Genomic DNA, 104,917 nt, shown 5'->3' on the forward strand with positions numbered 1-104,917 from the left:
CCATCGGCCAGATGTTTGATGCCGCCTGCCGGCAATATGCCGATCAGCAAGCACTGGTGGTACGCCATCAGGATGTGCGCTGGCGCTATGCCGAACTGCAGCAGCAGGTGGACCGGCTGGCGTGCAGCCTGATGCGCCTTGGCCTTGAGCCGGGCGAGCGCATCGGCATCTGGTCACAGAACAACGCCGAATGGGTGCTGACCCAGTTTGCCACCGCCAAGGCCGGGCTGGTGCTGGTGAATATCAACCCGGCTTACCGCCGTGCCGAGCTGGAATATGCGATTAACAAGGTAGGTTGCCGCGCCCTGATTGCTTCGCCCAGCTTCAAGAGCAGCAATTACATCGAGATGCTGCAAGACCTGTTGCCGGAACTGGCCGTTAGCCAGCCCGGTCAGCTTAAGGCCGCCCGCATGCCCAGGCTGGAATGGGTGATCCGCATGGGCCAGCAGGCCACGCCGGGCATGCTGGGCTTTGCCGATTTGCTGCAGGAAGCGTCGATAGCGGAATTGACAGCCTTGCAGCAACTGGGGGACAGCCTGCAGTTTGACGATGCCATCAATATCCAGTTCACCTCCGGCACCACCGGCAGCCCCAAGGGGGCGACGCTGTCGCATCACAATATTCTCAATAACGCCTTCTTTACCGGACAGGCCATGGGCTTCAGCCCGGCCGACCGGCTGTGTATTCCGGTGCCGCTGTACCACTGTTTCGGTATGGTGCTGGGCACGCTTACCTGCCTCACGCATGGTGCATGCATGGTGTTTCCGGCGGAAAGTTTCGATGTGCTCAGCGTGCTGCATACCGTACAGGAAGAGCGCTGTACCGCCCTGCATGGTGTGCCCACCATGTTCATCGGCCTGCTTGACCATCCGCAGTTCAGCCAGTTTGATCTGTCCAGCCTGCGCACCGGGGTGATGGCCGGCAGTCCGTGTCCCATCGAGGTGATGAAGCGCGTCACCACCCTGATGCACATGGCGCAGGTCACCATTGGCTACGGCATGACGGAAACCAGCCCACTCAGCTTCCAGAGCAGTGCCGACACACCGCTGGACAAGCGCGTGTCCACCGTGGGGCAGGTGCATCCGCATGTGGAAGTCAAGATTGTCGATAACGATGGCCACATCGTGGGGCATGGCGAAACCGGCGAGCTGTTGACCCGTGGCTATTCGGTGATGCTGGGCTACTGGGACGACCCGCAGAAAACCGCCGACTCCATCGACCCGTCGGGCTGGATGCACAGCGGCGACCTGGCTGTAATGGATGCCGAAGGCTATGTCAACATCGTGGGCCGGGTGAAGGACATGGTGATTCGCGGTGGCGAAAACATCTACCCGCGTGAGGTGGAGGAATTCTTCTACCGCCATCCCAAGATTCAGGAAGTGCAGGTGATTGGCGTGCCGGACGACCGCTTTGGCGAGGAGTTGTGCGCCTGGATCAAGCTGCGCGATGGTGAAAGCGCCAGCATCGACGACATGCGCGCCTTTTGCCAGGGCCAGATCGCCCATTACAAGATTCCGCGCTATATCGAGTTTGTCGACAGCTTTCCCATGACCATTACCGGCAAGATCCAGAAGTTTGTCATGCGCCAGCAAATGAAGGAAAAGCTCGGCCTGGCAGACAGCCGCACAGCTTGAATCGCTGCAGATCAAACTTGCATGCAATGGCCCCGGCGGAGCGGGGCTTTTTTCGCTACAATGCGCCCATTCAATCTGACTTCAGGAGTGCACCATGACTGATATCGTATTCAATGACGCCGATCTTGCCCGGCTGGAACAGTTGCTCACGCCCCTGTCGATCAGTGGCAGCACCATGCGCCCGGACGAGGTGCAAGGCTTCTTCGCCGCCCTGGCCAGCGGCCCGGATGCAGCCGACCGCAGCATGTGGCTGCCCGAAGTACTGGGCGATGCCCCGGAGTTTGAAAATGCCGAGGAAAAGGCCGAGCTGGAAGCCCTGCTGCAGAAGCTGTTTGATGTCACCGCCCACGTGTTGGCCGATGGCCGCGAGCTGGACCTGATCCTCTACGCCGACGAAGACGGTGACGATGACGAAGCCGACTACTGGCCGTGGTGCAATGCCTATTTGTACGCGCTGGACGTGGTGGATACCGACTGGTTTGAAGCAGCTGACGACGAAGGCTTCGAAGACCTGCTGATGCCGATTCTGGTGCTGGGCGGCATGTTCGAGGAAGAAGACGGCGAAGACCTGGTCACCTTTACTGACGAAGAAAAAGACGACTGCAAGGAACAGCTGCCAGAAGCCCTGATCGCGGTATTCAACTACTGGCGCGCCAAGGCACAGGCTCCGGCCACCGTACGCCGTGAAGGCGACAAGGTGGGCCGCAACGACCCTTGCCCTTGCGGCAGCGGCAAGAAGTACAAGGCCTGCTGCGGTAGCAACTGAGTTTTCTGCCAGCCTGCGGGCTGGTGAATGTCATACCTGAAAGCCTCCATACGGAGGCTTTTTCTTTTCCTGCCATTCATGCGGACTTTTCTGGCCGTCTTTCTACCTTTTTTGTGTGGAAATTGCTGATGACTGATGCAGGTAGGAAATAAAAACCTGTTGTTCTTCGCTAAGCGGCTCATGCTTGTGCGTCAGGATGCCAAAAGGAGGAAACGGTATGCTTACCTGGATTGGCAAGATTTGCACGATACCCATGTCCAGATAGTCTGTCATGGCGGATTCCGCTAACAGCATCACCGCATTGGTGTGTTGAATCAGTTGCAGCATGGAGTAAACCGAATTGCTCTCGATGATATTGCCGGGCAAGGGCAGTGCGGCGTGCAGCAGATATTGCTCCAATGCCATGCGTGCCGGGCTGCTGGGCGCTTGTAATATCCATGGCCAGTCTCGCAGTAATACCGGCAATTCGATATGTTGCTGTTGTAATAACACATGGTTTTTAGCCACCACCAGCCGCAATATTTCATTGCCCAATGGCCAAAAATTAAAAGCTGCATCTTCAGTTTTCGGGCTGCGCCGGGCAATGGCCAGGTCGATGCGTCCTTGTTCCAGCAGGCGGACCACTTCGTCGCTGGTGTCTCCCATCACGCGAATGCACAGGCGGGGCCTTTCCTGTTTCAAACGTGCAATCGCCGCCATGATCCGCTCGGGTGCCGCACCCATGATGGTGCCTACTGACAGATAGCCAAAGCCTTCTTTCTTCTGCAGTGCCAGCGTCTGCATGCAGCTTTCCAGATGGTGCAGGCTGCGGGTGGCGAACTTGATCAGCTCCCTGCCCAGTGCGGTGGGCAGCATGCCATGCGGCAGGCGGTCAAACAGCCGGCAGTCAAACATACCCTCGATTTCCTGCAACATGCGGCTGGCCGCCGGCTGCGACATATACATGCCTTCCGCCGTCCGTTTCATATTCTGGCTACTGCCTAATACCACCAGCATATGCAGGTGTTTGTAACGCAGTCGCTGCAGTAAATGACGGTACTGGGCGGATGAGTGCAGTACTGTTTTATCCATAAGCAGAAGGTATCGCCTGTTAATTAAATGTAATTGGATGAATTTTTCCGGTTAACGTAGTTTTGCTGCAGCAGTGTTTTGGCTGAGCACAATGAATGATCTGATATTGATCGAACTTATTTCAGGTGTTTTCCCTTTTTGGGAATTAATCAGCTTTATTTCGGTTTTTTATTGTGAGCCGTAATTTATTTCGCGGAATGCAAATACAAATTCGCCCCTGCTTCTGGCTTTGTCTGAGCAGGCTGGGTTTGGATGTTTACCGTAGGAGTAGCACGTCATGAATCAGCATCCGGTTATCAAACACGTCCGTGCTTTTACCCTGCGTGGTGGTGGTGCGGATTATCACGATCAGGCCGATGGCCATTGGATAGACGATCACATCGCCACGCCCATGTCCAAATACCCGGCCTACCGGCAGAGCCGACGCAGCTTTGGCATCAATGTACTGGGCACGCTGGTGGTTGAAGTTGAGGACAGCGCCGGCAACATTGGCTTTGCCGTGACAACAGGCGGCGAGCCGGCAGCTTTTATCGTCGAGCGCCATCTGGCCCGTTTCGTGGAAGGGGCCAGGGTCTGCGATATCGAGCGCATCTGGGACCAGATGTACCACGGCACCCTGTTTTATGGGCGCAAGGGCCTGGTGCTCAACGCCATCTCCGGGGTGGATCTGGCCTTGTGGGATTTGCTGGGCAAGGTGCGACAGGAGCCGGTGTATCAGTTGCTGGGTGGCGCAGTACGTGACGAGCTGCAGTTTTATGCCACCGGCGCGCGGCCAGACCTCGCGCGTGAAATGGGATTCATTGGCGGGAAAATGCCGCTGCACCACGGGCCGGCAGAGGGGGAAGAGGGCTTGCAAAAAAACCTGGCCTTGCTGGCCAGCATGCGCGAGCGGGTAGGCCCGGACTTTTGGCTGATGATCGACTGCTGGATGAGCCTGGATCTGAACTACGCCACCCGTCTGGCACAGGCTGCGCAAGAACATGGCCTGAAATGGATAGAAGAAGCACTGCCGCCGGACGACTACTGGGGCTATGCCGCCTTACGGCAGCAACTGCCGCCCGGCATGTTGTGTACCACCGGCGAGCACGAGGCCACGCGCTGGGGTTTTCGCATGCTGCTGGAAATGGGCTGCTGCGACATCATCCAGCCCGATGTCGGCTGGTGTGGCGGCATCACCGAACTGCTGAAAATCTCGGCATTGGCCGATGCGCATCAGGCGCTGGTGATTCCGCATGGCTCCAGCGTGTACAGCTATCACTTTGTCGCCACCCGTCACAACAGCCCGTTTGCCGAATTCCTGATGATGGCACCGCAGGCCGATCAGGTGGTGCCGATGTTCAGTCCGCAGTTATTGCACGAGCCGGTGCCGGAAAACGGTCGCATGCCGGTATCGCGGCTGGACCGTCCCGGTTTCGGCGTGGAGCTTAATCCCGCCTGCGCCTTGCATCGCCCCTACCTGCACACTCCGGGAGGCTGAAATGACGCATGGACAAGCACTTTGCACCCTGGCTTTCCGCATGCAGTTGTTTCCGGGGCAAGCAGAGGAATATCAACGGCGTCATGCCGCCATCTGGCCGGAGCTGCGCAGCGCGCTGCTGGATGCCGGCATTGTCGAGTACCGCATTTTTCATGATGACAAGGATGACGCCTTGTTTGCCGTGCTGTACTGCAGCCAGCCCGACAGGCTGGCTGAACTGCCCAGCCTGCCGGTGATGCAGCAATGGTGGGCTTATATGGCCGACATCATGGCCACCATGCCGGACCTCGCGCCGCTACAGCATCCCTTGCACAGCATGTTTGTGCTGAGCACGGGGGAGGGGCCGCCATGCGCATCGTAGACGCCCATTGCCATTTCTGGTGGCTGGAAGGAAATCAGTACCCCTGGCTGACCCGGCGCAAGCCCAATCTGCTGGGTGATTACGCCGCGCTGGCACGTGACTTCCTGTTGCCGGACCTGAGACAGCTGGCCGAGCAGGCCGATATCGAGCTGGCGGGCGTGGTGCATATCGAAGCCAATGCGACGGATGCGCTGGAGGAAACCCGCCAACTGGAACACATGCTCGACTTGTCTGGCGATACCTTGCCAGTTGCTTTGCTGCCTTTTCTCGATCTGGCCAACCCTCAGGTGGGGGATCAGCTTGCCCGGCAACTGGCGGCTTCCACCCGCGTGCGTGGTGTGCGGCAAATTCTCAACGTGCATGCCGACCCGCAGTTCGACTACGTGGGCCGCCACTACATGCGCGAGGCGCAATGGCAGTGCGGGATGGCCTTGCTGGAACGCCACGGGCTGATCTTCGAATTGCAAATCTACCCCTCACAAATGCAGGAAGCCGTTGCGCTGGCCAGGCGTTATCCGGCTGTGCGCTTTGCGCTGAATCATGCCGGCATGTATGTGGATCGCCATGCGCCTGCCGGCTGGCGCGCGTGGCGGGATGGCATGCGGGCCCTGGCAGCCTGCCCGAATGTGCAGGTAAAGCTGAGCGGTTTCGGCATGCTCGACCACCACTGGACCGAGGACAGTCTGCGGCCGCTGGTGTACGTGGCCATCGACGCCTTCGGCAGCGCACGCTGCATGTTTGCTTCCAATTTCCCGGTGTGCAGCCTGTACACCTCCTACCGCAGGCTGTGGCAGGCCTATGACAATTTGCTGGCGCAGGCAGCCGCACATGAGCGTCGTGCCATGTTTGCCGACAACGCCTGGCGTTTTTACCAATTGGGAGACTAGCCAGATGGCCATCATTCTGCTGGGTCTGTTGTTTCATTTCATCGGCTCGTTTTCATCCGCCAGTTTTTATCTGCCGTATCGCAGCGTGCGGCTGTGGTCCTGGGAAAACTTCTGGCTGCTGGGCGGCTTGTTTTCCTGGCTGATTGCCCCGTGGCTGGCCATTGCCCTGACCATTCCGGCTTTTGCTTCCATTCTTGAGGCGGCAGACAGCGGGACACTGGGCTGGACTTACTTCTTCGGCGTGTTATGGGGCATCGGTGGCCTCACCTTTGGCCTCGCCATGCGCTATATCGGCCTGTCGCTGGGCATGTCCATCATCATGGGTCTGACATCCGCCCTGGGTGCCCTGATGCCGCCGCTGTTCAATGACCTGTTTGGCCGCGAGGACGGTTTGCGCCTGAGCCAGATGCTGCTCAGCAGCGGTGGGCAGATGGTGCTGCTGGGCGTGCTGGGCTCGCTGATCGGCATCGTGTTGTGCGGGGTGGCCGGCATGCGCAAGGAGCGCGAAGTCGATCTGGCGACCAAGCAGAGTGCAGTCAGGGAATTCAACATGAAAAAGGGCATCGCCGTTGCGCTGGTGTCCGGTTGCCTGAGTGCCTGTTTCAGCTACGGCATCAATGCGGGCAAACCACTGGCGCTGGCCGCGGTGGCGCACGGTGCCAATTCCCTGTTCATGAACAATCTGACCTTTGCCGTCATCATGCTCGGTGGCCTCACCACCAATGCGCTGTGGTGTCTGCACCTGTCCTTGCGCCGTCGCAGTCTGGGCGAGTTCGTCAATCGCAATACTCCCTTGCTGCGCAATTACCTGCTGTGCGCGCTGGGCGGCTTGCTGTGGTATCTGCAGTTCTTCTTCTATGGCATGGGCGAAAGCCGTTTGCATAACCCCACCAGCTCGTGGGTGCTGCACATGTCTTTCATCATCCTGATTTCCAATCTGTGGGGTGTCTGCCTGGGCGAGTGGCGCGGCACTGCGCCGCAAACACGCCGCATCCTGTTGCTGGGCATTGTGGTCATTATTGCCGCCATCGGCATGGTGGGTTTTGGTAGTGCAGTTCATTAAGCTCGGCTGGCAAAGACGGGATTTGTCCTTGGTCCCGGCCTGCGGTGGTGGGCATGGGATCAAGGGTTTGCTGTAGCACATCGGGCTTGTATCGCCGGTATTCCTGAGGAGACAAAGCGATGTTGTTAGCAGGTAAGCGAGTGGTGATTACCGGGGCGTCCCGTGGCATAGGGCGGGCCATTGCACTGGGCTGTGCCCGCCATGGGGCGGATGTGATGCTGGGCCACAGTGGCCGCAGCAGTGCGGATGACATTCTGACGCTGCGTCACCAGATTGAGGTTCTGGGACGCAAGGTGGCTGATCAGGCGGGTGATATCGGCGACCCGGACACCGGTGCCGCGCTGATTGCCATGGCCGTGGAGCGCTTGGGCGGAGTGGATGTCTTCATCAGCAATGCGGGCATCTGTCCTTTCCACGCCTTTCTGGATATGTCGCAGGAAACGTATTACCGCACGGTGAATACCAATCTCAACGGTGCCTATTTTGCCGTACAGGCGGCCGCACGCCAGATGCAGCAGCAGGGCGAGGGCGGTGCCATCATTGCCGTCAGTTCCATCAGTGCCCTGGTGGGCGGTGGCATGCAAACCCACTACACCCCCACCAAGGCCGGTTTGCTGTCGCTGATGCAGTCCTGCGCCATTGCCTTGGGGCCGTTTGGCATCCGTTGCAATGCCTTGTTGCCGGGCACCATAGAAACCGATATCAACCGGGAGGATCTGGCCGATCCGCACAAGCGCAGCTATATGCAAAACCGCATCCCGCTGGGGCGGCTGGGGCAGCCGGAGGATCTGGTCGGCCCGGCGGTATTCCTGGCATCCGACCTGGCGCGCTATGTCACCGGTGCCAGCCTGCTGGTGGATGGCGGCATGTATGTCAATCTGCAATAGGAGTGGCCCATGCAACTGCCAAGCAATCATTTCAAATCTGCCTTAAGACAAGTGCGCTTATCAGTCCCCTTGTACGGTATCTGGGCTGGCATGGCTTCCGCCTATAGCGCGGAAATCCTGGCAACCACCGGCCATGACTGGATCTTGCTCGATGGCGAACACGCGCCCAATACCGTGCCCACGCTGTTGGGACAGCTACAGGCGCTGGCGGCTTATCCCGTCAATCCGGTGGTGCGCATTCCGCATGGCGACCCGGCATTGATCAAGCAGGTGCTGGATATCGGCGCACAAAGCCTGATGGTGCCGATGGTGGAGAGCGCAGCGCAGGCCGCAGCCCTGGTGCGGGCCATGCGTTATCCGCCAGCGGGGATACGTGGTGTCGGCGGCGGGCTGATTCGTGCCACCCGTTGGGATGCGGTGGTGGATTACATACCACAGGCCGATCAGGCGCTTTGTCTGGTGGTGCAGATCGAATCTTCTCGCGGGGTGGAAAACGCGGCGCAGATAGCCGCAGTGGAAGGGGTGGATTCCATCTTTATCGGCCCGGCCGACTTATCCACCAGCATGGGTCACGCGGGTAATGCCAGCCATGCCGAGGTCCAGCACAGCATCCGCCACACCATTGACTGCTGTCTGGCACAGGGCAAGGCCTGCGGCATTCTGGCACCCAATGAGCAAGATGCCCGCCGCTATGCCGAGTGGGGCTGCAGCTTCATTGCCATCAGCATCGATATCCCGCTGCTGCGTCAGGCGGCACTGGCCAGCCTGGCACGTTTCCGCGCGTCCCCTGTACCTGCCAGCGGCAAGCAAGCTTATTAGATCTCCCCCGGCAAGGGTCCCCTCGGGTGATGTGCGCCCAGCATGCCAACATGATTTTTCAGGAGCATTCCGATGTCTGAAATTCAGCAATTGCGCCATTACATCAATGGCCGTTTTATCGAAGGTGCCGATCACCATGGGGTGAGTAATCCGGCCAATGGCCAGATGCTGGCCCATTCTCCGCAGGCTTCCGCGCAGCAGGTGGCACAGGCCATCAGCGCAGCCCGTGCCGCCCAGCATGACTGGGCTGCGCGTCCGGCCATCGAACGTGGCGGCTTTCTGCGCAGTATTGCCGCCCTTGTTCGTCAGCAAGTGGATGTGCTGGCCCATACCATTACCGCAGAGCAAGGCAAAACCCTGGCGCTGGCCAAGGTTGAAGTGGGCTTTACGGCCGATTACCTGGACTACATGGCCGAATGGGCCAGACGCATCGAAGGAGAAGTCATCAGCAGCGACCGGGCCGGCGAGCAGATATTCCTGCTGCGCAAGCCCTTGGGCGTGGTGGCCGGCATCCTGCCCTGGAATTTTCCTTTCTTTCTGATTGCCCGCAAGATGGCTCCGGCCCTGCTGACCGGCAATACCATCGTGATCAAGCCCAGCGAGGAAACGCCGATCAACTGCCATCTGTTCAGCCAGCTGGTCGCGCAGTCAGGCTTGCCGGCCGGGGTGTTCAATGTGCTGTATGGCCGGGGACAGACCGGGGCTGACATGGCTGGCAGCGCGGATGTCGACATGATCAGCTTTACCGGCAGTGTGGCGACCGGTGCGCGCATTGCCGCAGCGGCGGCCCCGCATATCACCAAACTGAATCTGGAACTGGGTGGCAAGGCCCCTGCCATCGTACTGGCCGATGCCGACCTCGATCTGGCTGCCAGGGCCATTCACGCTTCGCGCATCATCAATACCGGTCAGGTTTGCAACTGTGCCGAACGGGTTTATGTCGAGCGCAAGGTAGCAGATGCCTTCATCGACAAGGTGGCCAGCGCCATGGCGGCAACCCGCTATGGCGATCCGCTGGCGGTGCCGGATATCGACATGGGGCCGCTGATCAACCGTCAGGCATTGGACCGGGTGCAGGCAAAAGTGGCGCAGGCGGTGCAGGAGGGGGCGCAGCTGATTACGGGTGGTCAGGTGGCGGATCTGGGGTCTGGATTCCATTTCCAGCCCACGGTGCTGGCCGGCTGCCATGGGCAGATGGATGTCATGCTGCAAGAGATATTCGGCCCGGTATTGCCCATACAGGTGGTGGACAGTCTGGAGGAGGCGATTGCCCTGGCCAATGACTCTGCCTACGGCCTCACCTCATCCCTCTATACCCGCGATCTGGCCAAGGCGATGCAGGCAATGCGAGAACTGGACTTCGGCGAAACCTATATCAACCGGGAAAACTTTGAAGCGATGCAGGGTTTCCATGCCGGGGTACGTCAATCCGGCATTGGTGGTGCTGATGGCAAGCATGGCCTGTACGAATACACCCATAGTCATGTGGTGTATTTACAGGCTTGAGTTGCATCAGTTGCTGCTGGGTATGGGTGCTTTGTTCCCCGTACTGTCATGCAAAAAGCATGACAGGCGATGAAGGTTTTGATTAGAATGAAACCGAGAGTACGAGCTCTCTTTTTTTCATTCCTTTATTCATAAGCCCGGGTTTTCCGGGCTTTTTTTTGTCTGCCAGCAGGATATCAGGTAGCGGTAAGCCATAAAAAAACGGCCCCGCAGGGCCGCTCAACAGGGTAGAGCCAGCAATCAGAAAATAAAGTGTTCTTCGTCCAGTGCCATCAGTGGTGCAGCACCGCCCTTGATGCGCGCCAGCAGGGTATGCACTTCGGGGAAGAGTTTGGCCATGTAGAAGCGACCGGTGGCAATCTTGGCCTGGTAGAAGGCATCATCGCCCTTGCCCAGGCTGGCATGCGCCACCTCAGCCATGCGCGCCCACAGCCAGGCATAAGTCAGATGGCCGATCAGGCGCAGGTAGTCGGTGGCTGCTGCACCGGCTTCGTCCTTGTTCTGCAGGCTGGCCATGCCAATGCCCATGGTGACTTCGCCCACGTCCTTCATCAGCCTGGACAGCGGGGCAATATATTCCGCCAGCTTGTCATTGCCTTCATTGGCCTGGCAGAACTGGTGAATCTGCTTGGTGAACTTGCGCAGTTTCTGGCCCTGATCCAGCAATACCTTGCGGCCCAGCAGGTCGATGGCCTGGATGCCGTTGGTGCCTTCGTAGATTTGCGAGATGCGGCAGTCGCGCACCAGTTGCTCCATGCCCCATTCGCGGATGAAGCCGTGGCCACCAAATACCTGCATGCCCATATTGGCCGCCTCAAAACCGTTATCGGTCATGAAGGCCTTGGCCACCGGGGTGAGCAGGGCCACCAGATCCGCCGCATCCTGCCGCTGTGCGGCATCCGGGTGCTTGTCTTCGATATCCAGTTGCAGTGCCAGCAGGGCGGTCAATGCACGGCCTGCCTCGGTATAGGCTTTCTGGGTCAGCAGCATGCGGCGCACGTCCGGATGCACGATGATGGGGTCGGCCGGTTTGTCCGGGTATTTGTTGCCGGTGAGTGCGCGCATTTGCAGGCGTTCGCGTGCATAAGCCAGTGCGCCCTGGAACGACGCTTCGCCAATGCCCAGGCCCTGCATGCCGCAACCCAGGCGGGCGGCGTTCATCATGGTGAACATGCAGGCCAGGCCCTTGTTGGCCTCGCCAATCAGCCAGCCCTGTGCCTCATCCAGATTGATCACCGCCGTGGCATTGGCCTTGATGCCCATCTTGTGTTCCAGGCTGCCGCAGGCCACGGTGTTGCGGCTGCCATCGGCCAGGAATTTGGGCACGATGAACAGCGAGATGCCCTTCACATCCTTCGGTGCATCCGGCAGACGTGCCAGCACCAGATGGATGATGTTGTCGGACATGTCATGCTCGCCCGCCGAGATGAAAATCTTGGTACCGGTAATGCGGTAGCTGCCATCGCCATTCGGTTCGGCGCGGGTTTTCAGCAGACCCAGGTCGGTGCCGCAATGCGGTTCGGTCAGACACATGGTGCCGGTCCAGCTGCCATCTACCAGTTTGGGCAGGTAGGTAGCTTTTTGCTCGTCGGTGCCGTGGGCGTGGATGGCAGAGTATGCACCGTGTGACAGGCCGGGGTACATCGACCAGGCTACGTTGGAAGAGCACTGCATTTCCATCACCGGGAAAGCCAGCGACTTGGGCATGCCCTGGCCACCGTAGGTCGGGTCGCAGTCCAGTGCCGGGAAGCCTAGTTCGCAATACTGCTTGTAGGCTTCCTTGAAGCCTGGCGGTGTGGTGACAGCCTTGGTGGTGGGGTCGAACTGGCAGCCTTCTTCATCGGCCTGGCGGTTCAGTGGTGCCAGCTCGCTTTCACAGAATTGGGCTGCAGCTTCCAGATAGGAAGTAAAAATGTCCTGGGTGGCTTCTTCATAGCCGGGCAGCCCGGGGATGATGTCCTGTACTTTGATCAGTTCGTTGAGCACAAAGTCAAAGTCACGCAGCGGGGCTTTATATGCGGGCATGAGGTCTCTCCTTGTTGGTTGCGCTGCCCGGGTTTTCCGGGTCGAATAGCCATGGGTGGCGGAGCGTTTTTATTGATTCGCTTAATTCAAACGCTTGTTTAAATTATTCTGCGCCGTTTGACAACTCTTTTGTCAGCTGGCTCCTGCCGGTGTGGCTTTACGACAACGGGAACCAACTCCTGCCATGCGAACTTTCTTGCGTCGTGCCAGTAATTATCGCCATCAGTTGCTGTATCGCCCCGGACTGGGATGGTTGGGCCGCTGGCTGGATCAGCCGGCCTACTGGACCCTGAATCGCCGCAAGGTGGCGCGGGGAGTGGCGTTAGGCCTGTTTGCCGGTTTACTGCCTGGTCCGCCCAAGCGGCTGTCCACGCTGATGCTGGCCTTGTGCTTGAAGGTGAATCTGCCGGCTGCCTTGTTGGCGACGCTGTACAGCAATCCGCTAACCATCCTGCCAATTTATTTTCTGGCGTATTCCTGTGGACTGCTGTTACTGGGCGACCCTGCTGCAGGTACAATGAGCCAGCCTCCGGCATGGGCGGAGCAAGACTTGTGGCAGTGGGGCCAACAAGTGCTGGACTGGCTGCTGGCATTGGGATGGCCGCTGTTGCTGGGCTTGCTGGTGTTTGGCCTGACCTTGTCCACACTGGGGTATCTGGCAGTCATGCTGGGCTGGCGTTGTGCCGTGGTCCGTAACTGGAAAAACAGAAAGGCAGCACGTGGATCTTGTTGAAAAGCAATTGCAGTCGGCACTGGTGTACGAGGGTGGGTTTCTCCAGGTGCACAAGGACAAGGTATTGCTGCCGGATGGTGCAGAGGCCAGCCGCGAGTACATTCTGCATCCTGGTGCAGTTGCCATCCTGGCCCTGACTGCAGACCGCAAGCTGGTTATGGAGCGCCAGTACCGCTATCCCGCCGGTCGCGTATTCCTGGAAATTCCGGCAGGCAAGATCGACCCGGATGAAGCCCCGGCGCTGACCGCCCGGCGCGAGCTGCTGGAAGAAACTGGCTATCAAGCCGCTAGCTGGCGTCACCTGGGCACGGCCTATCCCTGTATTGGCTATTCGAACGAGCAGATCAGCTATTACCTGGCCGAGGATTTGGTGGCAGGTGAGCGCCAGCTGGATGAGGGAGAATTTCTGGAGGTGCTGACCCTGCCGCTGGAGCAGGTAATGCAGATGGCGCTGAGCGGGGATATCTGCGATAGCAAGTCCATCGTTGGCCTGCACTGGCTGGCTGCGCATCTTGACGGGAGACTACCCGGTGCCACCGTTTGATCCTTATCACGAACGACGTGGTGCGCGCCGTCTGCAGATGGGCTGCAAGGCACGCATCAAGTCGCTGCACACCGGTGAAACCCACTATGGCGAGTGCGTTGACCTGTCGGTAGATGGCATGGCCTTTCGCAGCTCGTTTGTGCCACAGCATGGCGAACGCCTGTCTGTCATCGTGCTGGCACCTGCCGTCGGCGGCTTGCCAGGGAAGCCGCTGGAGGCCGAGGTGGAAGTGCGGCGCTGCAACGAGGTCAAACGTGGTCAGGTCTATGAAATTGGTACCCGTATCATCAAGCGCAAAAGCTGAAACAGCTGCTTGCAAATTGATACATAAAAACACCCCCAGTACTTTTAGTCGGGGGTTTTTTTATGTTATTGATTTGAAAAGATAAATTTTTAAAAATGCAATATGGAAAATAGATATCAGTAAATTTTCTTTGGTCATATTAAGAAAATTCCTCACTAAATTCAGTTACTTAGTTAATTTTTTTGGCATTTTCAATTGTTTCGTTGCTTTTGTTCTTGCTCTTCCCCGCATGTGCTATACCCAGAAAAAGAGAATCTGAAAGCCAGTCAGTACGCAAATTCTGCAAGGGGATAGCGGGTGCACCATGCACGCCGTGCGCACCCCTGCAACCAGCCAGGAGAGAGCCATGCACCCGGATATCTTGAGCCACTACGCCTCACGTTACGACAAGACGCGTGAAGAGGAATACACCATCCAGGAGTATCTGGAGATCTGCAAGCGTGATCATTCTGCCTATGCCACAGCCTCCGAGCGCATGCTGATGGCCATCGGCGAACCTGAGCTGGTGGATACCCGTCACGACCAGCGCCTGTCGCGTATTTTTTCCAACAAGGTCATCAAGGTTTACCCGGCCTTCCGCGAGTTCTATGGCACCGAAGAGGTGATCGAACAAGTGGTGGCCTATTTCCGCCATGCCGCCCAGGGACTGGAAGAGAAGAAGCAGATTCTCTACCTGCTGGGACCGGTGGGTGGCGGCAAGTCTTCCATTGCCGAAAAGCTGAAAGAGCTGATGGAGCAAGTACCGTTCTATTGCCTCAAGGGCAGCCCGCTTAACGAGTCGCCGCTGGGCCTGTTCAATGTGGAAGAGGACGGTGCCATTCTGGAAGAAGAATTCGGCATTCCGCGCCGCTATCTGAAAACCATCCCCAGCCCGTGGGCCGTGAAACGCCTGCACGAATTCAATGGCGACATCGGTCAGTTCAAAGTAGTGAAGCGCTACCCGTCGGTGCTACGGCAGATCGCCGTCGCCAAGACCGAACCGGGCGATGAAAACAACCAGGACATCAGCTCGCTGGTGGGCAAGGTGGATATCCGCAAGCTGGAAAAATACGCCCAGGACGACCCGGATGCCTACAGCTACTCCGGTGGCCTCTGCCTGGCCAATCAGGGTCTGCTGGAATTCGTGGAAATGTTCAAGGCCCCAATCAAGGTGCTGCACCCGCTGCTGACTGCCACTCAGGAAAGCAACTTCAAGGGTACCGAAGGCTTTGGTGCGATTCCTTTCGATGGCATCGTACTGGCGCACTCCAATGAATCGGAGTGGAAACAGTTCCGCAACAACAAGAACAACGAGGCCTTTCTTGATCGTATCTACATCGTCAAGGTGCCGTACTGCCTGCGCGTGACCGAAGAGATCAAGATCTACGACAAGCTGATCCGCAACTCGTCTCTGGGCCATGCGCCGTGCGCCCCCGGAACGCTGAAGATGATGGCGCAGTTTGCCATTCTGTCGCGGCTGAAAGAGACGGAAAACTCCAGCCTGTTCAGCAAGATGCAGGTGTACGACGGCGACAACCTGAAAGATACCGACCCCAAGGCCAAGTCGCTGCAGGAATACCGCGACTACGCCGGGGTGGACGAGGGCATGAACGGTCTTTCCACCCGCTTTGCCTACAAGATTCTGTCCAAGGTGTTCAACTTTGATAATCAGGAAGTGGCTGCCAACCCGGTGCATCTGTTGTATGTGCTGGAACAGCAGGTGGAGCGCGAACAGTTCCCGGCCGAGCAGGAACAGAAGTACCTGACTTTCCTGAAAGAGTATCTGGCACCGAAGTATGTCGAGTTCATCGGCAAGGAAATCCAGACCGCTTATCTGGAAAGCTACTCGGAATACGGCCAGAACATTTTTGACCGCTATGTCACCTTCGCCGACTACTGGATTCAGGACCAGGAATACCGCGATCAGGACACCGGCGAAATTTTCGACCGTACCTCGCTCAATGGCGAACTGGAGAAAATCGAAAAACCGGCCGGAATTTCCAATCCTAAGGACTTCCGCAACGAAATCGTCAACTTCGTGCTGCGTGCCCGGGCCAACAATGGCGGCAAGAACCCGACCTGGACCAGCTACGAAAAGCTGCGCACGGTGATCGAGAAGAAGATGTTCTCCAATACCGAAGAGCTGTTGCCGGTGATTTCCTTCAATGCCAAGGCCAGCGTCGAAGACGCCAAGAAGCATGAAGACTTCGTCAACCGCATGGTGGAAAAGGGCTACACCGCCAAGCAGGTACGCCTGCTGTGCGAATGGTATCTGCGGGTACGCAAGTCCTCCTGACCATGCAACGGCAGCCCGGGAATATTCCGGGCTGACCGGCACCGATTTCTGCCCGGTCTGTCTGACATTAGACAGACCGGCCAGGCCAGACTTGCCGTGCTTGTGCAAACCGGGCCGCAGGAGACAACAGCGAGGTTGCCATGTCCCACATCATAGACAGACGCCTGAACGGCAAGAACAAGTCCGCGGTCAACCGCGAACGCTTCTTGCGCCGCTTCAAGGCGCAGATCAAGGAAGCCGTCTCTCGTGCGGTGAAGGGGCGCAGTATCACCGACATCGAGAGTGGCGAGAAAGTCTCCATTCCGGTCAAGGATATTTCCGAGCCGGTATTCCATCACGGCCAGGGGGGGATACGCGAACAGGTTCATCCGGGGAATGAGGAGTTCATTCGTGGCGACCGCATCCCGCGCCCGCAAGGCGGGGGAGGTGGTGGAGGTGGTGGCAAGGCCAGCCAGGATGGTGAAGGTGAGGATGACTTTGTCTTCGAGCTGTCACGCGAGGAGTTCCTCAACGTCTTCTTCGACGACCTGGCCCTGCCCAATCTGATCAAGACCCAGCTGATGGGTATGGAAGAGCTCAAGCAGGTGCGGGCTGGCTACACCAATGACGGCACGCCGGCCAATATCAGCATCGTGCGCTCGCTACGCGGCGCGCTGGCCCGGCGCGTGGCCATGGCGGCACCTACGCTGGCCCGGCTGGGAGAGGCCGAAGAAGGCCTGGACGAACTGCTGGAATCCGACGATGAAAGCACGCAGGAAGTGCGCGAGCAACGCAAGCGCATCCATCTGCTGCGCGAGAAGCTGGGCAGCATTCCCTTCATCGACCCCTTCGATCTGCGCTACAACAACCGTATCCAGCAGCCCAAGCCCACCAGCCAGGCGGTGATGTTCTGCATCATGGATGTATCCGGCTCGATGGACGAGCAGAAGAAGGATATGGCCAAGCGTTTTTTCATCCTGCTCTACCTGTTTCTACAGCGTAACTATGACAAGATCGAGGTAGTGTTCATCCGCCATCACACCAGTGCGGTGGAAGTGAATGAAGAAGACTTCTTCCACTCACGCGAAAGCGGCGGCACCGTAGTGTCCTCGGCACTCAACCTGATGGCTGATATCGTGAAGAAGCGCTACAACAGCAGCGAGTGGAACATCTATGCCGCCCAGGCTTCCGACGGCGACAACTGGGACAGCGATTCGGCCAACTGCGGCCGCATCATGGAAGAGCAGCTGCTGCCCTATTGCCAGTACTTCGCCTACATCGAAATTACCGAAGGCGAGCCACAGAATCTCTGGTACGAGTACCTCAAGGTCAAGGAGCGCCAGCGCCACTTTGCCATGCAGAAAATCCGCTCGGCCTCCGACATTTATCCGGTATTCCGGGAGCTGTTCAAACGCCAGCCAGCCACGCGCGCCTGAGCGCCGGGGTGGCCAGCCAAGGGGAAAACAGCATGACACCCATTTCCACCGGGTCCGAATGGACCTTCGACCTGATCGACGAATACGACCGCGAAATCCGCAAGATCGCGGTGGATGAATTCAAGCTGGACGTGTATCCCAACCAGCTGGAAGTGATTACTGCCGAGCAGATGATGGATGCCTACTCCTCGGTAGGCATGCCGGTGAATTATCACCACTGGAGCTTCGGCAAGCATTTCGTCTCCACCGAAAAAAGCTACAAGCGCGGCCAGATGGGCCTGGCTTACGAGATCGTCATCAACTCCAGTCCCTGCATTGCCTATTTGATGGAAGAAAATTCCATGACCATGCAAGCACTGGTGATTGCTCATGCGGCGTATGGCCACAACAGCTTCTTCAAGGGCAATTACCTGTTCCGTGCCTGGACCGATGCCTCGGCCATTATCGACTATCTGGTGTTTGCCAAGTCCTATATCAGCAAATGTGAAGAGCGTTATGGCATCGATACCGTAGAGGAGTTGCTGGATTCATGCCATGCGCTGATGAACTACGGCGTTGACCGTTACAAACGGCCACAGAAGCTGTCACTGGCCGAGGAGCAGGCGCGGCAGGAAGAGCGCGAGCAGTATTTGCAGATGCAGGTGAATGACCTGTGGCGCACCATTCCACGGCGTGACCGTGATGATGCCAACCGTGAGCCACCGCGTTTTCCAGCCGAGCCACAGGAAAACCTGCTGTACTTCATCGAAAAATCTGCCCCCTTGTTGGAGCCGTGGCAGCGCGAGCTGGTACGTATCGTGCGCAAGGTGGCGCAGTATTTTTACCCGCAGCGCCAGACCCAGGTAATGAACGAAGGCTGGGCCACGTTCTGGCACTACACCATCCTCAACCGCCTGTACGACAAGGGGCTGGTGACCGATGGCTTCATGATGGAGTTTTTACAGAGCCACACCAATGTGGTGTACCAGCCGCCGGTGACGGCGCGCTGGTATAACGGCATCAACCCGTATGCGCTGGGCTTTTCCATGTACCAGGACATCAAGCGCATCTGCGAGAACCCCACCGAGGAAGATAAAGCCTGGTTCCCCGATCTGGCCGGCAGCGACTGGCGCGCATCGCTGGAGTTCGCCATGAAGAACTTCAAGGACGAAAGCTTTATCTCGCAGTACTTGTCACCCAAGCTCATCCGCGAATTCCGCATGTTCTCCATTCGCGATGATGATCACGAGGACAAGCTGGAGGTGTCGGCCATTCATGATGAAAACGGCTATCGCGATATCCGCAGCAAGCTGGCCGAGCAGTACAACCTTGGTTCGCGTGAGCCGAATATCCAGGTGTGGTCGGTAAATGTGCGTGGCGATCGCAGCCTGACCCTGCGTCACACCATGCATAACCGTCGCCCGCTGGACGAGGGCAGTGCACAGGAGGTGCTCAAGCATGTGGGACGATTGTGGGGCTTTGATGTGCGGCTGGAGAGCGCGGACAACGATGGCAGCATCACCCAGCGTTTTGAAGTGAAATCCAGCCTGGAACTACAACGGCTGTAGTATGTTATCGGGAGGAAAAGGGCCTGCCTGCAAGACAGGCCCCGACAGGCCTTAGCGCAGACCCAGAACATCCTGCATGTCAAACAGGCCGGCAGGCTTTTCAGCCAGCCATTTGGCAGCACGCACGGCACCGTTGGCAAAAGTGGCGCGGCTGGAGGCCTTGTGCGTGATTTCCACACGCTCGCCCAGGGCGGCAAACAGCACGGTATGATCGCCCACCACATCGCCTGCACGTACGGTGGCAAAGCCGATGGTGTTGGGGTCACGTTCGCCGGTTACGCCTTCACGGCCATAAACGGCACATTGCTTCAGATCACGGCCCAGTGCGTCGGCAATCACTTCACCCATGCGCAGGGCGGTACCGGAGGGAGCGTCCACCTTGAAGCGGTGGTGGGCCTCGGTGATTTCGATGTCGTAGCCTTCGTTCAGTACGCGGGCTGCCATGTCCAGCAGCTTGAAGGTGAGGTTGACCCCGACACTGAAGTTGGAGGCAAACACGATGCCGATTTTTTCGGCAGCGGCCTTGATGGCCGCCTTGCCAGCATCATCGAAACCGGTAGTGCCGATGATCATCTGCACCGCATGCTGTTGGCACTCTTCCAGATAGGCCAGTGTTGCTTCCGGACGGGTAAAGTCGATGACTACATCTGCTCCGGGCAGGGCAGCCGCGAAGTCGCTGGAAATCTTGACGCCGGTCTGCTGGCCGATGAACAGGCCTGCATCCTGGCCAATGAAGTCCGAGCCGGCACGATCCACTGCGGCGTGGAGGCGCACGCCCGGAATAGCCAGTACGGATTCAATCAGCGTGCGGCCCATGCGACCGGCAGCACCAACAATGATGACTTTCAATTCGCTCATTGTTTCTGACCTTCCTGCGAGGCGGGCTGTGCCTGCTGGGCCGGAGCCGAGGCATCAACCGGCAGGACGGCGCGCTCGGCCGGTTGTGCCGTGCCTTCTACCCGTACCATGGTGTCGTCTTCAAAGAACACGGTCAGCAGCGTCTTGTCCACCAGCTTGCCCTGCTTGGTATCCTGATAAGGATAGTCCCAGCGGTTGCTGTGGAAGGCATCTGTCAGCAGCGGCGTGCCCAGCAGGAAGCGGACCTGCGAGCGGGTCATGCCGGGTTTGAGTTTGGCCACAGCATCTGCCGTGACATAGTTGCCCTGCTGGATTTCCATTTTATAGGGAGAAATCCAGTGGACGGGATTCATGGAGGTGCAGCCGGAGAGGGCAATGACGGCAGCGATGATCAGGGCGCGCATGAGACTCCGATGAGCTGAGTAATAATTAACTGGCGATGTTAGGCAAAGCCGCAAAAAGGCTTTATCATGCTTCAAAAATCGACCCAATTTATATCACGATGAGCAAAGCCAGTCACCTTAAAGATATCGGCCTGAAGGCTACCGGTCCACGTCTGAAAATTCTTGACCTGTTCGAGATGACAGAAGACCGCCACATGTCTGCCGAAGATGTCTACCGCAAACTGCTGGCCGAAAATATCGATATCGGTCTGGCCACCATTTACCGCGTGCTCACCCAGTTCGAACAGGCGGGCATTCTGGTGCGCCACCATTTCGAGTCCGGTAAGGCGGTATACGAACTGAACCAGGGCGGCCATCACGACCACATGGTATGTGTGAAGTGTGGCAGCGTAATGGAGTTCTTCGACCCGGAAATCGAAGCACTGCAGGATCGTATCGCTGAGCAGCATGGTTTCCGCATTGCCGAACACGCGCTGTACCTGTATGGCGAATGTGTCGAATGCCAGGGCAAGTCCGGCAGTAAATAATGATTCCCTGGCTTGGCCAAGAATTGGTTTTTCCTCCGGTGCGTACTGCACTGGCCGAGCCGGATGGCCTGCTGGCCGCGGGCGGCGACCTGTCGCCTGCCCGCCTGCTGCAGGCTTACACCCAGGGCATCTTCCCCTGGTTTTCCGAGGGCGAGCCCATCCTGTGGTGGTCACCTTCCCGGCGCATGGTGCTGTTTCCCGAACAGCTGCACGTCCGGCGCTCGCTGGACAAGGTGCTGCGCAACCGCCCCTTCCGTGTCACCGTAGATACCGCTTTCCGGCAGGTGATTGAAGCCTGTGCCGCCCCGCGCGATGGCGCGGCCGGGACCTGGATCATTCCCCCCATGGTTGAGGCCTATTGCAGGTTGCATGTGCTGGGCATCGCCCATTCGTTTGAAGTATGGATGGATGGCGAGCTTGCCGGTGGCTTGTACGGCGTTGGTTTGGGGAGGATGTTCTATGGAGAATCAATGTTTTCGCACCGCACGGATGCCTCCAAGATTGCCTTTGTCCACATGGCTCGCCACTTGGCCGGGCAAGGTGTGCGGATGATCGACTGCCAGATGCATACCCCACATCTGGAAAGCCTGGGCGCGACACTGATTCCAAGAACCTTATTTCTTGCTAAGCTGAAGCAGAGTACGCTTGAACCCCAGGCGGACAGTATGTGGATCTATCACTTCGACAATGAGCCATCGTGATGCCCCATCGGCGGTTGCTATTCATTTTTACGCGACTGCACCCTACCCATGTAGCTATCTGGACGATCGCCAGGCGCGGTCGCAGGTAGCCATTCCGGCTGAGGCCATCGACGCGGCGGTGTATAGCCAGTTGGTCAAGCTGGGTTTTCGCCGCAGCGGTCTGTATACCTATCGTCCTTACTGTGACAGTTGCCAGGCTTGCGTGCCGGTCAGGCTGCCGGTAGCCGATTTTCAGCCTAATCGGAGCCAGCGTCGCAGCTGGAAACGTCTACAGCAAATGGAAGTCAGGCTGCTGCCACTGGAGTTCTGCGAAGACCATTACCAGCTCTATCACCGCTATCAACAATCGCGCCATGCTGGTGGCGGTATGGCCGAGGACAATGTGCAGCAGTATTCGGAGTTCATCCTGAAGAGCGGTGTGGAGAGCGTGCTGGCGGAGTTCCGTCTGGCGGGCGAGCTGAAAATGGTCAGCCTGATCGACCGCTTGTCCGATGGGCTGTCTGCGGTATACACCTTCTACGACTCGGATGATGCCCAAGCTGGCTACGGCGTATTCAACGTAATGTGGCAGATTGAGCTGGCGCGAGTGTGGGAACTGCCTTATCTGTATCTGGGTTACTGGATTGCTGATTGCCGCAAGATGGCCTACAAGTCGCAGTATCGACCGCTGGAGTGTTTACGTGACGGGCGTTGGGTGACGATGGCTGTAATGCCCTGAAGGGGATAACTGCCAAACAGGCTGACCATGGTCAGCCTGTTTGGTTTGCAGTGCCTGTAATCGGCAATCAGAAGGGTACGACGCGATCGTCACCGCTGCCGGTCAGTACTCGCACCCGCTGACCTGCAGCCAGCGGGATATCTGCATCCTGTACGATGGAAATCATGCGTCCGCTGCCATCAAGCTTCACGGTGACTTCCAGCGCATTCTTGGTACCCATGCTGCGTTGGGCTGCCTGCGTACCAAAACCGCCAGCCAATGCGCCAACGATGCCACCGGCAATGGAGCCGCGGCCGCCGCCCAGTTCGCTACCTGCCAGGCCACCTAATGCGGCACCACCCAAGGTCAGCAGTTCGTTGTTTTTGCCTTCCATCTTGACATTGTTTACAGAAACCACAGTTCCGAGTTCAACTGTTTGCGCCCTGCGCATCTGGCCTTGAGAGTAGACCGCAGCCGAGTCGGAAGTGGCACAGCCGGCCAGAAGGCCGAGTGACAAGCTGCCCAGCAAGGCCAGGCGAGTCATCTTGTAGAACATGATGGGCTCCTTGAAATCAGTTTCGGGTTTGTTGCTGCAAGTACTGCGCAATGGCCTGGCTGCACTGGGAAATCAGCGGCGGGCCTTGATAGATCAGGCCGCTGTACAGCTGTACCAGTGTGGCACCTGCTTGGAGTTTTTCTACCGCATCTTCTCCGCTGAAAATGCCGCCTACGCCGATGATGGGCAGGCTGCCATCCAGCTCGCGGGCCAGCTTGCGGATCAGCGCCGTTGAGCGCTCCCGTACCGGAGCACCTGACAGGCCGCCAGTTTCATCCTGCAGGGGATGGCCGGCAATTTCAACACGGGACAGCGTGGTATTGGTGGCGATCACGCCATCAATCTTGTTGATGGTCAGCAGGCGGGCAATGTCGGCAATCTGTTCATCGTCGAGATCCGGGGCAATCTTCACTGCCAGCGGGACATAGCGGCCATGCTGATCGGCCAGTTGCTGCTGTCGGTTTTTCAGGGCGGACAGCAGGCGGGACAGTTCGTCACCCTGTTGCAGCTGGCGCAGGTTTTTGGTGTTGGGTGAGGAAATGTTGACCGTGATATAGCTGGCATAGGCATACACCTTGTCCAGGCAGATCAGGTAGTCGTCTACCGCATTTTCTATCGGGGTAACGGCATTCTTGCCGATATTGATGCCCAGTACGCCGTTGAAGTGGCAGTTGCGCACATTGTCCAGCAGCACATCAACGCCACGGTTGTTGAAACCCATGCGGTTGATGATGCCCTGATGTTCAGGTACACGGAACAGGCGTGGCTTGGGGTTGCCGTCCTGTGGGCGTGGCGTGATGGTGCCGATTTCCAGAAAACCAAAGCCCAATGCCGCCAGCGCATCGATATGATCGCCGTTTTTATCCAGCCCTGCCGCCAGGCCCACCGCATTGGGAAAGGTCAGGCCCATGGCCTTGACTGGCGCACGCGTGGCTGCGGGGGCTGCCAGGGACAGCAGGCGCAACTGATGTGCCTTGTCCAGCAGATGCAGGGTGTGTTCGTGGGCGGTTTCTGCGTCAAATCTGAACAGCAGAGGGCGCAGAAGGGGGTAGAGCATCGGTATCTCCGGAGTGAATATGCCTGCTAGTATAACCGTGCACGCGCCCTAACCGAAGTTTTGCCGGTCGGTTCGGAGAGGGGCACCGACCGGCGACAGGCTGCTCAGCGTATCTGGCAGGCGTCGGCAAAGTCGAAACGCGGCGAGCGCGGGTGCAGTTTTTCCACGTCGCCATAACCCAGATTGATCAGGAAGTTGGAGCGGAAGCGGCCATCGGGAAAGAAGGATGCATCCACGCCGGCATTGTCAAAACCGGACATCGGACCGCAGTCCAGCCCCAGTGCGCGGGCGGCCATGATGAGGTAGGCACCTTGCAAGCTGCTATTGCGTGATGCCGTGGTTTCGATGGCAGCGGCGTTGCCTTCGAACCAGCTCCTGGCATCAGCGTGCGGGTACAGCTGTGGCAGGTGTTCGTAGAACTGCATGTCTTGTGCCACGATCACGCATACTGGTGCGCTGAGGGTTTTTTCCACGTTGCCTTCCATCAGGAAGGGGCGCAGCTGCGCCTTGGCCTCGTTGCTCTTGAGGAATACAAAGCGTGCAGGGGAGGCATTGGCACTGGTGGGGCAAAGCTTGAGCAGATCAAACAGCTGGTGCAGAGTTTCATCGCTGATGTCACGCTGCTGCCAGTGGCTGTGGGTGCGGGCGTTGTGAAACAGTTGAGCCAGTGCGGCTGCCGGTAACGGGGTATTCATGAGGATGTCCTGTATTGTTTGTTGCGGGCTATTTGCCGGCAGGCACCGCCGCTGCCTGGGCGGGAGCAGGGGTTGGTGTGGTGGAGGGTTGGGATGGCAGCACTTCTGCCTCGTTCTGGTCTTCGGCCAGCACCGTGATTGATACACGGCGGTTGGTGGCGCGACCATCCGGTGTGGCATTGTCTGCCACCGGCAGGTTCTCGCCACGGCCTACGGCCACCAGCCGTGCCGGATTGATACCGTTTTCCTGGAATAACCGAACTACGCTGCCGGCACGAGCCGCGGACAGTTCCCAGTTGGAGGGATAGATGGAGGTCTTGATCGGTACATTGTCGGTAAAGCCTTCCACTCGGATCTGGTTGTTCACCTTGGACAGCAGGGCTGCCATGCTGGACATGATCTGGCGCGATTGGTCGTTGGGCGCTGCCTGGCCTACCGGGAAGAGGGCGGTGTCGCGAATGTCCACGGTAATGCCCTTGGGACTTTGGGTAATGTTGACTTGACCCCCCTTGACCAGCGGATCCATCACCTTGGCCATGTCGGCTGCCAGCGAGCCCAGCTTGGTCGTGGGTTCAATGTGATGATCCCCCTTTACCGCCTTGGCAATCGGCTTGGTATCGGGAATCTCTATCATGGTATTGGCACCGCCGGTAGGCGGAGTGGTCTGGATATTGATTGTTGAACCACTGCGGAATGCGTCGACAATGGCTGAGGACAGCACCCGGTATTTGCCTTCGTTGACCGAGGAGATGGCGTACATCACCACGAAAAAGGCAAACAGCAGGGTGATGAAGTCGGCGTAGGAAACCAGCCAGCGTTCGTGGTTTTCGTGCTCTTCTTCCTGTCGACGTCTTCTGCGTGCCATTTTATGCTCCGTGGCGGTGTGGGGTGGTCAGAACAGGCGGGTATTGAACAGGCTGCGTACGCCGCCGGCAAATTCCACGCCGATCTTGCGCGCCACGCGGCTGGACAGGTCGTCCTGCTGGGTGTAGTCCACCGTCTTTTCTGCCTTGATCACATCGCGGGCTACCGAGCGGGTGTTGCCCAGGCCATCAGCCAGCCCAAGCGGAATGCCTTTTTCACCAATCCACACCATGCCAGAGAACAACTGCGGGTCGTTTTTAAGCCGGCTGCCACGGCCATCCCTGACGGCCTTGATAAATTGCTGGTGGATGTCATCCAGCAATTGCTGGCGGATAGCGTCCTGTTTCGGATTAACCGGGGAGAAGGGGTCGCCCATGGCCTTGTTCTCGCCAGCGGTTTTCAGGCGACGCTCCACGCCCAGCTTGTCCATCAGGCCGGTAAAGCCGAAGCCGTCGGACAACACGCCAATGGAGCCGATGATGCTGGCCTTGTCGACGAAGATTTTGTCAGCCGCGGCGGCAATGTAATAGCAGCCGGAGGCGCAGACTTCCTGCACGGTCACGTATACCGGGATTGCCGGATGCAGCTTTTTCTGGCGGCGGATTTCGTCATAGGCCATGCCGGACAGTACCGGGCTGCCGCCGGGGCTGTTGGCCTCGATGATGATGCCGCGCGTGCCGCGGTCGTTGTAGGCGTCTTCCAGGGCGGCGCTCAGTTTTTCGGCGGTATTGTTTTCGCTGTCGATCACGCCATCCAGGCTGATAACGGCGGTATGGCCGCTGCCGGTGAGTGCATCCGCCGATTTGTCCTCATTGCGCAGGAAGATGGTGGTCAGCAGTGCCGCGATGATGCCCAGCCACACCAGGCGGAAGAAGATTTTCCAGCGGCGGGTGCGGCGTTGTTCCACCACGGCAGCCATGGCCAGTTTTTCCACCAGTTGACGTTCCCAGTTTGGAGTATCGTTCATTGCAGTTGCCCTGATTGCGGATGTCGGCAGTCTAACAAAATTCAGTCTGGCATGACATTCAGCCATACCTTGCCATCAGCTTCGACCAATGGCAGGGCCTGCAGATGTTGACCGCGACAGGGGCCGCCAACGCAGCGTCCATTGTTGGGCAGGTAGAGCGCGCCGTGCATGCTGCACACCAGATACTGGCCGGACAGGTCAAATATATTGCCATCTTCCAGGTCTAGCTCAATCGGGATGTGCCGGCAGGCATTGACATAGCCGTAAACCCGGCCCTGATAGCGCAGGGCGATGGCAGATTGCGGCTTGCCATCCCTGCTTGTGATTTCAAAGCGCACTGCGCGGCCGCTGTCCACCAGGGCGGCGCTGTCGCAGATCAATCTAGCCGTGCCAGCAGCCATTGCTGCAACTCCGCAAAACTGTGGACGATGGTTTGTGGCTGGCAGTCTTGCAGCAGCCCCACGTCGTGTGCGCCATAGCTCACGCCCACGCCATGGGCGCGGGCATTCAGTGCCATGTTCAGGTCGTGGCTGGTGTCGCCAATCATCACTGTGCGGGCCAGTTCCACGCCCAGTTCGTCGCTGATTTCCTGCAGCATGGCTGGGTGCGGTTTGGAATGGCATTCGTCCACGGTGCGGGTGGCGTCAAATAGCGGCCCCAGGCCGGTTTCGGCCAGCAGGCGATTAAGGCCGATACGGCTGTTGCCGGTAGCTACTGCCATGAACACACCGCGTTCGCGCAGCGTATGCAGGCCTTCGCGCACACCATCAAACAGCGTCACGCCATCGTCACTGCTGCGGTAAAGACGGATAAAGCTCTCGGTGAGGGCTTTGTGCTGTGTGTCGTCAAGGCCGGGGCAGGCCATGTGCAGGGCCTGATCCAGCCGCAGGCCGATGACATGACTGGCGGCCTGGCGGTCAGGGACCGGCAGGCCCAGTTCGCGGCAGGCATTCTGGATAGAGTGGGTGATGTGCGCGGTAGAGTCCATCAGCGTGCCATCCCAGTCAAAAACCAGCAGGTCGTAAACGCGTGCCATCAGCTTCTCAGTTTCTTCAGAAAGCCTTCCAGTTCGGCTGGTAGCGGTGCTTCCAGTTTCAGTATCTCGCCAGTCAGCGGGTGGGGCAGGGTCAGGCTGCGCGCGTGCAGGAACATGCGTTTCAGGCCGCGTTTGGCCAATTCTTTATTAAAGGCAAAGTCGCCGTATTTTTCGTCGCCGGCAATCGGGCAGCCACTGGCTTGCATATGCACGCGGATCTGGTGGGTACGGCCAGTGCGCAAATGGGCTTCCACCAGGGTGAAGTCGGCAAAGCGCTCCACCACGCTGAAATTGGTGTGGGCAAACTGGCCATCGTCGCCCTCGGCCACCTTGACACGGCGCTCGCCATCGGCGGTGTGGAATTTGAACAAGGGCAGCTTGACGCTCTTATTGCTCGGGTCCCACGAGCCCAGACCCAGCGCCAGATAGCGTTTGTCCGGTACATTGGCACGCATCATGTCGTGCAGCTTTACCAGTGCGGAGCGTTTTTTGGCCAGCATCAGCAGGCCGGAGGTTTCCCGGTCCAGTCGGTGTACCAGTTCCAGATATTTCCAGTCCGGGTGCGCCTTGCGCAGTTGTTCGATCACGCCGAAGGACACGCCGCTGCCGCCATGCACGGCCACACCGGCTGGCTTGTCGATCACCAGCAGGGCATTGTCTTCGTATACCACCGGAAAGCTGCCGGGCGGCACATCGTTGACTGGGCGCTCGGCCACGCGTATGGGTGGAATGCGGATTGTATCGCCCGCCTGGATGCGGTAAGACGCGTCGCTGCGGCCCTTGTTCACCCGCACTTCGCCCGAGCGCAGAATGCGATAAATATGGCTTTTTGGTACGCCTTTCAGAATGCGCACCAGAAAGTTGTCCAGCCGTTGGCCGGAATCTCCCTCGTCTACGTCAAGAAACGTGACGGAGTCTTTGCGAATGTCAGTCATATTGCTTATACTTCGTGCGCTCGACCGCACATTTCAGTGCGATGACAGCGTTCCGGAAAGCCATGGTCACAGGCAGTATTGCCGCGTGATGCTGCTGCGGGAAAGTGAACCGGCCGGCAGGGTGTTGACCCTGACCTGATGCCGCGTCAACCGGCCGCAGCCAAGGTTAACTCGCTCACCAAAAAGCAGCGATGGTAATGCATTTAGTCGCATAACGCACTCACGAGTATTCCATTTCCTGATGCAGAGCCAGTCAGGAGATCTTGCAGCAAAGTTTGACCCGGCACGCAGCCCTCCAGTTTGTCCAGCTCGCCCGCGATGGCGGGCTGGGAGAAAATTTCCGATGCGCTAATGCGCTCAAACCCCCGGGCACGTGTGAATTTAGTCAGGAAGTAGGCTTGATATCTCGGTTGTAATGATCTTTATACCAACACTTCTTTCGGAAAGCGCCCATCAATAGCCTCTGGGCCGTCAAATACTGGCTGCATCCCTTGCGTGAGTGCCGCGCAGGGAACGTTTATGAAACGCATGTTGTTTAATGCAACGCAGGCTGAAGAGCTGCGCGTTGCCATCGTCGACGGGCAAAAGCTGGTCGACCTCGATATCGAAACCGTTGGCAAGGAACAGCGCAAGGGGAATATCTACAAGGGTATCATCACCCGTATCGAGCCTTCCCTTGAAGCCTGCTTTGTTGATTACGGTACCGAACGCCATGGCTTCCTGCCGTTCAAGGAAGTCTCCCGTTCCTATTTCCAGGGCTATGACGGTGGCCGTCCGCGCATTCAGGACGTGCTGCGTGAAGGCATGGAAGTGGTTGTCCAGGTGGAAAAGGACGAGCGTGGCAACAAGGGCGCAGCCCTTACCACCTATATCAGCCTGGCTGGCCGCTATCTGGTACTGATGCCCAACAACCCGCGTGGTGGTGGCGTATCCCGCCGCATCGAGGGTGAAGAGCGTCAGGAACTGAAAGACCTGCTCTCCCAACTGGAAGTGCCCAATGGCATGAGCCTGATTGCCCGTACTGCCGGTATCGGTCGCAATCTGGAAGAACTGCAATGGGACATGGGTTACCTGATGCAGCTGTGGCGTGCCATTGAAGGCGCGGCCGGCTCGCAAAGCGCGCCTTTCCTGATTCTGCAGGAAGGCAGCCTGGTGATTCGCGCCATCCGTGACTACTACCATCCGGATATCGGCGAAATCCTGATCGACACCGACGAAATCTACGAACAGGCCCGCCAGTTCATGAGCCACGTGATGCCGAACATGGTGCATCGCGTGAAGCTGTACAAGGATCACGTACCGCTGTTCTCCCGCTTCCAGATCGAACACCAGATCGAAACCGCCTTCTCGCGTAGCGTACAGCTGCCGTCCGGTGGTGCCATCGTGATCGACCACACCGAAGCGCTGGTATCCATCGACGTCAACTCCGCCCGCTCCACCAAGGGTGCCGACATCGAGGAAACCGCACTGCGCACCAACGTTGAAGCCGCCGAAGAAATCGCCCGCCAGCTGCGTCTGCGCGACTTGGGCGGTCTGATCGTGATCGACTTCATCGACATGGAAAACCCGAAAAACCAGCGTGAAGTGGAAAACAAGCTGCGCGATGTACTGAAGCACGACCGTGCTCGCGTGCAAATGGGCAAGCTGTCCCGCTTTGGCCTGCTGGAACTGTCGCGTCAGCGTCTGCAGCCGTCGCTGGGTGAAACCAGCCACGAGCCTTGCCCGCGTTGCCATGGCATCGGCTTCATCCGTGGTACCGAATCCTCCGCCCTGCACATCCTGCGCATCATCCAGGAAGAGGCGATGAAGGAAAACACCGGTGCGGTACACGCACAGGTGCCGGTTGATGTGGCTACCTTCCTGCTGAACGAGAAGCGTGCCGAAATCCACTCCATCGAAGAGCGTCTGGATGTGGATGTGGTGCTGATTCCGAACATCCATCTGGAAACCCCGCATTACAAGATCGCTCGCATTCGTCACGACGATCTGGCCGAACTGGGCGATGGCCCGAGCTATCTGCGCGTGGAAGTGCAGGAAGAAGACATCATCACCAACTTTGGCCAGGAAAAACCCAAGGCCGAACGTCTGGAAGCCGCGGTCAAGGGCATTACCCCGCAACAGCCGGCTCCGGTATCCACTCAGCCTGTAGCTGCAGCAGCACCGGTGGTGGCCGAACAGGGCGTGGTCAGCCGTTTCTTTGGCTGGGTCAAGAGCCTGTTTGCCGAGCCGGAAGCTGCACCGCAGGAAACCGAAAAGAAAAAACCGGCAGCCGCCGGCCAGCGCGAAGGTCAGCGCAATGGCAATCGCCAGCGTAACAACGAACGTCGTCCGGGCAGCCAGGCACGCCGTGATCATCACGATCGCCGTCAGGGTGAAGAGGCCGGCAAGCGTCCGACCGAAGCACGTGCCGATGGTGAGCGCCAGGATGGCCGTCGTCAGTCACAACGTGGTGAGCGTGGTGACCGGCAGGAACGTCCGGAGCGTGTAGAGCGCCAGGAACGTGCCGAGCGCCCGGAGCGCCCGGAGCGCAGCGAACAGCCACAACGCGAACCGCGTCAGCGCCGTGAACGCGAGCCGCGTGAAAACCGGGACACACGCGAGCAGAGCGCTCGCCCGCAGGCTGAAGAGCGTGCTGAACAATCGGCACCGCAAGCTGCTGAAAAGCCGTCCCGCCGTCGTCAACAGCCCGAGCGCAACGAGGCTGACAAGCCGCTGGCTGCTGCTCAGGAAGAACTGAACCTGAATGGTGCCGAAGGCGTGGAAGCTGCCGCCGAGTCTGCCGAGCAACAAGAGCGTGGCGAACGTGGTCGTCGTCGTCGTGGCCGTCGTGACCGTCGCCGTGACAATGTAGAAGGCGATAGCGCTGCCCCGGCAGCGGAAAACCGCAATGAAGCCACTGGTGAAGTAGCCACTGATGTTGCGGTCGCTGGTGCTGCTCTGGCTGCCGTTGCAGCAGCTGCTGAAGTCGTTGCTCCTGCTGCGGTAGAGCCGGTAGCCGTGGTAGAAACTGCAGCCCCGCAAGTGGTCGTAGTAGAAGCTGCACCGCAGCCTGAAGCTGCCCCGGTTGCGCTTGCCGAAACGGTTTCCGCACCAATTGCAGCCGCGGTTGCTGATGTGGCTCTGGCTGCCGTGGAAGTAGTGGCAGAGGTTGCGCCGGAAGTGCAGATCGAAGCCGTTGCTGTCAGCCCGGTAGTAGAACTTGCCGAAGTGGTGGCACCGCTGGAGCAGGTAAGCACCGTGGTGGAAACCAAGGTAGAAGCAAGCGAGGCGGTAATCGCCAAAGTGGCTGCCGTTGCCGAGGTGCCGGTTCAGGCGGAAGTGGTAGCCGCTGCCGTGACCGAGGTGGTGGTTGAGCAGGCTGCTGTCGTAGAAGCTCAGGTACACGTACCGGTACAGGCGCAGGCAGAAGCCGCATTGCCGGCAGATCTGGGTGGTCTGGTCATGGTGGCAACCAAGGCTGTCTCCGAAGTGGAGGTTCCGCAAGTGGAAGTGCAGGCTGGCCCGCGCCGTCGCGACGTGGTACGTCAGACGGAAGAGCAGCATGTGGCCGTTGAGCTGAAGCAAGTGGAAACCCGCAACAACTGATGCTTGAATTGCCCCTGCAAAAAACACTTGCAGGGGCTTGACGATTTGCTCAGCTATTTATAAAATAGCTTTCTCTTTAGGCGATTCCCTGATAGCTCAGTTGGTAGAGCGACGGACTGTTAATCCGCAGGTCGCAGGTTCGAGCCCTGCTCGGGGAGCCAAGCATTTGAAGCCCAGTCAGCAATGACTGGGCTTTTTGCATTGTGCTGTCCGTCCTGGCTGCGCTCGGGCACAATCTGCCAGATAACAAGGACTGGTAGTTGAAAGGGGTTGGGGTGTCGATCACGCTGAAAAACGTGCGCTATTTTGTTGCCGTGGCCGAGATGGAATCCATTTCTCGTGCCGTACAGGATCTGAATGTCTCGCAATCAGTGGTGACTGAGGCCATTCGCGCGCTGGAGGATGATCTGGGGGTGCTGTTGTTTACCCGTCACGCCCGTGGCATGAGCCTGACCCATGCCGGTTATCAGTTTCTGCGCCACGCCCACCAGATTCTGGCCTCGGTGCGCCATGCCCGCGAAGCCCTGTCTACCCGACCGGATGCCGTCACCGGCCAGCTCAATATCGGCGTAACCAGCCTGGTATGCGGTTACTTTCTGCCCTATCTGCTGGAGCGGTTTCGCAGCACCTTCCCGCAAGTGGAAGTGCGGGTGGTGGAGGATCAGCGCGACTATATCGAACACCTGCTGGTCAATGGCGAACTGGATGCTGCGGTCCTCATTGTTTCCAATGTGCAGAACCGTCAGGCCTTGCATACCGAGGTGTTGCAACAATCCAGCTATCGCCTGTGGCTGCCTTCCGGTCATCGCCTGCTGGATGGTGGTGTGGTGACGCTGTCAGATCTGGCCGACCAGCCGTTGGTGGCGCTGAAGCTGGACGAACTGGAAGACGTGGCTACCGCGCTATGGCGGCAGATTGGCCGCAAGCCGCAGCTGGCGGTGCGAACCGCTTCGGTCGAGGCCATGCGTAGCCTGGTGGCGACTGGTGCCGGGCTGGCCATCATGCCGGATGTGCTGTATCGCCCCTGGTCGCTGGAGGGGGATAGGCTGGAGGTGCTGCCCTTGCAGGAGGCAACGCCGACGCTGGAAGTCGGGGTGGTATGGCGGCGCGGCATGCAGGTTTCTGACAACACCCATAACTTCCTTACCTTGGCCAGAGAGTACAGTCGCAGCCACAAACAGACCTTCTCCTGATATCTGTTTAAAAGATAATCGCGTATTACTGATCGGAATTTTCGATAAATTACCCAATGTCATGTGGTACACCTGGTCTGCACGGAGGTCTGGTGTAGTTTCTACGGTCTGCGTTATTCCCATTTGCCTGCCTCTGGCATGAGCTATCTGTTTTTCCAAGTGCTGTCATTGGCCACACTGGCTAGGGGCGGTGGCGAACACTGCCTAGAATCGGCTCACACATTCCCAGACGCACAATGCGCAGTCCTTGGAGAAGGAGAAACGTGATGCAAAGCAGCCTGATTCGCCTGACCGCCGCCTTGGTCAGTTCCAGCCTGATTGCCCCTGCCGTGCTGGCCGCACCGCTGACCAGCCTGGGCAAGCCGGAAGGCAAGCTCAATATCATTGCCTGGCCCGGCTATATCGAACGTGGCCAGAGCGACAAGAATTACGATTGGGTGACCGGCTTTGAAAAAGCTACCGGTTGCCAGGTGAACGTCAAGACCGCCGCCACCTCGGATGAAATGGTGTCGCTGATGAATTCGCCCAATTACGACCTGGTGACGGCATCCGGTGATGCCTCGCTGCGGCTGATCTATGGCAAGAAGGTGCAGGAAATCAATCCGGCCCTGATTCCCAGCTGGAAGACGCTGGACCCGCGCGTGAAGAACGGCAACTGGTTCACCGTGGCCGGCAAGCCCTATGGTGTGCCCTACCAGTGGGGGGCCAACTTCCTGATGTACAACAGCAAGATCTTTCCCAAAGCGCCTAGTAGCTGGTCGGTGGTGTTTGAGCCGGGCAATCTGCCGGACGGCAAGCCCAACAAGGGCCGGGTGCAAGCTTACGACGGTGCCATCTATATTGCCGACGCTGCGCTTTACCTGATGCACAAGAACCCCAAGCTGGGCATCAAGGACCCGTATGAACTGAACGAGGCCCAGTACGCTGCCGTGCTGCAACTGCTGCGCCAGCAAAAGGGCCTGACCCATCGTTACTGGCACGATGTCACGGTACAGATGAACGACTTCAAGAAAGAAGGCGTGGCGGTTTCCAGTGCCTGGGGTTACACCATCAACACCCTGCAAGCAGAGAAATTCCCGGTGGCCGGCACCATTCCGCAAGAAGGGGCCACCGGCTGGGCCGATACCACCATGCTGCATGCCCAGGCCCAGCACCCGGTTTGTGCATACAAGTGGATGGAATGGTCGCTCAACAAGAATCTGCAATCCGCACTGGCCGAATGGTTTGGTTCCAATCCGGTGGTGGCGGACGCCTGCAAGACCAAGGCCCCTGGCGGCAGCAATTTCTGCCAGAGCAACGGTTTTGACCGCTTCGGCCAGATCCGCTTCTGGCGTACACCGGTGGCCAAGTGCAGCCAGGGTAGCTGTGTACCCTACAGCCGCTGGACTGCCGATTACATTGCCATCATGGGCGGTCGCTGACCGTATGCAGAACATGCTGCCTGCCGGTGTGGTACCGGTGGGCAGCCGGGAGCTTTGTTCATGAGCCTTGCCGTCCGTTTTCAACAGGTCAGCCGCCATTACGATGCCGTGCGCGCGGTGGACCAGATCGACCTTGCCATTGCCGAGGGCGAATTCTTTTCCATGCTGGGGCCGTCTGGTTCCGGCAAAACCACCAGTCTGCGGCTGATTGCCGGTTTCGAGCAGCCCAGCAGTGGCTCCATCCAGATTTTCGGCCGTGAAGCCGCCGGCCTGCCGCCCAATCTGCGCGACGTCAACACCGTGTTCCAGGACTACGCGCTGTTTCCGCACATGAGCGTGCTGGACAATGTGGCCTACGGGCTGATGATCAAGGGTGTGGCCCGTGCCGAGCGTCATCGCCGTGCCGAAGCCATGCTGGAGATGGTCAAGCTGGGGCAGTATGGCAGCCGCCGCCCGTCGGCCTTGTCCGGTGGCCAGCGCCAGCGCGTGGCACTGGCCCGGGCGCTGATCTTGCAGCCGCGTGTCCTGCTGCTGGATGAACCGCTGGGCGCGCTGGACCTGAAACTGCGCGAACAGATGCAGACCGAGCTGAAAGCCCTGCAGCGCAAGCTGGGTATTACCTTCATCTATGTCACCCATGATCAGGGCGAGGCACTGTCGATGTCGGACCGGGTGGCGGTGTTCAACAAGGGACGCATCGAACAGATTGCTGCCCCGCAGGAACTCTACACCCGTCCGGCCACCGCTTTTGTGGCCGACTTTGTCGGTACCTCCAATGTGTTCGATGCCGGCTGGGCCGCCAGCCTGACTGGCCAGCAGCAGGCATTTGCCGTGCGGCCGGAGCGCATCCGCCCGGTGCAGGATGGTCAGGATGGTGATGGCATCCGCCTGCCTACCCGTCTGCTGGATGTGCAGTATCTGGGCGCGGTCAGCCGCTACGAGCTGGAAGCCGGCCCGGAACGCATCATCAGCATGGTGCTGCCCAATGACGATGCTGCTGCCACGCTGGCGCTGACACCGGGCCAGGCCCTTACGGTATGGCTGCCGGCACAGGCCATGCATACCTTGGCCGGTTGAGGAGGACAAGATGATGACTGCTTCGCTGCCCCAGGGGCAGATTGCGCCTGCCCGGCAGGGATTGCTGATACGCCTGGGCATCACCCTCTATCGTCACCCCAGTCTGCAACTGCTGTTGCTGCTGGCGCTACCACTGCTGTGGTTTGTGTTGGTATATCTGGGTTCGCTGTGTACCTTGCTGGCTCAAAGCGTGTTCACTTTTGACGACTTCACCATGTCGGTCAGCCGGGAACTGACGCTGGAAAACTACCGGCAGCTGCTGTCGCCGGCCAATCTGGACGTCGTGTTGCGCACCCTCAGCATGGCCACGCTGGTGTCGCTGGCCTCGGCAGTGCTGGCTTTCCCGCTGGCCTATTACATGGTGCGCTATGCCCGTGGCTGGCAGAAGGGCTTCTTTTATGTGGCAGTGATGCTGCCAATGTGGGCCAGCTATATCGTCAAGGTGTATGCCTGGACAGTGTTGCTGGCCAAGGGCGGCATCGTGTACTGGGCCTATCAGTCGCTGGGCTTGCAGGGCATTGTCGACTGGCTGATGACACTGCCGCTGATCGGGGGGAATTCGCTGACCACGTCCAATCTGGGGCGCTTTACCGTGTTCACCTATATCTGGCTGCCTTTCATGATCCTGCCCATCCAGGCGGCACTGGAGCGGGTACCGGCCAATCTGCTGCAGGCCAGTAGCGATCTGGGTGCCAGCGGTGCACAAACCTTCCGCCATGTGATTCTGCCGCTGGCTTTCCCTGGAGTGGTGGCCGGTTCCATCTTCACGTTTTCATTGACCTTGGGCGATTACATCATCCCGCAGCTGATTGGCCCTTCCGGCCTGTTCATTGGCTCGATGGTGTACACCATGCAGGGTTCCATCGGCAATATGCCGCTGGCCGCCGCCTTTACCGTGGTGCCGGTGTGCATCATCGGCCTGTACCTGCTGGGTGCCCGCAAACTGGGAGCGTTCGATGCACTCTGATCAATCCGACCGCGCCCCGTGGTGGCTGCGCCTGCTGGCCTTTGGCAGCATTGGTTTCCTGTTTTTGCCCATTGCCGTGATCGTGCTGTATGCCTTCAATGCAGAAAGTTCGGGTTACAGCTTTCCGCCCCAGGGCTTCACCCTGGGCTGGTTTGCCGCTGCCTTTGCCCGCGATGATGTGCTGGCCGCCATCGGCCTGTCCTTACGGCTGGCGGCACTGGCTACGGTGCTGGCGCTGCTGCTGGGCACACTGGCCGCTGCGGCGCTGTACCGGCGCGACTTTCTGGGCAAGGACGCCATCACCATGATGTTGATCCTGCCGATTGCACTGCCCGGCATCATCACCGGCATTGCCTTGCTGTCGGCCTTCCGGCTGGCGGATATCACGCCGGGTTTCTGGACCATCGCCATCGGCCACGCCACCTTCTGCGTGGTGGTGGTGTACAACAACGTGATTGCACGCTTTCGCCGTATCAGCACCAGTTTGCTGGAGGCCTCGCAAGACCTTGGGGCCGACATGTGGCAGAGCTTTCGCTACGTCATCCTGCCGCAGATTGCCACCGCGCTGCTGGCGGGTGGCATGCTGGCCTTTGCCTTGAGTTTTGACGAGATCATCGTCACCACCTTTACCGCCGGCAATGAAGTGACGCTGCCCATCTGGATGCTGAACCAGCTTACCCGGCCGCGCGATGTACCCATTACCAATGTGGTGGCCCTGTGCGTGATGCTGATGACAGCACTGCCCATTCTGGCTGCTTATACCCTGACCCGTGGCACGGAAGACATTGCCGGCAGCGGCAAATAGACGACGAGGACTGAGCATGGACAAGACTCTGCAGTGCAAAATGCTGATCAATGGCGAATTCGTGGCCGGGGAGGGCGATGCGGAAGCCATTCTCAACCCGGCCAGCGGTGAGCTGATCGTCAAGATCAACGAAGCATCGCTGGAACAGGTACAGGCAGCCGTGGCTGCCGCCCAGGCGGCATTCCCGGCCTGGGCCACCACTACCCCGCGCGAGCGTGCCGAAAGGCTGCTGCAACTGGCCGATGCCATCGAGGCGCGCGGGCCGGAATTCGCCCGGCTGGAATCGCTTAACTGTGGCAAGCCCTATCATCTGGCCCTGAATGATGAAATTCCCGCCGTGGTGGATGTGTTCCGCTTCTTTGCCGGTGCGGTGCGCGCCCAGACCGGCATGCTGGCCGGTGAATACCTGCCCGGCCATACCAGCATGATCCGCCGCGACCCGCTGGGCGTGGTGGCCTCGATTGCGCCGTGGAACTATCCGCTGATGATGGCGGCCTGGAAAATGGCACCGGCGCTGGCGGCAGGCAATACCGTGGTGCTCAAGCCGTCCGAGCAGACACCGCTGTCCACGCTGAAGCTGGCCGAGCTGGTGGCCGGCCTGTTCCCGGCCGGGGTGTTCAACCTGGTGCTGGGCCGGGGCGAAAGCGTGGGCAGCCCGCTGATCTCCCAGCCGCAAGTACGGATGATTTCCATCACCGGCGATGTGTCCACCGGCCAGCGCGTGCTGGAAACCGCCGCGCGTTCGGTCAAGCGTACCCACCTGGAGCTGGGCGGCAAGGCGCCGGTCATCATCTTTGATGATGCCGACCTTGCCGCAGCCGTGGAGGGCATCCGCGCCTTCGGTTACTACAATGCCGGCCAGGATTGCACCGCCGCCTGCCGCCTGTATGTGCAAAAAGGTGTCTACGAGCGCTTTGCCGCCGATCTGGCCAGCGCGGTGGGCAGCATCAAGGTAGGCCACCAGCATCTGGAAGGCGTGGAAATGGGACCGCTGATTTCCGAGCGCCAGCGCAACCGGGTGGCCAGCTTTGTCGAACGTGCCCAGCAGCAATCGCATGTGGAAGTGCTGACCGGCGGCAAGCTGGGTGAGGGGCCGGGCTTTTTCTACCAGCCTACGGTGATTGCCGGCGCGCGCCAGCAGGATGAAATCGTGCAGCGTGAAGTGTTTGGCCCGGTGGTGTCCATCACCCCGTTTGACGATGCCGAGCAGGTAATCCAGTGGGCCAATGATTCCGACTACGGCCTGGCCAGCTCGGTGTGGACGGCAGACGTGGGCCGGGCGATGCAGGTGAGCGCCCAGCTGCAATACGGCTGCACCTGGGTCAACACCCACTTCATGCTGGTGAGTGAAATGCCGCACGGCGGCATGAAGCGCTCCGGCTATGGCAAGGATATGTCGATGTACGCGCTGGAAGATTACAGCTGTGTGCGCCACATCATGCTAAAGCACTGAGCACCGCTTTAAACCTGCTCAGCCGCCTTGGCTGCCAGCCCGGTACGTTTCCTGTTAAACGGCCGGGCTGTTTCATTTGCCACGGTATTCCACCCGCTCCAGCATTTCCTCCACCGCCAGTTGTAGTGCCTGGGCCGCGCCGTCCGGGCCGGGGCGGTCGGCAAAACCGGTCCATTCGCCGTAGCGCAGCTGCCAGCCGCAGAAGTCCGCCGCGTCCACCCGCAGGATGAATTCCGGCACGGAAAACTCCGTACCGCTGGCAGTGGTGAGCTGGTAATAGACGATGCTGCTGCTGTCTTCGATAAACATGGCAATCCTGTGTCCGTGCAATGCAAGCAAGCTGGCAACCTTACTCCGTGCCGTCAGTGCTGACCAGCCGGATACGGTGGTGATTTTGCAGCGGCGAAGCCTAAACCCGCTTACTAAAATGGGGATAGGGCGCGCAGCATGCCAATGGTAAGATTGCTTGCATTTTTTTACCTGGACTGAAGGCGAATGCCTTCTCTTCCCCTTGCATGCCATCTCGAGACTCCAGCTCATGAAACGTCTTTTGCAGTCCCGGTCCGAACTGGCACAGATCATGTTTACCTTCCGGCATGTGTTTTACCGGCTGGCGGGGTTCAGCGCGGTGATCAACCTGCTGATGCTGCTGCCCTCCATCTACATGCTGCAGATCTACGACCGGGTATTGCACAGCCGCAATGAAACCACGCTGCTGATGCTGACCCTGATGGTGGTGGGCCTGTACGGCCTGATGGCGGTGCTGGAGCTGGTGCGCTCGGCGGTGCTGATCCGCGTGGGAAACCGGCTGGACATGCAGCTGAACTTTCGCGTGTTCACCGCCGCCTTCGAGCGCAATCTGCGCCGCAACAACGGCAATGCCAGCCAGGCACTGCACGACCTCACCACGCTGCGCCAATTCCTCACCGGCAATGGCCTGTTTGCCTTTTTCGATGCGCCGTGGGCCCCCATCTACCTGGTAGTCACCTTCATGTTCCACTGGATGCTGGGCATGTTTGTGCTGGCCGGCATGCTGATTCTGTGCGCGTTGGCCTGGCTGACCGAAACCTCCACCCGCAAACCGCTGGGTGAGGCTAACCAGGCAGCGATTGCGGCCAGTAACTATGCCAACAACAATCTGCGTAATGCCGAGGTGATCGAGGCCATGGGCATGCTGCCAGCGCTGCGCGAACGCTGGTTCCTGTTGCAAAGCCGGGTGCTGGAAAAACAGACCGAAGCCTCCGACCGCGCGGCGCGCATCGGCGCGGTGTCCAAACTGGTGCGGCTGGCCTTGCAGTCGCTGGTACTGGCGGTGGGGGCGGTACTGGCCATCCAGAACGAAATCTCCCCCGGCATGATGATTGCCGGCTCCATCCTGATGGGGCGTGCCTTGCAGCCGGTGGAAATGGCCATTGCCACCTGGAAGCAGCTGATTTCCTCCCGCGCCGCCTACCAGCGCCTGGACGAACTGCTGGAAACCTATCCGGCACGGCTCAGCGGTATGAGCCTGCCGCGCCCGCAAGGTAGTGTGCAGGTGGAGGGCGTGGTGGCGGCTGCGCCGGGCAGCAGCCTGCCCATCCTGAAGAACATCAGCTTTGCCGTGCAGCCGGCCGATGTGGTGGGCATTGTCGGCCCCAGCGCAGCGGGCAAGTCCACCCTGGCGCGCCTGCTGGTGGGCATCTGGCCGGCACAGTCGGGCAAGGTGCGGCTGGATGGGGCCGATGTGTTCCAGTGGAGCAAGGATGAACTGGGGCCACATGTCGGTTATCTGCCGCAGGATATCGAGCTGTTTGAAGGCAGCATTGCCGAAAACATTGCCCGCTTCGGCCAGGTGGATTCGGCACTGGTGATAGAAGCCGCCACCCGCGCCGGCGTGCACGAGATGATACTGCGCTTGCCACAGGGCTACGATACCCGGCTGGGCGATGGCGGCGGCATGCTGTCCGGCGGTCAGAAGCAGCGCATTGGCCTGGCGCGCGCCATCTACGCCAGCCCGGCGCTGGTGGTGCTGGATGAGCCCAATTCCAATCTGGACGATGTGGGCGAGCAGGCACTGATCCATACCGTAATGGACCTCAAGGCCCGCGGCAGCACCGTGCTGCTGATCACCCACCGCACCAGCATCCTCAATGCGGTGGACAAGCTACTGGTGTTGCGTGATGGCCAGTTGCACCTGTTCGGCCTGCGCGACCAGGTGCTGTACGCACTGAATCAGGCCAGCCAGCAAGCCTTGCAACAGCAGGCTGCCATGCAGCAGGCAGGTAGTACCTCCAGCGAAAGCCCGGCATGAATCTATTTGGTAAATCGACTTCCCGCCCTGATGAGCAGGCCCCGGCCACGCCTGCCGCCATTGAGCCGTTTGGCCGGGTGGATACTGACGACCGGCGCATCGGCCGCTGGGGGCTGAAGGTGCTGTTGCTCGGCTTTGGCGGTTTTGTGCTGTGGGCAGCACTGGCACCGCTGGATGAAGGGGTTACCGCCAACGGCAGCGTCATCGTGGCCAGCAACCGCCAGACGGTGCAGCACCTGACTGGCGGCAGCGTGGAGCGCTTGCTGGTGAAAGAGGGCGATGTGGTGCGCAAGGGCCAGCCCTTGCTGACGCTGAACGATACCGAAGCGCGCGCGCAAATCGGCAGCACGCTGGCGCAGTTCATCAGCGCCCGCGCCATTGAAGACCGGCTGCTGGCCGAGCGCGATGGCAGCACCAGCCTGCAGTTTTCTGCCGAGCTCAATGCGCTGGGACAGGAGCTGCCGGGTAATACCGAGCGCGTGCAGCAGGCAAAGCAGCTGCAAACCCAGTTGTTTCATACCCGGCGCGAAGGACTGCATAGCGAGCTGCAGGCTCAGGATGAAAACATCAAGGGCCTGCAGGAACAGCTGCGCGGCCTGCAAGGCATGAAAACCGCCCGCGCTGAGCAGAGCAAGTGGCAGGACAAGGAACTGGACGGCATCCGCGAGCTGGCGGCCGGCGGTTATGTGCCGAAAAACCGCCTGTACCAGCTGGAACGCGGTGCGGCAGAGATCCGTGGCCAGCTGGCCGACACCATTGCCAGCATCGGCCGGGTGCAGGATGCCATTGCCGAAACCCGGCTGCGGCAGTTGGCCCGCAAGCAGGACTACCAGAAAGAAGTGGAATCGCAGCTGACCGACATTCAGAAGGAAACCGCCACCCTGCGCGACCGGCTGTCTGCCCAGCGCTATGTACTGGCCAACAGCATCATCCGCGCGCCGCTGGCCGGGCGGGTGCTGGGCCTGAAGATGCACACCGTGGGCGGGGTGGTGCAGGCCGGCCAGCCCTTGCTGGAGGTGGTGCCGGATAATCAGCCCCTGCTGATCGAAGCCATGGTGGACCCGGCCATGAGCGCCAAGGTACACCCCGGCCTGGCGGTGGATGTCAGCTTCCCCGCACTCAACCAGCAAACCACGCCGGTGATTCCGGGCGTGGTGGCCACCTTCTCGGCTGACCGCTTGCTGGATGCCAAAACCGGCATGCCCTATTACCTGGCCCAAGTGAAGGTGACACCGGCAGGCATGCAGCTGCTGGGTGATCAGCAGGTCAAGCCCGGCATGCCGGCCAGCATTGTCATCAAGAGTGGCGAGCGCACCATGCTGCGTTATCTGCTCAAGCCGGTGCTAGATCGCATGAATCTGGCCTTCAAGGAAAGCTGATGACCGACCGTCCGCTGTTTCGCCCGGCGCTGCTGGCTGCGGCCTGTCTGTTGGCGATGCCTGCCCTGTCTGCGGGCTATGGCTTGCTGGAAGGCCTGCAACTGGCCCGCGCCTACGATGCGCAATATCAGGCGGCCGCCGCCGAGCGCGAAGCCGGTGAAGCCAATGGCCCGATGGGCCGCGCGCAATTGCTGCCCACCGTCAATGCCAGCTTCAACCGCAGCAAGGTGACCGGCAGCGATACCGCACCGGACTTCACCGGAGCCATCTCCACCTCGCCGCTCAATTACATGAGTCAGGACGCCGCCATCCAGCTGCGTCAGCCATTGTTCAACCTGCAACGCTGGGCGCTGTACCAGCAGGGCCTGGCGCGGGTGGACTACAGCCACGCGCTGTTTGCCCGCAAGGAAAACGAGCTGGTGTTGCGCTATCTGTCGGCCTATCTGGGGGTGCTGCTGTCTCAGAAAAACCTGGTGCTGAGCGAAGCCAAGCTGCATGCGCTGCAAGCCGCACGTACCCAGGCGCAAAAGCTGTTCGAGCAGGGGGATGGCACGGTGACTGACATCCACGACGCGGAAGCGCGCATGGCCATGGCTGATGCGGAGCTGATCGAAGCCCGTAATATGCAGCTGATTGCCGAACGCACGCTGCAGACCACCACCGGCCAGCCAGCCACGGCGCTGGCCGAGCCGGAGGCGGACATCGGCCGCTATCTGGGCACCGAGGGGCAGTTGGCCGACTGGCGCGACAAGGCACTGGCGCTCAGCCCGGATATCCGTGTGGCACAGCAGAATGTTCACATTGCCGAGCAGGAGGTAAAGCGCGCGCGGGCCGGTAATTATCCCACGCTGGAACTGGTGGCCAGCAAGGACCGTTCCAGTGCCAGTTCCGTGTCCACCATCAACCAGCGCATCACCCAGAATGTGATCGGCGTAGAGCTGAGCGTGCCGCTGTTTAATGGTGGCTACAACAGCGCCCAGATTGCCCAGAGCAATGCCCAGTACCGGCAGGCACTGGCTGAGCTGGACAATGCCCGTGCACAGGTGGAGCTGGAAATCAGCCGCCAGTTTTACGGCGTGAGTACAGGGGCGCGCAAGGTGGCCTCGCTGCAAAAAGCAGTGTTTTCCAGTGCCGAAACGGTGAAGGCCAGCAAGCTTGGGCTGGCGGCGGGGGTGAAGACGCTGACCGACATTCTCAACAGCGAGGAACAGCTATACCAGGCCCGGCGCGACCTGCTGCTGGCGCAATACAACCAGCTGGTCAGCTGGATTGCGCTGCGTGCTGATTGCGGTGTGCTGGGGCAGCAGGACCTGATCTTGCTGGACCGCCACTTTTCCGTGGTTTCCAGCGGGCGCTGAAACACGGTGGCCTGGCCACCTGCATATAAGGCATGAAAAAACGGCGTACTGCAGCAAGCAGTACGCCGTTTTGTTTGCCGCCAATCAGGCAATATGCAGCGCACTGTCCGTGGTGGTATGCGACACACCCACCAGCGAAATGGCCGGGCTGCTGTTACCAACCAGGCTGCCCGGAGTTGCAGCCACCGCGCCCAGCGTGAGCGAGAAGGTTTCGCTGGCCGACAGGCCGGCAGTATCGGTGGCCTTGACGGTGATGATGGCGGACTCGGTCTGGTGGCCCAGCGTGGCGGTAAAGCTGTCGTTCTGCGCGTTGAAAGTAATCCAGCTGGGCAAGGCCTGGCCATTGGACTGGCTGGCACCGTAGGTGAGCGTTTGTCCTTGCGGATCGGTAAACGTCCCTTGCGGCACATTGATGCTCAGCGTGCCATTGGCGTTGAAGCCAATGGTCAACGGCAGCGGGTTCACCACCGGGGCCTTCAGTGCGGTGGCCACATCGTTGATGGTGAAGGTTTCCGAGCTGGACAGTCCGATGCTGTCGGTAGCGGTGAGCTTTACCGAGAAACTGCCTGCCGTGGTGGGTGCGGTGCCGGAGAAGGTTTCGGTCTGGGCATTGAAACTCAGCCAGGCCGGCAGCGCCTGGCCATTGGCCAGTGCGGCTTTGTAAGTGAGTGCCAGCCCTTGCGGATCGACAAAGGTGGTGGCCGGCAGGCTGAAACTGAAGGCCTTGCCGGCATTGATGGTTTGGCTGGCGGTTTGCTGGTTCAGCGTGGGGGCCGCGTAGGCATCGTTCAGGGTGAAGGTTTCCGAGGCGGACAGGCCGGCCTGGTTGCTTGCGCTTACCAGCAGCGACAGCGAAGTGTTGGCTGCTGGTGCGCTACCGCTGAAAGTTTGCGTCTGGGCATTGAAGCTGAGCCAGGATGGCAGTGCTGCGCCGCTGGCCAGCTTGGCCGTGTAGCTGAGGGTTTCGCCTTGCGGATCGGTAAAGGTACCGGCAGGCAGGGCAAAGCTGAAGGCATGGCCCGGTGTCACCACCTGGGTGGCGGTGGCCTTGCTCAGCGTTGGTGCCGAAACCGTATCGCTGATGGTGAAGGTTTCCGATGCAGTCAGGCCGCTGGTATCGGTAACCTTCACCAGTAGCTGGGTGCTGCTGCTGGTAAGCGGCGTGGTGCCGGACAGGGTATTGGTGCTGGCGTTGTAAGTCAGCCAGGATGGCAGGGCCTGACCGTTGGCCTGGCTAACCTGGTAGCTGAGCGCCTGGTTTTGCGGATCGACAAAAACATTGGCCAGCGACAGCGAGAAAGCGTGGTTGGCAGCAAGGGACTGGTTGGCCGTCTGGTTGCTCAGGATGGGGGCAGATGGTGTGACCGGCACCGAACCACCGGCATTGTCCACGGTGATGGTGTCGCCAGCTGCCAGCAGAGTAGCCAGGCTGGCTTCAAAGGTGGTGTTCCAGTACTGGCCGGTCTGGCTGCCCCACGGGTTACGAATCTGCAGATAGCCGTTGGCTGCATCAATGCCGTAAACCGACATGGCATGGCCTGCTACCAGCTGCACCTTGCCGGCGGCATCGTAGCTCCAGGTGTAGGAGGACAGCACCACGTCGTCGCCAGCGGACAGATGTGCTTTCAGCGAGCTCAGTACCGTGGCGCTGCTCAGGCCGCTTTGCGAGCCGGTGCCGGACAGCGAGGAATTGTAGGTGCGGCTCAGCCAGCTGGTGCCGCTGGCGCTGTAGTCGGTAATCTGCGATGCACCGGTGATGGACTCCAGCGCGTACTCCGGCAGGCCGCCATTGCCGATGGCGGTAAAGCTGTTGCCGGTATAGCTGTTGCCAGTGGTGACATTGATGGCCTGCAGCTGGGCATAAGCCTTTTCCAGCAGGGTAGCCCACATATTGGGGCCGGAGTTGCAGCCGGTTTGCAGTACGTTGTTGACGGTCACGTACTCGGTAGCACCCTTGACGTGGAAGGCCACGCCATACGAGCCATTGCCATTCACTGTGATCATGTTCTTGATGATGGCGGAGTCCTGCATCGCCACCTCGGCAATCGACGACAGGAAGTAGCAATCCCCCAGCTTGCCCTGGTTGATATCGCTGGCCAGCGGGCCGCTGCTGCCAAACAGGGCGGCGGTACTGCTGGTGTAGGTAATCTTGGAGGTGGTGCCGCTTACGGTGACCGTTGAAGTCGGCAAATCAGTGCCTTGCAGCCATTTGCCATCGAGATTGTTCAATTGGGCGACACTGGCGCCTACTGCCAGGTTCCCCAGCGCGCTGCTGCTGGCCGCACCGCCGGTCCAGCTACTGTTGGCGGCATTGCCGTTGACCAGTGCATTCAGGGTGTACTGCGAATAGGAAGATGCTGTTTCACCCACGTTCAGATTGGTGACGATGGCTTTCAGGTCGTTGAACTGGCTGGTGGACAGCGTGGTCTTGCTGCTGGTCAGCTCGGCGGCCAGATCGGTCACCATCTTGGCCAGTCCAGCCTCGGTTACGGTGCCCGCCATGGCGGCCATGTCAGCCTTGAGAGCGGCATCGCTCAGGGTGCTGATCCAGCTGGGTGCAGTGGTGCTGCCAGTTTTTACCGTGCTGCTGCTGGCTGTGCTGCCGGTGTTGGCCAGTGCGACCGTTGAGGCTGCCGTGCTGGTGCTCACGGTGGTGCTGCTCAGGCTCGCGAACGGCAGGGCCGAGTGCAGCATGGTGGCTTGAGGAAGTGGGGAAGCGTCGTGCAATGAGCCAAGGCCGATGCTGCCCAGCAATTCATCGACGGCCTTCAAGCCGGAGCTGCTGTCAAGCTGACCATCTTGCTGGCGGGAGAGGGTATTGGAGGCGCTCATTGCTTTCCTTCAGTGGTATCCGGCAAAGCCAAAGGAGCGCGTGCAGCCACAAACATCGTCGCTGGCAACTGGCTGACATGGGGGCAAATGCCACCGGTAGTCCCTTTAGTTTTGCGTCACCGGCTTTCACCGGTTTTGCCTGTAATGGTCTAATTCTAGAGGCGAATTTTCATTGTTTACAATTGTTAATTTCGTTTCTGTAGTAGCTGTGCGACATATTCACAGGCAGTTGCTTATCAATGCTGTAAAGCCATGCCGAAAGCAAGGCTTTTGACCACCTTTTCCACCCTGATAGCTGAGTTTCTACCGTCCCTCAGTCCTGCGAGCGGACAGCAAACTCCATAACGATAAACCCCGGTATCCGCGTGTCCTTGAGCTCTACACGCGCATCCGGGGTCTTGATTCTGGATATATAGCTGTCGGTCAGGTGCGCCTGCATCGTTCGCTCCGGGGTGACAACCGGGGTCGAACGCTACAGGCAAACACCTAAAACAGCTTATTCCTTGGCTGTGCCGTCCTCTGCACCGGCAGCAGCATCGCGGGCCTGCTGCTGGGCAGCACTACGGGCGTCGTAATACTCCTTGTTATCCAGATAGTGCTGACGGCGCGCTTCCTTGGCAGCGGCTTTTTCGGCGAGTTCCGCCTGCTTCTTGGCTTCTGCCTCGGCTTCCTGCGCCTTGCGGGCCTGACGCTTGGCTTCGCGGATGGCTTCTTCTGCCGCTTCCATGTCAGCCACTTCCTTCAGGCTCTTGGCCGGGCCGGTTTTTTCGAACCAGGCGACGGACTCCACGTGGGCGGTGTGCGGGAACATGTTAATGATGCCCGCGGCCTTGAGGGTGTAGCCCTTGGTGTTGACCAGCACATTGGCATCGCGTGCCAGCGTGGCCGGGTTACAGGACACGTAGACAATGCGCTGTGGGGCGGTGTCGTCGGTCATGGCCTTGAGCAGCTGGATGGCACCGTCGCGCGGCGGGTCTACCAGCATCTTGTCGAATTTTCCCAGTGCAGCAAAGCTTTCCGGCGTGACTTCGAACAGGTTGGCCATTTCGTAGCTCACCTTGTCCTGCAGGCCGTTGTGGGTGGCGTTTTCCACCGCACGCTTCACCAGTGCCTGGCTGCCTTCCATGCCGTGCACCTGGGCACCGGAGCGGGCAATGGGCAGGGTGAAGTTGCCGATGCCGCAGAACATGTCGGCAATGCGTTCGCCCGGCTGCGGGTCGAGAAAGCCCAGCGCGCGCGACACCATCACCGCATTGATCTGCGGGTTCACCTGGGTGAATTCGGTGGGGTAGTAAGGCATTTCCACACTGTATTGCGGCAGGCTGTAGGTCAGGCGCGGTGCATCCAGCGGGTAGATGGGATAGCAGGTGTCCGGGCCGCCAGGTTGCAGCCAGATCTGTACCGGGCGATCCGGCTGGCGGTGGGTGTCGGCAAACTGTTGCAGCAGCTTTTCATCGGCGGCATTGATGGCATCCATATTGCGGAATACCAGGATGTCCACCTTGTCGCCCACCGCTACTTCCACTTGCGGCATGCGGCTGTTGATCGACAGTTTGGCGATCATGGCGCGCAGCGGCATGATCATGGCGGAAATGTGTTTAGGCAGGATATGGCATTCACGCATCTCGGCGATGTAGCTGGAATGCTTTTCGTGAAAACCCACCAGTACGCCGCCTTTTTTCGGCACCATGCGGGCCGACAGGCGGGCACGGTGACGGTAATGCCAAGCGGGGCCGGCAATCGGCGTGAGAATGCGCTCGGCCTTTACCTTGCCGATGAACTTGAGGTTGTCTTCCAGTACGCGCTGTTTGATGGCAACTTGCGCGGTGAATTCCACATGCTGCATGGAACAACCACCACAAGTGCCAAAATGCGGGCAACGCGGCGTGGCGCGCATGAAGCTTTCCTTCAGCACGCTGGTGGTGTCGGCATTTTCGTACGTGGGTTTTTTACGGTATGCGCTGTATATTACCTTTTCATAAGGCAATGCGCCGTCGATGAAGATGGTCTTGCCGTCGACGTGGGCGACCCCGCGGCCTTCGTGGTCAAGGGATTCGACCAGAGCAATGGTCTGTTGCTGAGTCATTGTATTGGTGTGGGAAATCAGGCGGAAAAGCGTGATTTTCTCAAAATATTCCGTGCCGCGCAGGGGTTTTTGCCAAGGCGGGGGATAAGGTGTTTCTGTTATGATGTCATCAATCGAAAACGACTGGTCTGGTGCGCAATGAAGGTGTCGGCTTTTACTCTTGTTCCTGGTGCGGTTTTGCTGATGACGGCAATGGCCGGATGGGCTGCTGTCATGCCGGAACCGGATATCCTGCTCAATCAGAACGGGCAGCATCTGGTGGTGAATCTGCCGCAGGCACGCCTGTTTTTTTATCAGGATGGCCGATTGCAGAAAATCTACCCGGTTGCCGTTGGCAAAATGCTGACCCAGACTCCGATTGGCAGCTATGCCATCACCGGCGTTTATCGCGATCCTAGCTGGCATGTGCCCAAATCCATCCAGGAGGAACAGAAAAACCAGGGCAAGCCGGTGCTTACCGTGGTGCCGCCCGGGCCGGACAATCCGCTGGGGCCGGTGTTCATCCGCTTTGGCGAAGCCAGGCTGGGACTGGGCTTTCATGGCACCAACGCACCGGCATCGGTGCCGGGTTTTCGCAGCCATGGCTGTATCCGCCTGAAAAATCCTGATGCCCTGAGCCTGGCCGATGCCGTACAAAAGGGGGCGTCAGTCACCGTGGCCTATCAAACGGTATTGCTGAACGAAGATGCCGCGGGCGAATTGTGGCTGACCGCCTACAAGAATCACTACAAGCAGGATGATCCATCCTTCCCGCATCTGGCGGACAGTTTGCTGGAATGGCAGCACAATCACGGCCATGCCGTGGTGGGGCGGCGTGTGGATCAGGCTCTGAAGGAACGTAGTGGCAAGCCGGTATGCCTGACCTGCAAGGGCAGCGTCGCTTCGCCGGCAGAGCTGGCTGCCGTGCGCTGGCTATCGCTGCCACCCAAAGACGGTTCGCCGGTGGAACAGCAGGCTGAACCGCAGAACGTCCCGCCGGCGTCGCAGTCTTACAACTCCGCCGGTGGCAAGCTTAAGCCGGTACGCAAGCCCGCCGTGGTGCTGTAAGCGCGCTTGGGGCAGATGGGTGGACAGGCCGACGCAAGTCGGCTTGTTGCATTGTGGCGCTGCAGACTTGTTTTTTTGCCACGCGGCCCTATATTAGCCCCTTCCCTTGCAAGCAGGCATATCCGGCAATGACAACCATTGTGGCAGTACGCAAAGGCAATCAGATTGCGATTGCCGCCGACAGTCAGACCACCTTTGGTGATGATCAGAAACTCCTCGCGGGCTACGATTGTTTTCATGACAAGATCTTCCGTCATGGCGACAGTTATCTTGCCATTTCCGGCTCTGCCGCCCACGACCTGGTATTGCAAGGTGCGTTGAAGGAACTGAAGAAAAAGGATTTTTCCAGCCGCAAAGGTATTTTCGATACCTTCCGCAAGCTGCATCCCAAATTGAAAGACGGGTTTTACCTGCGTCCGGAAGAGGATGAGGAAGACCCATATGAATCCAGTCAGATGATGGTGGTGATTGCCAATGCCCACGGTATTTTCGGCGTTTATCCCATGCGCGAGATCTACCAGTTCTCACGCTTCTGGGCGATAGGCTCAGGGCGCAAGTTTGCCATGGGCGCGATGCATGTTGCCTACGAGCAGAACCTGAGCGCGCGCGAAATCGCTGAAATCGGCGTCAAGGCAGGCTGCGAGTTTGATGTCAATTCCAGCCTGCCGATGACTGTCTATACCGTAGAAGTGGCTGACGATACCGCCAGGAAAGAAACAGCATGAGTCAACACGATACCCTGCAACGCTTTTTGTTTGATGGTGCACCGGTGCGCGGGGCACTGGTACGCCTGGATGCTGCCTGGCAGCAAGTGCTGGCACGCCGCAGCTATCCTGCTCCGCTCAAGACTATCCTGGGGCAGATGATGGCTGCAGCGCAGCTGATGTCGGCCAATCTGAAGTTTGATGGTGCCATGGTCCTGCAACTGCATGGCAGCGGCCCCCTGCGTCTGGCCGTGGTGGAGTGCAATCACGACCGTACCGTGCGTGCTACCGCCAAGTGGGATGGCGAGCTGCCGGATGCACCCATTCTGGATCTGCTGGGCGGTGCCGGCCAGTTTGTCATCACGCTGGAACCCAAACTGGACAAAGCGCAGACCTGGCAAGGCATTGTTGCGCTGGAAGGCGACAGCATCGGCCAGATGCTGGAAAACTACATGCTGCGTTCCGAACAGCTGGATACCTGCCTGGTACTGGCTTGCGATGATAGTACTGCCGCCGGCATGCTGCTGCAGCGTCTGCCCGAGGGCCACGGCGAGCCAGAAGGCTGGGAGCGTATCCGCATGCTGGGTGGCACCTTGCAGGCTGAGGAGCTGCTGACGTTGCCGGCAACCGACATTCTGCACCGGCTGTTCCATGAAGAAACCGTAAGGGTATTCGAGCCGGAAGCCGTCAGCTTCTCCTGCAACTGCAGCCGCGAGCGTGTGGGCAATATGCTGAAGATGCTGGGTGGCCAGGAGGTTGGCGAAGTACTGCTGGAGCAGGGCAGTGTGGAAATCGTCTGCGATTACTGCAACCAGCACTATGTGTTCGATGAAGACGACGCTAACGAGCTGTTTGATTACGACCTGGTAGCCGCCGTGCGCGAGGCGCGTCATTAGTCTGTCTTGATATTGCCTAATCAGCTTCCCGAATGACATGAAAGCCGCCATATTGTGCGGCTTTCAGCATTTTTGCAGTGCACCATCCGGTATGATGAATAGCTGCTGTTTAAGGAAATGGTAGATTTGATCACAAATGTACTGATATCCTAAACGGCAAGCAGCAACAAAACCTGTACCGAAGGAGTTGGGAAACAATGAAAAAAATCATCGTAGGCGGCCTGCTGGCTGCATCTGCACTGGCTGCTCAGGCTGGCGCACCGGTTGTCAACATCTACAACTGGTCTGACTATATTGCACCGACCACCGTACCGGACTTCAGCAAGAAGACCGGCATCAAGGTACGTTACGATGTCTATGACAGCATGGAAACGCTGAACGCCAAGCTGGTGACCGGCCACTCCGGCTACGACATTACCGTACCGTCCAATAATGTTCTGGAAGTAGGCATCAAGGGTGGCCTGTTCCAGCCGCTGGACAAGAGTAAGATCCCCAATTACAAAAATCTGGACCCGGCCCTGCTCAAGCTGATGGAAGCATCCGATCCGGGCAACAAGTTTGCCGTGCCGTACTTCTGGGGCGTGATCACCCTGGGCATCAACGAAGACAAGGTAAAGAAAGCCCTGGGGGGCAAGCTGCCGGCCAATGAATGGGACCTGCTGTTCAAGCCGGAATATGCCTCCAAGCTGAAGTCCTGCGGTGTGAGCATTCTGGACTCCGCCTCCGACGTGCTGCCCAAGGTGCTGCATTACTACGGCAAGCAACCGGGCAGCAATAACGAGGCTGATTACAAGGCCGTGGCACCGCAACTGGCCGCCATCCGCAGCAGCATCACCCAGTTTTCCTCCTCCGGCTACATCAATGACATCGCCAACGGCGACGTCTGCCTGGCCATGGGCTATGGTGGCGACCTGAACATTGCCAAGCGCCGTGCTGAAGAAGCCAAGCGCGGTATCAACATCAAGGTGCTGATGCCCTCGACCGGCGTTGCCTTCTGGGTGGACAGCATGACCATCCCGAAAGATGCCGCCAACACCGCCAATGCCCTGGCCTTCATCAACTACACGCTGGACCCGCATGTAGCTGCTGCCAATGCCAACAAGGTGACTTATGCACCGGGTAGCCTGGCTGCACGTCCGTTCATCGACAAGAAATACCTGGCGGATCGCAGCATCTTCCCGACGGCGGATGATGTGAAGAAGGGTTTCATCATGAAGTCGGTCGATCCGAAAACCCTGCGCATTTACTCCCGCCTGTGGCAAAACTTCAAGCTGGGCCGTGCCAGCTGAGCCTGATTTCCTGGCAGCAAAGTAAAGCCCCGCAATGCGGGGCTTTTTGTTTGTGCAGTGCCGGTGCGGGGCTTACAGGGGCTCCACCATATTCAGCGGGCAGCCGCGCGCCAGCCATTCCAGCCAGGCATCACCCAGGCGCTGGCTTTCGCTACGGGCTGTTCGCCATTGCTGTTGACGCAGGCGATCATTGCCGCGATGGCGCTTGAAATCGCTGCGGTCCGGCAGCTTGCCGCCGGGCAGTCGGGCCAGATAGTCCGCAGCAGGGCAAAGCAACAGGGTATTGCTGTGATGGGACGGCTGGTGTTGACGCCAGGGCAGGAATTTGTCGAACCAGCCCGGAACGATGCGTGGCCCGAAGTGCGGATACAGCGTGATGTCATCTTGCCGGGCAAAGGGCAGGTCCAGGTGGTAATCCAGCAAGCCGCCATCCCGGTATACGCCGGGGGCCGCACCGGGCAGGCTCACCCCATGTAATACCCCCGGTATGGCAACGCTGCCCATCAGGGCGGCAGTCAGATTACCTTGATCCAGCGGCACCGTGTGGGTAGGCAAGCCATCATCCGGCACAAAATGCAGGCTGCTGCGTACGTCGTGGCAGATGATGCGGCTGAAACTGTGCCGCAGCAGACTGCGCTTGGCCGTGTTGAGCACTGCGCTGATGGCCAGCCCCGGCAGCAGGTGGCCTGGCGTCTCATGGCGTAGTAAACCGTGCGATGCCACCAGCAGCAGCGACAAACGGTAATGTGGATGCCGCAGGATAGCTTGCAGGCCATCTGAGCCAAGGATGTCCTGCAGCATCAGCCGGGTTTGTGCGGTAATCCCGGCTATGCTGACATTGTCGGCATAGCACTCGGCGGTATAGCGCTCGGCCAATCGGGCCAGTGCCTGCTGCGGATTGGCCTGCATGGCGCAGGCAAAGCGCCAGCTGCCTATGGATGCGCCCACCAGTTCGCGCGGGCGCGGGTTCTCTGCCAGCCAGCCGAATACCGCCTGATCCAGGCCGCACAGGCCGATGGCCTTGGGGCCGCCGGCGGCACCGGGCAGGCAAGCCACCATGGCAGGCTGCAGGCCTTGTTGTTGCAACAGCATTCTGGCGTGACTGCCGGCACGAATGCGCAGTGGCGGATACTTGATGTGAATGGCGGGCATGCTGATGTGTTTTGCGATCGGGGAAGGCGACTTTTGCCTGTGGTATTGGTATGCTTGCGTGTTTTACCCGCAGGCCTGCCAGCAGGCAGCGTGCGTGTGTTCATGGTAATGCCAGGAGTGTTGATGATACCTACCCGCCAGCTTAACGACTACGTGCGCGAACAGGGACTGAAGCTAGATCGTACTGAATTGCAAATTGCCGTCATGACCCTGCAGGCAGTGCTGGAGGTGGAAAAGCCGCCGGTGCAGCGTGATCTGTTCCGTTATCCGGTACCCAAGCTGAGTGATGATGGTGCTTGCTCGCTGGTGGAAGAGCTGGCTGATGAGCCATATGACCTGTCGGTATGGTTTGGCGGTGAAACCGAAGAAGCCCGTATCTTGTTGACCAATTTCAATGCGCTGGTCGATTCGGTCAACCACAAGATCGGTGCCGATTGGCTAGGGATCTATCGACGCGCCGGTGAAGGCAAGGATGCCCATCTTGTCAAACTGGCTTACCTTGGCCTGCCTAGCCGTGCCGAATTCCCGCTGACCGAAGCGTTTGCTGAAGGTAGCAACAACAGCCGGGTGGGGCTGACCGGCTGGGGCGTGTTGATTGACGACGTGGCCGCATGGCGTGCTGAAGGTGGCGGCTATTACGAGTGCGATCCCAAGGTGAAGAGCGAGGTCTGCCTGCCCATCGTGGATGAGCATGACCGCGTGCTGGGCATTCTCGATGCAGAATCGGGCCAGCTGGCGCATTTTGACGAGAGCCGGTTGGTGTGGCTGGCCGCGTTGGCCATCGTCCTGGCCGGCCCGTTTGCTGCCATGGCACCGCTTGAAAAGGCATAATTTGCCCTCAATTTAGTCTGTACTGATTTTATCAACGGCTTTGCGTGGCAAGCGTCAAGCCTTCTGAACAGATTCCGGAGCAAGCATGGCTGTGCAATACCCCAACCCGCAGGTAGAACCCGATGTTGATTACGTGGCCAGTTGCAAGCTGCCCACGCCTTGGGGTGTGTTCACCATGCATGGCTTTGAGGAAAAAGATAGCCGGCGCGAGCATGTGGTGCTGACCATGGGGGATGTGGCAGATGGCCAGCCGGTGCTTGCACGCCTGCATTCGGAATGTCTTACCGGGGATGCGCTGTTTTCCTTGCGCTGCGACTGCGGCTTCCAGCTGGAAGCCGCACTTGAGGCCATTGCCAAGGAAGGCCGGGGTGCTTTGCTCTATCTGCGTCAGGAAGGCCGTGGTATCGGTCTGATCAACAAGATTCGCGCCTACAAGCTGCAAGATGGCGGCGCGGACACGGTAGAAGCCAACGAGCAACTGGGCTTCCCAGCCGACATGCGCGATTTCCGCGTGGCACGCCATATGCTTGATGCGCTGGGCATCAAAAGTGTGCGTGTGATGACCAATAACCCGCGCAAGCTGGAAACCCTCAAGACTGCCGGCATCGAAGTCGTGGAGCGGGTACCGCTGATGGTAGGGCGCAATCCGCACAATGACCGCTATCTGGATACCAAGGCCGCCAAGCTGGGCCACATGCTGTTTTCCTGACTCGCAGTTCGGCTTGATGACCTCTCCCGATGCCAGCCAGTGTGCTGGCATTTTTCATGTACGCCATCCACTCATGACCCGGCTCAAGTTCCCATCGTACTGGTCGATAAATTTAAAATAAATCAAGAATGTTTTGAAAGTGTCGTGGGCAGCCCGCTGGATGAGGCGTCATGATGAAAATTACCGCAAAGCAGAATGTCTGGCTGAACACCACGGCCTGGACTGCGCCGCAGATTCGGCGCGGCAAGCTGTTACCTGCCGTGACCGTAAGGGATGATGTACTGGGTAGTGCCGAACTGGGCGAGTATCTGGACTGGGTGGCCTGGCTGGACGATCTGGCGCGCCGCGCAAGCGACGGGCAGGATGAAGAAGCCCGTCAGTTGGCGCTGGCCAAGTTGCGCTTTCTGCTGCGACGGGTGCAGCAATTGCGCGAGCAACTGATGCAAGGCGGCAGAGGCCAGGCCAAGGCCGGCCTGGAGCAATTGTCGCGGCTGGTTGAAGAGTGGGTGCAGGTGGTGCAGGAGCTGACCGGGCGTCAGCCTGCCGTAGTGGATGATTGGCCGCTGCCCTATCGCTTGTACAGCAGGCAGGCTGCAGTGATACCGCTGTTGCCTGTACCGCTGACGATTGAGCGTCGCAGGCAGCCACGTGTCGGTGGCAATATTTTGCTGCCGCAGGAGCAGCAGGCCGCCTGGCTGGTATTGCATGCCATCCGTTTTGTTCTGACGCTGGTGGGAGAGGGGTTTGGCCTGACGCAGCACCCTTTGCTATTGCAGCTGAGTCTGCAGCTGGCGCAAGTAGAGCCGCTGATTGGTGCAGAAGTGGCGGCAACTGGCTGAGCCGGTGCCGCATGTCAAAGAAAAAGCCGGAATCGCGAGATTCCGGCTTTGGTGTTGGTGGAGATAAGCGGGATCGAACCGCTGACCTCTTGCATGCCATGCAAGCGCTCTCCCAGCTGAGCTATACCCCCGTAATGCTGGACTGATGAAACCCGTCAGGCGATATCATCAGTATCTGAATTGTGGTGGAGATAAGCGGGATCGAACCGCTGACCTCTTGCATGCCATGCAAGCGCTCTCCCAGCTGAGCTATACCCCCACGGGTACTACGTCTGGTACTCTGGCGTCCCCACGGGGAGTCGAACCCCGGTTACCGCCGTGAAAGGGCGATGTCCTAGGCCACTAGACGATGGGGACCCTAAGAACTTTATCCGACTGGAACGATTTGGTGGAGCTAAGCGGGATCGAACCGCTGACCTCTTGCATGCCATGCAAGCGCTCTCCCAGCTGAGCTATAGCCCCGTGTCTGTCGTTCACAGTGGGGCGCAGTATAGACAGGCTGTCCGCGGCTGTAAAGGGATCTGCGAAAAAAAAATTAGCGCTTCCCCTGCGCTATAATCACCGGTTCTGCAATGACAGGGTTGGATTGCCGATGTCGGTTGGTCACTACGAAAACTTCCCGGTCGGGTCGATCTTGCTGCCACGACGCATGCGTCGTGCGGTGCATGTCATCTACCATTTTGCCCGCTATGCCGACGATGTGGCAGATGAAGGTGACAAGCAGCCCGAGGAACGCCTGCGCGAGCTGGCGCATCTGGGTGAGGAGCTGGATGTCATCCGCGATGGTGGCATCCCGGCCATGCCGCTGATGCGCAATCTGGCCACCGTCATCAGCCAGCACCAACTGCCGCTGCAGCCGTTTTATGACTTGCTGTCGGCCTTTAGCCAGGATGTGGTGAAAACCCGCTACCAGAACTTTGCCGACGTGGTGGACTACTGTCGGCGTTCGGCCAACCCGGTAGGGCGGCTGATGCTGGCACTGTATGGTGAAAACGACCCGCGCAGCCTGGCCATGTCCGATGGTATCTGCACTGCTCTGCAACTGATCAACTTCCTGCAGGACGTGGGCGTGGACTGGAACAAGGGCCGTATCTACATTCCACTGGATGATCTGGAGAAATTCCGTATCCGCGAAGCGCAGATCGCCGGGCGCGATGCCACCGGCCTGTGGCGACCGATGATGCTGGCGCAGATAGAGCGCACGCGCAAGATGCTGCAAGCCGGGGCCCCGCTGGGCAAGGTGCTCAAAGGCAGGCTGGGTCTGGAATTGCGCCTGATCATCATGGGCGGGGAGCGCATCCTGAAAAAGCTGCACGACAGCGGTGGCGATGTGTTCCGTCAGCGCCCGGTGCTGACCTGGCGCGACTGGGTCTACATGCTGTGGCGTGCGCTGCGCGCCAAATAAGCAGCAACCATACACACTCAGGCGGGAAGCTTAGGGCTGACCTGCCGGCAACAAAGGAGAGGCGTGTGACGCCGCAGCAGTATTGTCAGGACAAGGCCGCTAGCAGCGGCTCCAGCTTTTACTACAGCTTCCGCTTCTTGCCGGAAGACCGCCGCGATGCCATTACCGCGCTGTATGCCTTTTGTCGCGAAGTGGATGACGTGGTGGACGAATGCCACGACGAAAACGTTGCCCGCGCCAAGCTGGCTTGGTGGCGTGGCGAAGTGGGAAAGCTGTACCACGGCCAGCCGGAACATCCGGTGATGCTGGCGCTCAAGCCGCATGTCATGACGCTGGACCTGCCACAGAACCTGCTGGAAGAAATTGTCGACGGCATGCAGATGGATCTCGACTTCGCCCGCTACGAGCGCTTTCAGGACCTGCTGCTGTACTGCCACCGTGTGGCCGGCGTGGTGGGCCAGCTGGCGGCGCAGATTTTCGGCTACCAGGACCGCCAGACCCTCAAATACGCCCACGAACTGGGTATTGCCTTCCAGCTCACCAACATCATCCGCGATGTGGGCGAAGATGCCCGCCGGGGCCGCATCTACCTGCCGGTAGAAGAGCTGCAGCGTTTCAATGTGCCGGCCAGCGACCTGATGAACTACAAGGAAAGCCCGGAATTCGCCGCCTTGATGTCCTTCCAGATCGAGCGCGCGCGTGAGTACTACCGCCGCGCCTGGGAGCTGCTGCCTACTGTGGACCGCAAGAGCCAGCGTCCCGGCCTGCTGATGGCTGCCATTTACCGTGCCACCTTGGAGGAAATCCAGCTGGATGGCCCGGCCAAGGTGCTGAACCAGCGCCTGTCGCTGACGCCGGTACGCAAGCTGTGGCTGGCCTGGCGTACCTGGACGCTGGGCTACAAGGCCTGATGATGCCATGAGTGCCAGACCGAAAGTTGCCATTATCGGTGCCGGCTGGGCCGGACTTGCTGCCGCTGTCGAACTGGCGGATCAGGCCGAGCTGACCTTGTTTGAAGCCGGTCGCGAGCCCGGTGGACGGGCACGGCGCATCCATGGCAGCGACAGTCAGCTGGACAACGGTCAGCACATCCTGATTGGTGCTTACCGTGACTGCCTGCGACTGATGCACAAGGTGGGCGTCGATGCTGACCGCGCCATGCTGCGGCTGCCGCTGAGTTGGCAGCGGCAGGACGGCATCAGCATGCAATGCCCGCGCTGGCCGGCACCGCTGCATGTACTGGCCGGTTTGCTGGCAGCCAAAGGGCTGGGCTGGCGTGACAAGTGGCAGCTGGCGCTGGCCTTGCAGCGTCTGAAATGGCGGCGCTGGCGGCTGGCCGAGGACATGTCGGTTGCCCGCTGGCTGCAGGCGCAACGTCAATCGGATTGGCTGGTCGAGCAATTCTGGCGGCCCATGGTGCTCTCCGCACTCAATACCCCGCTGGAGCTGGCTTCGATGCAGGTTCTTGCCACTACCTTGCGTGACAGCCTGGGCGGAAGCCGTGCCGACAGCGATCTGCTGTTGCCACGGCTGGATCTGTCAGAACTGTTCCCGGAGGCCGCTCTACGCTGGTTGTGTGCACGCGGCGCAAAATGGCAGGCCGGCAGCCGGGTATCGGCCATCACCCGGACACAGGCCGCAGTGCTGGTGGATGGTCAGCCTTTCGATGCCGCCATTGTGGCGGTGGCTCCATATCATGCTGGCGCGTTATTGCAGGATGTCACTTTGCAGAGGCAGGTCAAGGCTTTCCGTTATTGGCCGATATATACCGCATATCTGCGCTATGACGCCGATATCAGCATGCCGCTGCCCATGATGGGCCTGCAGGGCGGCACGCTGGACTGGCTGTTCGACCGCCAGGCCCTGTCGGGCGAGCGTGGTCTGCTGGCCGCCGTGATCAGCGCGCCGCCGCAGCTTGTGCAGTCAATGGAGCGGGAGGCGCTGTTGCAGAAGGTCAGGGCGGATGTGGAGTACATGCTGCCTGCACTCAACGGCTTGCAGCCGCTGGCCAGCCACTTGATCGTGGAGAAGCGTGCCACCTTCGGCTCGGTGGTGGGACTGACAAGACCACACTGCCGTAGCAGGGTACAATCGGTTTATCTGGCGGGGGACTGGCTATGTCCTGATTACCCTGCCACGCTGGAAGGTGCGGTGCGCAGCGGTCTGACTGCGGCCCGCCAGTTAATGCAGGATTTGCCATCATCACGGACCGCCGGCGGGTGGTCCTCAGCTGAAAAAACAAAATGAACCAAACATTTGCCAAGGATTGTCTGGCTGGCCGCGTCATTCTGGTGACGGGGGCTACGCAAGGGGTAGGTCGGGAAGCCGCGCTGACGTTTGCCGCACAGGGTGCAGACGTAGTCTTGCTGGCGCGCAGCGTAAAGGGGCTGGAGAAGGTCTACGATGAAATTGTGGCCGCTGGCGGCAAGGAACCGGCAGCCATTCCGCTGGATTTGCTCACCGCCACCGACGAGCAACTGAGCAATGCCGCTTTCCAGATCAAGCAGACGCTGGGTCGCCTGGATGGCATCGTGCATTGTGCCTCGCATTTTTATGCCCTGTCGCCGCTATCCAATCAGGGCATTGACGAGTGGATGAACCAGTACCGCATCAACACTGTGGCTCCGTTTGCGCTTACTCGCGCCTGTCTGCCCTTGTTGAAGGAATCGGAGGATGCCTCGGTATTGTTCATGGGGGAAACCCATTCGCTATACCCGGCGGCTTATTGGGGCGGCTTTGGTGCATCCAAGGCCGGGCTCAACTATCTGACCAAGGTGGCCGCGGATGAATGGGATGTCTACCCGAACCTGCGGGTCAACCAACTGATTCCGGGGCCGGTGAATTCGCCGCAGCGCAATCGCACCCACCCGGGCGAAGCCAAGAGCGAACGCGCCGATCTGGCCACGCTGATGCCTTATCTGCTGTACTGGCTGTCGGGCGACAGCAAGGGCCGCAGCGGGGAGATCATCGAGCTGGACCTGCGCAGCAAAAAGGGCGAATAAGCCGTATCCGCGCCGTGGCCTGTGCGGCTGCGGCGAATGGCATCATGGGGGTAAAGCATGAAGAGTCTGTGGATTCTGCCTTTGCTGGCGGTGCTGGCAGGCTGCAACTGGGTCAATAATGTATCCGGCCTGTCCAAGGAGGCGCACAAGGCGCTGGGGGCTGCATGCCGCCAAACCGGCCGCTCGCTGGAGGAGTGTTTCCGGCGCAATCCGGATGCCGATACCGCGGCCATTTATTCCGGCTGGCGCGAGATGAACGAATACATGGCCAAGAACAAGCTGGAAACCATGGAGCCGCCAACAGACAGTGCGGCAGGCCATGCGGAAAGCTCGGTACCCAAGGCGGCTGCCAGTGTACCAGCGGATGGCAAGTCCTCCAGCGCCGCGCCCGCCCCGGCAGCGGCCCCCCCTCTCACCAGCGAGGAAGCGGACAAGGCCGCCAAGAGCGATCCCCAGGTGGCCGCCGTGCTGGCCGCCATTCGCAAGAATGGCGGTGGCGACAAGCCGAAATCCAAGGCCAGCAGCAGTGGCGAACCTGATCAGAAACGCCTGCTCAATATCATCCAGCAACTCAATGGTAACAAGCCGGCCGCAGGTGGCGAGGCCCCGGCAGACAACGCCAACAACGCCAATCCCGGTTGAACCCCCTTCCTGCGCATTTCCTGATGGCAAAAATAAAAACTGTTTTCAGCTGCACCGAGTGCGGCGGCCAAGTGCCGAAATGGCAGGGCCAGTGTCCGCATTGTTCCGCCTGGAACACCCTGGTCGAGGCAGTATCCACGCCAGCCGCCAGCAACCCCCGTTTTCAATCCTGGTCCACCACCAATGCCCGTGTGCAGGTGCTGTCCGAGGTCAAGACCGAGGAAGTCCCGCGTGACCCTTCCGGCATCGATGAACTGGACCGCGTGCTGGGTGGCGGCATCGTGCGCGGTGCCGTCATCCTGATCGGCGGCGATCCCGGCATCGGTAAATCCACCTTGCTGCTACAGGCGCTGGCGGTGATCGGCAAACGGCGCAAGGTGCTGTATGTGTCGGGTGAGGAGTCGCCGCAGCAGATTGCCCTGCGTGCCTCGCGGCTGGCAGTAGACCCCAGCCAGGTAAACCTGCTGGCGGAAATCCGGCTGGAAGCCATTCAGGAAGTGCTCAAGCAGGAGCAGCCTGATGTTGCCGTGATCGACTCCATCCAGACCCTGTACACCGAGCAGGTGACCTCGGCACCAGGGTCGGTGTCCCAGGTGCGCGAATGTGCGGCCCAGCTCACCCGCATGGCCAAGCAGACCGGCACCACCATCCTGCTGGTAGGCCATGTCACCAAGGAAGGCTCGCTGGCCGGCCCGCGCGTGCTGGAACACATGGTGGACACCGTGCTGTATTTCGAGGGTGACTCCCACTCCAGCTACCGCATGATCCGCGCCATCAAGAACCGCTTTGGTGCGGTCAACGAGCTGGGTGTGTTCGTGATGACCGAAACCGGGCTCAAGGGTGTGTCCAATCCCTCGGCCATTTTCCTGTCGTCCTACCGCGACGATGTGCCCGGCTCTTGCGTGCTGGTGACGCAGGAAGGCACGCGCCCCTTGCTGGTGGAAGTACAGGCGCTGGTGGATGACTGTCACGGCATGCAGCCCAAGCGCCTGACCGTGGGTCTGGAGCAGAACCGGCTGGCCATGCTGCTGGCGGTGCTGCATCGCCATGGCGGTGTGGCCTGCTTTGATCAGGATGTATTCCTGAACGCCGTGGGCGGGGTCAAGATCAGCGAACCGGCTGCCGACCTGGCCGTCATCCTGGCCATGGTGTCATCCCTGCGCAACAAGCCGCTGCCGGAAAAACTGGTGGTGTTTGGTGAAGTGGGACTGGCCGGCGAGGTGCGTCCGGTATCCCGTGGGCAGGAGCGGCTGAAAGAAGCGGCCAAGCTGGGCTTTACCCGGGCGCTGATTCCTACTGCCAACAAGCCGCGCCAGCCGATTGAGGGTCTGCAGATCATTACTGTGGACCGGCTGGAGCATGCCGTCGATTTTTGTCGCGGAGACTGAGCATGATTTCCCATGCGGAGCTGGAGGCCGAACTGGGCTATCTGCAGCGCTATGCGCTGGCCCAGTTGCGTGATCGTGATGCCGCCAATGAAGTGGTGCAGGAAACCGTGCTGGCGGCGCTGGAGTCCGGTGACAGCTTCAGCGGCAAATCCAGCCTGCGTACCTGGCTGACTTCCATCCTGCGCTTCAAGCTGATAGACCGGCTGCGGCGCAAGGGCAAGGAGGTGTTGTTTGCCTCGCTGGAAGAAGAAACCGACGATAGCGATTTTGACGGGCTGTTCAGCAAGGATGGCCACTGGCAGGACAAGATCAAGGCCTGGAGCGGCCCGGAAGAGTCCTTGATCTCCCGTCAGTTCTGGGAAGTATTCGAGCGCTGTTCCGAGGTGATGCCGCGCCGTACTGCCATGGCTTTTGTCATGCGCGAGGTGATGGGGCTGGAAATTGCCGAAATCTGTAACAATCTGGACATTACTGCGACCAACTGTTCAGTACTGCTGTATCGCGCCCGCATGAGTTTGCGCGAGTGTTTCGAAATCCGCTGGACCGGGGAGGCCAGGGCATGAAGATCAACTGCCGTCAGGCCAGCCGTTTGATATCGCAAGGGCTGGATCAACCGCTGAACCAGTGGGATCACGTGCGTCTGCGCGTGCATTTGTGGATGTGTGGCAATTGCCGCCAGTTCTCGCATCAGCTGCAAGTGCTGCGCCAGTCGGCCCGCCAGGCCGGGCGGGGAGAATAGGCCGCCGCCAGCTCCTGATGGCCGCTCAGCCCCGGATATAGCAAAGCCGACGTCAGCGTCGGCTTTTTCATGACTGCGTGCGGTGGTCTGGCTAGTGTGCCTGCTTGCTCTGTGTCTGGCGCTGCGGACAGCTGGCGCAAGCCTGTTCGCACAGTCCTGCACCGGTCAGCGATTGCTTGAGCGCACACACCGAGCGGCGGCAGGCAATGAAGCGGATATCCTGTTCTGCCGCCAGCGAACGGAAGTGGCGCATCACGTTGTGACCGAGGAAATCGGTAAACAGGATCAGCAGATCCGTTCCGGCTGGCAGGCGGTCCACCTTGCGCTGGTGCGAGCTGTTACGGCCGCTCAGGTGGCGATGAATATTGATGCCATGGTCCTGTAGCACGTTGGGGATATTGCCCAGGGTATCTGCACCTACCAGCATTGCGTTCATGAGTGGCTCCTGTTTGGATAAGTTTTGCAAATGATAATCATTACTATTTGCAAATGCAAGCTCCGTGACAGTCCATTGTCATTGCTGTGTGGTTGATTGTGTTCGCCGGTAGGCGAAGCTGACGCTCAGGGCAGGGCCTGCACGCGAATCCGCACGCTGTGGCTTTGCTGCCCCTGTTGCTGGTTACCGCCGATCAGCAGGCTTTCCCTGCCCTGGCTGTCCTGCGTGGTGCGGGCAACCTCCAGCCACTCGCCCAGCCTGCCTTCCACCGTGGTGGACAGCTGGCTACCCGTGCGTTGCGCACCGTTGAATGCCTGCTGGCTGACGGCCAGTTCGATGCTGACCCGCTTTCCATTCAGGCGGGGCCTGGCATAAAAGCCGCTGATGGCGTCCTGCCAGCTACTGCCACGCAGCATGCCACCCTGCGGGGTAAGCAATATCCAGGGCAGGGGGCGGCTTTGTACCAGTTGGATAAAGCCGCTACGCCCATCCAGCAAGGTGAGGCTTTGCAGGCTCTGGCCGGATTGGGCGCGGCTATCCTGCCCGGCGGACAGGGTGACGCCATTGCCCGGGCTGCCGGGCATGATGCGGCCTATGCTGATGCTGCCCTGTACCTGCATGCCAGACTGGCTTTGCACACTGCTGCCGTCCTGGCTTACCTCCAGCCGCAGACTGGCCGGGCGCACGTCCAGTTGTCTGGCCAGCGCTGCCAGCTGCTGTTCCCGTGCCGGGCTGGCGTCGATGATCAGCTTGTTGTCCAGCACGCTCAGCCGCTCATCGGCGCGCAGCTGTGGCTGCAGTGCGGCCTGTAGCTCGGCGGCATCGCGCCAGCTCAGATCGACAACCTGCAAGGCCAAAACCGGCGCGCTGGCCAGCAGCAGCGAGAGTAGAAGCAGGGTGCGCATTAGAAATCCTTTCCGGAACGCCAGATCGACCAGATCAGCCACACGCTGTTGAACAGCGCAATCATGAAGCCGATGAAGCCGAAGAAGGGCAGGCCGAACAGCTTGGGCCCGGCGTTCACCGTCATCACGATTGAGGAACCGATGATCAGGCAGCCGGTGACAATGGCCATGGTCAGGCGGTTGGTGCTGCGGTCCAGCTGTTTGCCAAAGCTGTCCAGCCGCTGCAGGTCCAGGTTGATGCGGAACTTGCCTTGGCGGATGTCCTTGGACAGACGCAGGATGTCGCGCGGCAGGCCGGTGAGCATGCCCAGCGTTTCCTGCAGCGTCAGCTTGCCGCGCTTGAGCAGGGTTTTGGGGTGATAGCGCGCGACAATCAGTTCGCGCACGAAGGGCGTGATGTGTTCCACCAGCTGGAAGTCCGGGTCTAGTTGGCGACCCAGTCCTTCCAGCGTGATCAGCGCTTTGAACAACATGGCCATGTCCGGTGGCAGCAGGATGCCGTGGTCGCGAATCAGGGCCATGATGTCGTTGATCAACTGGCTGATATTGAGGTTTTTCAGCGGTACGTGTTCGTACTGGAACATGAATTCGCTGATGTCGTAGGCAAATTTCTGCTCGTCCACCGGGGTGTTGCCGGTCCACTCGATCAGTACATCCATCATTGCATGTTCGTTGCGCTCGCCCAGTGCGGCCAGCAGGTCGACGATTTCATCGCGCCGGCCATGGCTGATGCGCCCCACCATGCCGAAATCGATAAAGGCGATACGGTGTTCCGGCAGGAAGAACACATTGCCGGGATGCGGGTCGGCGTGGAAAAAGCCGTTGAGCAGAATCATCTTCAGCACGGCATCGGCACCATGGCTGGCCAGTGCCACCGGGTCCAGCCCACTGTCGGCCAATTGGTCGAGCCGGCTGGCCGACAGGCCGTCGATATGCTGCTGCACATTGACTGCCGGGTTGGTGAACTCCCAGTACACCTTGGGCACTACCACTTGCGGATCATCGGCAAAGTCGCGGGCAAAGCGCTCCATATTGCGCGCTTCGACGGCCAGGTCCATCTCGCGTTTGAGCGAGCGGGAAAACTGGCTGACGATTTCCACCGGCTGAAAGCGGCGGGCATCGGGAAATTCCATTTCGATCAGCGTGGCCAGATGCGCCAGGATGCGCAGGTCGGCATCCACCTTGTCGACAATGCCGGGCCGACGCAGCTTGACCGCCACATGGCTGCCATCATGCAGGGTGGCAAAGTGAACCTGGGCGATGGAGGCCGAACCGATGGGCTTGTCATCGAAGCTGGCAAACAGCTCTTCCGGCGGTTTGCCCAGTGCCTTGATTACCAGCAGGCGTACCGAAGCCGGGTCCACCGGCGGCACGGTGGACTGCAGCTTTTCGAATTCGGCAATCCAGTCGGCAGAGAAAACATCCACCCTGGTGGAGAGGATCTGCCCCAGCTTGATGAAGGTGGGGCCCAACTCCTCGAAGGCCAGCCGCACCCGCACCGGGGTGGGCAAGCCGGCATCGGCATCCGGCAGGTGCAGGTTCAGCCATTCGCCAGCTTTTTCCATGGCGCGCGGCAGGCGCAGGCGCTGGGCAAACTCTCCCAGACCGTGGCGGATGAGAATGCCACTGATTTCCTTCAGGCGTGGAAGGTCACGCATTGCAACAAGAGTTTCTCTGAGCATGGGCTATCTGGTGTCCAAGTTGGCTTTACACTCCCGTCCCTGTCCGATAGAGTGCGGCCTATGAAATTGCAACTCCGATTACTCGCCGTGATGCTTGCTGGCGTCATGGTTTTTGCCCAGGCCGCACCTGAAAAAACTGCGCAGGACGCACGGCCCAAGGTCGAGGCCTCGGAAGACCCCATTGCCAAGTATGCCTCGCCTGGCGAGGATGCTGTAGGAGATTTGCTGCTGCAGGCCATGAGTCTGCTGGGCGTTGCCTATCGTTTTGGTGGCAATTCGCCGGTCAGCGGGCTGGATTGCAGCGGCTTTGTCCGTTATGTATTCCAGAAATCCCTCAAGGTCAATTTGCCGCGCACCTCGGCCGAGATGGCGCACATTGGCAAGGCCGTTGATAAAAGTGAACTGGTTGCTGGTGATCTGGTCTTCTTCAATACCCGTGGTTTCGCTTATTCCCATGTCGGCATGTATATGGGCAATGGCAAGTTCATCCATGCGCCGCGTACCGGTCGCAATATCGAAGTGGTGAACATGAACCAGAGCTATTGGCAAAGCCGCTGGAATGGTGCACGTCGTATCAACCGCAGCAATGTCAATACAGTTGCCGCTGCTGACCAGGCCGATGCCGGTAATGATGCCGTGGCCTCGCCAAGTGGTGGTGCGGCAGCGCCAAAAATGAAGTGCCGCAAGGGCAAGAAATGCAAGCCCGTTGCCGAAGCGTCCGCCAGCAAGAAAAAGGGTGGCAAGCAGGCCGGCAAGGCGGACAAGAGCAGCAAGCCCGCCAAGGCGGGCAAGTCCGGTCACGGTAAAAAGAAAAAGCCGGCCAACTGAAAGGTTGGCGGTCTGTCATCATCACGATGCCCGCCTGTGCGGGCATTGCGTTTTCAGGAATAGCCAGGCATGGCCATGAATATTGAAATCCCGGTTTGGAAAGACCCGCAGGGCGGCATTGTTGCCTGCGTGGAAAAAATCAAGGTAATGAACGAAAACCTGGAGGAGTTGCAGCAGATGGCGCAGGACGCGCTGGAAGATGCCATCCTGATGGGCTGCGATGAAGGCCAGGTGAAGGACTTTCTGGTACGCCTGATGCAAAGCCTGCACAACCCCTACCAGTCCTGAAAGGCAAGTCGGCATGCAATGGCCATTTGAAGTCCTGATCGGACTGCGTTATCTGCGCGCCAAGCGGCGTAATGGTTTCATCTCCTTCATTTCCCTCATTTCCATCGTCGGCATCGCACTGGGTGTGGCGGCCCTGATCATCGTGCTATCGGTGATGAACGGTTTCCAGAAGGAAATCCGTGGCCGTATCCTCAGTGTGGCCTCGCATGTGGAAATCTCTGCTTTCGATGGCCGGCTGGCGCAGTGGCAGAGCATGGCCAAGGTGGCGGAACGCGATGCGCATGTGCTGGCAGCAGCACCCTTCGTCAACGGCCAGGGCCTGTTTTCTGCCTATGGCAATGTGCGTGGCGGTATGGTGCGCGGCATTGAGCCGGTACTGGAAGATAAGGTGGTGGATGTGGGTCAGCACATGCTGCGTGGCAAGCTGGAGGCGCTCAAGCCCGGCAGCTTCGGCATCGTGCTGGGGGTGGAGTTGGCGCGGCAGCTGAATGTGGGGCTGGGTGACAAGGTGACCCTGTTTACCCCGGAAGGCACGGTCACGCCTGCCGGGATGATTCCGCGCTACAAGCAGTTCACCGTGATTGGCATTTTCAAGGTGGACATGTTCGAGTACGACGCCTCGCTGGCGATGATTCATCTGCAGGACGCGCAGGTGCTGTCGCGCATGGGGGATACCGTCAGTGGCGTGCGGCTGAAGCTGGATGACCCGATGCTGGCCCCGCTGGTCAAGGCCAATCTGCAGCAGGCGCTGGGTCAGCAGGCGCAGGTGAGCGACTGGACCGATACCAATGCCAATTACTTCCGCGCGGTGCAGATTGAAAAACGCATGATGACCATCATCCTCACCCTGATCGTGGCGGTGGCGGCCTTCAATCTGGTGTCCACCCTGGTGATGGTGGTGACTGACAAGCAGGCCGACATCGCCATCCTGCGCACTCTGGGCGCGGCACCGTCCAGCATCATGAAGATTTTCATGATCCAGGGCTCGGTGGCCGGTGTCAGCGGTACGCTGGCCGGGGTGGTCGGCGGTGTTGTCGTGGCACTGAATCTGGACGTGATTGTCCCGTTCATCGAGAAAATACTGGGCACCAAGCTGTTGTCCAGCGAGGTGTACATGATTGATTACCTGCCTTCCGATGTGCAGCTGGGCGATGTCAGCACCATCACCGTGATTGCCCTGCTGCTGGCCTTGCTGGCCACCATTTATCCCAGCTGGCGTGCAGCGCGTACCCAGCCGGCGGAGGCGCTGCGCTATGAGTAATGTGCTGAACTGCCGCAATCTGGGCAAAACCTATAGCGAAGGGCGGCTGAATCTGACCGTGCTGTCCGATGTGTCGCTGAGCGTGGACAAGGGCGAGCGGCTGGCCATTGTCGGCGCTTCCGGTTCGGGCAAGAGCACGCTGTTGCACCTGCTGGGTGGGCTGGATACCCCCAGCCAGGGCAGCGTGGAGGTGCTGGGGCGCGATCTGGCCGGCCTGTCCGAGGCCGAGCGTGGTGTGCTGCGCAACCAGTCGCTGGGCTTTGTTTACCAGTTTCATCACCTGCTGCCGGAATTCTCTGCGCTGGAAAACGTGATGATGCCGCTGTTGATCCGCCGTCTGCCGCGCCAGGAAGCCGAAGAGCGAGCGGCCAGCATGCTGACGCGGGTTGGCCTGGCCCAGCGTCTGCAACACAAGCCGGGCGAGCTGTCCGGTGGTGAACGCCAGCGTGCTGCCATTGCGCGGGCGCTGGTGACCCAGCCGGCCTGCCTGCTAGCGGACGAGCCCACCGGTAATCTGGATTACCAGACCGCCCACCAGGTGTTTGACCTGATGTTGGAGCTGAACGAGGGTCTGGGCACCAGCCTGGTGATCGTGACCCATGATCTGGAGCTGGCAGCCCGTGCACAGCGTACCTTGCGATTGGTTGAAGGCCGTTTGCAGGACGCAGTGCTGAGCGCTTGAGCCGTCAGGGTGCGATACGGAGAAAACAATGCTGTTTGTGCGTGAAGAAATGGATTTTGATCTGGTACTGCAGGCGCTGCAGACCGGCCCCGGGTTGATGCAATTGCTGCTTGGCGTTTTCAGCTTGCTGCTGGGGGTTTTTGCTGCCCGTAGCACCTTCCAGGGCTATTTCCGGCATCATCCCGAGCGCTATGAACGCTTCGTCCCTTACGCGGCCTTCCGGTTGGTGTTGCCTGGTGTGGCGCTGGGTTGCATGCTGTTGAGTATTCTGGGCTGGAACTGGCTGACTCACAGCCGTCCGCACCTGCTGCCACTGTTTACCGCCATGCTGTTCTGGCTGGGGGTGATCCGCCTGTTTACCGCGGTGATGCGCCAGGCGCTGCCGCAAGGCAAATTCGAACGCAATTCGGAACACTTCATTGCCAGTGTGCTGTGGCTGGGCTTTGTCAGCTGGGCCATCGGCTTTGATGATGTGATGCTGGACTGGCTGCAGTCGGTATCCTTCAGTGTGGGTAAAACCCATCTGGACTTGCTCACCATCCTCAACGCCATGCTGTGGGTGTCCATCATCGTGGTGGTGGCTTTGTGGGTCAGCCGTGTGCTGGAAGCCCGTGTGATGGGTCTCAAGCACATGGACCTGTCCTTGCGCATCGTGTTTGCCAAGATGGCGCGTACCTTGTTGATTGTGGTGGCGGTGCTCATCGCCCTGCCAGTGGTGGGGATAGACCTCACCGTGCTGTCGGTATTTGGTGGCGCGCTGGGTGTGGGGCTGGGTTTCGGTCTGCAGAAGATTGCCAGCAACTATGTGTCCGGCTTCATCATCTTGCTGGACCGCTCCATCCGCATTGGCGACCGCCTGATGGTGGACAACCGCGTTGGCTACGTCACGCGCATTACCTCGCGCTACGTGGTGCTCAAGAGCGCCGATGGCTCGGAAGCACTGGTGCCGAATGACGCGCTGATTTCCAATACCGTGATCAACCAGTCCTACTCGGACAAGGCAATGTGGATCAGTCTACCTATCCAGGTGGATTACGGTACCGATCTTGACCAGGCGCTGGCGGTATTGCGTGAATCTGCCGCAAACCCGCGGGTACAGGCCGACCCGGCACCAGCCGCCTTTGTCACTGCCTTTGCCGATAGCGGCATTAATCTGGAACTGGGCATTTGGGTCAAGGACCCGGAAAACGGTTTCATGGGCTTGCGTTCGGAAATCTACCTGGCCATCTGGCGTCGTTTCAAGGAACTGGGAATCGAAATTCCTTATCCGCAGCGGGATGTGCGGATTGTCAGCGATGTGGCCGTGGCGCTGCCCGGCAAGGGAGAACAGGCATGAGCGGCAAAAAACTGGCCATCGTGGATGATGATGCTGCCGTCAGGCAGGCGCTGATCTGGCTGCTGGATGGCCAGGGTTATCAGGTGAGCGGTTTCGAGAGCGCCGAGGAGTTTCTGGCCACCGGCCCGGACATCAGCTTCAACGGCTTGATTGTCGACCTGCGCATGTCCGGCATGTCCGGCATCATGCTGCTGGAGCGACTGGCTGATCTGGCCTATTGCCCGCCGGCCATCATGCTTACGGCACATGGCGATGTGCCGCATGCAGTGGCCGCCATCAAGCTGGGCGCGCTGGATTTCATGGAAAAGCCCTTCGATGACGAAGTGCTGCTGGCGCGTGTGGAGAAAATGCTGCGGCAGGACGAAGCCAACCGTGCCAGCCATGCCCGCCGCCAGCGCGTGGGTGGACTGCTGGCACAGCTCACCGAGCGCGAGAAGGAAGTGATGCAACTGATTTTGCTGGGCAAGCTCAACAAGCAGATTGCAGAAGATCTCTCCATCAGCATGAAAACGGTGGAAGTCCACCGCTCGCGCGTATTCGAGAAAATGGGCGTCAAATCAGCGGTGGAGCTGGCAGGCCTGCTGGCCGCCAGTCAAGCTGATAATGGCGGGGGCCGCAACGATGGGCACTAAGCAACCGGTGTCGGTGCTGGTGGTGATCCACACCATGGATGGCCAGGTCTTGCTGATCGAACGGGCGGACAAGCCAGGCTACTGGCAATCAGTCACCGGCAGCCGTGAAGGCAGCGAAAGCCTGCTGGATACCGCCCGGCGCGAACTGTTGGAAGAAACTGCGCTGGATGCCCACCAGCACGTGCTGAGCGACTGGCAGCTGCATAACCGCTACGAAATCTACCCGCACTGGCGTCATCGCTATCCTGCCGGGGTCACGCATAACGACGAGTACGTGTTTGGTCTGCAACTGGCGCAGCCGCAAAGCGTGCAACTGGCTCCGGGCGAGCACACCGCCCAGCAATGGCTGCCGTGGCAGCAGGCGGTCGAGCTGGTGTTTTCCCCTTCCAATGCCGCCGCCATTCGCATGCTGCCCAGCCGGCTTGGCCTGGTATAAGCCTCAAGGGTGCAGCAGGTAGCCGCAGAGTGCCGCGACTGCCATCACCCGAATGATGCCCAGCTTGTAACGCAACAAGGCCACCGCAGTGGCCAGTGCAATCAGCAGTGCCGTCCAGTCCGGACCCGCCTGCCAGCCATGCGGCCACAGCGCCTGCCAGCCAAAAAACAGCGCCAGATTGGCAATCACTCCGACTACCGCCGCCGTGATGGCGCTTAGCGGTGCCGTGAGCGCCTGACTGCCGTGGCTGCGTTCGATCAGCGGCCCTCCGGCCAGGATGAACAGGAAGGATGGCAGGAAGGTAAACCAGGTCACCAGCGTGGCAGCCAGGCTGCCGGCCAGCCCGGGTGGCAGGTTACCCACATGCTGGTAGCCGCCGACGAAGCCGACAAACGCCACCACCATGATCAGCGGACCCGGCGTGGTTTCACCCAGCGCCAGGCCATCCATCATCTGCCCGGCGCTCAGCCAGCCGTAATGCGCCACCGCACCCTGATACACATAGGGCAGTACCGCATAGGCACCGCCAAAGGTCAGCAAGGCTGCCTTGGTAAAGAACCAGCTCATCTGAGTGAAGGGATGCTGCCAGCCCAACTGGCTGTAAAGCAGCAGCATGGGGGCGAACCACAGCAGGCAGCCGGCCAGTAGCACCCGCAATAGCCCGCTGCGGCTGAAACGGGCATGGGCTGGTGTTGGGGTGTCATCGTCGATCAGCGCCGGGCCGAAATGCACTCCCGGTTTGCCATGATTGCCTTTGGTCATGGCAAATAACGCCGGCCAGCGGCGGTCGGCCAGCCAGCCAGCCAGCGCGGCGGACAGAATGATCAGTGGAAAGGGCAGGTGAAGTACTGACAGGCCCAGAAAAGCAGCCAGCGCCAGCAGCCATAGTGCGCGGTTTTTCAGTGCCCGCTGGCCAATGCGCAAGGCTGCCTGCAGCACGATGGCAACAATGGCCGGTTTTAGCCCATAAAACAGTCCTACCAGCAAGGGCAGGTGGCCAAAGGCCAGATAAATCCACGACAGGCCGATCAGGATGAGCAGTGAAGGCAGCACAAACAGGCTGCCGGCGATGACTCCTCCCGCACTGCGGTGCATCAGCCAGCCGATATAGGTGGCCAGCTGCTGTGCTTCCGGCCCCGGCAGCAGCATGCAGTAGTTGAGCGCATGCAGAAAGCGCCGTTCGGAAATCCAGCGCCGTTTTTCCACCAGCTCCTGATGCAGGATGGCAATCTGTCCGGCCGGGCCGCCAAAACTGATGAAACCCAGCTTCAGCCAGAAGGAAAAAGCCTGGCGCAGGCTGACGGGGGGTGGCGGCTGATGTTCTGGGGCTTGGCTCATGTGGATCCCGGCTGGTCGTAGAGAGGCTGACTGGATTGTCAGCACTTTAACTGGCAATGACAAACTTCGTCACAAAACAGGCAAGGACAGTAAGCCGACAGTGCCGTTACAATCCGTTTTTCTCTTTATGTAACCTAACTGTCATGTCTGCACTGGAAAGCATCAATCAGGCCTGTTTCCTGCTCGTCAACGCAACGCCGGCCTCTTCGGCATTGATGATCAAGCTGGCCATCTTTTTTGCCAAATACCTGATCCTGCTGATTCCGGCCATGCTGCTGCTGATGTGGGTATGGGGTGATGCATCCCAGCGCGAGCGCGCGCTCAAGGTGTTGAGCAGCGTTGCCCTTGCCTTGCTGTTTAACCTGCTGATCGGTGCCTTGTGGGATCACCCGCGTCCCTTCGCCATCGGCCTGGGTTATCGCTTTATCGATCATGTGGCAGACCCGTCCTTTCCCAGTGATCACGCAACCATTTTTGCCACCACCGCCTTTGCCTTCTGGCTGGCTGGCAAGTCGGGGCTGGGGCAGCTGCTGCTGGGGCTGACCGTACTGGTGGGGCTGTCGCGTATTTATCTGGGCGTGCATTGGCCGCTGGACATTCTGGGTGGCATATTGTTGTCGCTGCCCTATAGTTGGCTGCTGCACAAGGCTTGGCCCTTGTTTGGTTCGCGCCTGTTTACCGTGCTCAATCACAGCTACCGTTGCCTGCTGGCCAAGCCGATTGCACGTGGCTGGCTCAAGGCTTGAGTAGCGGTTTGCACCGTATGAAAAAACGAGGCATAGGCCTCGTTTTTTCATGGTTACTGGCCGGTCAGTTCAGGCCATCAGCTGCCGCCAGCCCTGCACCATCATTACCAGCGCAATCACCATCATCAGCAGGCTGGACAGATAGGGCAGGCGTCGTGCCACGCCATCCAGCCAGCCCATTTTCTGTCCCAGCTTCTGGGCTCCCCAGGCAGCAATCACCCCGACGCTGACCAGCGAAATTGCCAGCCCCAGGCTGAAGGACGCCACCATGGTGATCCCCAGTGCCACCCGCTTGAGCTGCAGGCACAGCAGCAGGATGGTGACCGAGGCCGGGCAGGGCATCAGGCCACCGGTCAGGCCAAACAGGGCAATCTGGCCGGTGCTGACCGGCTGGCCGGCAAAGCGGCGGGCAATTTCATCAGCATGGGCTTTTTCGTGGGCATCCTGATAGCCCGATTCCGGTTGACTTTGCCGTGACAACTGGCGGCCTGTCGTGATTGCCGGTCGCATGGCCGCAGCCCTGCTGCCCTGCTGGCGGTAGCGCTGTGCGGCGGGAGCACCGATACGGACGGCAAAACGGTGACTGTGATCGCCATGCTGCATGTCCAGCGTGACATCAAACCGGTGTGGTTCCGCCGTTGTGCTGGCTGATTGCAGATAGTCGCCCTGCTGTTGCAGTACATGGGTTTCTTCACTGCCATCATCGCGCCACAGCTGCAATACATAGCGCACATCGGCAGCAGGACGCTGTGGCCGCATGTGCGGGGTGTAGCAGTAAAGGCGGAAGTGCGCGGGTGCACTGGTGTCCAGCAGTAACTCCACCACGCCATGTCCGGTATTGATGACCTTGCCGCCATGCGGTGCCTGTTGCCAGGCGCGGGCTGCCAGATTATCCAGCCGTGTGCGCCAGAGCATCCAGCCGGCAATGCCTAGCACGATCAGGCCGGAGAACAGCAGCAACCATGGCTCGGCCTGCTCCACCAGCAGCTGGTTGCCAAAGTGCAGGGCAGCAGCAGCCAGCAGCCAGACCACCAGCGAATGCGACAGCGCCGCGCACAGGCCCAGCAGCACGGCCTGGGCGATGCTGCCGCGGATGGCGATGATGAAGGATGCCATCAGGGTTTTGGAATGCCCGGGTTCCAGCCCGTGCAAGGCCCCCAGGATGATGGCGCTGGGAATGAACAGCCACAGGTTGCTGGAACCTTGCTGTATCAGTTGTAAAAGAGGTGGCATGATGTCGGATTCACAATGAACATTGCCTGGCAATATACTCCACCCCAGTATATTTTGAGAAAGAAATTGCAGCATGGGACATACCGTCAAAGGAAAAAAGCCATTACTGGCACGGGTAAGACGCATCAAAGGGCAGGCCGCTGCCATTGAGCGCGCGCTGGAGGAGGGGGAGGAGTGCATGGCAGTGCTGCAGCAGATTGCCGCCATCCGCGGTGCCGTCAACGGGCTGATGGCCGAGGTGCTGGAAGGGCATCTGCGCGAACACCTGCTGCTGGATGGTGCCGCCGCACCAGAGCTGGACCCGGCGCGACAGCAGGAGGTAGATCAGGTAATGCGTATCGTGCGTTCCTATCTCAAGTAAGGGGTATTTGCTTCTACGCCACCTGCTTTGCACTGCTGCCGCTCACCTGGAAGCGGCCCGCCAGTTCACCCAGCATGCTGATGGTGTGGCGGGTATGATCCACGCAGTCCGACAGGCTTTGTTGTGCTACATGCATGGTGGCTGCCACCGTGCCGATTTCCGCCGTGGCACTGGCGTGTTCCAGCCCGCTGTGTGTTAGCTGGTTGATGGTGTCCAGCAGGCTGCGCACGATGTGTTGCACCTCGATGTTTTCTCCAGCAGATGCTTCTGCCAGCTGCAAACCCTGTTCCAGATGGCTCATGCCACTTTGCATGGACTCCACCGCCTCCGCTGCCTGATGCTGCACGCGCTGTATCATGCGATCGATTTCCAGCGTGGACTGGCTGGTACGTTCAGCCAACTTGCGTACTTCGTCCGCTACTACGGCGAAGCCACGACCGCTCTCCCCGGCACGGGCAGCTTCAATGGCGGCATTCAGCGCCAGCAGATTGGTCTGCTTGGCAATTTCCTGAATCAAGCTCAGCACCTGTTCGATCTCGCGGGTGCTATCACTGAGCTGGGCGATGGTCTGGGCAGAACGTCCCACGGTTTCGCGAATGCCCAACGTGCTCTGGTTTACCGTATCCAGCTGCTGGCGTGCCAGCTGGCGCTGTTGCTGCATGGCCTGCTCCATGCCGCTGGCGTTGTGGTTGGCTTGATCCAGCACCTGCTGTTGCTGACCCAGGCCGTCCCGGGTACGGTCCGCGGTACTTAGTACTTGGCTGGCCGCCGTTACCGTGGCGGCATTGTGCTCGGCCATGTCGCGGTTGCGCTGCTGCAGCGACTGGCTTAGCCGTACCAGCTGCCCCAGCGTGCGGTCGAACTGGTCGATCAGACTGTTAACCCACTGCGCCATCACGCCGGTTTCATCTGCCGTCAGCTGGTTGCGCTCTACGCGCAGGGTGAGGTTGCCGTCACCTTCGGCAATATTGCGTACCATGCCGCTGATGCCGCGCAGGCGTTGCGCCAGTGGCCGGGTGAAGCCCTGGCGGTACAGCAGCGCACCAGCCAGCAATAGCAGGATGCCGATCAGCAGCTGTACTGCCGGGCTGGGTGCCAGCAGGCTTTGTGCCGCATAGCCCAGGGCCAGCAGCCCGGCCTGAACGCCGACAAAGCCCTTCATCAGTTGCTGGCTGACCGAGCGGTAACGGTAAACCTCGGCTAGGTCGGCCTCGCACATGATGCCCCACACGTCTGGCGAGCCTGGCAACTGGAAGCGTATACCCTTGCCGATCACGGGGATATGGCGGTAGTCGGCATAGCCCGGATAGGTGACAAACAGGTTTTCACCGTGGCGGATGGTTTCGCGTACACCAGGGTGCAAATTGCCGGTGGCCGGGTCGTTGAAGATCAGCTCCAGCTCGGTATGCTGCTGTACACGCACCACGCCGTAGGCTGTCTTGATCCCATCTTTCAGGTTGTCGCCGCCGCTGAAGGTGCGGTCCTCGAAGCGTGAGCGGGACAGAGCAGTGCCTGGCGCAATGGCTGAGTCAAAGCGCGACTGCACCATGAACAGATAGTTATCACCGGACTCATGAAAGATATGTCCGGCCTCGCGCTGGATCAGGTCGCCAAGCACGTCGTTGGGCAGGCGTGCACACAGGCAGGCATCAAGCTGCCCGGGCAGACGCACAGGCAGCATGAACAGCAGGGTGATTGCATCATGAAAAGTCGAACTGCGCGGCCCCAGTTGCAAGGTGCGGGCATCGCGATACGGGCCAAGCAGAAAGCGCTGCTTGCATCCATGGTCCAGTGCGGTGGCATACGGCCCTGGCAGATCCTGAAACAGGCCATGGCTACCCGCCAGCAGCTGCTTGTCCTGCTGCAGAATGAACAGTTCGGTAAAGTCGCTCAAGGCATCCAGCTGGCGCGCCAGTTCGCCCTGCAATTGCGGGCTGTCGCAGGCTGACAGTCGCAGCGCTATGCCTTCAAGTTGCTGCCATTGCTGCTCTGCCCACTGTTGCAGGATCTGTACCCGCAGCCGGGCAAAATTGTCAAAAACGCTTTCCAGTGCCTGATAGCGATCCTGGTTGTAAAAACAGGCCAGCCGCATTGCCAGTTTTCCGCTGCTGCCTGTCCAGGGCAGCCAGCGTTTTTCTTCCGGGCTCAAGGCCATGCGATGACTGGTCAGATTCATTACAGCTCTCCTGCGGCAATTGAAAGACAGTGGCAAGTATGTGCCGGTGTCGTATCTAGTAGATTGCATGCCTGATTTTGCCATCATTTAACAGAAAATAATTGCAAATGCGGCTATTTGTAAGCAATTGCATACAATGTTCTTTATGCAGTGCGTATTTGTGGTGCAAAAATTCCATGCTGGTGCATGACTGCGTATGATTGGTGCAAGTCGATCCTTGCTTGTCGCGCGTCAAAATCTGACATTTTTTGAATAATTGACTGGCGCGATACCCCCTGCTTGCGCTATGGATATCCCATGAAGCCGCTGAACATCACTACCTACAACATCCATAAGGGAATGTCTCCGCTAAACCGGCATTTGCGGGTCAACGAGATTGCCCATGCGCTGGAAGCCCTCGCGCCTGATCTGCTGTTCCTGCAGGAGGTGCAAGGCAAGAACCTGCTGCGTTCCTTGCGGCACGAGGGCTGGCCCATTCTGCCGCAACATCACTATCTGGCGCGGCGGCTGGATCACAAGGTGGTGTATGGCCTGAATGCCGCTTATGAGCATGGCCATCATGGCAATGCGGTACTGTCGCGTTATCCCATCATCGAATGGTGCAACCGCGATATTTCGGTCAACCGTTTTGAAAGCCGGGGGGTATTGCACTGCATGATGCTGCCCAAGGGCTGGAGCCAGCCGGTAGCTGCTTTATGTGCGCATCTGAATCTGCTGGCGCGCGACCGGCGCAAGCAGTATGCCAATCTGGTGCACTATATCCGCGAGGCAATTGCGCCGGATGTACCCATCATCCTGGCCGGTGATTTCAATGACTGGCAGGGCGAGGCCTCCGACTGTCTGAGCGAGGCCGGATTGCAGGAGGTCTTCCTGCAGCATCGTGGCCGGCACGTGCCGAGTTTCCCTGCCCGCCTGCCGGTATTGCCGCTGGACCGCATCTATGTGCGTGGTCTGCGTGTGGTCAGTGCCGAGGTATTGCATGGCCGACCTTGGTCGCGTCTGTCCGACCATTTGCCGCTGACGGCAGCGCTGCTGCCGGCATAGTCGGTTGGGGGGAGGGGGTCTGTTCGATATGAAACATCAGTATTTATCGATTGATAAAACCATGCCGAAATCCTGACTATTCAAGGTTAAACTTGCCGTTTTTCTGCATTTTTTGCTTGTTACTGGCAGGATTGCTGCACTTGGCTTGACGTAATACGAAAATTGATGTTCAATATCACAAATTAATCGCCGATTTGACACAGCTTGCGGGCGTAAAACAGCTAAAGCGTGGGTAAGCAGACCCCGGATTGATTCAGTACCTGCTTATATAATCTTTACCGCATTTCAAAGATTCCATGCACACAGCCCGCCGCAACCATTGGCGGGCTTTGTGCGTTCTGGAGTATTTGAATGATTCATCTGCAAAATATCGGCAAGCGTTTTCGCCGCCCTGATGGTGGCTGGTTTGATGCTGTCTGCGATACCTCGCTGTCTATTGCCCCGGGCGAAGTGTTTGGCCTGATCGGTTTTTCCGGTGCGGGCAAATCCACCCTGCTGCGCCTGATCAATCTGCTGGAGCGTCCCGACAGCGGTGCTGTCATTGTGGCCGGTCAGGACCTGACCGCCATGGACGCACGTGCATTACGCCGTGCCCGCCAGCAACTAGGCATGGTGTTCCAGCAGTTCAACCTGATGGCCAACCGTACCGTGGCCGACAATATCGCCTTTCCACTGGAAATCGCCGGCTGGTCCAAGGCTGATATTGCCAGCCGCGTGATCGAATGTCTGGACGTTGTCGGCCTGGCCGACCGTGCCGGGCACTATCCGGCCCAGTTATCCGGCGGACAGAAACAGCGCGTGGGTATAGCCCGGGCGCTGGCACCGCGTCCCAAGGTAATCCTGGCTGATGAGCCGACATCTGCGCTGGACCCCAAAACCACCCAGTCCATTCTGGACTGTCTGCAGGATATCAACCGGCGCTTTGGTGTCACCGTGGTCATCGTTACCCATGAAATGCACGTGGTGCGTTCCATCTGCCATCGTGCTGCCGTGCTGGATGCCGGCAAGGTGGTGGAGGTGGTGGAGGTGAGTGCGGGTGTGGTGGATGCCCGTTCCGATCTGGCCCGTTCCCTGCTGGAGGCTGCGTAATGGAAGAACTGACTTTTGCCACGGCACTGGCCGACCTGTCTGGCATGGCTCCTGAAATCTGGCAGGCCTGCCGCGAAACCGCGCTGATGCTGGCGGTGGGGCTGGCCGCAGCCATTGTGCTGGGTGGCCCGCTGGGTATCTTGCTTTACCTGTCGCAGCCGGGACAGTTGTTTGCCAACCGCCTGATCAACGGCGTGCTGGGCTGGACGGTCAATCTGGTACGCTCCTTCCCCTTCATCATCCTGATGGTGTCGCTGGTGCCGTTTACCCGTCTGCTGGTGGGCAGCACCATCGGCCCGGTCGCCGCTGCCGTCCCGCTGTCGATTGCCGCGATTCCCTATTTTGCCCGGCTGGTGGAGCAGACGCTGCGTGAGATCCCGCGTGGTGTGGTGGAGGCAGCGGAGGCGATGGGTGCCAGCCCCTGGCAGATCATCTGCAAGGTGCTGCTCAATGAAGCGCGCGCCGGGCTGATTTCCAGCCTCACCATTCTCACCATCAGCTTTCTGAGCTATTCCGCTGTGGCTGGTGTGGTGGGCGGTGGCGGCATTGGTGATCTGGCCATCCGTTATGGTTATTACCGTTTCCAGACCGACGTGATGGTAGCCATGGTACTGCTGCTGGTAGTGATCGTGCAGATCATCCAGTTTGTCGGTAACCGACTGGCGGCACGTCTGGACAAGCGTTAAACCCGATACCCAGACCGGGCGGCACTGTCAGCCCGGCATCGCCGGCCAGATTGCGATGCATGCAGCATGTGGCCGGTCTTCCCTTACCTGATATTGCAAGGAGTTTTCATGCGTAGATACGTTATCAAGGCGCTGGCCGCCTCGTTGCTGTCGCTGGCGGTTGCCAGCCCGGTTCTGGCTGCAGATCCGGCCAAGAAGGAAATCGTGATCGGCACCACCGTGGGTGACTTTGGCGACATGGTCAAGCAGTCGGTCAAACCTATCCTGGAAAAGCAGGGTTATGCGGTCAAGCTGGTGGAGTTCACCGATTATGTCCGTCCCAATCTGGCACTGCAGGAAGGTGCGCTGGATGTGAACGTGTTCCAGCACAAGCCCTATCTGGACAGTTTCGCCAAGGAACACAAGCTGAATCTGAAAGAAGTGTTTCAAGTGCCGACAGCCCCCTTGGGCATTTATCCGGGCAAGCTGAAGTCGCTGAAGGAGGTCAAGGATGGCAGCACCATTTCGGCACCTAACGATCCGTCCAACTTTGCCCGTGCTCTGGTGATGTTAAGCGATCTGGGCTGGGTCAAGCTGAAGCCGGGCGTGAATCCGCTGACTGCATCCGAGCGTGACATCGCTGTCAATGTGAAGAAGCTGAAGATTGTCCAGCTGGAAGCGGCCCAGCTGCCGCGTTCGCGCAGTGACGTGGATTTTGCTGTGATCAATGGCAACTATGCCACCAGTTCCGGCATCAAGCTGACCGAAGCCATTTTCCAGGAAAAGAGCTATGCCTACATCAACTGGGGTGTGGTGCGTGCTGCCGATGCGGGTAAGCCGTGGGCGCGTGACGTGATTGCCGCTTACAACAGCAAGGCTTTCAGCGACTGGGCGAAAAAGAAATACGCGGGCTACAAATTCCCGCAAGGCTGGAAGTAAAGCAGCTGAGGTTTTCATGCCGGCCCGCCAGCGTGGGCCGTGCACTGTTTTCTTGTAACACTCCTGGCTACAAGACTTGAGCGGAGGGCAATGCCCTCCGTCTTTTTTTGTCTGCAAGCAGGTGCGTAGGAGTCATTCGCACACGGTAAACGGAGCCGGGCCATCCACACAGCATGCCTTGGCAGGTCGTTGGCCACTGTGAAACACCGCTTCGATGAAATTGCCGTCCGGATCACGCAGCAGGGGAGTGGATTTCAGGCGTGGGCCGCTGGCATCCTGACCGGCCAGTTGGCCACCAGCGGCAAGACCGGCCTGAAAAAGACGCTGTGGCAAATCCGGATCGCCAGTCTGGAAAGCCAGATGGACATGACTATGCTGCCCGCTCGTCGCTGTAGAGACAAACAGTTCGTCGGCCCAGAAGTAGTCCGGGCCTTCGGCGGTCAGGTCTCGGCCCAGAACCTGCAATACAGCACGGTAAAACTGTTTGCTGGCGGCCAGATCGTGCACAAGCAGATGAACGTGGTCAAACAGTCGACCGTAGTGGTATTCCATGGGACATCTCCTCTGGTGAAGCACCCGGAAATACCGTTGTGGCTAGGTAGCAGGCAGCGGCAGGGCAGCTTCTTTATTGGACAGCTTTTTCCCCATCATACGCCGCTCTATTCACGCTGCCCATGCGTGCTGACAAGCGACTAGCGCGCCAGCCACTCCTCGACAAACTGCTGGCGGAAGCTGAGCAGCCGTGCCAGTCGTTCCGCTGCCATGGCTTTGCCGGCGGCGGTCTGCATCATGTCCGGTAGCTTTGCCAGTTTGACTTCGATATGGTCGAGCGCGTATTCGCGGTCATCCAGTTGCCGGTCCAGACCCAAGGGATTGTCCGGATGTGCCAGCTGCCGGCCCATGCGGCCGGAGGTGTAGAACATGCGGGCCAGGCCGATGCTGCCCAAGGCATCCATGCGGTCGGCATCCTGCACGATCTTGGCTTCGATGCTGCGTGGCGGGATGTTGGCGGAAAAACTGTGTGCTTCAATGGCATGGGCCACGGCTGCGATCCGCTCGGCAGGAAAGCCGTTTTCCGTCAGCAACTGGCTGGCCCTGGCTGCTGCCATGCGCGATGCCTGCTCGCGCTGGGGATGATTCTTGGGCAGGTTGACCAGGTCGTGCAGGTAGCAGGCGGCCAGCACTACCAGCGCATCGGCTTCGACATGCTGCAGCATGATGTGGCGTGCAGCGGCCCATACCCGGTGAAAATGCGTCAGGTCGTGAGCGCCGTCTTTGTCAGGAGCCTGCTGCTGCAACAGCGTAAGCAGTTGTTGTTGCCAGTGCTGCAGCAAGGCATTGCTTTGGGTATTCATGGCCGTATTCCTGTGGGTGGGGCAGGGATTACACCGCTGCAGCCCACCGGCGTCAACCATGTGGGCTGCAGGGGCTGGTCTGCATCTTCAGGCTGACTGCAGGCAGTACTCGCGTGCGATGGCTGCTGCCAGGCGAGCGTTATTTAGCACCAGCTGGATATTGGATGCCAGACTGTTGCCACCAGTCAGCTCGCACACCCGTGCCAGCAGGAAGGGGGTGGATTCCTTGCCGCGGATGCCTTGATCGTCGGCCTCCTGTAGTGCCTGGCTGATGGCACTGTCTATCTTGTTAGCCGGCATGGCGTATTCCGCGGGAATGGGGTTGGCCACCACCATGCCTCCCTTCAGTTCCAGCGCCCACTTTGCCTGCATCGCGGCGGCGATGTCAGCCGGGTGGTCCAGGCGGTAGTCCACCTTGAATGCACTTTCGCGGGTGAAGAAGGCAGGCAGAGTGTTGGTCTGGAAACCTACTACCGGTACGCCATGGGTTTCCAGATATTCCAGCGTCAGACCCAGGTCCAGAATCGACTTGGCACCGGCACACACTACGGTGACTGCGGTCTGGGCCAGTTCTTGCAGATCCGCCGAGATGTCGAAGCTTGTTTCGGCACCGAGGTGTACGCCGCCGATGCCGCCGGTGGCAAACACACGGATGCCGGCCATGGCGGCGATGATCATGGTGGAGGCAACCGTGGTGGCACCGGTCTGGCGTGCGGCCACGATAAAAGGCAGGTCGCGACGGCTGACCTTGACCACTTCGCGGCCGCGTTTTCCCAGCAGTTCGATTTCATCGTGGCTCAGGCCGGCCTTGAGCCGACCGTCAATGATGGCGATGGTGGCAGGTACGGCACCATGGGCGCGCACCTCCGCTTCTACCTGCAGGGCGGTAGCAACGTTCTGCGGGTAGGGCATGCCATGCGAAATGATGGTGGATTCAAGTGCAACGACCGCTTGGCCAGTGGCCAGTGCGGCGGCGACTTCCGGGTGAATATCAAGATGGCTGTTTTGCTTCATGATTGCTCCGCGTATTGCAGGGTAGTGCACATGTGCTGGACCGCTGCCAGCGACAGTGTTGGATTGTTGGTGGCAGTGCAGCCCAGCGTCAGCGCTGCGCAGGCCTGGGCAAACCTAACGGTCTCGTCCAGTGCTTGCTGTTGCAGCCAGCCCCAGGCAAGGCCTGCCATCAGGGCGTCGCCAGCTCCGGTGGTGTTGATGATTTCCACTGCTGGAGCCGGACTCCAGCCCTGAGCCGCCGCGCTGCTGTAGTACACGCCGTCCCCGGCCAGGCTGAGGACGACCTGTACTACGCCCTGCTGATGGAACCAGTTGGCAACGGCGGGGGCATGGCTGGCCTGATCCAGCGGCAGGCCTGACAGGGTGGCGGCTTCCAGCCGGTTGGGTTTCAGGGTGTGGATCTGCCCCAACCAGGGGCGGATGCGTTCGGCCTTGAAGGCCGATACCGTGTCGATGAAAACCGGGGTGTCGCCTGCCTCTGCAAACAGCCAGGCCAGCGCCTCTGCCGACAGGTTGGCATCGGCCATGATCAGCCCGGCGTGGCGTACCAGTTCGCGCTGCGGGGCGAGGCGGGCGGCGTCCAGTCGTGCCAGGATTTCCATGTCGTTGATGGCGATGGCCATATCGCCATCCGGACCATGCAGGGACAGGTAGGTGGAGGTGGCTGCATCCGGCAGCAGCAGCACCGGGCGCACATCTACCCCGGCGCGCTGGGTGGATTCCAGCAGGGCACGGCCATACAGATCATCCCCCACGGCACTGATCAGGCGGCAGTCCGCTCCCAGTCTGGCCAGATTCTCGGCAATATTGCGTGCCACGCCACCGGGTGAGCAACTGACACGTCCCGGATTGGAATCGCCCTGGCGCAGACTGTTGCTGGTACTGCCGCGGATATCCATATTGGCTCCCCCCAGCAGCACCACGTAGGGGGTATCGGCCAGAATGTAGCCCTTGCCCAGGATATGGCCTTTTTGCATCAGCTTCATGATGTGACCGGCCACGGCGGAGCGGCTGATGCTTAGCTGATCAGCCAGTTCTTGCTGGGGAATCAGCGGGTCCTGACGCAGTAGCTGCATAATTTCCTGCTCGCGCTCAGTCATAAACAAGTGTCCGTATTGCAAACATTTGTTTATGTTAATGGTCGCCAAGCAGCAGGGTCAAGCCAGTCTGTCCTGTAACAGGCGTTTTGGCTTGCATTTGTTGCACGGGGATAATGAAACGGAGCTATAACTCCGGTACTGCTTACGCAGCGACTGGCGTAAGCAGCCTTTCACCGGGGAAGGTGAATAACCCGTTCGCAGGCTGGACGGGTTTCTTTTTTGCCGTTGCCAATGACAAGGCCGCCAGAGTATGTCCGGCGGCCCGTTTGCTTTGCTGAGGCAGATTTACAGCCGGTACTGGCTAAGGGTGCTGATCTGCTGGCGGGCCAACGCGTCCAGATGCTGTGCGCTGCTGGCTGCTTCCTGGGCGGCGGACGAGGCTTCTTCCGTCATCTGGGCAATCTGCTCGACTTGTACCGCAATATTGTTGGTGGCCTTGCCCTGTTCCTTGATGGCATCAGATATTTCACTGACCATGTGCACGGTGTTGCCGGTGGCATCGCCGATCTGCTTGATGGCACCATCGGCGTGGTCGGCACGCTCAACCCCGTTGCGTACCAGTTCTTCAGCTGAATGCATCTGCTCGGTAGCCAGCCGAGAGCGATCACGCATGGCATTGATGGTGGATGAAATTTCCTGGGTGGAGCTGCTGGTGCGTTCGGCCAGTTTGCGTACCTCATCGGCCACCACGGCAAAACCGCGTCCCATTTCCCCTGCGCGTGCGGCCTCAATGGCAGCATTGAGCGCCAGCAGATTGGTCTGATCGGCAATATCCTTGATTACCCCCACCACGGTATCAACCTGGGCGCTGTAGGTGTCCAGTTCGCGAATGCTGTTGGCGGCGCTGTCCACCGCGCTGGAAATGTCACGGATGTCGTTAATGGTCTGGCTGATGGTGGTGGAGCCCTGATGTGCAAGTGTGCCGGCACTGTGTGCCAGGTCGCGTGATTCTTCGGCACGGGTGGCAACATGGTTGACGCTGACCGTCATCTGCTCGATGGTGGCGGCCATATTGGCAGAGGAGGAGGACTGGGCATCCGCTGCTGCAGCCACCTGAGTAGCGGTTTGCGACAGGTTCTGCGAGGCAGATGCGACAGAGTGGGCTCCTTCCATGATGGATTTCAGGCTGTGCTGCAAGCCTTCCAGCAAGTTGTTGAAGGCCATGGCGGTCAGGCCGATTTCATCCTGCCGAACCACGGGCACACGCTGAGTGAAATCCAGCGACTGGTTAATGCTCTGCATGGTTTGCTGAATGGAGGACAAGCCGCCGCTGATTACACGGTACAGCACGCTGCCCATGTATAGCACCACCACCAGCACAATGCCGATCAGGCTGGCGCTTTGCAGCAGGGCTGCATTGTAGGCGGTCTTATTGGTTTCCAGTGTGTCATTGGCCAGTTTGAGGTTGTACTCGGTGTGGGCATTCAGTGCCTTGCGGAACTCGCTGCTGGTTGTGTTGAGCGGGCCATCACGCAGCATGGCATCGGCCAGGTCGTCCTTACCGCTGTTGGACATGGCGAAGTACTTGCCACGCTCAGCACGGTAGGCGGCCAGCTTGGCCTTGTCATCCTGCAGCAGCTGGCGGTCGTGATCGTCGGCGATCAGGTTTTTCTCGTAGTCATTGATCAGGTCGTCCAGCTTTTTGTCGGCTTCGCCGGACATGGCTTCGGCAGCAGCCTTTTCCCCGGTGGTATGCGATACCGAATGCCGGGTGACCGAGCCACGGATATCCATGAAGGCATAAACCATGCCGTTCAGGTCGCGGATGCTGGGGGCAAGGTTGGTGATGGTGTCTTCAAAGCGGTTGCTGGCCTGTTTCTGCTGGTAGGCTCCGAAGCCACCGACCAGAAGCAAGGCAAAAAGGGCAATGGCCAGGGTCAGGATGAGGCGTCTGATGATGGTCATGAGGGATATCCTTGCGAAGAAATCGTTTTATCGTTGTCTGTGCATGCTGGGGCATGGCAATCGCTACGTATGTATACGTATAGCATCGAATTATGACGATTACAGGGAATTCTTACATTCTTACTAAGGTTATTTTTTAATAAGTCAATAAAAATCAATGATTTATTTATTTTTTGAACAGGGGGTCACCAACGCGGTGGTGCTGTGTACTGACACGGTGCGGCCTGTTGTTGAAATGGGGCGGACAATAAAAAACGCAGCGATAATTGCGCTGCGTTTTCAGTTTGCTCTGGCCGATTGTTACTGCTCAAGTAGCTGCCAGCGACCCTGGCCGAGAATATGCAGTTGCTGCTGATGATATTGCAGCAGGCTGCTGCGGTGGCCCACGCTGACAATGGTGGTGGCGGGCAATTGCTGGCGCAGCAGCCGGTACATCGCGTCTTCCAGCCCTTCATCCAGCGCCGAGCTAGCTTCATCCAGAAAGGCAATATCCGGTTTGTTCAGCAGCAGGCGACCAAAAGCCAGGCGCTGCTGTTCGCCCAGTGACAGCGTCTGGCTCCAGTCGCGCTCCTCGTCCAGCCGTGCTTGCAGATGTCCCAGTTGTACGGCCTGTAGTACCGTTATTGCCTGTTGGCTATCCCCGGCGGGGGGCGTGGCTGGATAGTACAGCGCATCACGCAAGCTGCCGCCCGGCAGGTAAGGCTTTTGCGCCAGGAACATCAGCCCGTGCTCAGGACGGATGATGCGACCGCTGCTATAGGGCCATAGCCCGGCCAGGCTGCGCAGCAGCGTGGTTTTGCCCGAGCCGGATGCGCCGCGGATCAGCAGCGCGCTGCCGCTATGGATGTCCAGATCAACCTGCTCCAGTAGTTTGCGCCCGTCCGGAGCCTGCAGGCAGAAGTTTTCCAGTGCCAGCCGCTTGCCATCCGGCTGTATATCGGGCCGTGGCAGCGCCGCAGCCTCCTGCATGGAGTCGCAGTAGCCAGACAGACGGTTGAGCACGGCACGGTAGCCGGCAAAATCGTCGTAGGCATTGCGAAAGAAGGACAGATTGTCATGCAGTGTGCCAAAGGCACCGGAGGTTTGCATCAGATCGCCCAGGGTAATCTGCTTGGAGAAAAAGCGATGGGCCTGCACGATGAGCGGAAACACCACGGCGGTCTGGCTGACAATCAGGTTGAAGCCCTGGAATTTCAGCGACCGGAACACGATGCGCCAGTTGTTGTGGATGATCTGGCCAAAGCGGCTGCGCAGCAGCATGCCTTCCACCTGTTCCCCGGCATAGAAGGCAATGCTTTCCGCGTATTCCAGCAGCCGCACCAGCAGGTAACGGTAGTTGGCGTTGTACTGCTCGTTGAGGAAGTTGAGCCGTACCAGCGGTCGGCCTATCTTTACTGCCAGCACGGTGGCAATCAGCACATACACAAATACGGCAAATACCATGGCGCGCGGTATTTCCACGCCCAGCAACTGCAAGGGGCCGGACAGGTTCCACAGGATCAGTGTGTAGGCCAGGGTGGAAACCAGGGCACTGACCACACCCATGGATAGTCCCAGCGAGCTGCTGACAAAGCTACTGACATCCTGCTGGATACGCTGGTCGGGGTTGTCGCTGTGTTGCGGCAAGTATTGCAGACGGTAGAAAGCGTCGTGCTGCAGCAGTTTTTGCAGTAATTGCTCGTTCAGCCAGGCGCGCCAGTGGATGGAAAAGCTCTGGTTGACGTAAAAGCTGAACAGGCTGCGCAGCACATGCAGGCTGGCCAGAATGCAGAAAATGCGGACAAAGCTCCAGAACAGGCTTTCATTGAGTTGCTGCAGCGAGGTATATAGCCCGTTGCTCCAGTTGGACAGCACCACATCCAGCCGCACGCCCGCCAGGGTGAGCAGCAGAATCAGCGCCAGGGCCAGCAAGGGTTTGCTGCTGCGTTGCAGGCTGAAGTAGCCACCGCTGAGCTGCCAGAACTGCCGGCCCCAACTGGTGAGCCGGGTCAGGCTCCAGACGGCAAGGATAAACAGCAGGCAGGTGATGCCATAGGCTTTGGCAACCCAGACAATACTGGTGCCCAGTTCCTGATTCCAGTCCATGTTTTCCCTTTGACCTGATGATTGTTACCCGGCGGGATCAGTCCCGCTCTCGGTTCGGCCTGAATCATGTAAAGCTTACGGTGTGGATGGCGTGGAGCCAAACATACATGGCGGCTGATTCATGAATAAGTATTGCCGGATGAAGTGCCGTACCGGACAGCCCGGTACGGCCAGGTGGCAGTCAGGCGCTACCACAACACCTTGACGGCAGTTTCACCCAACCAGTCCTGCAAGGCCAGTAACAGGCTGTCGTCCAGCCGTACCGCCCAGCCTTGCGACAGGGCGATATCCGCCCGGGCTTGTGGATTGCTGTAGCTGATGCGGACCAGGCCGCCGTTGTCTTCGTCACGGTAGGGGGTAAGCAAGGTTTTCAGCCGATTGACATCGGCATTGCCGTTCATCTGCAAGGACAGGCCACGGGCAAAGCAACTGCGTGCCTCGCCCAGGTCGTAAATGCGATCGGCCATGATGCGCAGACCACCGGAGAAGGCATCTTCCATCACCTTGCCTTGCACCACCAGCACGATGTCCTCTTTCAGCTTGTTGCGGTTGACTTCATAGCTGTCACCAAACAGGCTGATTTCACGTTTGCTGCTGCCGTCGTCCAGTTCGACAAAGGCCATCTTGCCGCGATTGCCCATCTTGACGCGGATGCCGGTGACAAAGCCGGCCAGCAGTTGCGGTTCCTTGCGTGGGGAGAGGCGCGATAGCGTGGTCTTGATGAAGGCGCGCACTTCCTGCGCATAAGCGGAGAACGGGTGGCCGGACAGGTAGTAGCCGATGGCAACCTTCTCTTCCGCCAGTTTGACGGCATCGCTCCATGGCCGGGTGGCCACCATCTCTACCGCCGGCGCCACATCGTCGCCAAACATATCGAACAGGCCGCCCTGATTGGCATTGGCATGGGCCTGATCGGCTGCTTCCATGGCCAAGCCTACGTTGGCAAACAGCAGGGCGCGGTTGGGCTCAATGCTGTCGAAGGCACCGGCACGGATCAGTGCTTCGATCACCCGCTTGTTCACCAGCTTCTTGTCGGTGCGCTGGCAGAAATCAAACAGGCTGGTGTAGGGCCCGCTGGCTTCTCGCACCGCTACGATATGGTCGACTGCTGACTCGCCGCTGCCCTTGATGGCACCAAGTGCGTAGCGGATTTCCTGGCGGCTGACCGGCACAAAGCGGTAGAAACTATGGTTGACGTCCGGCGGCAAGAAGCGCAGGCCGTTCTTGGCGTCGGTGGCGTCGTCATAGAACACCTTGAGCTGGTCGGTATTGTCCAGTTCGGTGGACATGGTGGCGGCCATGTAGGCGGCACAATGATGTGCTTTGAGCCAAGCCGTATGGTAGGCCACCAGCGCATAGGCGGCGGCGTGGGATTTGTTGAAACCGTAGCCGGCAAACTTCTCCATGTAGTCGAAGATTTCGTTGGCCTTGGATTCCGGGATGTCCTGCTTGGCGGCACCCTGCACGAACATGGCGCGCTGCGCCACCATCTCCTCCACCTTCTTTTTACCCATCGCGCGGCGCAGCAAGTCGGCACCGCCCAGCGAGTAACCGCCAATCACCTGGGCGGACTGCATCACCTGTTCCTGATACACCATGATGCCGTAAGTCGGTGCCAGTACCGGCTCCAGCAGCGGGTGCAGGTATTCGAACTTGGCACCGTGCATACGCTGGATGAAGTCGGGAATCAGGTCCATCGGGCCCGGACGGTACAAGGCCACGAAGGCGATAATTTCTTCAAACTTGCTGGGTTTGGCTTCCACCAGCATTTTTTTCATGCCGGAGGATTCAAACTGGAACACGCCGGTGGTGTTGGCGCTGGCAAAAATCTTGTAGGCGTCGGCATCGTCCAGCGGCAGATGGGCGACGTCCACATCTTCATTGCTCACCTGCTTGATATAGCGCTGGGCCAGTTCGATGATGGTGAGGTTGCGCAAGCCCAGGAAGTCGAACTTCACCAGGCCGATCTGCTCCACGTCGTCCTTGTCGAACTGCGATACCGGTGATGCACCATCAGCGCTGGCAATATACAGCGGGCAGAAGTCAGTCAGGCGACCGGGGGCAATCAACACACCACCGGCGTGCATGCCGATGCCGCGGGTGAGGTCTTCCAGCTTCATCGCCAGTTCGATCAGTTCATTGGCACCTTCCGACTCAATGACTTCACCGATTTGCGGCTCCACTTCCATGGCCTTTTCCAGACCCAGCGGCTTGTTGGCCTCCAGCGGAATCAGCTTGGACAGGCGGTCGCACAGGCCAAAGGGCAGGTCCAGTACCCGGCCCACATCGCGGATTACCGATTTGGACGACATGGTGCCGAAGGTGGCGATCTGGCTCACGGCTTCTTCGCCGTATTTCTGCCGGGTGTATTCGATCACGCGCCAGCGGTTTTCCTGACAGAAGTCCACGTCGAAGTCGGGCATGGATACCCGTTCCGGGTTCAGGAAACGCTCGAACAGCAGGGCGTAACGCAGCGGGTCGAGGTCGGTAATGCTCAGGCTGTAAGCCACCAGCGAACCGGCACCGGAACCCCGGCCCGGGCCTACCGGGCAGCCATTGCCCTTACCCCACTGGATAAAGTCCGCCACGATGAGGAAGTAACCGGGGAAACCCATCTGGATGATGGTGTCGCACTCGAACTTCAGCCGGGCATCGTATTCCGGGCGGCGCGCCTCGCGCTCGGCCGGGTCGGGAAACAGCTGCTCCAGCCGCACTTCCAGCCCGCGCTTGGCTTCGTACACCAGGAAATCATCCAGCGTCATGCCTTCCGGCGTGGGGAACAGCGGCAGGTAGTTCTTGCCCAGCACCACGGAAATATTGCAGCGTTTGGCAATTTCCACCGTGTTTTCCAGCGCTTCCGGAATGTCGGCAAAGCGCTCCAGCATCTGTTCTGTGGACAGGAAATACTGGCATTCGGAGAAATTGCGCGGACGACGCTTGTCGCCCAGCGTATAGCCCTCGGCAATGCAAACCCGGGCTTCATGGGCCTTGAAGTCATCCGGGTCCAGAAACTGGATCGGGTGGGTGGCCACCACCGGCAGGCCGGTTTCGCCGGCCAGCCATAGTGTGGCCTGCACTACACTTTCCACCTGGGCATTTTCCACACGCTGGATTTCCAGATAGAAGCTGCCGGGGAACAGGCTTTCCCAGTACTGCGCCCGGCGCATCGCTTCTTCACGCTGGCCCATGGCCAGTGCCACCCCGACATCGCCCATATGTGCGCCGGACAGGCACAGCAGATTGCTGTTGTCGCCAGCCTCCAGCCAGGCGCGCTTGATTTCGGCACGGCCACGGTACTGGTTATGGGTGAAGGCCTGGGTGAGCAGCTCGCACAGACGGCGGTATCCTTCGCGGTTTTTCACCGTCAGCATCAGGCGGGTGGGCTTGTCGCGGTCTTCCTCGTTTTCCAGCCAGATGTCAGCCGACACAATCGGCTTGATACCCTTGTTGCGGCAGGACTTGTAGAACTTGACCATGCCGAACAGGTTCATCAGGTCCGACATGCCCATAGCAGGCATATTGTCCTTCTGCGCACGCTTTACTGCGTCGTCGAGGCGGACAATACCGTCGGTGATGGAAAACTCCGAGTGGAGGCGAAGATGGATAAAGCGGGGTGCGTTCATGCCGACATTTTACCGGCAGCGCGACATCTGCACCATGTGTGCGGCAAGATAATTCAGCCCCGAAAGCCGCTAAACCGGCAAGCTGGTTTATGCGCTGCACTAGCGGCAATGTGCTTGGTCCCGACTATTGCACCTTTTCTTGTGTTGCGTTGCAGCATTAGAATGGTGACATCAAGAATCAGCCAAGCGGTGACAGAAATGGATTGTGATGTCAGAGAGCTGGATCGTACCAGCCTGTACAAACTGCTGACTGGCAGCGTGTTGCCGCGCCCCATTGCCTGGCTCAGTACCCAGGATTTGCTGGGGGTGGCCAATCTGGCACCGTTTTCCTTTTTTACCGTTGCCGGGCTCAATCCGCCTATGCTGGCAGTCACCATCCTGAAAAAGCCGGATGGCAGTGACAAGGACAGCCTGGCCAATATCCGTGCCACCGGGGAGTTTGTGGTGAACATTGTCAATCAGGAGTTGGTTGAGGAAATGAATCAGTCCTGTGCCGCCTATCCGGCTGAAGTGGACGAGTTTGATCTGGCAGGCCTGTCCAAGGTGCGCAGCAGGCTGGTAAAGGCACCAGGCGTGGCGCGTTCGCCAGTGCGCTATGAGTGTGTGCTGCATAGCTGCATCGACCTTGGACATGGTGCGGGCGGCAGTACGCTGGTGCTGGGTGAAATCCGCCATGTGCATGTGGCGGATGCGGTGTATCAGGATGGCCGGATTGATGTGCAGGCACTGCACCCCATTGGCAAACTGGCGGGGGATGCCTACACCCTGGTGCATGCGGATTTCTCCTTGGAGCGGCCTTGATTGCTGCTGACATATAAATGAAAAAAGCACCTGTCCGGTGCTTTTTTCTTGGCAAGGCTCAACGCAAGGCGTGGCTGATTTTTTCTGCCATCTCGTCCAGCAAGGCATAGCGGCGGTTGTATTCGCTGCGCTTCTTGCTGGCAATTTCCTCCATTGGCTTGCGCGGAATGGGGAAGGGGATGCGGAAGTATTCGGTATTGATTTTCTCGGCACCGATATCCAGCCAGAAACTGTCGTAATCGGCCTGGAATTCCTTGCGGTAGCGCCAGGAGCTGTAAATATGGCTGTCCTTGCACACGGCCAGCACTTGCTGGCAGCCCATTTCGCGGGCAATGACCGTCAGTGCTTCCAGTGCCAGCCGTTTGGGAAACAGACCGTGACAGGCCTTGGTGGCGGTGCGGATGCACTCATGGCCAAATTCCTTGCGCGGGCCTTGCAAGCCGCCAACCAGCGCCACCGGCTGACCCTGATACTGGCACAGGGTGAAGGTGAGGGTGGCCAGTGCCACCTGCTGGCTATCGAGAAACTGCAGTGATAGCTCGCCTTCCTTGTCGAAATAGTGGTTGTGCCCAAGCACCCAGCTGAAACTGCTGTCGTCCTTGCCGCTAACGCTGGCGATGCAGATATTTTCCAGCGACAGCAATTGGCTGCGGACATGGGCTGGCAGTTGCAGTATCCGGCCATAGTGTTGCTGCAACATTTCCACTTTTGCCGTATTGCCCAGGCTGCGGTGCAGATAAGGCCGGTGCAACTTTTGCGACAGGCGTGGAGCCAGTTTCAGGTAGTCGAGCAAGAGCGGCTGGCTACTCAGATAGCTCAGCCAGCGGTAGCTGCTGGACAGGGAAAGCAGGCTGCGCAATACCAGCTTGATGCGGTTCTTGCGCTCATCCAGATAATCGCGCCGGGAAAAGTCGCCACTGGCCAGTTGTCCCAGCAGCCGGACAGGGTGAGGCCTCGAAGGTGATTCGATAGTTTTCACACAGAGTTCTTCTAAAAGCGTTCATGCACGGAAATGCATTATTGTTTATCCGGGTGTCGGCGTCTTTGGCCGGCTTGTCCCGTCGTCGTTACCGTTTGTGACGGTTTACTTTCTGTGACAGTTTACTTTTTTTCTTCGCGCGGTTTCAGGGCCACCATGGCAGCGCGTTGCATTTCCAGCGTTTTCATCTGCATGGACAGCATGCCCAGATTCATGGTCAGCCAGCCTTCCACTACGCGCAGTTCTGCCAGTTTGCGGTCGATTTCTTCTTCGCTCATTGGCGGCAGGAAAGGCTGGGCGCTGGCCGGGGTGGCAGTTTGCCAGAACTGGCGGAACATGGCGAATGGATCAGTGGGATTGAAATCGGCGCTCATGGCAGGCTCTCCTTGTCATCATAAAAAAACGGGCAAGCGCTGGCTTGCCCGTTCAGTATAAGACCAAAGACGACAGCTTAGCTGTTGCTGGCTGCTACCTGCGCATCCACGGCCGCCAGGGCTACCATGTTGACGATGCGACGTACCGAGGAAATCGGGGTCAGGATGTGTACCGGCTTGCTCATGCCCATCAGGATCGGGCCGATGGTCACGCCGTCAGAGGCCGAAACACGCAGCAGGTTGTAGCTGATGTTGGCGGCTTCCACGTTCGGCATGATCAGCAGGTTGGCCGAACCCTTCAGCGTGGTTTCCGGCATGGCCTGGGTACGGATGGCTTCCACCAGGGCGGCATCGCCCTGCATTTCGCCGTCGATTTCCAGGTCAGGCTGGGCGTCGCGGATCAGTTCCAGCGCAGTACGCATCTTGTCGGCGGACTCGCCGTTGATGGTGCCGAAACTGGAGTTGGACAGCAGGGCGGCCTTCGGTGCGATACCGAAACGCTTCATGGCTTCCGACGCCATCTTGGTGATGCCGGCCAGCTGGACTGCATCCGGCTTGGCATTAACATAGGTGTCGGTGATGAAGATGTTGCCTGTCGGCAGGATCAGCGCGTTCATGGCAGCGGCCACCTTGTCGGCGTTGTTGTAGCCGAGCACGGTTTCCACGATTTCGAAGTGCTGACGGTAAGTACCGTAAGTACCGCAGATCATGGCATCGGCATCGCCACGGCGTACCATCAGCGCACCGATCAGGGTGGTGTTGCCGATGACGCGACGACGGGCCTGCTCCTGCGAAACGCCCTTGCGCTTCATCAGGTTGTAGTAGTCCTTCCAGTATTCGGCAAAGCGCGGGTCGGATTCGTTGTTGACCAGCTCGAAGTCCTTGCCGATCTCCATCTTCAGACCCAGCTTTTCGATACGCTTTTCAATCACGCTCGGACGGCCGATCAGGATGGGCTTGGCCAGGCCGGCCAGCACGATTTCCTGGGTGGCGTGCAGCACGCGCTCGTCTTCGCCTTCGGTCAGCACGACACGCTTGCTTTCCTTCTTGGCTTGCGAGAACACCGGCTTCATGAACAGATTGGTCTTGTACACGAACTGGGTGAGCTGATCGACGTAGGCGTCGAAGTCCTGGATCGGGCGGGTAGCTACGCCGGAATCCATTGCAGCCTTGGCCACGGCCGGGGCGATCTTCACGATCAGGCGCGGGTCGAAGGGCTTGGGAATCACGTATTCCGGGCCGAAGGACAGCTCTTCGTCGCCATAGGCAGTTGCCACTACGTCGGACTGCTCGGCCATGGCCAGGTCGGCAATGGCGCGGACGGTGGCCAGCTTCATTTCTTCATTGATGGTGGTGGCACCAACGTCCAGCGCACCACGGAAGATGAAGGGGAAGCACAGCACGTTGTTGACCTGGTTGGGGAAGTCGGAACGACCGGTGCCGATGATGGCATCCGGGCGCACTTCCTTCACCAGCGGCGGCAGGATTTCCGGTTCCGGGTTGGCCATGGCCAGAATCACCGGATGGGCCGCCATGGTTTTCACCATGTCCTGGGTGACCAGACGCGGGCCGGACAGACCCATGAAGATGTCGACGCCAACCATGGCATCGGCCAGCTTGCGCTTGCCGTTGTCGGCAATGGCGTAACGCTGCTTGGATTCATCCAGCTTTTCGTCACGGCCCTGGTAGATCACACCCTTGGAGTCGCAAACGGTGATGTTTTCGCGTTTCACGCCCAGGGCCACCAGCAGGTCGAGGCAGGCGATGGCGGCAGCGCCGGCACCGGATGCAGCCACGCGCACATTGGCGATGTCCTTGTTGACCAGGCGCAGCGAGTTCAGCACTGCGGCAGCAGCCACGATGGCGGTGCCGTGCTGGTCGTCATGGAAGACCGGAATGCCCATGCGTTCGCGGCACTTCTTCTCGATGTAGAAGCACTCGGGGGCCTTGATGTCTTCCAGGTTGATGCCGCCGAAAGTCGGCTCCATCGCACAGATCATGTCTACCAGCTTGTCCGGGTCGTTTTCGTTCAGTTCGATGTCGAAAACGTCGATGCCGGCAAATTTCTTGAACAGCACACCCTTGCCTTCCATCACCGGCTTGCCGGCCAGCGGGCCGATATTGCCCAGGCCCAGCACGGCGGTACCGTTGGTGATAACGGCTACCAGATTACCGCGTGCGGTGTACTTGTAGGCATTGAGCGGATCTTCCACGATGGCGTCACACGGGGCGGCCACACCGGGGGAGTAAGCTAGGGCCAGATCGCGCTGGGTTGCCAGCGGTTTGGTCGGGGATACCTGGATCTTGCCGGGCTGAGGAAACTGGTGGAAATCGAGTGCGGCTTGGCGCAGTTGCTCGTCCATTCGTGAACTCCTGGGTGGTTTCTTATGGTCGTTTTGAATAATTTAGCTGATTATTATAAGGGCTAACCCTCTGTCGGGGCTATGGTCCTGTCAGACAAAGTACGCGGCAAGAGGTTTTCACCTCTGCCGCGTTGTTTGTCCTGTCCTGCTTTTATTGCATCATACCTAACATTCGGGGCAGCCACAGCGAGATACCGGGCAGATATGTCACTGCGATCAGGAAGCCCAGCATGGTGAGCAGCCACGGCCACACGGCCACGGTCAGCTCGGTAATGCCCATTTTGGTGATGCCGGAGGCGACATACAGGTTAAGCCCCACCGGCGGATGGCACATGCCCACTTCCATATTGACTGCAATCAGAATGCCGAAGTGTACCGGATTCACTCCCAGCTTGACTGCCACCGGGTACAGGATGGGCGCCATGATCAGCACAATGGCCGATGGGTCCATGAAGTTACCGGCCGCCAGCAACAGGATGTTGGTGAGCAACAGGAAGGCCACCACACCTAGGCCCTGCGCCGTCATCCAGGCGGCCATGGCTTGCGGAATCTGCTCGGATGCCATCAGGAAGGAGAACAGTACCGCATTGGTGATGATGTACAGCAGCATCGAGCTCATCGACGCAGCATTGATCAGCACGCGCGGCACATCCTTCAGCCCCATATCCTTGTAGACGAACACCGCGATGATGAAGGCGTACACGGCAGCCATGGCCGCGGCTTCGGTCGGAGTGAAGATGCCGCTGTAAATACCGCCAATCACCAGCACGATCAGCAACAGACCCCACACGCATTCGCGGAAGGCTTGCAGACGCTCGCCCCAACTGGCACGTGGCAGGCGCGGGTAGTCAAACTTCTTGGCGCGATACCAGGTGGTCAGTCCCAGCAGTACCGACAGGCACAGGCCGGGCAGTACGCCCGCCATGAACAGCTGGCCTACCGAGGCTGTGGAGACACTCATGCCATTCGGGCCGGTCACGTCCATGCCGGCGGTGGCAATCGAGTACATCACCAGGTTGATGGACGGCGGGAACAAAATGCCCAGCGCGCCGGAGGTGGTGATCACCCCGGCACCAAAGCGCTGCGGATAACCTTGCTTGACCATGGCCGGCAGGATGATGGAACCCACCGCCACTACGGTGGCAACGGACGAACCGGTAATGGCGGCAAACAGTGCGCAGGACACTACGCCGGCCAGGCCCAGACCGCCATACCAGTGGCCCACCAGGGTGGTGGCAAAGCGGATCATCCGTTTGGCCACGCCGCCGTGCATCAGGAAGTTGCCGGCCAGAATGAAGAAGGGAATCGCCATGATTTCGAACTTCTCGATCCCGGTGAACAGCTTGAGCGCCACCGATTCGATCGGAACTTCAGTCATGGTGAACAAGAAGGTTAGTACCGTCAGACCCAGCGAGATGGAGATCGGCATGCCGGTCAGCATCAGGGTAAGCAGCAGACCGAAAATGATGAGGGTGGTCATTAGTGCTTGCCTCCGTGGTTCAGGTCGTGCGGGTGCAGGTTGTCCAGGTCTTCGGCACCTTCTTCAATGCCTTCAACATGGCCATGGTCGTGCTTGGGCAGGGTGCCAGTCTTGATGAAGTTCCACGTCACTTGCAGGAAGCGGAAACACATCAGGGTAGAGCCGCAGGGGATGGCCAGGTAGACCAGCCACATCGGTGCTTCCAGATCGGGCGATGTCTGGTCGGTATGGGCGATTTCCCAGACAAAATTGCCACCCAGCACGGCGATGACGCCGGTGAACAGCGCGCCAGCCAGCAGGCCGAAAATGATGAATTTGGCACGGGTCTTGTCCGACAGGCGGTTAATCAACACGTCCACGCCCACGTGGATGCCGGTACGCACACCGTAGGCCGCACCAAATTTGGCCATCCATACAAACAGGTAGATGGTGAGTTCCTGCGCCCACGCCATATTGATGTGGGCCAGATAGGGTTGCAGGGTTTCGATGCCCGAGCCGTAGCGGTGAAGCACGGCAACAAAGGTGATGAGGGTAGCGCTTCCCATCAACAGGGCAATCATCCACTCCTCCAGATGGTCGAGGAATTTCAGCATGATTGTTCTCTTTTCGCAAAAAGAGCGTGGGTGCAGGCTTGCACGCACGCTCGATTCAGGATGGATCAGTTGTTGGGATTGAAGCCGGTTTCTTTGTAAATCGCCTTCAGCAGATCAGGACCGATACGGTCGGCCATCTTGGTGTGTACCGGCAGCATGGCTTTCTTGAAGGCAGTGCGTTCGGCTGCGGTCGGGGTATAGACCTGGGTCTTGCCGGAAGCCTTGATGGCGGCCAGCGCGCGGTCGTTTTCCTTCTTGGCGATGTCATTGGCGTACTTGGAGGCATCGACAATCGCGCCATCCAGCTGGGTACGTACATCAGCCGGCAGGCCGTCCCAGAACTTCTTGTTGACGATGACGGCATAGCCCAGGAAGCCGTGCTGGGTCAGGGTCAGGTTCTTTTGCACCTCATAAGCCTTGCTGGTGTACAGGTTGGAGGCTTCCAGTTCGGTGCCATCCACCACGCCGGTTTGCAGCGCCTGATAGACTTCGGAGAAGGCCATCACCTGCGGCAGTGCGCCTACCGAACGCATTTCTTCTTCCAGCACCTTGGAGGACTGGATACGAATCTTCATGCCCTTCAGGTCGGACGGGGTGCGGATCGGCTTGTTGGAAGAGAAGTTCTTGAAGCCGTTATCCCAGTAGGCCAGGCCCTTGATGCCCTTGCTTTCCAGCTTGCCCAGCAATTGCTTGCCGATGGCACCGTGCATCACCTTGTTCACTTCGTCGTAGTTGTCGAACACATACGGCAGGTCGAAAACTTCAAATTCCTTCACGCCCAGCGGGCCAAACTTGGCCAGCGACGGGGCCAGCATCTGAACCGCACCCAGTTGCAGGGCTTCCAGTTCTTCCTTGTCCTTGTAAAGCTGGCTGTTGGGATAAACCTGTACCTTGACCTTGCCATGGGTACGCTCTTCCGCCAGCTTTTTGAAATATTCTGCAGCCTTGCCCTTGGGGGTATCGGGCGATACCACGTGGCTGAACTTGATGACGATTTCACCAGCAGCCTGAGCCAGGCCAGCTACACCAAAGGAAGCACCGATCAGCAATGCAGCAATCTTCAGTTTCATGAGTCTCTCCGTTTGTGTTTCCGTTTGCGTTGAATGTTTTTGCTTTGCATTACAGCCCTTGTCTGCGGGCTGTTAATACCGTGTAAAGTAGAAGGCGCACCAACAACCTGCCATTGGGGACTTCATCATTGGGGTTTTCCCGTATCTGCCTATGCACGTTATCGATTTGCTTGCCCGTCGTCGTTCTCCCCGCCTGTTGTGGCTGGGCACTTCGCTTACCCTGATTGCCTTGGTGCTGGCACTGGGTGGCCTGTTTTATCTGGTTTACCGCGACTGGGTGGATGAGCAGCGGGATAACCTGATTCAGGAAGTACTGTGGCTGGAGCAATCGATGCGGCTGCATATGGAAGGGCAGCAGGAGTGGGCCGAGGGTGTGGCATCGGATATTGCCAATGGCAACTTGAGTCCGGCACGCTTCATTTCCAGTGCGGCATTTCTGATGCGTGAAAGCCCGGAAGTGCTGCTGGTGCAGCAGATCGACCAAAACGCCATGTTGCTGCGAGATCAACACGGTCAGGTGTTGCCGGGCAAGATCTTGCATGGTGACGAATACGATGCCGTGTGGCGTGCCACGCGTTTGCGCCGCGCATCATATGGCCAGCCCTACCGCCGTGCCGACGGTAAATACCGTTTCGATCTGGCGGTGCCCATCATCGCCAATGAAAAGGTGCTGGGGAGCATCCGGCTGGTGTACCAGTTCGATCAGCTCTTGCACCGGCAGGTACCGTGGTGGATTGCCTCCAAGAACTACATCAGCTTTGTCGACGTGGGCGGGCGTACCCTGGCCAGCAAGTTCGACCCGTCCGAACACCCCGGTAGCATCTCCCACCAGACCAGCTTTGATCCGCCAGGATTTGGAGTGTATCTGCGTGCCGTCAGCTACCGTTCCGGGCTGGGACTTACCCTGCCGGTACTCACCGGCCTGATCACCCTGTTGGCTGTGGCCTTGCTGTATTCCATCTGGCGTATCCGGCGCCATATGCGCGAGCGCTCGCGCGCCGAGCAGGCGCTGTCCACCGAGGTGGCCTTGCGCCAGGCCATTGAGGACTGCATGAAGAGCGGTCTGGTGGCCATCAGCCTGGAAGGCGAAATCCTGCGGGTGAACCGTGCTTTTTGCGAGATGCTGGGCTATGCGCCAGAACAACTGGTGGGTCAGCGTCCGCCACATGTGTTCTGGCCAGCCAGCGATCATCAGCAGATGCGCGCTGCCATGGATGCGGTAAGGCAGGGCATGCAGCCGGAGCAGGGCTTCGAATTGCGCTTTGCCTGCCAGAATGGCGATTTTGTTGAAGTGCGGCTGTATGCCACACCACTGATAGAGCGGGATGGCAGCCACCGCGGCTGGATTGCCGCGCTGTTCGACATCACCGAGCGCAAACGCCAGCGTCTGGCACTCAATGCCTCGCACCAGCGCTTTCTTACCGTGCTCAATGGTATGCAAGCCGGAGTGTGCGTGGTGAGTCAGGGCAGCGGCCAACTGCTTTATGCCAACCCAACCTTTTCCTTCCTGTGGCTGGCAGAAGAGCCGGATGCGCCGTCCTGCCTGCTGCTGCCGGGTCTGCGTGAGGAGCCGGAGCAGGATGATCTGGCCAGCGAATTCACCCTGCAGGATGGCAAGCAGTGGTTCCAGCTGCAGCGCCGCCGGCTGGAGTGGGTGAGTGGCGAAGCTGCCTGGCTGGTCATCCTGGCTGATGTCACGGAAGAGCGCGAGCGAGAAGGGCGGGCGCAGGCGCAGCAGGAGCGTTTCCAGACCACCTCGCGGCTGATTGCCATGGGGGAAATGGCCTCCAGTCTGGCACATGAGTTAAACCAGCCCTTGACGGCTATTTCCACCTATTCAGCCGGGCTGGCGCGGCGGCTGCCGGAAAGCCTGGAACTGCCCGCCGGGGTACGCGATGCCGTGTCTGCCATCAGTCAGCAGGCTCAGCGGGCTGGGCAAATCATCAAGAGCATCCGCGCCTTTGTGAAAAAACATGAGCCACAACTGGAGACGGTCGATCCGGCACGGGTGGTGGCGCGCGCGGCTGGTCTGGCGGAAATGATGGCCTTCAAGGCTGGCGTGCAGCTGGTGATCGAGCAGGATGCCACAGCCTGCCGGCTGGACATGGACCCGGTGCTGATCGAGCAGGTGCTGCTCAATCTGATGAAAAATGCCATCGAAGCCATGGTGGAAGCGCAGACGCGGCGGCCACACATTATCGTGCGCACTGCCGTCGGTGCCGCTTTCTGGCGGGTAGAAGTGGCCGATAACGGCCCGGGACTTGCCGATAACATCAAGAACGAGCTGTTTACCCCGTTCTATTCCACCAAGCCGGATGGGATGGGGATTGGCTTGAATATCTGCCGATCAATTGTCGAGTTCCACCGTGGTGAGTTCAGCGTCAATGCCAGCGTTACCGGCGGCTGCGTGTTCTGGTTTACCTTGCCATTGCAGCGAGGTAACGGCCTGCAATGAAAAACGGCACCCGTGGGTGCCGTTCTGCTTTGGTAACACTCAGTGCTGCGCGGGCTGCAACACGGTTTCCTGTGTTTCTTCCAGCATGTCCGGGTAGTCGCGGCTGTAGTGCAGGCCACGGCTTTCCTTGCGCAACAGTGCCGAGCGTACGATCAGTTCGGCAGTCTGCACCAGATTGCGCAGCTCGATCAGGTCGTTGGTGACGTGGAAGTTGCTGTAGTACTCGTTGATTTCTTCCGATAGCAGGCGGATGCGGCTCAGTGCGCGCATCAGGCGCTTGTTGGTGCGCACGATGCCGACGTAGTCCCACATGGCGCGGCGCAGCTCATCCCAGTTGTGCGAAATCACCACCTCTTCGTCGGTATCGGTCACCTGGCTGTCATCCCAGTCCGGAATCTTCGGCAGGACAATATCCGGCGCTGCCAGGATATCTTCCGCCGCAGCCTTGCCGATCACCAGGCATTCCAGCAGCGAGTTACTGGCCAGGCGATTGGCACCGTGCAGACCGGTGCAGGCTACTTCACCTACCGCATACAGCGCGTCCACATCGGTGTGGCCGGTCAGGTCGGTCACCAGGCCACCACAAGTAAAGTGCACGGCCGGCACCACCGGAATCGGCTCCTGGGTGATGTCGATGCCAAGCTCCAGGCAATGCGCATAGATATTGGGGAAGTGCTCTTTGATGAAGTTGGCCGGTTTGTAGGAAATATCCAGATAAACACAATCCAGGCCATGCTTTTTCATTTCAAAGTCGATGGCGCGGGCCACCACATCGCGCGGTGCCAGTTCGGCACGCGGATCGTGATCCGGCATGAAGCGGGTGCCATCCGGCAGTTTCAGAATGCCGCCTTCACCGCGCACGGCTTCGGAAATCAGGAATGACTTGGTATGCGGGTGATACAGGCAAGTGGGATGGAACTGGATGAATTCCATATTGCCCACCCGGCAGCCAGCACGCCAGCCCATGGCAATGCCGTCGCCAGTCGCTGTATCCGGATTGGTGGTATAGAGGTACACCTTGCCCGCACCGCCCGATGCCAGCATGGTGTGCTTGGCGGCAATGGTGACCACCTGGTCCAGTGTCTTGTCCAGTGCGTACACGCCATAGCAACGCTTGCCTTCCAGCCCCAGCTTGCGTGAGGTGATCAGGTCGATGGCAATGAAGTCTTCCAGCACGGTGATATTCGGATGCGCCTTGATCTTCTGGCCCAGAGTAGAAGTAACCGCAGCGCCGGTAGCATCCGCCGCATGAATAATGCGGCGATGGCTGTGGCCGCCCTCGCGGGTCAGGTGATAACCCGTCTTGTGCGTATCATCGCGTGTAAAAGGCACACCCAGTGCAATCAGCCAGTCAATCGCCTCCTTGGAATGTTCGACGATAAAGCGGGTGGCCTCTTCATTACATAGCCCGGCACCGGCAATCAGCGTATCGCGGATATGCTCCTCAACCGAATCCTCGGTATCCAGTACGGCGGCGATACCACCTTGGGCATAGGTCGAGCTGCCTTCCAGCAGATCACGTTTGGTAATCAGGCCAACTTTGCGCGTGGCAGCCAGATGCAAGGCCAGGGTCATGCCGGCCAGACCGCTACCGATAATCAATACATCAAACTTGAGCATGGCAGATGCCGCCGTCAGGCGGAGTAGGGCAGTTTGCAGAAGGCTAAAGAGTAGCAGAAGCGCTGCAGTGCGGCATCAGCATTATATTGTCGAGATTAAGCACATTTCGCCGGATTGGTGCCACCATCAACCATCCTCGCAATACCGAAACGCGTGCACCTGGCACACCCCCATGGCACAAAAATAAAACCCCCATCGCATAAGCCTTTGTACCTCAGTCACTTAGCGTGCCGCAGGACGGGATGTTGGCAGAATGTGAAGATTTCTTCGCACAAAGTGTTGACGAAGGTAGGTCGTGGCGGTATAGTTCGCCTCCTCAGCAG

The 104,917-nt window shown here is 59.3% G+C and carries 94 protein-coding genes, 5 tRNA genes and 1 riboswitch (1 of these 100 running past the window's edge); of the genes, 59 read left to right on the plus strand and 40 right to left on the minus strand.

What is annotated here, in order from left to right:
- Together QVF59_RS08155 and QVF59_RS08160 are read left to right on the plus strand one after the other, a co-directional pair.
- On the plus strand, positions 1-1,634 hold the 3' portion of the coding sequence (locus QVF59_RS08155) for an AMP-binding protein (protein ID WP_287878755.1). The gene continues 55 nt to the left of window position 1, outside the view; 1,634 of the gene's 1,689 nt are visible here — the last part of the coding sequence; the start codon falls outside the window, past its left edge; the stop codon is at positions 1,632-1,634.
- Between the two features lie 94 nt (positions 1,635-1,728).
- On the plus strand, positions 1,729-2,400 hold the full coding sequence (locus QVF59_RS08160; RefSeq protein ID WP_287878758.1) for a YecA family protein: 672 nt from the start codon (positions 1,729-1,731) through the stop codon (positions 2,398-2,400).
- Between the two features lie 102 nt (positions 2,401-2,502).
- On the opposite strand, the gene QVF59_RS08165 is transcribed toward QVF59_RS08160, so the two are convergent.
- Positions 2,503-3,471, minus strand: coding sequence for a LysR family transcriptional regulator (locus QVF59_RS08165; protein WP_353851334.1), 969 nt, complete (start codon positions 3,469-3,471; stop codon positions 2,503-2,505).
- 277 nt (positions 3,472-3,748) lie between these two features.
- Here QVF59_RS08165 and rhmD point away from each other — a divergent pair, with 277 nt between their 5' ends.
- From rhmD to aldA, 7 genes are all read left to right on the plus strand, one after another.
- The gene (rhmD, locus tag QVF59_RS08170; protein WP_287878760.1) at positions 3,749-4,948 is read left to right on the plus strand and encodes an L-rhamnonate dehydratase; all 1,200 of its coding nucleotides are present in this window, start codon (positions 3,749-3,751) and stop codon (positions 4,946-4,948) included.
- Between the two features lies 1 nt (position 4,949).
- Positions 4,950-5,309, plus strand: a complete 360-nt coding sequence (locus QVF59_RS08175) for an L-rhamnose mutarotase (RefSeq protein WP_159878503.1) — start codon at positions 4,950-4,952, stop codon at positions 5,307-5,309.
- The gene (locus QVF59_RS08180; protein ID WP_287878764.1) at positions 5,297-6,196 is read left to right on the plus strand and encodes an amidohydrolase family protein; all 900 of its coding nucleotides are present in this window, start codon (positions 5,297-5,299) and stop codon (positions 6,194-6,196) included. The genes QVF59_RS08175 and QVF59_RS08180 overlap by 13 nt, the downstream gene beginning before the upstream one ends.
- Positions 6,197-6,200: 4 nt before the next feature.
- Entirely contained in the window at positions 6,201-7,259 is a 1,059-nt protein-coding gene (rhaT, locus tag QVF59_RS08185; RefSeq protein WP_287878766.1) for an L-rhamnose/proton symporter RhaT, read from the plus strand.
- Positions 7,260-7,378: 119 nt separating this feature from the next.
- Positions 7,379-8,146 (plus strand): L-rhamnose 1-dehydrogenase Lra1, encoded by a 768-nt coding sequence (lra1, locus tag QVF59_RS08190; protein ID WP_287878768.1) that lies wholly within the window; start codon positions 7,379-7,381, stop codon positions 8,144-8,146.
- Between the two features lie 9 nt (positions 8,147-8,155).
- Positions 8,156-8,965: an HpcH/HpaI aldolase family protein gene (locus QVF59_RS08195; RefSeq protein WP_287878770.1), complete on the plus strand. Its 810-nt coding sequence runs from the start codon at positions 8,156-8,158 to the stop codon at positions 8,963-8,965.
- 81 nt (positions 8,966-9,046) lie between these two features.
- On the plus strand, positions 9,047-10,471 hold the full coding sequence (gene aldA / locus QVF59_RS08200; RefSeq protein WP_502866801.1) for an aldehyde dehydrogenase: 1,425 nt from the start codon (positions 9,047-9,049) through the stop codon (positions 10,469-10,471).
- Between the two features lie 240 nt (positions 10,472-10,711).
- Here the strand turns inward: aldA and QVF59_RS08205 are convergent, their stop codons facing one another.
- Positions 10,712-12,496: an acyl-CoA dehydrogenase C-terminal domain-containing protein gene (locus QVF59_RS08205; protein ID WP_287878775.1), complete on the minus strand. Its 1,785-nt coding sequence runs from the start codon at positions 12,494-12,496 to the stop codon at positions 10,712-10,714.
- 184 nt (positions 12,497-12,680) lie between these two features.
- Between QVF59_RS08205 and QVF59_RS08210 the strand changes: the two genes are divergently transcribed.
- The 6 genes from QVF59_RS08210 to QVF59_RS08235 all read left to right on the plus strand — a co-directional run bounded on the left by QVF59_RS08210 (position 12,681) and on the right by QVF59_RS08235 (position 19,314).
- Positions 12,681-13,229: a DUF2062 domain-containing protein gene (locus tag QVF59_RS08210; protein WP_287878777.1), complete on the plus strand. Its 549-nt coding sequence runs from the start codon at positions 12,681-12,683 to the stop codon at positions 13,227-13,229.
- The gene (locus QVF59_RS08215) at positions 13,216-13,773 is read left to right on the plus strand and encodes an NUDIX domain-containing protein (RefSeq protein ID WP_159878487.1); all 558 of its coding nucleotides are present in this window, start codon (positions 13,216-13,218) and stop codon (positions 13,771-13,773) included. The genes QVF59_RS08210 and QVF59_RS08215 overlap by 14 nt, the downstream gene beginning before the upstream one ends.
- Positions 13,760-14,077, plus strand: a complete 318-nt coding sequence (locus tag QVF59_RS08220) for a PilZ domain-containing protein (protein WP_159878485.1) — start codon at positions 13,760-13,762, stop codon at positions 14,075-14,077. Before QVF59_RS08215 ends, QVF59_RS08220 begins: the two co-directional genes overlap by 14 nt.
- Positions 14,078-14,423: 346 nt before the next feature.
- A complete protein-coding gene (locus tag QVF59_RS08225; protein ID WP_287878781.1) occupies positions 14,424-16,352 on the plus strand; it encodes a PrkA family serine protein kinase in 1,929 nt (642 codons plus the stop codon).
- Between the two features lie 140 nt (positions 16,353-16,492).
- The gene (locus QVF59_RS08230; protein WP_287878784.1) at positions 16,493-17,767 is read left to right on the plus strand and encodes a YeaH/YhbH family protein; all 1,275 of its coding nucleotides are present in this window, start codon (positions 16,493-16,495) and stop codon (positions 17,765-17,767) included.
- 32 nt (positions 17,768-17,799) lie between these two features.
- The gene (locus QVF59_RS08235; RefSeq protein WP_287878786.1) at positions 17,800-19,314 is read left to right on the plus strand and encodes a SpoVR family protein; all 1,515 of its coding nucleotides are present in this window, start codon (positions 17,800-17,802) and stop codon (positions 19,312-19,314) included.
- 51 nt (positions 19,315-19,365) lie between these two features.
- On the opposite strand, the gene dapB is transcribed toward QVF59_RS08235, so the two are convergent.
- Complete coding sequence (dapB, locus tag QVF59_RS08240; RefSeq protein WP_287878788.1) at positions 19,366-20,172, minus strand: 4-hydroxy-tetrahydrodipicolinate reductase; 807 nt, start codon at positions 20,170-20,172, stop codon at positions 19,366-19,368.
- Positions 20,169-20,576: an outer membrane protein assembly factor BamE gene (locus tag QVF59_RS08245; protein WP_287878791.1), complete on the minus strand. Its 408-nt coding sequence runs from the start codon at positions 20,574-20,576 to the stop codon at positions 20,169-20,171. The genes dapB and QVF59_RS08245 overlap by 4 nt, the downstream gene beginning before the upstream one ends.
- Before the next feature lie 98 nt (positions 20,577-20,674).
- Between QVF59_RS08245 and fur the strand changes: the two genes are divergently transcribed.
- From fur to QVF59_RS08260, 3 genes are read left to right on the plus strand one after another with little or no spacing between them, the layout of a single operon-like run.
- Positions 20,675-21,103, plus strand: a complete 429-nt coding sequence (gene fur, locus QVF59_RS08250) for a ferric iron uptake transcriptional regulator (RefSeq protein WP_159878473.1) — start codon at positions 20,675-20,677, stop codon at positions 21,101-21,103.
- 38 nt (positions 21,104-21,141) lie between these two features.
- Positions 21,142-21,804, plus strand: coding sequence for a leucyl/phenylalanyl-tRNA--protein transferase (gene aat / locus QVF59_RS08255; protein WP_287878794.1), 663 nt, complete (start codon positions 21,142-21,144; stop codon positions 21,802-21,804).
- Positions 21,791-22,522 (plus strand): arginyltransferase, encoded by a 732-nt coding sequence (locus QVF59_RS08260; protein ID WP_287878796.1) that lies wholly within the window; start codon positions 21,791-21,793, stop codon positions 22,520-22,522. The genes aat and QVF59_RS08260 overlap by 14 nt, the downstream gene beginning before the upstream one ends.
- A gap of 67 nt (positions 22,523-22,589) precedes the next feature.
- Here QVF59_RS08260 and QVF59_RS08265 read toward each other — a convergent pair whose 3' ends face one another.
- From QVF59_RS08265 to QVF59_RS08300, 8 genes are all read right to left on the minus strand, one after another.
- Complete coding sequence (locus QVF59_RS08265; RefSeq protein ID WP_159878467.1) at positions 22,590-23,057, minus strand: outer membrane lipoprotein; 468 nt, start codon at positions 23,055-23,057, stop codon at positions 22,590-22,592.
- A 16-nt stretch (positions 23,058-23,073) separates the two neighbouring features.
- The gene (locus tag QVF59_RS08270) at positions 23,074-24,114 is read right to left on the minus strand and encodes a quinone-dependent dihydroorotate dehydrogenase (RefSeq protein WP_287878799.1); all 1,041 of its coding nucleotides are present in this window, start codon (positions 24,112-24,114) and stop codon (positions 23,074-23,076) included.
- A gap of 104 nt (positions 24,115-24,218) precedes the next feature.
- The gene (locus QVF59_RS08275) at positions 24,219-24,809 is read right to left on the minus strand and encodes a malonic semialdehyde reductase (protein ID WP_159878463.1); all 591 of its coding nucleotides are present in this window, start codon (positions 24,807-24,809) and stop codon (positions 24,219-24,221) included.
- A gap of 28 nt (positions 24,810-24,837) precedes the next feature.
- Positions 24,838-25,674 (minus strand): flagellar motor protein MotD, encoded by an 837-nt coding sequence (motD, locus tag QVF59_RS08280; protein WP_159878461.1) that lies wholly within the window; start codon positions 25,672-25,674, stop codon positions 24,838-24,840.
- A gap of 27 nt (positions 25,675-25,701) precedes the next feature.
- Positions 25,702-26,640, minus strand: a complete 939-nt coding sequence (locus QVF59_RS08285; protein ID WP_287878816.1) for a S49 family peptidase — start codon at positions 26,638-26,640, stop codon at positions 25,702-25,704.
- A 41-nt stretch (positions 26,641-26,681) separates the two neighbouring features.
- The gene (locus QVF59_RS08290) at positions 26,682-27,041 is read right to left on the minus strand and encodes a Rieske (2Fe-2S) protein (RefSeq protein ID WP_159878457.1); all 360 of its coding nucleotides are present in this window, start codon (positions 27,039-27,041) and stop codon (positions 26,682-26,684) included.
- Positions 27,017-27,676: an HAD-IA family hydrolase gene (locus QVF59_RS08295; RefSeq protein WP_287878817.1), complete on the minus strand. Its 660-nt coding sequence runs from the start codon at positions 27,674-27,676 to the stop codon at positions 27,017-27,019. The genes QVF59_RS08290 and QVF59_RS08295 overlap by 25 nt, the downstream gene beginning before the upstream one ends.
- Positions 27,676-28,611 carry an RluA family pseudouridine synthase gene (locus tag QVF59_RS08300; RefSeq protein ID WP_287878819.1) on the minus strand — a complete coding sequence of 312 codons (936 nt, stop codon included), beginning with the start codon at positions 28,609-28,611 and terminating at the stop codon, positions 27,676-27,678. The genes QVF59_RS08295 and QVF59_RS08300 overlap by 1 nt, the downstream gene beginning before the upstream one ends.
- A gap of 519 nt (positions 28,612-29,130) precedes the next feature.
- On the opposite strand from QVF59_RS08300, the gene QVF59_RS08305 reads away from it, so the two are divergent.
- The 8 genes from QVF59_RS08305 to QVF59_RS08340 all read left to right on the plus strand — a co-directional run bounded on the left by QVF59_RS08305 (position 29,131) and on the right by QVF59_RS08340 (position 39,112).
- On the plus strand, positions 29,131-32,196 hold the full coding sequence (locus QVF59_RS08305; protein ID WP_287878820.1) for an Rne/Rng family ribonuclease: 3,066 nt from the start codon (positions 29,131-29,133) through the stop codon (positions 32,194-32,196).
- Between the two features lie 85 nt (positions 32,197-32,281).
- Positions 32,282-32,357 (plus strand) — tRNA-Asn (locus tag QVF59_RS08310).
- A gap of 99 nt (positions 32,358-32,456) precedes the next feature.
- Complete coding sequence (locus tag QVF59_RS08315; protein WP_287878821.1) at positions 32,457-33,389, plus strand: LysR family transcriptional regulator; 933 nt, start codon at positions 32,457-32,459, stop codon at positions 33,387-33,389.
- A gap of 266 nt (positions 33,390-33,655) precedes the next feature.
- Positions 33,656-34,810 carry an ABC transporter substrate-binding protein gene (locus tag QVF59_RS08320; RefSeq protein ID WP_089082721.1) on the plus strand — a complete coding sequence of 385 codons (1,155 nt, stop codon included), beginning with the start codon at positions 33,656-33,658 and terminating at the stop codon, positions 34,808-34,810.
- Between the two features lie 60 nt (positions 34,811-34,870).
- Entirely contained in the window at positions 34,871-35,887 is a 1,017-nt protein-coding gene (locus QVF59_RS08325) for an ABC transporter ATP-binding protein (protein WP_287878823.1), read from the plus strand.
- A gap of 10 nt (positions 35,888-35,897) precedes the next feature.
- The gene (locus QVF59_RS08330; RefSeq protein WP_287878825.1) at positions 35,898-36,854 is read left to right on the plus strand and encodes an ABC transporter permease; all 957 of its coding nucleotides are present in this window, start codon (positions 35,898-35,900) and stop codon (positions 36,852-36,854) included.
- A complete protein-coding gene (locus QVF59_RS08335) occupies positions 36,844-37,659 on the plus strand; it encodes an ABC transporter permease (protein ID WP_287878827.1) in 816 nt (271 codons plus the stop codon). The genes QVF59_RS08330 and QVF59_RS08335 overlap by 11 nt, the downstream gene beginning before the upstream one ends.
- Before the next feature lie 16 nt (positions 37,660-37,675).
- Entirely contained in the window at positions 37,676-39,112 is a 1,437-nt protein-coding gene (locus QVF59_RS08340) for a gamma-aminobutyraldehyde dehydrogenase (RefSeq protein WP_287878828.1), read from the plus strand.
- Positions 39,113-39,184: 72 nt separating this feature from the next.
- On the opposite strand, the gene QVF59_RS08345 is transcribed toward QVF59_RS08340, so the two are convergent.
- Positions 39,185-39,421 carry a hypothetical protein gene (locus tag QVF59_RS08345; RefSeq protein WP_287878830.1) on the minus strand — a complete coding sequence of 79 codons (237 nt, stop codon included), beginning with the start codon at positions 39,419-39,421 and terminating at the stop codon, positions 39,185-39,187.
- Positions 39,422-39,650: 229 nt separating this feature from the next.
- Here QVF59_RS08345 and QVF59_RS08350 point away from each other — a divergent pair, with 229 nt between their 5' ends.
- From QVF59_RS08350 to QVF59_RS08360, 3 genes are read left to right on the plus strand one after another with little or no spacing between them, the layout of a single operon-like run.
- Positions 39,651-41,402, plus strand: coding sequence for a type I secretion system permease/ATPase (locus QVF59_RS08350; RefSeq protein ID WP_287878833.1), 1,752 nt, complete (start codon positions 39,651-39,653; stop codon positions 41,400-41,402).
- Complete coding sequence (locus tag QVF59_RS08355; protein WP_287878835.1) at positions 41,399-42,781, plus strand: HlyD family type I secretion periplasmic adaptor subunit; 1,383 nt, start codon at positions 41,399-41,401, stop codon at positions 42,779-42,781. Before QVF59_RS08350 ends, QVF59_RS08355 begins: the two co-directional genes overlap by 4 nt.
- Positions 42,781-44,139: a TolC family outer membrane protein gene (locus tag QVF59_RS08360; protein WP_287878838.1), complete on the plus strand. Its 1,359-nt coding sequence runs from the start codon at positions 42,781-42,783 to the stop codon at positions 44,137-44,139. Before QVF59_RS08355 ends, QVF59_RS08360 begins: the two co-directional genes overlap by 1 nt.
- 84 nt (positions 44,140-44,223) lie before the next feature.
- Here the strand turns inward: QVF59_RS08360 and QVF59_RS08365 are convergent, their stop codons facing one another.
- Both QVF59_RS08365 and rlmD read right to left on the minus strand, forming a co-directional pair.
- A complete protein-coding gene (locus tag QVF59_RS08365) occupies positions 44,224-46,971 on the minus strand; it encodes a putative Ig domain-containing protein (protein WP_287878841.1) in 2,748 nt (915 codons plus the stop codon).
- A 60-nt stretch (positions 46,972-47,031) separates the two neighbouring features.
- Positions 47,032-47,121: riboswitch (cyclic di-GMP riboswitch) on the minus strand.
- Positions 47,122-47,467: 346 nt separating this feature from the next.
- A complete protein-coding gene (gene rlmD / locus QVF59_RS08370) occupies positions 47,468-49,057 on the minus strand; it encodes a 23S rRNA (uracil(1939)-C(5))-methyltransferase RlmD (protein WP_287878844.1) in 1,590 nt (529 codons plus the stop codon).
- A gap of 213 nt (positions 49,058-49,270) precedes the next feature.
- Between rlmD and QVF59_RS08375 the strand changes: the two genes are divergently transcribed.
- The 4 genes from QVF59_RS08375 (at position 49,271) to QVF59_RS08390 (ending at position 52,993) form a co-directional block, all read left to right on the plus strand.
- Positions 49,271-50,104 (plus strand): L,D-transpeptidase, encoded by an 834-nt coding sequence (locus QVF59_RS08375; RefSeq protein WP_287878847.1) that lies wholly within the window; start codon positions 49,271-49,273, stop codon positions 50,102-50,104.
- A gap of 128 nt (positions 50,105-50,232) precedes the next feature.
- A complete protein-coding gene (locus QVF59_RS08380) occupies positions 50,233-50,829 on the plus strand; it encodes an Ntn hydrolase family protein (protein ID WP_159878422.1) in 597 nt (198 codons plus the stop codon).
- Complete coding sequence (hslO, locus tag QVF59_RS08385; RefSeq protein ID WP_159878420.1) at positions 50,826-51,704, plus strand: Hsp33 family molecular chaperone HslO; 879 nt, start codon at positions 50,826-50,828, stop codon at positions 51,702-51,704. The genes QVF59_RS08380 and hslO overlap by 4 nt, the downstream gene beginning before the upstream one ends.
- Before the next feature lie 197 nt (positions 51,705-51,901).
- Complete coding sequence (locus QVF59_RS08390) at positions 51,902-52,993, plus strand: polyamine ABC transporter substrate-binding protein (protein ID WP_159878418.1); 1,092 nt, start codon at positions 51,902-51,904, stop codon at positions 52,991-52,993.
- A 72-nt stretch (positions 52,994-53,065) separates the two neighbouring features.
- Here the strand turns inward: QVF59_RS08390 and QVF59_RS08395 are convergent, their stop codons facing one another.
- Positions 53,066-54,145, minus strand: coding sequence for a hypothetical protein (locus QVF59_RS08395; protein ID WP_287878853.1), 1,080 nt, complete (start codon positions 54,143-54,145; stop codon positions 53,066-53,068).
- A 123-nt stretch (positions 54,146-54,268) separates the two neighbouring features.
- Between QVF59_RS08395 and QVF59_RS08400 the strand changes: the two genes are divergently transcribed.
- The 3 genes from QVF59_RS08400 to QVF59_RS08410 all read left to right on the plus strand — a co-directional run bounded on the left by QVF59_RS08400 (position 54,269) and on the right by QVF59_RS08410 (position 56,524).
- Complete coding sequence (locus tag QVF59_RS08400) at positions 54,269-54,976, plus strand: GAF domain-containing protein (RefSeq protein WP_159878414.1); 708 nt, start codon at positions 54,269-54,271, stop codon at positions 54,974-54,976.
- A gap of 85 nt (positions 54,977-55,061) precedes the next feature.
- On the plus strand, positions 55,062-55,685 hold the full coding sequence (gene ribA, locus QVF59_RS08405) for a GTP cyclohydrolase II (RefSeq protein WP_159878412.1): 624 nt from the start codon (positions 55,062-55,064) through the stop codon (positions 55,683-55,685).
- A 170-nt stretch (positions 55,686-55,855) separates the two neighbouring features.
- Entirely contained in the window at positions 55,856-56,524 is a 669-nt protein-coding gene (locus QVF59_RS08410) for a hypothetical protein (protein ID WP_287878856.1), read from the plus strand.
- 55 nt (positions 56,525-56,579) lie between these two features.
- Here QVF59_RS08410 and QVF59_RS08415 read toward each other — a convergent pair.
- From QVF59_RS08415 to QVF59_RS08430, 4 genes are all read right to left on the minus strand, one after another.
- A tRNA-Ala gene (locus QVF59_RS08415) sits at positions 56,580-56,655 on the minus strand.
- A 52-nt stretch (positions 56,656-56,707) separates the two neighbouring features.
- Positions 56,708-56,783: transfer RNA gene (locus tag QVF59_RS08420), tRNA-Ala, on the minus strand.
- A gap of 22 nt (positions 56,784-56,805) precedes the next feature.
- Positions 56,806-56,881 (minus strand) — tRNA-Glu (locus QVF59_RS08425).
- Between the two features lie 29 nt (positions 56,882-56,910).
- Positions 56,911-56,986, minus strand: a tRNA-Ala gene (locus tag QVF59_RS08430).
- Positions 56,987-57,116: 130 nt separating this feature from the next.
- Here QVF59_RS08430 and hpnC point away from each other — a divergent pair.
- From hpnC to QVF59_RS08470, 8 genes are all read left to right on the plus strand, one after another.
- Positions 57,117-57,929, plus strand: a complete 813-nt coding sequence (gene hpnC, locus QVF59_RS08435) for a squalene synthase HpnC (RefSeq protein ID WP_159878408.1) — start codon at positions 57,117-57,119, stop codon at positions 57,927-57,929.
- 65 nt (positions 57,930-57,994) lie between these two features.
- The gene (hpnD, locus tag QVF59_RS08440) at positions 57,995-58,840 is read left to right on the plus strand and encodes a presqualene diphosphate synthase HpnD (protein WP_287878858.1); all 846 of its coding nucleotides are present in this window, start codon (positions 57,995-57,997) and stop codon (positions 58,838-58,840) included.
- Positions 58,841-58,847: 7 nt separating this feature from the next.
- Positions 58,848-60,176 (plus strand): hydroxysqualene dehydroxylase HpnE, encoded by a 1,329-nt coding sequence (gene hpnE, locus QVF59_RS08445; RefSeq protein ID WP_287878860.1) that lies wholly within the window; start codon positions 58,848-58,850, stop codon positions 60,174-60,176.
- The gene (locus QVF59_RS08450) at positions 60,173-60,931 is read left to right on the plus strand and encodes an SDR family oxidoreductase (RefSeq protein ID WP_287878862.1); all 759 of its coding nucleotides are present in this window, start codon (positions 60,173-60,175) and stop codon (positions 60,929-60,931) included. The genes hpnE and QVF59_RS08450 overlap by 4 nt, the downstream gene beginning before the upstream one ends.
- Positions 60,932-60,988: 57 nt before the next feature.
- Positions 60,989-61,573 carry a hypothetical protein gene (locus QVF59_RS08455; protein ID WP_287878864.1) on the plus strand — a complete coding sequence of 195 codons (585 nt, stop codon included), beginning with the start codon at positions 60,989-60,991 and terminating at the stop codon, positions 61,571-61,573.
- 23 nt (positions 61,574-61,596) lie between these two features.
- A complete protein-coding gene (gene radA, locus QVF59_RS08460; protein ID WP_287878866.1) occupies positions 61,597-62,961 on the plus strand; it encodes a DNA repair protein RadA in 1,365 nt (454 codons plus the stop codon).
- Positions 62,962-62,963: 2 nt separating this feature from the next.
- On the plus strand, positions 62,964-63,524 hold the full coding sequence (locus QVF59_RS08465) for a sigma-70 family RNA polymerase sigma factor (protein ID WP_287878868.1): 561 nt from the start codon (positions 62,964-62,966) through the stop codon (positions 63,522-63,524).
- A complete protein-coding gene (locus QVF59_RS08470; protein ID WP_159878394.1) occupies positions 63,521-63,700 on the plus strand; it encodes a zf-HC2 domain-containing protein in 180 nt (59 codons plus the stop codon). Before QVF59_RS08465 ends, QVF59_RS08470 begins: the two co-directional genes overlap by 4 nt.
- A 91-nt stretch (positions 63,701-63,791) precedes the next feature.
- Here the strand turns inward: QVF59_RS08470 and QVF59_RS08475 are convergent, their stop codons facing one another.
- From QVF59_RS08475 to QVF59_RS08485, 3 genes are all read right to left on the minus strand, one after another.
- Positions 63,792-64,136: a DUF2325 domain-containing protein gene (locus tag QVF59_RS08475; protein ID WP_287878871.1), complete on the minus strand. Its 345-nt coding sequence runs from the start codon at positions 64,134-64,136 to the stop codon at positions 63,792-63,794.
- A 125-nt stretch (positions 64,137-64,261) separates the two neighbouring features.
- Entirely contained in the window at positions 64,262-65,041 is a 780-nt protein-coding gene (locus QVF59_RS08480) for a hypothetical protein (protein WP_287878873.1), read from the minus strand.
- Positions 65,041-66,723, minus strand: coding sequence for an ABC1 kinase family protein (locus tag QVF59_RS08485; RefSeq protein ID WP_287878875.1), 1,683 nt, complete (start codon positions 66,721-66,723; stop codon positions 65,041-65,043). Before QVF59_RS08485 ends, QVF59_RS08480 begins: the two co-directional genes overlap by 1 nt.
- 60 nt (positions 66,724-66,783) lie before the next feature.
- Here QVF59_RS08485 and QVF59_RS08490 point away from each other — a divergent pair, with 60 nt between their 5' ends.
- From QVF59_RS08490 to nudB, 7 genes are all read left to right on the plus strand, one after another.
- On the plus strand, positions 66,784-67,551 hold the full coding sequence (locus QVF59_RS08490) for a C40 family peptidase (RefSeq protein WP_159878386.1): 768 nt from the start codon (positions 66,784-66,786) through the stop codon (positions 67,549-67,551).
- Positions 67,552-67,626: 75 nt separating this feature from the next.
- A complete protein-coding gene (locus QVF59_RS08495) occupies positions 67,627-67,839 on the plus strand; it encodes a hypothetical protein (RefSeq protein WP_089083135.1) in 213 nt (70 codons plus the stop codon).
- A gap of 13 nt (positions 67,840-67,852) precedes the next feature.
- On the plus strand, positions 67,853-69,100 hold the full coding sequence (locus QVF59_RS08500; protein WP_159878384.1) for a lipoprotein-releasing ABC transporter permease subunit: 1,248 nt from the start codon (positions 67,853-67,855) through the stop codon (positions 69,098-69,100).
- Positions 69,093-69,782, plus strand: a complete 690-nt coding sequence (gene lolD, locus QVF59_RS08505) for a lipoprotein-releasing ABC transporter ATP-binding protein LolD (protein ID WP_159878382.1) — start codon at positions 69,093-69,095, stop codon at positions 69,780-69,782. The genes QVF59_RS08500 and lolD overlap by 8 nt, the downstream gene beginning before the upstream one ends.
- A gap of 28 nt (positions 69,783-69,810) precedes the next feature.
- On the plus strand, positions 69,811-71,118 hold the full coding sequence (locus QVF59_RS08510) for a mechanosensitive ion channel family protein (RefSeq protein WP_287878878.1): 1,308 nt from the start codon (positions 69,811-69,813) through the stop codon (positions 71,116-71,118).
- Entirely contained in the window at positions 71,115-71,750 is a 636-nt protein-coding gene (locus QVF59_RS08515) for a response regulator transcription factor (RefSeq protein ID WP_159878378.1), read from the plus strand. Before QVF59_RS08510 ends, QVF59_RS08515 begins: the two co-directional genes overlap by 4 nt.
- Entirely contained in the window at positions 71,740-72,186 is a 447-nt protein-coding gene (nudB, locus tag QVF59_RS08520) for a dihydroneopterin triphosphate diphosphatase (RefSeq protein ID WP_287878881.1), read from the plus strand. The genes QVF59_RS08515 and nudB overlap by 11 nt, the downstream gene beginning before the upstream one ends.
- Before the next feature lie 3 nt (positions 72,187-72,189).
- On the opposite strand, the gene chrA is transcribed toward nudB, so the two are convergent.
- Positions 72,190-73,524, minus strand: coding sequence for a chromate efflux transporter (gene chrA, locus QVF59_RS08525; protein ID WP_287878883.1), 1,335 nt, complete (start codon positions 73,522-73,524; stop codon positions 72,190-72,192).
- A 143-nt stretch (positions 73,525-73,667) separates the two neighbouring features.
- Here chrA and QVF59_RS08530 point away from each other — a divergent pair, with 143 nt between their 5' ends.
- Positions 73,668-74,270 (plus strand): phosphatase PAP2 family protein, encoded by a 603-nt coding sequence (locus QVF59_RS08530; protein WP_159878372.1) that lies wholly within the window; start codon positions 73,668-73,670, stop codon positions 74,268-74,270.
- A gap of 69 nt (positions 74,271-74,339) precedes the next feature.
- Here QVF59_RS08530 and QVF59_RS08535 read toward each other — a convergent pair whose 3' ends face one another.
- On the minus strand, positions 74,340-75,503 hold the full coding sequence (locus QVF59_RS08535) for a HoxN/HupN/NixA family nickel/cobalt transporter (protein WP_287878886.1): 1,164 nt from the start codon (positions 75,501-75,503) through the stop codon (positions 74,340-74,342).
- 73 nt (positions 75,504-75,576) lie between these two features.
- Here QVF59_RS08535 and QVF59_RS08540 point away from each other — a divergent pair, with 73 nt between their 5' ends.
- Entirely contained in the window at positions 75,577-75,864 is a 288-nt protein-coding gene (locus tag QVF59_RS08540; RefSeq protein ID WP_159878368.1) for a metal/formaldehyde-sensitive transcriptional repressor, read from the plus strand.
- A 13-nt stretch (positions 75,865-75,877) separates the two neighbouring features.
- Here the strand turns inward: QVF59_RS08540 and QVF59_RS08545 are convergent, their stop codons facing one another.
- Positions 75,878-78,040: a methyl-accepting chemotaxis protein gene (locus tag QVF59_RS08545; RefSeq protein ID WP_287878888.1), complete on the minus strand. Its 2,163-nt coding sequence runs from the start codon at positions 78,038-78,040 to the stop codon at positions 75,878-75,880.
- 297 nt (positions 78,041-78,337) lie between these two features.
- Here QVF59_RS08545 and QVF59_RS08550 point away from each other — a divergent pair, with 297 nt between their 5' ends.
- The 4 genes from QVF59_RS08550 to QVF59_RS08565 all read left to right on the plus strand — a co-directional run bounded on the left by QVF59_RS08550 (position 78,338) and on the right by QVF59_RS08565 (position 81,777).
- Positions 78,338-79,084, plus strand: a complete 747-nt coding sequence (locus QVF59_RS08550; RefSeq protein WP_159878358.1) for an endonuclease/exonuclease/phosphatase family protein — start codon at positions 78,338-78,340, stop codon at positions 79,082-79,084.
- Between the two features lie 351 nt (positions 79,085-79,435).
- Entirely contained in the window at positions 79,436-80,173 is a 738-nt protein-coding gene (locus QVF59_RS08555) for a methionine ABC transporter ATP-binding protein (protein ID WP_159878356.1), read from the plus strand.
- Positions 80,173-80,859 carry a methionine ABC transporter permease gene (locus QVF59_RS08560; protein ID WP_159878354.1) on the plus strand — a complete coding sequence of 229 codons (687 nt, stop codon included), beginning with the start codon at positions 80,173-80,175 and terminating at the stop codon, positions 80,857-80,859. Before QVF59_RS08555 ends, QVF59_RS08560 begins: the two co-directional genes overlap by 1 nt.
- Before the next feature lie 108 nt (positions 80,860-80,967).
- Positions 80,968-81,777, plus strand: coding sequence for a MetQ/NlpA family ABC transporter substrate-binding protein (locus tag QVF59_RS08565; protein WP_159878352.1), 810 nt, complete (start codon positions 80,968-80,970; stop codon positions 81,775-81,777).
- A 132-nt stretch (positions 81,778-81,909) separates the two neighbouring features.
- Here the strand turns inward: QVF59_RS08565 and QVF59_RS08570 are convergent, their stop codons facing one another.
- The 7 genes from QVF59_RS08570 to dnaE all read right to left on the minus strand — a co-directional run bounded on the left by QVF59_RS08570 (position 81,910) and on the right by dnaE (position 92,859).
- Positions 81,910-82,329: a VOC family protein gene (locus QVF59_RS08570; protein WP_287878890.1), complete on the minus strand. Its 420-nt coding sequence runs from the start codon at positions 82,327-82,329 to the stop codon at positions 81,910-81,912.
- Positions 82,330-82,469: 140 nt separating this feature from the next.
- Positions 82,470-83,132, minus strand: a complete 663-nt coding sequence (locus QVF59_RS08575; RefSeq protein ID WP_287878891.1) for an HD domain-containing protein — start codon at positions 83,130-83,132, stop codon at positions 82,470-82,472.
- An 87-nt stretch (positions 83,133-83,219) separates the two neighbouring features.
- Entirely contained in the window at positions 83,220-84,146 is a 927-nt protein-coding gene (locus tag QVF59_RS08580; protein WP_287878892.1) for a pseudouridine-5'-phosphate glycosidase, read from the minus strand.
- Positions 84,143-85,246 (minus strand): PfkB family carbohydrate kinase, encoded by a 1,104-nt coding sequence (locus QVF59_RS08585; protein WP_287878895.1) that lies wholly within the window; start codon positions 85,244-85,246, stop codon positions 84,143-84,145. Before QVF59_RS08585 ends, QVF59_RS08580 begins: the two co-directional genes overlap by 4 nt.
- A gap of 285 nt (positions 85,247-85,531) precedes the next feature.
- Complete coding sequence (locus tag QVF59_RS08590; RefSeq protein WP_159878342.1) at positions 85,532-87,151, minus strand: methyl-accepting chemotaxis protein; 1,620 nt, start codon at positions 87,149-87,151, stop codon at positions 85,532-85,534.
- Positions 87,152-87,451: 300 nt separating this feature from the next.
- A complete protein-coding gene (locus QVF59_RS08595; RefSeq protein ID WP_287878897.1) occupies positions 87,452-89,236 on the minus strand; it encodes an ABC transporter ATP-binding protein/permease in 1,785 nt (594 codons plus the stop codon).
- Between the two features lie 188 nt (positions 89,237-89,424).
- The gene (dnaE, locus tag QVF59_RS08600) at positions 89,425-92,859 is read right to left on the minus strand and encodes a DNA polymerase III subunit alpha (protein WP_287878900.1); all 3,435 of its coding nucleotides are present in this window, start codon (positions 92,857-92,859) and stop codon (positions 89,425-89,427) included.
- Positions 92,860-93,057: 198 nt separating this feature from the next.
- Here dnaE and QVF59_RS08605 point away from each other — a divergent pair, with 198 nt between their 5' ends.
- Positions 93,058-93,660: a flavin reductase family protein gene (locus tag QVF59_RS08605; protein WP_287878901.1), complete on the plus strand. Its 603-nt coding sequence runs from the start codon at positions 93,058-93,060 to the stop codon at positions 93,658-93,660.
- Positions 93,661-93,718: 58 nt separating this feature from the next.
- On the opposite strand, the gene QVF59_RS08610 is transcribed toward QVF59_RS08605, so the two are convergent.
- The 6 genes from QVF59_RS08610 to QVF59_RS08635 all read right to left on the minus strand — a co-directional run bounded on the left by QVF59_RS08610 (position 93,719) and on the right by QVF59_RS08635 (position 100,519).
- Positions 93,719-94,639, minus strand: coding sequence for a VirK/YbjX family protein (locus QVF59_RS08610; protein ID WP_287878904.1), 921 nt, complete (start codon positions 94,637-94,639; stop codon positions 93,719-93,721).
- A gap of 122 nt (positions 94,640-94,761) precedes the next feature.
- On the minus strand, positions 94,762-95,013 hold the full coding sequence (locus QVF59_RS08615) for a PhaM family polyhydroxyalkanoate granule multifunctional regulatory protein (RefSeq protein WP_159878331.1): 252 nt from the start codon (positions 95,011-95,013) through the stop codon (positions 94,762-94,764).
- 77 nt (positions 95,014-95,090) lie between these two features.
- Positions 95,091-97,376: an NADP-dependent malic enzyme gene (locus QVF59_RS08620; RefSeq protein ID WP_159878329.1), complete on the minus strand. Its 2,286-nt coding sequence runs from the start codon at positions 97,374-97,376 to the stop codon at positions 95,091-95,093.
- A gap of 151 nt (positions 97,377-97,527) precedes the next feature.
- Positions 97,528-98,856: a TRAP transporter large permease gene (locus tag QVF59_RS08625; protein WP_159878327.1), complete on the minus strand. Its 1,329-nt coding sequence runs from the start codon at positions 98,854-98,856 to the stop codon at positions 97,528-97,530.
- Positions 98,856-99,449, minus strand: a complete 594-nt coding sequence (locus QVF59_RS08630; protein ID WP_287878910.1) for a TRAP transporter small permease — start codon at positions 99,447-99,449, stop codon at positions 98,856-98,858. The genes QVF59_RS08625 and QVF59_RS08630 overlap by 1 nt, the downstream gene beginning before the upstream one ends.
- Before the next feature lie 65 nt (positions 99,450-99,514).
- Positions 99,515-100,519: a TRAP transporter substrate-binding protein gene (locus QVF59_RS08635; RefSeq protein WP_159878323.1), complete on the minus strand. Its 1,005-nt coding sequence runs from the start codon at positions 100,517-100,519 to the stop codon at positions 99,515-99,517.
- A 151-nt stretch (positions 100,520-100,670) separates the two neighbouring features.
- Between QVF59_RS08635 and QVF59_RS08640 the strand changes: the two genes are divergently transcribed.
- Complete coding sequence (locus tag QVF59_RS08640) at positions 100,671-102,974, plus strand: PAS domain-containing sensor histidine kinase (RefSeq protein WP_287878914.1); 2,304 nt, start codon at positions 100,671-100,673, stop codon at positions 102,972-102,974.
- A gap of 39 nt (positions 102,975-103,013) precedes the next feature.
- On the opposite strand, the gene nadB is transcribed toward QVF59_RS08640, so the two are convergent.
- Positions 103,014-104,594 carry an L-aspartate oxidase gene (nadB, locus tag QVF59_RS08645; protein WP_287878917.1) on the minus strand — a complete coding sequence of 527 codons (1,581 nt, stop codon included), beginning with the start codon at positions 104,592-104,594 and terminating at the stop codon, positions 103,014-103,016.
- Between the last annotated feature and the right edge of the window lie 323 nt (positions 104,595-104,917).

Origin of the sequence: Aquitalea sp. (assembly GCF_030150775.1) — a bacterium.
Taxonomy (GTDB): domain Bacteria; phylum Pseudomonadota; class Gammaproteobacteria; order Burkholderiales; family Chromobacteriaceae; genus Aquitalea; species Aquitalea denitrificans.

What these genes read in the sequence shown, in the direction of transcription:
- QVF59_RS08160 (WP_287878758.1), top strand. Translation starts at nt 1,729, where the DNA reads ATGACTGATATCGTATTCAATGACGCCGATCTTGCCCGGCTGGAACAG.
- QVF59_RS08165 (WP_353851334.1), bottom strand. Translation starts at nt 3,471, where the DNA reads ATGGATAAAACAGTACTGCACTCATCCGCCCAGTACCGTCATTTACTG.
- rhmD (WP_287878760.1), top strand. Translation starts at nt 3,749, where the DNA reads ATGAATCAGCATCCGGTTATCAAACACGTCCGTGCTTTTACCCTGCGT.
- QVF59_RS08175 (WP_159878503.1), top strand. Translation starts at nt 4,950, where the DNA reads ATGACGCATGGACAAGCACTTTGCACCCTGGCTTTCCGCATGCAGTTG.
- QVF59_RS08180 (WP_287878764.1), top strand. Translation starts at nt 5,297, where the DNA reads ATGCGCATCGTAGACGCCCATTGCCATTTCTGGTGGCTGGAAGGAAAT.
- rhaT (WP_287878766.1), top strand. Translation starts at nt 6,201, where the DNA reads ATGGCCATCATTCTGCTGGGTCTGTTGTTTCATTTCATCGGCTCGTTT.
- lra1 (WP_287878768.1), top strand. Translation starts at nt 7,379, where the DNA reads ATGTTGTTAGCAGGTAAGCGAGTGGTGATTACCGGGGCGTCCCGTGGC.
- QVF59_RS08195 (WP_287878770.1), top strand. Translation starts at nt 8,156, where the DNA reads ATGCAACTGCCAAGCAATCATTTCAAATCTGCCTTAAGACAAGTGCGC.
- QVF59_RS08205 (WP_287878775.1), bottom strand. Translation starts at nt 12,496, where the DNA reads ATGCCCGCATATAAAGCCCCGCTGCGTGACTTTGACTTTGTGCTCAAC.
- QVF59_RS08210 (WP_287878777.1), top strand. Translation starts at nt 12,681, where the DNA reads ATGCGAACTTTCTTGCGTCGTGCCAGTAATTATCGCCATCAGTTGCTG.
- QVF59_RS08225 (WP_287878781.1), top strand. Translation starts at nt 14,424, where the DNA reads ATGCACCCGGATATCTTGAGCCACTACGCCTCACGTTACGACAAGACG.
- QVF59_RS08230 (WP_287878784.1), top strand. Translation starts at nt 16,493, where the DNA reads ATGTCCCACATCATAGACAGACGCCTGAACGGCAAGAACAAGTCCGCG.
- QVF59_RS08235 (WP_287878786.1), top strand. Translation starts at nt 17,800, where the DNA reads ATGACACCCATTTCCACCGGGTCCGAATGGACCTTCGACCTGATCGAC.
- dapB (WP_287878788.1), bottom strand. Translation starts at nt 20,172, where the DNA reads ATGAGCGAATTGAAAGTCATCATTGTTGGTGCTGCCGGTCGCATGGGC.
- QVF59_RS08245 (WP_287878791.1), bottom strand. Translation starts at nt 20,576, where the DNA reads ATGCGCGCCCTGATCATCGCTGCCGTCATTGCCCTCTCCGGCTGCACC.
- fur (WP_159878473.1), top strand. Translation starts at nt 20,675, where the DNA reads ATGAGCAAAGCCAGTCACCTTAAAGATATCGGCCTGAAGGCTACCGGT.
- QVF59_RS08260 (WP_287878796.1), top strand. Translation starts at nt 21,791, where the DNA reads ATGAGCCATCGTGATGCCCCATCGGCGGTTGCTATTCATTTTTACGCG.
- QVF59_RS08265 (WP_159878467.1), bottom strand. Translation starts at nt 23,057, where the DNA reads ATGTTCTACAAGATGACTCGCCTGGCCTTGCTGGGCAGCTTGTCACTC.
- QVF59_RS08270 (WP_287878799.1), bottom strand. Translation starts at nt 24,114, where the DNA reads ATGCTCTACCCCCTTCTGCGCCCTCTGCTGTTCAGATTTGACGCAGAA.
- QVF59_RS08275 (WP_159878463.1), bottom strand. Translation starts at nt 24,809, where the DNA reads ATGAATACCCCGTTACCGGCAGCCGCACTGGCTCAACTGTTTCACAAC.
- motD (WP_159878461.1), bottom strand. Translation starts at nt 25,674, where the DNA reads ATGGCACGCAGAAGACGTCGACAGGAAGAAGAGCACGAAAACCACGAA.
- QVF59_RS08285 (WP_287878816.1), bottom strand. Translation starts at nt 26,640, where the DNA reads ATGAACGATACTCCAAACTGGGAACGTCAACTGGTGGAAAAACTGGCC.
- QVF59_RS08290 (WP_159878457.1), bottom strand. Translation starts at nt 27,041, where the DNA reads ATGGCTGCTGGCACGGCTAGATTGATCTGCGACAGCGCCGCCCTGGTG.
- QVF59_RS08295 (WP_287878817.1), bottom strand. Translation starts at nt 27,676, where the DNA reads ATGGCACGCGTTTACGACCTGCTGGTTTTTGACTGGGATGGCACGCTG.
- QVF59_RS08300 (WP_287878819.1), bottom strand. Translation starts at nt 28,611, where the DNA reads ATGACTGACATTCGCAAAGACTCCGTCACGTTTCTTGACGTAGACGAG.
- QVF59_RS08305 (WP_287878820.1), top strand. Translation starts at nt 29,131, where the DNA reads ATGAAACGCATGTTGTTTAATGCAACGCAGGCTGAAGAGCTGCGCGTT.
- QVF59_RS08320 (WP_089082721.1), top strand. Translation starts at nt 33,656, where the DNA reads ATGCAAAGCAGCCTGATTCGCCTGACCGCCGCCTTGGTCAGTTCCAGC.
- QVF59_RS08325 (WP_287878823.1), top strand. Translation starts at nt 34,871, where the DNA reads ATGAGCCTTGCCGTCCGTTTTCAACAGGTCAGCCGCCATTACGATGCC.
- QVF59_RS08330 (WP_287878825.1), top strand. Translation starts at nt 35,898, where the DNA reads ATGATGACTGCTTCGCTGCCCCAGGGGCAGATTGCGCCTGCCCGGCAG.
- QVF59_RS08335 (WP_287878827.1), top strand. Translation starts at nt 36,844, where the DNA reads ATGCACTCTGATCAATCCGACCGCGCCCCGTGGTGGCTGCGCCTGCTG.
- QVF59_RS08340 (WP_287878828.1), top strand. Translation starts at nt 37,676, where the DNA reads ATGGACAAGACTCTGCAGTGCAAAATGCTGATCAATGGCGAATTCGTG.
- QVF59_RS08345 (WP_287878830.1), bottom strand. Translation starts at nt 39,421, where the DNA reads ATGTTTATCGAAGACAGCAGCAGCATCGTCTATTACCAGCTCACCACT.
- QVF59_RS08350 (WP_287878833.1), top strand. Translation starts at nt 39,651, where the DNA reads ATGAAACGTCTTTTGCAGTCCCGGTCCGAACTGGCACAGATCATGTTT.
- QVF59_RS08355 (WP_287878835.1), top strand. Translation starts at nt 41,399, where the DNA reads ATGAATCTATTTGGTAAATCGACTTCCCGCCCTGATGAGCAGGCCCCG.
- QVF59_RS08360 (WP_287878838.1), top strand. Translation starts at nt 42,781, where the DNA reads ATGACCGACCGTCCGCTGTTTCGCCCGGCGCTGCTGGCTGCGGCCTGT.
- QVF59_RS08365 (WP_287878841.1), bottom strand. Translation starts at nt 46,971, where the DNA reads ATGAGCGCCTCCAATACCCTCTCCCGCCAGCAAGATGGTCAGCTTGAC.
- rlmD (WP_287878844.1), bottom strand. Translation starts at nt 49,057, where the DNA reads ATGACTCAGCAACAGACCATTGCTCTGGTCGAATCCCTTGACCACGAA.
- QVF59_RS08375 (WP_287878847.1), top strand. Translation starts at nt 49,271, where the DNA reads ATGCCGGAACCGGATATCCTGCTCAATCAGAACGGGCAGCATCTGGTG.
- QVF59_RS08380 (WP_159878422.1), top strand. Translation starts at nt 50,233, where the DNA reads ATGACAACCATTGTGGCAGTACGCAAAGGCAATCAGATTGCGATTGCC.
- hslO (WP_159878420.1), top strand. Translation starts at nt 50,826, where the DNA reads ATGAGTCAACACGATACCCTGCAACGCTTTTTGTTTGATGGTGCACCG.
- QVF59_RS08390 (WP_159878418.1), top strand. Translation starts at nt 51,902, where the DNA reads ATGAAAAAAATCATCGTAGGCGGCCTGCTGGCTGCATCTGCACTGGCT.
- QVF59_RS08395 (WP_287878853.1), bottom strand. Translation starts at nt 54,145, where the DNA reads ATGCCCGCCATTCACATCAAGTATCCGCCACTGCGCATTCGTGCCGGC.
- QVF59_RS08400 (WP_159878414.1), top strand. Translation starts at nt 54,269, where the DNA reads ATGATACCTACCCGCCAGCTTAACGACTACGTGCGCGAACAGGGACTG.
- ribA (WP_159878412.1), top strand. Translation starts at nt 55,062, where the DNA reads ATGGCTGTGCAATACCCCAACCCGCAGGTAGAACCCGATGTTGATTAC.
- QVF59_RS08410 (WP_287878856.1), top strand. Translation starts at nt 55,856, where the DNA reads ATGATGAAAATTACCGCAAAGCAGAATGTCTGGCTGAACACCACGGCC.
- hpnC (WP_159878408.1), top strand. Translation starts at nt 57,117, where the DNA reads ATGTCGGTTGGTCACTACGAAAACTTCCCGGTCGGGTCGATCTTGCTG.
- hpnE (WP_287878860.1), top strand. Translation starts at nt 58,848, where the DNA reads ATGAGTGCCAGACCGAAAGTTGCCATTATCGGTGCCGGCTGGGCCGGA.
- QVF59_RS08450 (WP_287878862.1), top strand. Translation starts at nt 60,173, where the DNA reads ATGAACCAAACATTTGCCAAGGATTGTCTGGCTGGCCGCGTCATTCTG.
- QVF59_RS08455 (WP_287878864.1), top strand. Translation starts at nt 60,989, where the DNA reads ATGAAGAGTCTGTGGATTCTGCCTTTGCTGGCGGTGCTGGCAGGCTGC.
- radA (WP_287878866.1), top strand. Translation starts at nt 61,597, where the DNA reads ATGGCAAAAATAAAAACTGTTTTCAGCTGCACCGAGTGCGGCGGCCAA.
- QVF59_RS08465 (WP_287878868.1), top strand. Translation starts at nt 62,964, where the DNA reads ATGATTTCCCATGCGGAGCTGGAGGCCGAACTGGGCTATCTGCAGCGC.
- QVF59_RS08470 (WP_159878394.1), top strand. Translation starts at nt 63,521, where the DNA reads ATGAAGATCAACTGCCGTCAGGCCAGCCGTTTGATATCGCAAGGGCTG.
- QVF59_RS08475 (WP_287878871.1), bottom strand. Translation starts at nt 64,136, where the DNA reads ATGAACGCAATGCTGGTAGGTGCAGATACCCTGGGCAATATCCCCAAC.
- QVF59_RS08480 (WP_287878873.1), bottom strand. Translation starts at nt 65,041, where the DNA reads ATGCGCACCCTGCTTCTACTCTCGCTGCTGCTGGCCAGCGCGCCGGTT.
- QVF59_RS08485 (WP_287878875.1), bottom strand. Translation starts at nt 66,723, where the DNA reads ATGCTCAGAGAAACTCTTGTTGCAATGCGTGACCTTCCACGCCTGAAG.
- QVF59_RS08490 (WP_159878386.1), top strand. Translation starts at nt 66,784, where the DNA reads ATGAAATTGCAACTCCGATTACTCGCCGTGATGCTTGCTGGCGTCATG.
- QVF59_RS08495 (WP_089083135.1), top strand. Translation starts at nt 67,627, where the DNA reads ATGAATATTGAAATCCCGGTTTGGAAAGACCCGCAGGGCGGCATTGTT.
- QVF59_RS08500 (WP_159878384.1), top strand. Translation starts at nt 67,853, where the DNA reads ATGCAATGGCCATTTGAAGTCCTGATCGGACTGCGTTATCTGCGCGCC.
- lolD (WP_159878382.1), top strand. Translation starts at nt 69,093, where the DNA reads ATGAGTAATGTGCTGAACTGCCGCAATCTGGGCAAAACCTATAGCGAA.
- QVF59_RS08510 (WP_287878878.1), top strand. Translation starts at nt 69,811, where the DNA reads ATGCTGTTTGTGCGTGAAGAAATGGATTTTGATCTGGTACTGCAGGCG.
- QVF59_RS08515 (WP_159878378.1), top strand. Translation starts at nt 71,115, where the DNA reads ATGAGCGGCAAAAAACTGGCCATCGTGGATGATGATGCTGCCGTCAGG.
- nudB (WP_287878881.1), top strand. Translation starts at nt 71,740, where the DNA reads ATGGGCACTAAGCAACCGGTGTCGGTGCTGGTGGTGATCCACACCATG.
- chrA (WP_287878883.1), bottom strand. Translation starts at nt 73,524, where the DNA reads ATGAGCCAAGCCCCAGAACATCAGCCGCCACCCCCCGTCAGCCTGCGC.
- QVF59_RS08530 (WP_159878372.1), top strand. Translation starts at nt 73,668, where the DNA reads ATGTCTGCACTGGAAAGCATCAATCAGGCCTGTTTCCTGCTCGTCAAC.
- QVF59_RS08535 (WP_287878886.1), bottom strand. Translation starts at nt 75,503, where the DNA reads ATGCCACCTCTTTTACAACTGATACAGCAAGGTTCCAGCAACCTGTGG.
- QVF59_RS08540 (WP_159878368.1), top strand. Translation starts at nt 75,577, where the DNA reads ATGGGACATACCGTCAAAGGAAAAAAGCCATTACTGGCACGGGTAAGA.
- QVF59_RS08545 (WP_287878888.1), bottom strand. Translation starts at nt 78,040, where the DNA reads ATGAATCTGACCAGTCATCGCATGGCCTTGAGCCCGGAAGAAAAACGC.
- QVF59_RS08550 (WP_159878358.1), top strand. Translation starts at nt 78,338, where the DNA reads ATGAAGCCGCTGAACATCACTACCTACAACATCCATAAGGGAATGTCT.
- QVF59_RS08555 (WP_159878356.1), top strand. Translation starts at nt 79,436, where the DNA reads ATGATTCATCTGCAAAATATCGGCAAGCGTTTTCGCCGCCCTGATGGT.
- QVF59_RS08560 (WP_159878354.1), top strand. Translation starts at nt 80,173, where the DNA reads ATGGAAGAACTGACTTTTGCCACGGCACTGGCCGACCTGTCTGGCATG.
- QVF59_RS08565 (WP_159878352.1), top strand. Translation starts at nt 80,968, where the DNA reads ATGCGTAGATACGTTATCAAGGCGCTGGCCGCCTCGTTGCTGTCGCTG.
- QVF59_RS08570 (WP_287878890.1), bottom strand. Translation starts at nt 82,329, where the DNA reads ATGGAATACCACTACGGTCGACTGTTTGACCACGTTCATCTGCTTGTG.
- QVF59_RS08575 (WP_287878891.1), bottom strand. Translation starts at nt 83,132, where the DNA reads ATGAATACCCAAAGCAATGCCTTGCTGCAGCACTGGCAACAACAACTG.
- QVF59_RS08580 (WP_287878892.1), bottom strand. Translation starts at nt 84,146, where the DNA reads ATGAAGCAAAACAGCCATCTTGATATTCACCCGGAAGTCGCCGCCGCA.
- QVF59_RS08585 (WP_287878895.1), bottom strand. Translation starts at nt 85,246, where the DNA reads ATGACTGAGCGCGAGCAGGAAATTATGCAGCTACTGCGTCAGGACCCG.
- QVF59_RS08590 (WP_159878342.1), bottom strand. Translation starts at nt 87,151, where the DNA reads ATGACCATCATCAGACGCCTCATCCTGACCCTGGCCATTGCCCTTTTT.
- QVF59_RS08595 (WP_287878897.1), bottom strand. Translation starts at nt 89,236, where the DNA reads ATGGACTGGAATCAGGAACTGGGCACCAGTATTGTCTGGGTTGCCAAA.
- dnaE (WP_287878900.1), bottom strand. Translation starts at nt 92,859, where the DNA reads ATGAACGCACCCCGCTTTATCCATCTTCGCCTCCACTCGGAGTTTTCC.
- QVF59_RS08605 (WP_287878901.1), top strand. Translation starts at nt 93,058, where the DNA reads ATGGATTGTGATGTCAGAGAGCTGGATCGTACCAGCCTGTACAAACTG.
- QVF59_RS08615 (WP_159878331.1), bottom strand. Translation starts at nt 95,013, where the DNA reads ATGAGCGCCGATTTCAATCCCACTGATCCATTCGCCATGTTCCGCCAG.
- QVF59_RS08620 (WP_159878329.1), bottom strand. Translation starts at nt 97,376, where the DNA reads ATGGACGAGCAACTGCGCCAAGCCGCACTCGATTTCCACCAGTTTCCT.
- QVF59_RS08625 (WP_159878327.1), bottom strand. Translation starts at nt 98,856, where the DNA reads ATGACCACCCTCATCATTTTCGGTCTGCTGCTTACCCTGATGCTGACC.
- QVF59_RS08630 (WP_287878910.1), bottom strand. Translation starts at nt 99,449, where the DNA reads ATGCTGAAATTCCTCGACCATCTGGAGGAGTGGATGATTGCCCTGTTG.
- QVF59_RS08635 (WP_159878323.1), bottom strand. Translation starts at nt 100,519, where the DNA reads ATGAAACTGAAGATTGCTGCATTGCTGATCGGTGCTTCCTTTGGTGTA.
- QVF59_RS08640 (WP_287878914.1), top strand. Translation starts at nt 100,671, where the DNA reads ATGCACGTTATCGATTTGCTTGCCCGTCGTCGTTCTCCCCGCCTGTTG.
- nadB (WP_287878917.1), bottom strand. Translation starts at nt 104,594, where the DNA reads ATGCTCAAGTTTGATGTATTGATTATCGGTAGCGGTCTGGCCGGCATG.